Raw genomic sequence first — 115,343 nt, 5'->3', positions numbered from 1 at the left:
AGGCAAGCCCGTCTTTACGGAAGCGCCAGCCCTCGTCCTCAAACTTACCCATGCGCAAAGCCTCCTTCAACTCATACGCCGGGTATTCCCTGTCTTTTGCCTCCTGGGAATAAAATATGGAAAAATGCTGTCCAATAATTTCCTCGGGTTCATATTGTTTCAAGGCCTTCGCTCCGGTATTCCAGGTGGTCACATGCCCGGTGGGGTCAAGGAGAAAAATTGCATAATCTGTGATGCTCTCCACCAATAATCGGTAGATGTCATCATTGGTGTTTTGCGGGAAGACAGGGGAGGCAAGCTCTGTTTCTGGGTTCATAAAAGTTGTTGGGGGCCTAAAATTTGGGTTTCGTGATCTATCCGCGGTTTGTGGTAGGTGTAAAACTAAACATTAGAAATTTTAAAACCTTATCATTTCTCAGTTGTTGTAGTTTAGGAGAAAACCTAGATTCTTTCCCATTCCTTTGTAGGTATAATCTTATTGTTACGCAGCTTTCCCTTAGAAGTTCGTACACATGACCGTACTTAGGATTTTTCAATTTTTTTTTGGGCATGAAGTCTGGCCTATAAACGGGGTAATTCAAGGTAGCCTTGCCTTATAGGGTAGGCCTCCTGGCTGTTGGTTACCTGATTTGTTTTTTTGGGCTGTTTTTAGGAAAACAGGCCAAATTGGGTCTGCCTGGGAAAAGCAGCGGGCAATTAGCCCCAGGTGAGGCGCCCCGGCCTTGGCGGATACATGGAGAAACTGTATTTTACAGCCGTTAACAACGAAACCAACCATGTCTTATACACCTTCGGACCAGCGCTACCAGGCGATGGAGTACCGCCGCTGCGGCAAGAGCGGCCTTAAATTGCCCGCGCTTTCTCTGGGCCTCTGGCACAACTTCGGGCACGTGGATGTGCTGCAGAATTCTCGCCAGATCCTGCATGATGCCTTTGACGCCGGCGTCACCCACTTTGACCTGGCCAACAACTACGGCCCGCCTCCCGGCTCCGCAGAGGAGAACTTCGGGAAAATCCTGCACGAGGATTTCCGGGGCTACCGTGATGAACTCATCATCTCTTCCAAGGCCGGCTATAAGATGTGGGAGGGACCGTACGGCGAGTGGGGTTCCCGCAAATACCTCATCTCCAGTCTGGACCAGAGTCTGAAACGCATGAAGCTGGACTACGTGGACATTTTCTACAGCCACCGCCCAGACCCCAACACCCCGCTGGAGGAGACCATGGGCGCGCTGGATTCCATTGTGCGACAAGGCAAGGCGCTGTACGTGGGCATCTCTAACTACGAAACCCCGGAGGCCACCCGTGCCATCCAGATTCTGAAGGAATTAGGCACACCCTGCCTCATCCACCAGCCTAAGTACTCCATGTTTGTGCGCTGGGTAGAAGAAAGCCTGCTGGACCTGCTGGAGCAGGAGGGAGTGGGCTGTATCCCGTTCTCGCCGCTGGCCCAGGGCTTGCTCACAAACAAATACCTCAAAGGCATTCCCGAGAACTCCCGCGCCGCCAAACCGCATGGTTTCCTGCAGGAGGGCGACATCACAGAGGCGCGTCTGAACCAGATCCGGCAGCTGAATGAATTAGCGGAGGGCCGCGGTCAGTCACTGGCGCAGATGGCGTTGGCCTGGCTTCTGAAAGACCCGCGGGTAACCTCGGTTCTGATTGGCGCCAGCACCCCGGCCCAGCTCGCCGATTCGCTCAAGTGCATGCAGAACACCCAGTTCTCGCAAGACGAGTTGGCCCGAATAGAAACCATCCTTCAATAAGTTTTTCCAGGTTTTAGGCTCGTTTTCTCAAAAGCAGGCGTAAAGCAACTAAACCTGTGAGGTTTCAGAATCCTCACAGGTTTTTATATGACCGGGCAAAACAGAAATCCCGGACATTAAAGATTGTATATTCCTTTACAAGAAATCTACCTTATGAAGCACCCCCTTACAAAGAGCAAATTCCTTTTCCTGCTGTTGGCCCTGGTGAGCCTGGCCTTGCCCTATAGGGCTGCTGCCGCCCCTAAACAGGAATTCTACCAACTCAAGATTTACCACCTCAAAGACCAGCAGCAGGAAGACCGTCTAGATAAATTCCTGAAAGACGCCTATCTGCCCGCCTTACACCGGGCCGGCGTAGCCAAAGTGGGAGTGTTCAAACCCGCCGCTGACCAGGCCAATCCATCGGCAGCGCCCGCCGAGAAACTGGTGTATGTCTTCATCCCGTTCAAGGCTGCGGACCAGGTGTTCAAGGTAGAGGAGAAACTGAAGAAGGATAAAACCTACGCCACAGCGGGGCAGGAGTACCTGGAGGCGGCGTTCAACAACCCTGTGTACCAGCGCATAGAAGTGGTTTTGATGCAGGCTTTCACCGGTATGCCCCTTTTCTCGGCGCCCAAACTGAACGGGACGCCCGCAGACCGCATCTATGAACTGCGCAGCTACGAAGCCGCCTCCGAGAAACTGCACGAGAACAAAGTGGCTATGTTCAACAACGGCGAGATGGAAATTTTTAGCCGTCTGGGCTTCAACCCGGTGTTCTACGCGCAGGTAAAGGCCGGCAGCAAAATGCCCAACCTCATGTACATGACCTCGTTTGACAACATCGCCTCACGCGAGGAAAAGTGGAAAGCCTTTGGGGCCGACCCTGCCTGGAAAAAGATGGTCTCCGCGCCAGAGTACGCGAACAACTTTCTCCGCGCCGATATCTACCTGCTACACCCCACGGCTTACTCAGAAATCTAAGTTTTTCCTGCCGTTTCTGTCTTTTAGTTTCAGAGGCATTTTCAGAAAACAGGCACAAAACAGAGAGGCCTTCCTCAACATCTGGGGAAGGCCTCTCTGTTTTTAGGGTGATTTTTGGAAAACCGTCTAAAAAGAAGAAGTGCTTACTGCCTATTCAATGGCTTTGATAAACCGCTGCACAGCCCGGTAAGTGGGGCCTTTCCTGGCCATAAGGTACTGGAAAAGGAAGATGCCCGTGCAGGAGCAGAGAATCCCGAAGAGCACATCCAGGATGTAGTGGTGAGAGGTGTAGACTGCCGCAAACCAGATGCCCACCATGATGGTCGCGAAGATGATATTGACGCTTTTCAGCCGGGTTTTGATACCGTAGAACACCACGATCAAAGGGTACGCGGAGTGCAGCGATGGCATGGCCGCGAATACGTTGGAGCCTTTGGCGTACATCCCCCGGAACAGGTCTATCCCGAAGAAGGCATCAAAGCGGGCCAAGCCGGCCATGTTGCCCGGGGTTTTAGGGATGAACTCAAATCCATGCAGCTGCACGTACCAGGGCGGCGCGGCCGGGTACAGGTAATAGGCCACAAAGCCCAAGAGGTTCACCAGCAGAAAGGTGAGCGAGAAATAGGTGAACTGCGTCCGGTCTCTGAAGAATAGAAACGCGGCAAAGCCCATGGGCACGGGCACCCAGCACAGGTAAAATACCCCAGATAGCACATCCAGCACAGTGTGGTGGTGCTGGGCCCAGTACTCATTCGGCGTGAGCAGCACGCCACCGGAGACTATCCCGAAGAGGGCTTTCTCCGCCTCGTACAGATCCTGGATGTGCACCTGGTTGAACCAGTAGTTGGGGAAAGCCTTCATGTAATCATACAAGACCCAGAAGACCATAAAAATGGTGAAGCCCACCGCAAACTTGCGGGTAATGGGGGAGAGATAGTATAAAGATGTAAACAGGGCCACCAACAGCAACTGGTCTGTCTTGAACCCGATGAGTACGTAAGAGAGCAGCAGGTAGGCCAGGGAGATGGCCGTGATCCAGAGGGTTGCTTTAAGGGGTACGCTGGTGTCTTTTCTGTTTTCTACCGTGGAAGTAGTACGCATGTTATTTTTTGATAAAATCAGAGCCAAATACCTTGTCCCACAGGGCCGAGCTTACGCCGTAGCCGCGGGTGGCATCTGAGTAATGGTGCAGCATGTGGTGCTTCTTCAGCTTTTTCCAGAACTCACTTTTGAAATTGAAATGGTGCAGCGCGTAGTGCGAAATGTCATACACCAGGTAGCCGGTCAAGAAGGCGGCAAAGAAAGCGTGGAGCGGACCGCCGCTCAAAAACAGCCGGAAGAACAGGTACAGAATGGTGGCCATGGGAATACTGGCCGAAGGCGGCATCACCAGGCGTTTGGCATCATTGGGATAGTCATGGTGCACGCCGTGAAAGATGAAGTGCAGCCGCAACGCCCAGGGTGCCTTGGGCACGAAGTGAAACACGAACCGATGCAGCAGGTACTCAGACAGCGTCCAGACCACCAGCCCCACCGCGTAATAACCCACAAAGGAGAGGAGGGGAAGGTGTTGCCGGAACAGGGCGTCATAGATGAGGAAGCAGATCACCGGCACGTAGATGTACAGTGGCACCGTGAAATGCACCTTGGAGAGGGCTTCCATCCAGTCGGCTTTGAACATGCGGGTGGATTCAGTGGAGTTGGAGACATAGTTCTTTTTCATAAAACTGAAAAATTATGGTTTGAACCGTTCTACAATTTCTTTTCCGGTGGCGGTTTCCCGCCCTTTAAACTCGGCATAGACTACGTTAGGTACCCAGAACGAGCCACCCTCAATCCGCACAAACACCCGGTCCAGGACCGCCTGTTTCTTGTTGACGGGGGCGTACACATGGAACCTGCCATCGGGGCCCTTCTGTAAGGTAAACGTGCGCTTGCCATAAGAGACAAACTTAAGTTCGTATTTCTCGGCGCTTATTTTACGTACGTTCAGGCCGTAGGCAAACTTGCGCTGAATGAAGTTGAGGTCCTGTTTGTTCCCGCCATCGGCGTACCTGATCCAGTAGATTTTCACCGGCTCAGCCTCAATCAAACCTCCTTTACTGTCCAAGTTCAGCTCGTACACAATGGTGTTGGGGTTGGGGTCGCGCTGCACGTAGAACAGCATGTTGGCGATGCCTTTGGGCGTAGGCAGCTCCTGACCCTTGTTGGTTTTAAGCGTTTCCTGCGAAAACGCCGGTAAAACGCTGGTGCCCACCAAGACCATCAAAGCCAAAAAGTAAAAGAGGAATCTTTCCATTTCCTATCAACACCTATTTCCCAGACAAGTTCTCTTTCTCTATCAGTGCCTTTTTCGCGTCCAGTAATCTGTTGAAAGCCGTGATGTTGGTCATGACCGCCAGCACCGCCAGCGGAAACGTAAACACTGACATGGTCTCAAACACCTGCACCTGGGTGCCCGGGAACATGACCCGGTAGTTCCCGCCTATCCAGGTGGCCAGCACCCCGCAGAGGATACTGGATAACCCGATCAGCACCACGCGCTCCGGCCTTTGCATGAGACCGCCCTTGCATTCCACGCCCAGCCCCTCGGCCCGGGCCCGGGTGTAACTCACCATCATGGAGCCTATCATGGCCACAAAGGCCAGGAGCGAACTCAGGAAATAATGGTGCGCCACCAGGTAGTAGCAGATGCCCAGGAACATGATCAGTTCTGAGTACCGATCTACCACTGAGTCAAACAGGGCACCGTACGGAGAGCTCATCTTCCCGATGCGGGCCACCTGGCCGTCCAGCATGTCAAACAAACCAGCGAACAGAATGAGGAAACCGGCCCAACCCACGTAGCTCAGATCGCCGCGGTTGCCCTTCTCGCCGCCCAGGATAAAAATCACCGCCACGCCAATGTTCAGCAGGAAACCGGTGATGGTAACGGTGTTGGGGGTGAACCCCAGGGAGATGATAAACTTTACAAACGGATTTATAATCTTGTAGATGCCCTTTTGCAGGGCGTCTCTGGTGGTGCTTTTAGGCAGGGTACTCTCCATGCTTTCTCCTTGATTCTTAGAAATCGAACTTAAAACGGCCTCTGATGCCTATCTCAGAAACATCTGGGTGGTTAAGGTAAGACAGGCGTTTCACCACGTCTACCCTGAAGAACTTGAACAGATTGCCCACGCCCACGCTAGCCTCCACGTAAGGTTTTTTGTCCAGCGTGTAGGTGATGGGCAGCCCGGTGGCATAGGCCGGGAAGGCAAGCAGGTCTTTGTTGTTGGCCGGGTTGTTTTCTTCCCGCACCTTGCCGTACAGCACTTTCACGGTGGCAAACTCACGCAGCTTGGTCTTTCTCACCAAAGGCAGTTTGTTGAAGATGAAGCCGTTGAAACAATGGTCAATGTTGATGCTGGCGTACTGGTCACTCACAAACTCCAGGAAGTTCATGAGGTTGTAAGACTGGATCTGGTACGAGTACGTCTGGTTGGCCCGGTGAATGGCCAGTAACGGAAACGGCACCTGCCCGAAGATGTAGCCGCCCTCAGTGATCACGTCTGAGTATCCAAACTGCGACAGGTAGAAGCGCTTGGTGATGTTCAGCGTGAGGCTCTGGTAGTCATAGTCTCCGTTGAAGAGGCCTTTTACCCCGGCGGCCGCCCGCAAGGTGAAAATAGGATAGCGGTTCACGATAGGGTAGCGGTACAGTTTGCCCTGGGCGAAGTTCTCATTGGGTGCCCAGCGCAGCTCCAGCCTCACCTCAGAGGTGGTGATGTTTTCTACTATCTCTTTCTCTGTGCCGGGATTACCCTCGGTAGGAGGAGTGTAATTAGCCTTGTAATACTCCAGGCTGCCGGCCGGGGTCTGCTCCCAGTTTTTGAACCCCACCCTGAAAGACATATGGTTTCTGAACTCGTGCAGGTAGTCCACGTTGTAGGTCTCGTTGTAGAGCCATTTGTCATTGGTACCGCGCTTGAATGACAGCAGGAAATTGTCTTCCTGCACAAACTGCAGGTCCTGCCCCGGGATTTTGGTGTCTTTTTGGTAATTCACGCGTAAAGCGCGCACCGGAAACTCAAAGATGGAGCGGTCTGTGAGTGAGTAGGTGCCACCCAGAAAATACTTCCATTGCTTGTCTTTGAACCCGTAGGCGGCGTAGGTCTCAAACATCATCTTCTTGCTGAAGGTGGTGGTGGTTCTACCCCCGGCCCGCAGCCTGAAGCCCTCTACCGGGTTGAAGCTGTAGAACGTGTTCACCGGCCCGATCTCAAAGTTTGGACCCGCCTGCTTGTAGCCCGCAATGAACATGGTGGCAATATCCAGCGTCCGTTTGAAGGACCGGGTGTTCCTGAGTGAATCAATGCTCTGGTAGGTGTTGGCCTCTGTGAGGGAAAGGGCGTCATGGCGGTTGGCGACCCAGAACTCATCATCGTGGCGCTCGGCAGACTCGGTTTTGGTCAGGGATTCGCCTTCGTAGAAGCTTTCTGGTCTGGGCTGGTTTACCCTGAAGTCGCGGAAAGAAACAGTTCGCTCGCCGTAAACGCCGCCTTTGCTGTTCTGCGTGGCCGCAAACTGAGACCGGAACACACTTTTGCTTAAATTGTAGCGGCCGTTAGCCAGGCGGTTAAAATCAAGGTTGATGTGCAGGTCGCGCACCCAGTTGATGTTAACTTTCTTGCCCACTTCCATGTCTACCTTCTGCACGGCGTAGTTGCCGTCCATGGTCACGTACAGCTTGCCGGTGAACAGGAAATCGGTCTCGTTCTTGGGGCTGAAGGAAAGCTCAGTGAGTTTCTGGCCGTCTACCACCACGGTATCGGTGATGTAGAAACGGTAGAACGTAGGGGCCAGGTCGGCAATAGGGCTCAGGAACTGGTTCGTGAGGATATTGATGTTGTTCTTGTAGATGTCAATGTCCTGGTACATGTGCTTCACGTAGGCATTGACCACCACAAACTCCCCGAAATCCACTTTCTTCTCGGCCTGGATTATGGTTTTCCTCTTTTCGGGGTCTTTTCGGTAAAACTGCTGCGAAATAGACTCCTGCAGGTACAACGGAAGAACGGCGGTGCCCTCCAGTTTGGAGGTGTCTATGTTCTTCATGATGAAGTCGTACTTCTTGAAGAGGATGTTGCTTTTGAGTTTCTCCGGCGAGTTGCTCAGGGCCAGCTGCAGCTTGTCATACTGCTGGTACTGCACGTAGTCATAGCTCTCCAGACGGTTCTTGTCTTTGTTGTCTACCACCAACCTGATGAGGTCCACTGCCGGGTTGTTCTTGTTGCTGTAGTTGCGGCTGCGGCCCTTGATAACCACTTCCTTCAGCCTTTTTGACTCACTTTCCAGTTTCACGTTCAAAACCTTGCTCTCGCCCGGGGCAATTTCCACGGTCTTGGTTTTATAGCCCAGGTAGGTGAACTGGATTCTGGTGACAACCTGGTTTGTTCTGAGGGAAAAGTTCCCCTCCACATCGGAGCTGGTGCCCTGCGTGGTGCCGGGCAGAAATATAGACACACCTATCAAGGGCTCGTTGGTAACGGCGTCTTTGATGGTTCCTTTGATAACTGTAGGGGCACTCTGGGCTTGAACAGCGTTGAAATTTACTCCAATAGCTAGAAAGGCTAAGCAGTAAACCAGTATATGTAAAGTGCTGACATATACATTCTTATTTGAATACATATCTCTTTTGTTGAATATAATTGTAAGAAAAACCTACCAGCAGCGAGACGAAGACCTTGGAAAAGATGTAGTTCAGGCCCAGGTAATGGGTGAAGGCAAATACCCCTGAGGCATTGAGAATCAGGCTTCCGTTCCAAACAATAAAGTATTTGGTGGCTTGGGTAGGTAAGTTTTTGTGGGTGGCATGAAATACCCAGGTTCTACTGATGGTGAAATGCGTGATTCCGCCAGCCATAGTACCCAGAACGGTAGCGCCTACATACCAGAGTCCTAAGAGTTCAACGGCGATGATGGTCACCAGAAAATCGGTGCCCGAGGCAATTAGGGAAGCCGCTTGGGACTTCAGAAAGGTGAGCATTTAGAAAAGGTCGAAGTACAAGCAAATTTGCAAGATCACGTTAGCGTATATTCCGGAAACCACATCGTCCAGCATCACTCCCCATCCTCCGGCTAACTTCTCTGTTCTTCTTATATAGAAGGGTTTCACAATGTCAAAAAAACGGAACAAGACCAGGGCCGCCAATACGTAAGGTACCGTCACCGGCAAAAACAGCAGGCTGATGCACATGCCCGCCACCTCGTCTATGACTACTTTTTTGTCGTCTTTGCCCCAATAGGGTTCCACTTCATTGGCAGACCACACGCCCAACGCCGTGATCAGGAACGTGACGATGGCTTGCCAGAGAACAAGCCCATCTCCACCGCCGGACCAGAGATACCAGCAAAGGCAGGTGGCCACTGCGGCCACGGTACCTCCGCCTTTGCCTACATACCCTATGCCCAGGCTGGTGGAAATGAGTTTGTGCAGTTGAATCATACAGTAATTAAAGCGCTTCTACCAGGTCTTGGTAATAGTCCAGACCTAGGTGGGTGATCAGGTCCTCGCCCATCATGTGGCGAAGGGTATTCTGCAGTTTCATCAACTGCTTGAAAATGTCATGCTCCGGAGCAAGTCCCTCAGCGGTCTGCGGTGACTTGTAGTAGAAGCTCAGCCATTCCTGGATACCGCTCATGCCCGCGCGCTGCGCCAGATCCGTGAACAAAGCCAGGTCAAGCACCAATGGCGCAGCTAAGATGGAGTCGCGGCACAGGAAGTTGATCTTGATCTGCATCTGGTAGCCTAACCAGCCGAAGATGTCGATGTTGTCCCAGCTCTCTTTGTTGTCACCATGAGGCGGGTAGTAGTTGATGCGCACCTTGTGGTACATATCACCGTACAGCTCAGGGTTAGACTCAGGGCGGAAGATCTCGTCCAGCACGCTCAGTTTGGAAACCTCTTTGGTTTTGAAGTTCTCAGGGGCGTCCAGCACGTAGCCGTCGCGGTTACCCAGGATGTTAGAAGAGAACCAGCCTTTCACGCCCAGGGCACGGGCGTGCAGACCAGGCGCCAGGATGGTTTTCATCAAAGTTTGGCCGGTTTTGAAGTCCTTGCCGGAGATGGCAATCCCATTCTCCTTTGCCAGCTCTACGATAGCCGGGATGTCCACGGTCAGATTCGGGGCACCGTTCGCGAAAGGCACGCCAGACTTGATAGCGGCGTAAGCATAGATCATTGATGGCGCAATGGCCGGATCGTTGTTGCGCAGGCCTTCCTCAAAAGCGGCCACGGATTGGTGTACTTCAGACTCCTCGATGTAGATCTCGGTGGAGCCGCACCATACCATCACCAGGCGGTCGCAGTTGTTGATCTCCTTGAAGTTGCGGATATCTTCCATCAGCATCTCGGCCAGCTCCATTTTGTCGGCGCCCTCTTTCACGTGGGTTCCGTCCAGGTTACGGGCGTAAGCCTTGTCGAACACCGCTTTCATTGGCTTCAAAGCCTCCAGCTCAGGTTTGATGGCGTGCAGCAGCATCGGCTCCAATACCTTGGCGGTTACTGCCGCTTCAAACACGTTATCGGCGTACACGTCCCAACCCCCGAACACGATGTTCTCCAGGTCAGTTAATGGTACAAATTCTTTGATAAGGGGGAAACGGTCATCGGTGCGTTTACCCAAACGGATGCGGCCCATCTGGGTGAGGGAACCCACTGGCTGCGAAAATCCTTTCTTGATTGATTCAACTCCGGCAATGAGGGTAGTTGCTACAGCTCCTAACCCTGGCATCAAAATACCTAACCGGCCATCGGCGTTCTTAACTTGGTAATCCATAGTTCTTATTAAGGTAATCAATTGTTTATAACCACTTATTCTCCTTATACCACCTGATGGTATGTGAAAGCCCTTTTTCAAGGTCATACTCAGGGGTATAGTGTAAGTCTCTTTGAAGGCGCTTGATGCTGCAGTTCCAGTTCTCAGCCACCAGCTCACTTATTTTTTCCCGGTTCAAGGCCGGGGTTTTCCGGCCGGCCATCTTTTCAGACAGCGTAGCCATGATTTTTACCAGCCCCAGGGGTAGATGGAACCTCAAGGCTTTCTTCCGGAGGGCTTTTTTGGTGAGGTCTGCCAGCGCGTACCGGTCGTAGCTTTTCCCATCTGACACATTGAAGCTGGCGTGGGTCACTTCTGAGGTCAAAGCCTGCAGCACCACTCTGGCTAGATCCTTTACATACACAAAGCTCAATTTCTGGCTTGTTTTTCCTATATAAGGGTCTAACCCCTTGCTGATGGTAGAGAACAGGATGAAAATGTCTTTCTCTCGGGGCCCGTACACGGCGGTAGGCCGCAAGACCACCAAGGGCAGGTTCTCTATCTGAGCCAGGTACTTCTCGGCGAGCAGCTTGCTGCGGCCGTAGTTCGTGACCGGTTGGGCGTTGCTTTCCTCGGTGATGGGTTGGGCCTGTTTGTAGGAAACCGGCCCCAAAGCCGCCAGGCTGCTGAGGAAGACAAACTTCTTCAGCGGGATAGCGGCTTGCGCCGCGGCCAATGCCAGGTTGCGCGTGTACTCGGCGTTGACCGTGTTGTACTCCTGGGCATCTTTCGCTTTGGTGATACCCGCCGCGTGGATGATGTAGGTGTACTGCTTTTCCTCCAGTTCCCTTTGCAGGGCCGGCACGCTGGTGAAATCAAGGTGGGTGTACTGAATGGGGAAAGCCCGCAGGTGGTCAATCTCGCTGGAAGGGCGCACGGCCGCAAAGACGTCTAGTCCTGCGTTCACCGCTGCCTCCACAAGGTGATAGCCCACAAAGCCACTGGCGCCCGTTATCAGTACTCGTTCCTTCATATCGCTTTTTGGTAGATGCGGTATTTTTTGTAGGGTTTGGCGTCCATGTTCAGGAGACCCTGGTTCATGAGGGTGTTGTTCTCCAGAATCCAGGAGGCCTCGGCCACTTTCATTTTCTTCTTCTTGAACTCCTCCATGGCATGGCCGTAGAAGCAGGCCTCAATGCCCAGTTTGCGGTAACCTTCCAGCACACCCAGGGCGATGATGCGCAAGCCGTTTATCTTCTTCTTTTGGAAAAGTAGCTTGAAAATGCCCGTGGGCAGCAAGCGGCCTCTCTTCACGTTGATCAATATCTGGTTGATGTCCGGCACCGAGAGGGAGAAGCCCACGATCTCGCCGTCATGCTCGGCCACCATGCAGAAGTCGGGGTCCAGGATCATTTTCATGTCCTTGGCCATGTGGTCAAACTCCTGCGGGGTCATCGGCACGAAACCCAGGTTCTGGTCCCAGGCTTTGTTGTAAACTTCCCTTATTTTAGACACCTCTTCCTTGAAGTTCTTCAGGTTGATTTTTCTGATCTTGATGCCTTTCCGTTGCAGCCGTTCCTCCAGCACCTTCGTCATCCTGAAAGGGCGCTCGTTGTAGCCTTGGGTGAACTGGTAGGCAATGAGGTCCACTTTCTTGTTCAGGCCCGCGTTTTCCAGCAACCGCAGGTAATAGGGTTTGTTGTAGGTCATCATGACCACTGGCGGAGAGTCAAAGCCTTCCACCAGCATGCCGCAGGTCTCGTTCGTGGACGGGTTCACCGGGCCTATCATGGTCTGGGCGCCCTGGGCTTTAAGCCAATGAGCCGCCTCTGAGAACAACAGGTTGGCTACCTCCTGGTTGTCTATGCAGTCAAAGAACCCAAAAAAGCCGTCATTCTCCTGGTTCGTCTGGTTATGGTTTCGGTTAAGCACGGCGGCAATACGACCAACGATTTTGTCTCCGTCATAGGCCAGGAAAGGCTGCACGGCGGAGTGGTCATGGAAGGGGTGCTTACCGGGGGTAAGCAAGTCCCACTGGCCCAGGAACAGCTCCGGCACGTAATTAGGATCGCCTTTGAAAAGCTCGTGCGGAAAGTCTATGAAGGCTTTGAGCAGTCTCTTTGAGTTAACGGGCAGTACTTGCCACATACACTTCTTGCTTTAAGTTGATCTCAAGTTCCTTGAAGGCCTCGGTTAGTTTGCTTACGGCTTCCTCAATCTGGGCAAAGGTATGCGTCGCCATCACCGACAACCGGATGAGGGTGGAGTCTGCTGGCACGGCCGGGGCCACCACCGGGTTCACGAAGATCCCTTTGTCCTGCAGGGCTTTGGTCACCATAAACGTCTTGTAGTTATCCCGCACATAGATGGGGATGATGGGTGACTCGGTGGGTCCAAGTTCAAAGCCTTCTTCCTGCAGCAATTTGGTCATGTAGCGGGTGTTGGCCCAGAGGCGTTCCATCCACTCAGGTTCGGTCTCGATGATGTCCAGGGCGGCCAGGGTGCTGGCCACGGAGGCCGGCGACATGCTGGCGCTGAAGATAAGCGAGCGGGCGTGGTGTTTCAGGTACAGAATGGTTTCATGGTCGGCAGCGATGAAACCGCCCAGCGAGGCCAAGGATTTACTGAACGTGCCCATGATGAGGTCTACCTGGTCAGTGAGGCCGAAGTGGGAGGCCGTACCGGCGCCTCTTTCGCCAATCACACCCAGGCTGTGGGCGTCATCCACCATAATGCTGCCGCCGTAGCGCTGGGCAATAGATACCAACTCCGGAAGCTTTACAATGTCACCCTCCATGCTGAAGATGCCGTCCACCACTATCAGCTTGATGGCATCGGCGGGCAGGCGGCTGATTTTCTTCTCTAGGTCCTCCATGTCATTGTGCTTGTACTTGAGCACTTTGGAGAAGGAGAGGCGGCTGCCGTCTATAATAGAAGCGTGGTTGAACTCGTCCAGGAGGATATAATCATTGCGGCCGGTTAAGCTGGAGACCACGCCCAGATTCACCTGGAAACCCGTGCTGAACACCAGGGCGGCCTCTTTGCCCACGAAGGAAGCCAGCCTGCGCTCCAGTTCCAGGTGAATGTCCAGGGTGCCGTTCAAAAACCGGGAGCCTGCGCAGCCGGTGCCATAGTCATCAATGGCTTTTTTGGCGGCTTCTTTGATTTTGGGGTGATTGGTGAGGCCCAGGTACGCATTGGACCCAAACATCAATACTTTTTTCCCTTCTATAATTACCTCAGTGTCCTGGGCAGATTCAATGGACCTGAAATATGGATAAGCGCCTGACTCCCTGGCTTTCTCTCCGGCTTTTTCAGGAGCACCCTTCTCCCGGTTCGCCAGCTTCTCGCTTAATTTTTTTGTCATATCAATTGACATTTACTAGTCTTATAATGGCCGCACGTGCAGGTTTCCTCAATTATTGGCTTCTTGACAGCAACATGGGGGAGGTGGATTTTTGTGTCTGTAGGGTAGTTGACCGGGTCAACTATTTATTTTGTAAGTAGTTGAGTTTATCAACTAAATATATATAAATTTTTAAACTTTATTCCTAAAGTGCAACGCTACTTTCACAAAAGTGTCCACTTCTTCTTTGGCCAGGCCGTCTTGCAGTTTTGTGTTGATTCTATGCTCTATCTGCAGGGCCTGTTTCAGGAGGGCTTTACCCAGTACGGTGAGGTGTAAGGTCTTTTTCCTTCTGTCACAGGTATCACCGGTTCTCTCCACCAAGTTCTTCTCTTCCAGGGCCGCAATCACCCGCAGTACCGCCGATTTGTCAATCTTCACAATATCAGCGAGGTCTTGCTGGATGAGTTTGTTGCCTTTAGACAAAACATTCAGGAAGATGAAATGCTGGTAAGTGAGATCAAGGTTGGCGGCTTCAAACTCTTTCTCTACCGCTTTCCCCAGCACAAGGCCGGTTCTGGCGATAAGTAAACCAAGATGTGACGCCTCGTTCATTTCTTTCCCTTATTAACTGAGGCAAATTTGGGAATAATAGTTGATGATGTCAACTATTATTTGGTATCCTAAACGATAGCGCCTGAAAGCCAGAAAAGTGGTTTACAGGGATATGCAGTCATTTTATTCTTCTTCCGGATTACCTTTGGTTGTCCCTGAGCCTCAGGCTTTTGCTGCTTTCTGTTCTGTGTGTGTTGCCTGGTTTGAAAACAGGATAGTAAGCTTCCAAAGGCAGGACTACAGCAATGGCTAAGGTCTTGTTTTGCGCCTCTTTTTCAGAAATGAGTCCCTAAACGGAAGCTGGTTCTTACTTATAAAAAAACACCGCAAGGCACGAGGCGTTTATCGGCTGGTTTTGGGAAAACAGGGGAGAAACGCCCCTAGCCTTGCGGTGCCTGGGGTATGCTTAGTTGAGGTTCTTGGTGTGGCTGGAAACGAAATCCACGAAGTCTCCCAGGGTATTGAGCGGGAGCTCATCGGGGATATCTATCTGGAAGCTTTTCTCCAGTTCCCAGATAACGCTGACCAGGTCTACGGTGTCAAAACCGAATTCCTTGCTGAGGTCAGAAGAGGTACGGAGCCTGGAAGGCCGAATTCTCTTTACGTCATTGATGATTTCTACCACCTTCTGGGTAACGGAGGGTGCTGCTAGGGATATCATATAAGTAGGGTAAACGTGTTCTATGGTAAGTCTTTTAAACGAATGGAAGTAAACCACCGGTTTTTGGCCTGTTTTCTCAGAAACCGGAGCTATCTGCCCAAAGGTTTTCAAGGACCGGTGACAAACGGGGCGACAAATGTACGACGCCTTTGGGTTTGTGTCATCAAGGTGTGAGGTATCCTGCATGAAAGTGATAAAAGCGGGCGCAAAATACGCCCGCCTTTGTTTATCATTCATTATTCAGGTTGAGTGTTGTTATTTATGCCACGGCGTGCTCGCCCTTGTGCTCTTTTTTCGCTTCCAGCTCGGCGGTTTCGCGCTCCAGCTCTTCGGCGGTTTTGTCTATCAAAACAATCTCAGTCGTCTTATCCCATCCAAACTTGGCTAGGATGCGGTCAAATCCATAGTAGATAATCGGCACCACAATCAAAGTCAGGAACATGGAAGAGCTCAGACCCCCGATCAAGGCCCAGGCCAGGCCGTTCTTGGTAGCAGCTACGGAACCACCGGCCAACGCGATAGGCAGCATACCAATCACCATCGCCAGGGTGGTCATCAAGATGGGGCGGAAACGGATTCTCACGGCTTCCAGCAAGGCGTCTTTCACGTGGTGTCCTTCCTTCTTCATCTGGTTTGTGAAGTCCACCACCATAATGGCGTTCTTGGCTACCAGACCAATCATCATGATAATACCCAGGATAGAGAAGATACTCAGTGACTGGGCGGCCAAAGCCAGGGCCAGTAAGGCTCCGATGATCGCGAGCGGAATGGAGAACAATACCACCAGCGGATACACATAGGAGTCATATAAGGCCACCATGATCAGGTACACGAAGATGATAGAGGCCATCAAGGCAATCCCCAGCGTACCGAAACCTTCGCTCTGGTTTTTCAAATCACCGGCGTAGTCTACCGTTACCCCGTTCGGGATTCTGATTTTGCCTGGTTTCTCCGCGGTACCTAGGATAGCCTGGATATCAGCACCCACTGAACCAGCCGGACGGCCGATTACCTGCGAGTTCACGTTCAAAGAAGTCACGCGGTTTGTACGCTCCAGCTGAGAAGGACCGGTAGACTGTCTGATGTCGGCGAATTGACCCAGGCGCACCAGTTTGCCCTGGTTGTTCACAAAGGAAAGGTTCGCGATATCGGTCACGTTACGGCGGTCAAACTCATCCAGGCGGATGTTGATGTCGTAGTCCTCGGTTCCGGAACGGAAAGTAGCGTCTGTGTTACCAGAGAAGGCCATCTGCATACCGGCGCCCACGCTTTCCAGAGACATGCCTACGCTAGCCATCTTGTCGCGGTCCACCACTACCTCAATCTCGGGGTTACCGCCTTCTACTGAGGTTTCCACGTCCACGGTTCCTTCCACGCCTTCCAACACTTTCATCACGCGCTGTGAGAAAGCCAGCAGGGTATCTAAGTTAGGGCCTGACAATACCACCTGGATAGGGGCCTGGGCGTTACCTACCAGACCTACCGGTACCGGGGTCACCTCCACGTTGGGCAGTTTGCTCTCAATATCGGCTTTGGCCTGGCGGCTGAATTGCTGTGTACTGAATGAACGCTCCTTCACGTCTACCAGCGCCACAGACAACTCAGACTGATACGCCGAGTTCTGGCCCTGCTGTGAGGAGGCCGTGGTACCCACAGTGGTGAACACCCGTTTCACCTCAGGCATGCTGCGCAGGTACTCTTCCACCTGTTTGGTGGCGTTGTTCGTCTGCTCCACGGTTGCGTTCTTGGGCAGCTCCAGCTGTAAGCTCACCTCACCGCGGTCACCGGCCGGGATAAACTCAGACCCGATGTAGCCAAACGGCACCAGCATGAAGGAAGAGATCAGCAGCACAAAGGTCAAGGCCAGCGTGATGAACTTATGGTTGAACGCCCACTGCAAAGCGCCGGTGAAACCTTCAATGATTCTGTCCAGCAAACGCTCAAACCAAAGGATAAAGCGCCCGAACATGTTTTTGTCTGACACGTGCTCCAGTTTGGAGAAGCGGCTGGCCAGCAACGGAATCAGGGTGAAAGCCACGAACAGGGAGATCATGGTGGCAATGGCCACTACCACGGCAAACTGCCGCAGAATGTCAGACACCAGACCTGAGGACAAGGCGATCGGGATGAACACCACCACAATTACCAGGGTAATAGAGGTAACCGTGGCCATAATTTCCTTGATCCCGTCATAGGCAGCCTGCGCCGGGTTCTTGCCCATCTCCATGTGACGGTAGATGTTCTCAATCACCACAATGGCGTCATCTACCAGGATACCTACTACCAGCGAAAGAGCCAGCAATGACATCAGGTTCAGAGAGTAACCCAGCAGGTACATGGCAATGAACGTAGCCACCAAAGAGGCCGGGATAGACACCATCACAATCACGGCGTTCCGCAGGGAGTGCAGGAACAACAGCATTACCACTGCTACCAGCACCACGGCAATCACCAGGTCGTGCATCACAGAGTCAGCGGCTTCCAGGGTAAAGTCAGAGCTGTCTGAAGCGATGTTGAACTTCAGGCCCTCTTTCTCATAGGTTTTCTCCAGGCTGGCAAGCGCTTCTTTGGTGAGGCGGCTTACTTCCACGGCGTTGGCATCTGACTGCTTCTGGATGGTGATACCTACCGATGGTTTCGAGTTGATACGGCTCAACACCTCGGTGTCTTTCTGGGTATCCTGCACCTCCGCTAAGTCAGCTAAGCGTACAATGCCGTTCTGGTCTTCCTTGATCACCAGGTTACGCAGTTGGTCAAGGTTCTGGTATTTACCAGAGAGACGCAGCTGGGTTTGGCCGTTCTCGTTTTTGATTCTACCGGTAGGGAAGTCCAGGTTAGAGTTCCTGATCTTCTGCTGTACCTGCAGAATGGAGATTCCATAGGCTTCCAGTTTGGCCGCCTGAATGTTCACTTTGATCTCCCGCTCAGTACCACCCAGGATTTTGATCTGGGCCATACCGGGCACACGGGAAAGTTCCGGTTTGATTTTGTTGTCAATCAGATCGAAGAACTCTGTGCCAGACATGTTGGCCGTGGCTCCCATCTTGATGATAGGCAAGTCGTCAAAGTCAAACTTGTTCAGGGTAGGGGCATCAGCGTCCTCTGGCAAACGGGCCAGAATGGTGTTGATCTTCCGCTGGGCATCCTGTAAGCTCAGGTCCACGTTGGTACCCTGGTTCAGCTGCACGGTGATGATAGAGAAACTCTCCAGGGAGGTTCCTTTCATCTCTTTCACGTTCTCCAGGGAAGAAAGCACGTCTTCAATCTCTTTGGTCACTGAGTTCTCCACCTCGTTGGGCGAAGCCCCGGGGTACAGCGTAGTCACCGTCAATACGGGCGGGCTGAACTTAGGCAGCAACTCGTAGTTGAGCGATTGATAGGAGACAACGCCCAGGAGGGTGAGTACCGTGAAGACCACCACCACCAGGGTTGACCGCTGGATAGATAATTTGGTTATATTCATTTCTAAACTTCTTCTGAATAAGAAAAGCTACTTGTCTTGATTACTTGAGGGTAGTCACTTGAATGCCTTCACGCAGGTTGATCTGTCCGCTCTGCACTACCTTCTCACCGGGCTGGATGCCGTCCAGGATCTCTACCTGGTCTTGCGTTACAACCCCTACTTTCACCTTCCGGAGGTAGGCTTTGTTGTCTTTCACCACGTACACGCTTGGGTCCTGGATGCTACCCACAATAGATTCACGGGCCAGCAACAGGGCGTCGCGCTGATCGGCTACCTGGAAGAAAGCGGTGCCGTACATACCGGCGCGCAGGTTGTTGTTGGCGGCGTTTTTCACCTCAACCTCCACATCAAATTTAAGGGTAGGGTCTGCGGCTGCGCCGATGGCGGTCACAGTACCTTCGTATTCCTGGGCACCACCGGCATTGGCGGTTACTTTTACTTTTTGGCCCCGGCTGATGAGCAGCACCTCGGCCTCTGAAACCTTCACGTTCAGCTTCAGGCGGTCTACGTTCACGATGTCGTACATCTTGGTGTTACCAGGGGTCAGGAAAGATCCTACCTCAATGTACATTTCATTGATCTCGCCGCTGATAGGAGCGGTTACGCGGGTGTTGCCTTGGTTCTGGCGGGCCGCAACTAACTGGGCACGGGTAGAAGCTACGTTGATCTGGGCCTCCTCTAACTGGCGTTTGGTGATGGCATCACCGGCCGCCAGGTTTTTCATGCGCTCCAGGTCCTTCTGCGCTTTCTGGTAGTTTGCCTGGGCAGTGGCCAGGTTGGCGCTCATGGTATTGTCTTCTACCTGCACCAGAAGTTCACCGGCGCGTACTTTGTCGCCTTTGCGTTTGAGCACGCGTTGGATCTGACCGGCAGTCTCTGAATAAAGGGTAAGGCTCTGCACTGGGCGGAAGTTACCTTGGGCGGTAAACGACTTGTCCAGTTTGGCAGACTGTACCTCGGTTAAGGTCACCGGAATGGCTTCACTTTTGATCTCGGCCACGGCGGCCTTTTCCGTCATCTCCTTCTTATTCTTGTTGAGGGTATAAGCTACCGCGCCTATCAAGACAACAACAACGAGGATATAAATCAGTTTTTTCATTTTTTTAGTTGTGTGCGTGCTTAGTTGATGAGGTTTTTGAGTTCGCCGCGCGCCTTCACGTAATCAAGCTGCGCGATTTTATATTTCAGTCTTTCGTTGTTCAGGTTGGTCTGGGCTTCGCGGAGCGCTACCTCGGCATCCAATAACTCTGTCAGCGGGGATAAGCCTTCTTTGTACAGGTCATTGGTGGTGGCGTACACCTCCTGCGCAAGCTGCACGTTGCGCTCCTGGTTTTCAATGGCCAGTTGGCTAGTGGAGATCTGTTTCAGGGCGTTGTCCAGTCCCATCTGGGTGCCCAGGGCCAGGTTCTGCATGGTCAGCTCTGTTTTCTTCACTTCCAGCTCGGCTTGTCTCACCTGGTTTTTGCGCTGAAAACCGTCAAAGATGGGGATGTTCAATTTCACGCCCAGCACGAAGGTGTTGAACCAAGGCTGGCTGGTGTCAAACAAGTTGAACTGCTGGCGCTGGGCTTGGTAAGCGTATTGCCCAAATCCGGCCAAAGTAGGGAAGCCTTTGCCTTTGATGTTCTCTATGTTCAAGCCGTACAGTTTCTTCTGGGTCTGCAAGGCTTTGTAGTCGGCGCGTTGGGCCACAATCTCGTTTGCGTTGGCGGTTAGCGGCAGCGTGGTGTTGGACAGGGTGGTGGAGTCTGAAAGCTCAAACTCCTGGTCCATGGGCATGCCCATGAAGAACTTAAGGGCGTTCTTGCGTTGCTCATAGGCAGCGGCCAGGCTTTGGCGCTGGCTTTCCAAGTTGGTTTTGTTTACCGTGATACGGCTCACGTCTACCTTCTTGGCAAAGTCGTTCTTGTACTGCAGTTTCAAAATTTTCTCCAGTTGCACCAGTTTGTTGTACTGCGCCTCAATGGTATTGAACTGCTCTTTGGTCTGCAGCGCCTGCAGGTAGGCCGAGCTCACATTGTAGATCACGTCTTCCTGGCTCATCTGCGTGCGCAGGCGGTACAGGTCACGGGTAGTGGCGGCGGCCTCCAGCCCTACAAAGTAGGATTTGCTGAAAATCAGCTGCGATAACTCCAGTCCCCCGTTGGCGTTGTACTTCTGCCCGAATTTCACCGGGATGTAGGTGCCTGGCTGGCCCAGGATCTCACCTGGCAAAAGCTGGGTAGGAACCGAGGGAGACACGGTCAATTGGCCGGTACCGCTCAACTGAGGCAACCCGGAGCCTTTGGTTTCGCTGATTTTGTATTCCGCCCCCTGCTCATCTAACTGCGCCTGCTTAATGGCCACGTTGTTGGTGGTGGCAAAGTTCAGGGCGTCTTTGAGTGTGAGAACAGCGCCTTTTGGCTGGGTTTGGGCATAACTGAAGCTGGCCACCAAAGAGAGGAGCAGGCTCAGTATGAAATGCTTCTTGTTCACAGTATTATAATTAGTAATTGGTTTGTATCTTATTAGTTAGTTCTTAATAAAAAGAACCAAATAGGCAAAAAAATTATTTCTGTCTTTCTTTAAGCCACTTCTGCATAAGCGCTGGAACCTCCTTAGAGAGAAACTCCATGAACTCAATGCGTTCCAGCACCTTCTCGTTCATCTCGGGGTTCACGTTGCCTCTTAGTTCATTGGCCTGTCTCAACAATTTGCTGAAGCCCAGAATGGATTCCATTTTGTTGATGACCTCCTGGTGCCAATTGTCCAACAACACACTAAAGTAGCGTTTCCGGTCGCCGGGGAAGGTGGTGTACTCAATCACGCGCATCTGCAACAGCATGTTCAACGCATTGCTGGTGGCGCTCTTGCTGATGTTCAGGGTCTCAAGGATCTCCTCGAAACTCAAGCCCGGCTTATCAGAGACAAACAGCAGACCCATGATTCTCCCAGTGGCAGGAGGGAAGCCCTGCTGCTCATGGAAAATCCCGATCTTCTCAATCAATTGTCTTTGTTCTTCAGTTAGCTGTGCCACAATCGTTCCTTTCATATGTTTTAGAACAGCACAAAGGTAGTTGTTAGTTTCGTTGGTTCATAATTTTAAGAACCAAATTTGTGGAATATTTTACAATTTACCAGTTTGTTGATTTAACTACATGGTCGTGAATATTTTGTATAGAATTTGTTTAGTTAAGAAATGACTGTTGTTGCAGGATTGAAGAGCTGGTACGACGTTACGGTGTAACGTCGTACCAGGGTAATATTTAGCGTCGTTGCACTGCAACGACGTCATCTATCAGGATGAAAGGGCGCTGTATTTAAAGGTCCGCCTACAGCACCTTCCACACACGCGGGTTTAACCTTTGTCCTTTCACAAAGGAGCTTCTGTTTGAATTTAAACCTGTGCAAGGCCCATGGTATAAAAAAACTGCTGGATGATTCCTCAGAAAGATGTTTTACAGGCGATTTCTTGAAAACAGGCCTGAATCGTAACTAACCACCCGGCCGACTTCCCCTGCAGAGGACAATTATAGGCGTTAACCCATCTGTAACCAACCCAAAGCACCAGGGGAATTCCCTTCCCGGGGGGGGTAGGTTTGGCCACCACAAAGCAACAGCGTTCCATCTCCGCCAACTCCTCATCACTTTACGAACAGCCCAAAATGAAAAATCCCGCTTCGGGGCTGTTTTCCAGAAAACAGCCCCGAAGCGGGATAAAGCCAGCAACTTAATTTAAAAAGATGGCCTACTTCTTATAGCGCACCCCGAAGAAGTCGTTTGGGTTCCAGGTGGGGCGTTCCGCGGCCTGGGCCACCTGGTAACTGATAAGGAAGTTCAGTTGCACGTAGCGCTTGCCCGCCTCAAAATCAAAGGAGTCGTTTAGTTCATCCTGCGGTTTGTGGTAGAAAGCGGCGCGCCAAACCTCCACCTGCTTGTTTAGGTTGTTCTGCCCGTCCTTGGTTTTGTTTCCGTATTTGATGTGCAGCGCTGGAATGCCCTGCGCTACAAAGCTGAACTGGTCACTGCGCACAAAGCGGTTCTGGTCTGGCTCCGGATCGGCTTCCATGGCAATGCCCAGGTAACCTGCCGCCTTAGCCACCGGTTCTTTCAAAGAGGAGTGCTCGGCCCCCAAAGCCACTGCTGAGAGAAGCGGCGCAATGATGGTGGGCATGTCGGTGTTGATATCAGCTACAATCTTCTGCTTGGGCACGGTAGGGTATTTGGCGAAGTACTGCGAGCCCAGCAGGCCCATTTCCTCGCCGGTCACCAGCACAAACAAAAGCGACCGTTTGGGCTTCTGCTTCAGTTGGGAATACACTTTGGCAATCTCCAGCACGCTGGCCACGCCCGAGGCATTGTCATGGGCGCCGTTATAAATAGAATCACCTTTCACCGGCGTACTGATGCCCATATGGTCCAGGTGAGCGCTGTGCACCACGTACTCCTCACGCAGGGTAGGGTCTGAGCCGGTGATCTTGCCGGCTACGTTATAAGAATCAAAATCCTGGTAGGTAGAGGTAAACTTAGCCTGCACCTTTGCCGGCAAGGCCGCTGAATTAGGCGTGCCTTTCTGGAGGTTTGCTACTACTTGGGTTGTGTCCAGGCCCGCACCCTGCAGCAAAGTCTGGAACGTGGCGGCATTAACGTAAGAAAGCATTTTAACCTGGTCAGCGACAAAACTGCCGGAGGCGGCTACTTTTCCATCGGCACCCATGACGCTGTTGGCCCCGCGCGACAGATCCGGTACCCTGGCCTTGGGGTTGTTGTTCCCGATGATCACTCCCACAGCACCGTGGTTCACCGCGTTCTGCAGGATGGTGGAGAAGTTCACGCTGGCGGCCGCAATAGTAGAATGGAAGTTCTTGGGCGCGCCTCTCAGGATCACCACCACTTTGCCTTTCACATCCAGGTTGGCATAGTCATCATAACCCACCTCAGGGGCGGTGATGCCGTAACCGGCGAAAGCCAAAGGAGCATCCAGCGTAACGGTTGGGTTCTGCGGATTTGGGTAAATGGTGAAATCAACGCCAGGGATCAGCGACTTAGTACCCTGGTTTGTGGTGAAAGCCAAGGTGGCGTCTTTGCCCGTGAACGCTTTTCTGAGTCTCACGGTCTGCAGATAGGTGCCATTTTCGCCGCCTGGCTGAATGCCCAATTTCTTGAACTGCTGCACCACATAGTCCACGGCCATCTGGTAACCCGGTGTGCCCGGCAGGCGGCCCTGTAATTTGTCATCCGCTAAGTACTTGATGTGGGCTTTGATGGCCTCGGGTTTTACGGTGTTGAGCTGCTTGGTCACCTCTTTGTCCAGGGTAAGTGACTGCGCGAAGGAAGTGCCCGAGACAAGCAGGGCACCTAAAAGAAGAGATTTGAATTTCATTTTTTAGATAAGTGGTATCTGGTCTCTAAAATAAAGAAGAAAAAACCGAACTGCGGGCGTCCTGGGGAAAGATTAAACGCGCCAACCGTTTGAAGGACGTTTTTGCAAAATCCGTGCTAAACCATAAATCGGAGGCAAAGGCACTTGGCTAGCCGGAAGTTTGCTGGCGGGATAACTCTCCGTTTCAGACCTGTTTTCCTGAAAATGGCTCTTAAACAGTGGCCAGGTTACCTAAGAGAAGGGGGAATGAGGAGGCAAAACTTCCCCTGTTTAGGATAACAAAAAATCCCTGCCGCAAGAAGAGGCAGGGATTCTGTTTATGCATTGGTGGTGATTAAGTCAGGGAAAGGCTTCTACGGCACTTGCCTGCAAACTCCAGATAGTGAATTAGCGCGATTGCTGCCGAACTGGAACGGGTACTGGTTGCAGAGTAGGGCCGGTTAATCTTGAAATCAATTCTTTCAGTAACGAAGCGATGGATGAAACTGTGTTGCTTGTCATGGGTTTAGAAATAAAAGTTGGACAGGGTGCAGCAACTGATTGATTAGTTGCCAGAAGTTCATAGAGCCTGTTCTCTCCCTTCTACCATTGTACTCTCAACGCCGTTGGGTCAAGAAGATTTTACGGCGTTTGAATGAATATAGGAATTATTTTTTACAATTCTTTCCAATTTTCATTCTTGTAGATACAACAATAAGTACAGCAAGGTCTGTTCCAATCTTTCTGAAAAAGTTGAAACTTCTTAAAAAACGGCCTTAAAAGGGAAATACGCCTGCTTTTAATTGCCTTGAAGCTACAAAGGCCCATATAGCCGTTTCACCCCGCAGATTGTCCTCTTGACTTCTTTTCTGGTTGTGGCCGGGGCCTCATTACGCCAAGTTTGTGGAACAGATCACCTTTTCCACTATGCCTTTACCTTTTCTCCGCCAAGATTTTCTCAGAGCTTGTTGCCTGCTCTTGCTTTCTCAAGCAATTTTTTCCTGTTCAGAAGGCGGGGCAATCGGGTTGGACCTGCAGGGAGAGACCCAGGCGGTGCAGTACTCAGACACGGTCACGGTGAATGTGTCCACGGTTTTGCTGGACTCAGTGGTAACCTCGGGTACCGGGACCCTGCTCTTTGGGAACTACCCTGATGCGGTGATCGGGGAGACTACGGCCAGCGCTTACTTCCAGCTCAACCTGGTGGACTACGCCACCATTGACGAGGAAGCCACCTATGATTCCGTGAAGCTGATCCTCCCTTACTCAGGCTATTCCTATGGTGATACCACTGCGCGCATGACCCTGCAGGTGCACCAGTTAGAGGAAGCCATAGAAACTAGGGCTCTGCCGCCCTACATCGGCACGGAGGTGCCCAATTCTTATTTCTATGCCTCCACTGGTTTGTACAATGTGTCCAGCTTCCAGCCGGAGGCCCAGCCCCTGGCCACGCACACTTTTGCCCCTAGACCCGCCAGCGGCGACAGCATTGAGGTAACCCTGCCAGATGAGATGGGAAGAAAGCTTCTGGCGCTGCAGAAAAACGGCGGTACTGCCCTCAACGCCGCGGATTATAAAAAAATCATGAACGGTTTCCGGATCAGTGCCTCGGGGCAGAAAGTTATTCTGGGTGTGACCGGCAGCGGGGTGAAGGTGAGGCTCTACTATACCAATCCTGCTGCCTCAGATATCTCTTCCTATGACTTTGCCCTGACCACCGGCAATACCCAGTTCAACCAGGTAACGGGTGATTACGGCCAGTCGGTCTTCAAAGGCCTCAAGCGTGGGCAGACGGTGAGTAGCACAGCCAAAGATGACATGGCTTTTGCGCAATCAGGTACGGGGATCATGGTCAAGCTGGATTTTCCTTACCTGGCCACCCTGAAAAGCGGGTTGGGCGCCACGCTCATTCACAAGGCCGTGCTGGAGGTGGTGCCGGTCACCAACACCAACCGCTATCCTTCGCCTCCGCCCCAGACCCTGGCCCTTTACCAATCCGGGGAAATGAACGTGCCGGGCTCACCGCTGCTCAAGGACTATTCCACCACAGAAGCCCAGACGGCCACTTACCAGCCCGATGCCGAGTTTGACATGCAGTCTAAATACCGGTTTGTCATCACCGAGTACCTGGACCAACTGCTGGCCGGCACCAAACCCAACAATGGGCTCCTGGTGGCCGCTGTCTCAGAATCCTTTCTCTCAGAAGTAAACAAGATAAATGTGGGAGGTCAGCACCATGCCGCCAACCGCGTGCGGCTCAGAATTTTTTACACCAAGTTAAACCAGTAAACACAAAGAAAATCACCTGTACACATGAGAAAGAGTTTCAATAAGGCAAGCGTATTCCTGGGGTTCTTATGGATGGCCCTGTTTTCCATCACCTCCTGCAGTTCCTCTGAGGATGAGGATTCAGAGCTCACCGGCGATTGGCTGCGGCAGTCAGAGTTTGCGGGCGTGTCCAGGAGCGGGGCCGTTTCCTTTGTGATAGGCGAGAAGGCTTACGTAGGCACCGGCTATGACGGCAAAACCCGTCTGAAAGACTTCTGGCAGTACGATCCCAGTAAAAGTGCCTGGATCAGGATCGCGGATTTCCCCGGCGATGCCCGGAGCGCGGCCGTGAGTTTTACCGCCAACGGCAAAGGCTACGTGGGTACCGGCTACAACGGCGCAGATTACCTCAAAGACTTCTATGAGTATGACCCTGAGGCCAACACCTGGACCAGAATCACCGATTTTCCTGGCAGCGCCCGTTACGGCGCCCTGGCGCTCACCATCAATGACAAAGGATACCTGGGCGCCGGTTATGACGGCAACTACCTCAAGGATTTCTGGCAGTATGACCCCACCACCGGCAGCTGGACCGAGAAAGTAGGCCTGGGCGGCGCCAAGCGCTTCAACGGCTTCGCGTTCTCCCTTAACGGCAAAGGCTACGTGGGAGGAGGCCAGAACAACGGCCTCTATGAAACCGACCTGCTGGAGTATGACCCCGTGAAAGACTCCTGGAAAAGACTGAAAGCCCTGGACGAAACCGACCGCGAGGGCGAAGATTATCCCTCGGCGCGCAGCCTGGCCGTGACTTTCACCATGAATGGCAAAGCCTACCTGTGCGTAGGCACCAACGGCAGCGCGCTTTCTGAGGTGTGGGCCTATGACGCTACCGCCGATACCTGGACCCAGATGAGTGCCTTTGACGGGTACGCCCGCGAAGGCGCGGTAGGCTTTGTGATCGGGAATTACGGATACATCACCACCGGGGCCTATGGTTCCTCCCGCTTTGATGACCTGTGGCAGTTTGACCCCACCATGGCCAACAACGACTAAGCGAGGCGATTCTCCACAGGTAAGCCATTGAGGAGGTAATCAAATACCTGCTGAACTTGGTCCACTATAAGGAATAAAGCCACAAAGCCAGCCGAACCTGATTATTGACCGTTTTCAAGTTTTGGCATAAAAATGTTCTTCACTAAATGCTCACTGAGGAGTCCATCTGATTGGGCTCTTCTTTCATTTTTCTGTACGGGTAACGGGATGGGTACTGAAGAAGCGCATCCGTATGTAAAATCATTAATTAGCTTTACGCCACATGGAGCAAGAATCATATAAGAAAGGCCTCTGGAAAGTAGCGGCCATTACCACGGTGGCCTGGGGAGTCATCAGCCTTTTCCCGGTGATCAATGCGGGCCGTCCGTTTTTCTTCGGGGACCGTCCGCCCAGGCCCCGCCTGCGGGATATGCCTTTTCCGCGGCCGCAGGAGAATATCCTGCTTTCGGTGCTGGAGATCTCGGTGCTTATGTTCTGCCTGTGGTTTATCAATATCTACCTGTATGGCAAGATCAGTAGGCTGGACTGGCGGGAGAAAACCAAAAGTTTTGTAAGGTATGGCATCAGCTATCTGCTCACCGCCTTAGTGTATTACGGTGGGCTGGCGCTCATTTTCGTGATCACCGACGGGGCTCGTTTCCGGATCTTCCCGCTCATAGTGGCGCTCACGAACAACACCATCATTTTGGTGCTCATGGATCTGATGATTCTGCAGCGCAAGAGCGCCCAGATAGCTGTGGAGAACAGCGAACTCAAAATGAATCATGCCATCGCGCAGCACCAGCACCTGAAACACCAGTTGCAGCCGCATTTCCTGTTCAACTCGCTCAACACGCTCAAGTCGCTCATCAAAAAACAGCGGCCCGAGGCCGAGGAATACCTGGTGCGGCTCTCGGCTTTGCTCCGGGCTTCCATCTCCTCGGGGAACGAGACCACCATTCCGCTGCAGGAAGAACTCAAGCTCTGCGTAGATTACCTAGAGATGCAGAAAGTGCGGTTCAAGGATTCGTTTTCCTATACTATTGACATCCCAGACCATATCCTCTCTACCGGCTGTTTGCCCATTTTCTCCCTGCAATTGCTCGTAGAGAATGCCATCAAGCACAACGCCTTTACCGTAGAGGAGCCTTTGCGGATCAGGATTTCCTACGGCCCCGAGGACGCCATTGTGGTCTGGAACAACAAAAAGCTCAAACAGTCCCTGGAGCCATCCTCCGGCATCGGGTTGAAGAACCTGGCGGAGCGCTACCAGGTTATCTGCGGGCACGGCGTGACCATCCGGGAGACCGACCAGTATTTCTCTGTTGAACTAAAGCTGCTTTTCAATGAACATTGTCATAATTGAGGATGAACCCCTCACCGCTGAGGACCTGGAAGATACGCTGCTGGAGGTTGAGCCCGGCGCAAAGATACTGGCGGTGCTGCCCTCGGTGAAAGCGGCCATCGCTTATTTTAGGGAAAACCCTCAGCCCGACCTGATTTTCTCCGATATCCAATTGGGCGATGGGCTGAGCTTTGAGGTGTTCCAGGCCGTGGACATCACCAAGCCGGTGGTGTTCTGCACCGCTTACAACGAGTATGCGCTGGAGGCCTTTAAGGCCAACGGCATTGACTACATCCTGAAACCCTTCAGCCAGGAAACGATCCAGAAAACGCTGCTCAAATACAAGAAGCTACAGGAAAGCCTGGCCCCCGAGAAGCCCGACTACCAGGCCCTGCTGCAACTCCTGGACCATCGGCCAACGCAGAAGCCCCAGTCCGTACTCGTATTCCAGCGCGACAAGATCATTCCGCTGCCTATAGACCAGATAGCGGTGGTTTACTCCCAGAACCTGGTCACACATGTGCTCACCTTTGACCAAAAGAAATTCACTCTCAATCAGAACATGGAAGAAATGGAAGCCCTCTGCGGAAACCAGTTTTTCCGGGCCAACCGGCAGTTCCTGCTCAACTACAAGGCCATCAAGGAAGCCTCGCAGTACTTCGGCCGCAAACTCTCCGTTACGCTCAACATCCCGTTCCAGGAAGAGATCATTGTGAGCAAAGCCAAGAGCCCGCTGTTCCTTGCCTGGCTAGCCCAGTAATAATTTGTTTTAGGGGATAAGGGAATGACGGCCAAAAACTGTCATGAGGATACAGTGTGCCCTTTGTTTTCTAGGGACCAGTTGTTTTGATGCTGATTTCTAGAAAACAGGCCTAAAACCGAAATACACAACTTAAATCAAAACCATTTGCCCCACCTTCTACTTCAATTTTAACTCAACCTTTCAAGTATTATGGAAGACAAACGCATCACAAAATTGGAGAACGAGATTGCCCTGAAACAGAAATGCCTGCATTCAGCGGAACTCCGGAAACAGAATAAGAAGGTGGCCATCTTGCTCATGGAAGATTTGAAGGAGCTCAAGTTCCAGCTCAAAGGCCTGAGACAGCAGCAAGCCAAACTAGCCAAGAGAAAGTCCTTTGTGGTCTCTTACTAACTCCTTTCTCGTTCTTTAAACAAGAAGTAGCATCTTCAGCACGCATTCCGTCCCCCTTTGAAGGGGGTAGGGGGATGATTACTCGTGCAGATTACACGCATTCCCGGAATATTGTAGGGGCAATCCCTTGTGGTTGCTCTTAGCGTTTACCACTGCATATTCTCCCCTTGAGAATTTCCTAAACGAGAGCTTGTGACAGCGAGCAAGGGGGTGTTTACTCCTTCCTATCCTTCCATTCTATAGACTTACTTTAGCTAGTTTGCTCCTGTTGTTGGTGTTATCACCAACAACCAAAAACAGGTGAAATGCGCAAGGGCAACCACAAGGGATTGCCCCTACATATCAAGAAGGCGAGAGACCTGCAAGAGTAATCATCCCCCTACCCCCTTCAAAGGGGGACGGAATGCGTGATAATGGTAGTGGGAAATCCTGCTAAAACGTAGCAACCAATCTTAATAGAAACCATTTCTAGAGGTTTTGTTTACAGGCCGTTTTCTTAATAACTGGCGCAAAACGGCTGGCCATTCCAAAGCTAAAATCCATAGCACCGGCGGCTTCAAACAGGGATATGCCTGCTTCACTGATGTTTAGGTGGTGCAACGGGGCATGTTTCAAGACATTTGTCTCATCGGGCGGAAAGCCTATTACAGATGTTCTGAAGCATGAAACGGTTCCTATTATTGATGATCTTGTTAGCTGGTGCCACGGGTGCCTGGGCCCAGTCTTTTACTCTTTCCGGAAAGGTGATGGATGCCACTGATAAATCCGCCCTACCCGGCGCCACGGTGATAATTACCCGCGTGCTTGACTCTACGCAAACAGTGGCCAGTACCGAGGCCACCGGGGCGTTCAAGGTGCAGGTGCCCGCTGGCAATTATTCCCTCAGAATTACTTTCCTGGGTTACCAGACCTTCCAGAAATCGGTGCCGGTGACCGGGTCAGTGGATTTGGGCACGCTGGCTTTAGCGCTGAACTCCCAGCTGCTGAACGAGGTGAAAGTGGTGGGCAAAATCCCGCCGGGCGAGCAGAAAGGCGATACCACGCAGTTCAACGCAGCCGCATTTAAGACCGCCCCTGATGCGAGCGCCGAAGATTTAGTGCAGAAGATGCCGGGCATCACGGTGACCAACGGCACACTGCAGGCGCAGGGCCAGGACGTGAAACAGGTGCTGGTAGATGGCAAGCGCTTCTTCAGCGATGACCCTAGTGCCGCTCTGCGCAGCCTTCCCGCCGAGGTGATCGCTAACATTCAGATCTTCGACAAGAAAAGCGACCAGGCTGAGTTCAGCGGGGTGGACGATGGCAACTCAGCCAAGACCATCAACATCATCACCAAACCGGAGAAGCGGACGGGACAGTTCGGTAAAGCCTCTGCGGGGTACGGGTCCGATAACAAATACATGGTGGGCGTGGCCGTGAACTCCTTTAATGGGAACCAGCGCCTGACCTTCACCGGCCTCACCAATAACATCAATTTGCTGGACTTCTCGGTGGGCGAGACGCCCGGCGGCGGCATGCGCGGACGTAGGCCACCTATGGGGGGCGGCACTACCTCGGGGTTGATCTCAACTAACACCCTGGGCCTGAATTACAGCGACCTATGGGGCAAGAAGATGGAGGTGAGCGGCAATTACAAGTTCACGGACCGTAGTATCACGAACAACCAGTTCCGGGTGCAGAATTATACACTGCCTTCGGATTCTGGTCAGGTGTACTCAGAGAACCGTTTGAGCGCTACCAATACCAAAGACCACCAGTTCAACTTTCGGCTGGATTATAATATCAACCCCAATAACCGCCTGTTGATCACGCCCAGCCTTACGGTGCAGGAGAGCAATTCAGATAACCAGGTCTCCAGCGCCACCTCCAATCTGAACGGCGCTCTGAATACCTCGGAGAACTCTACCCTAGCCCAGAGTAAATCGCTGACGTTTAACAACAATATCCTGTTCAGCCATAAATTCGGAAAGGTGGGGCGGAATTTCTCGGCCAGCCTAAACACCAGCTACACCAACAGCAACGGTGACAATACCTTGGCGGCAAATACCATTTATTACCGGGGCGCTAATGAAGACCATAGGCAGAACCTGTTCACCGAACAGCACCGCTCCGGGTTCTCCTGGATCGGTGACCTGACCTACAATGAGCCGGTGGGCAAAAGCGGGCAGCTGCAGCTCATCTACAACCTGGGTAACCAACTGAACGATTCAGACAAACGGGCCTATAATCTGGTGGAAGGCACTGGCGAGTATAGCCAGCTGAACACGGCCCTGAGCAACACCTTCCAGAGCACCTATTTCACCCAGCGTTTCGGGACGGGGTATCAGTACAACCAGGGCAAACTGCGGCTGCGGGTGAACGTCCGCTACCAACTGGCCACCTTTGAAAACGACCAGGAGTATCCTTCGGAGGATTTTTATACCCGGCGGTTTACCAGCATTTTGCCCTCGGTGGACCTTAATTTCAAGTTCTCGCAGAGCAAGAACTTTGACTTTAACTACACCACCAGCACCAACGCGCCTTCAGTGGACCAGTTGAGCCAGGCCATAGACAACTCCAATCCGCTCCAACTGTACCAGGGGAACCCGGCCTTGCAGCAAAGCTACACGCACAACTTCCGGACCGGGTTCCGCAACTTCAATACGGAAACCAACCGGGTCTTTTTTGTAGGTGTTTTCGGGAATCTGGTGCAAAACTACGTGGGCAACAGCATCACGCGGGCTACTACAGAGCCCATCACCCTAGCCAATGGGCAAACGCTGGAGAAAGGGCAGCAACTCACCACACCGGTGAACCTGGATGGTTACGTAAACGTGCGCTCGGTCTTCCACCTGGGGCAGCCGGTGGGTTTTCTTAAATCCAACTTCGGGGTAAATGGATCGGTGGGGTACACCCGCACGCCAGGTCTCACAAACGGTCAACTGAACATCGCGAGTGCGCCTAACGTGGGCGGAGGGTTGTCTTTGAGCAGCAACATCAGCGAGAAGATTGATTTCAATATCTCCACCAACTCCACTTACAACTTTGTGCAGAACTCGCTCCAAAGCCAATTGAATAGCAACTACTTCACCCAGAACACCAGCCTAAAGTACAACTGGATCTTCGGACCGGGGTTGGTGTACCGCACCGAGCTGAACCACCAGTACAACTCGGGTTTGTCTGAGGGGTACAATGCCAACTACCTGCTCTGGAACATGAGCATCAGCAAGAAGCTGTTCAAAAGCCAGGTGGCCGAGCTGAGCCTGAGCGTGAATGACCTCCTGAACCAGAACGTTAGCGTGCAACGCAACATCACCCCGCAGTACGTGGAGGACGTGCAGTCCAGCGTGCTGCAGCGGTTCTTCATGCTCACCTTCACCTACAACCTGCGCAACTTTACAGGCAGCGCGCCCCAGGAACAGAAACGAGACCGTGATTTCCCTGGCCCGCCTCCCGGCGGAGGATTACCCGGCGGACCGCCACCCCAGGGATAACCGGCACTAGATTAAATAAGGAAAACGCTTTTGCCATAGGGTGAAAGCGTTTTTTGTTTCGGGCCTGATTTGGGAAAACAGCCCCCAGAATGAGTTGGTCGTTTGACCTGCCGGTTCTGTCCGGTTCACTTCGGGAATTGTCCGTTTGGCCAAATTCAGTCTGCTTTGGCCCTTTTCTGGCACCTGCTTTGCAAATAACCAATCACCGGGACAAGCAGCCCGGATCAAAATAGAAACTCTAAACCCATTAATTAAAACGAAGATGAAAAAGGTAGTAGTAATGTTAGCGTTAGGTTTGGCGATAGCCGGTACTTCTCAGGCGCAGGATAATCCGCAACGTGGCCAGAGATCAGAGAACAGAACCGAGCAGGGCAGAGGCAACCGCGAGGCTCGCCGTGATGGAGACCGCAGAGAAAAACTGACTCCCGAGCAGCACGCCACCAAGCGCACCGAGATGCTGAGCCAGAAGTATGATCTAAGCAGCTCGCAGAAAAGAAAACTGCAGGCCCTGAACCTGAAACACGCCCAGCAGATGGAAAGCTTCCGCGGCCAGTTTGCCCAGAAAAGCCAACGCATTGAGCGCAACGACCAGCAGCACCAGCAAATGAAAGCCCTGCGCACCAATTGGGAAAAAGAACTCAAAGACATCCTGACCAAAAAGCAATACGCCAAATACCAGGAAGACCGCAAACAGATGCAAGCCAACCGCGCTAACCGCCGGGGAAAAGACGGCAACCGCTTTGACCGCGACAGCACCCGTTCAAGAGGACAAAACAGAAGTTAAGTAGTAGTTTTAGCGCGCAAAAGAGGCAGGCCAGTGGCTTGCCTCTTTTGCTTTCAAGGGTTGTGGCGTAAGCTGTCTGATGGATTTGGGTGGGATGTATTTTTGGGAAAGTGGCATTCTGATTTGGTACGGGCATAAAAAATCCTTGCCACCAAACGGCAGCAAGGATTCTGATTATTCTAAAAAGGATTCTGATTATTCTAAAATGGTATTGAAATCTGTTTAGGCGGTCACCTGGATGATTGATTCAGAGAAGCGCTCCATTTCTTCTAGTTGTGGGCTACACTGCAGCAGGAAGAAATCAACGCCTACTTTCTCGTACTCGCCGATGCGGTCCTGGATCTGGGCAGGGGTTCCGGTGAGGCCGGTGCGCAGACCGCGGTTAGACACGGAGTAGTCCTGCAAAGAAACCTGCTGCTCCAGCTGCGTGCCCGCCAGCCATTGCTGGTAGTTGCCGTATCCGGCAGCCGAGGCTTGTACATTGGTGATGCGGTCCAACTCCTGATTTACTTCCTGCTCCGTGTCGCGCACGATGGAGTAAGCGGCCACCCCGAATTTCATAGGTGGCAAACCGGCTTTCTCGCGGCGTTCGCGCATGTCAGAGATACGGTTCCCGATGGTCTCCGGGGAGTCACCGTGCATCACGTAGCCATCGCACTGGTTAGAGATCAACGTTTTGGCGGCTTCAGATTCGCCCCCGGCGTAGATGAACGGCTTCTTTTTGGGCTTGGGCTGCAGCACGTTGTCGGTGACTTGGTAGTACTTGCCTTCATAGGTGAAATGGTCTTTCTCCCAGAGGTTGGTCACCACGTCCAGCCACTCTTTGGTGCGGGCGTAGCGGTCATCGTGCTGCTCAAACTGGATGCCGTATTTAGTGGCTTCGTCCTTCCACCAGCTAGACACCACGTTCAGAGACAGGCGGCCGTTGCTGATGAGGTCAATGTTGGCGGCGGCTTTCGCGAGCAGTGCCGGGTTATGAAACGTAGGGCGCACGGCCACCATGATCTCCAGTTCTTCAGTCACGGCAGCCAAAGCGGCGGCGGTAGACCAGGCATCCAGCGCCGGAGCTTCCTGGCCTTTGATGTCGTTCAAGTATAATTCAGCAATAAGGGCCAGGCTGTAGCCCCAATCCTCGCTGCGTTGCGCCAGCTTCTTCACGTACTCCCAGGAGGTGGTCATGCCTTCATCGGGCACGTTGCGCAGCCAGCCGCCAAATACAGGTAACCAATATCCGAAATGCATGCTTATACCTCCTCAGTTACTAGTTGGGCCTTTTTCTCCAGGTAGTCCACCAATTTCTTGTGCGGGTTGAACCCGATCACGTTCACGGCATCGGCCACGAAGTTAGAGAGCGCGTTCACGTCATAGTAATAGATCTGTCCATCGCGGTCGTCAATGATGTACTCAATGCCGCCCACGTCAATACCTGAGTTCTGCATGATGGCCTCAATGGCGTCAATCACTTCCTGCTCCGGGGTATAGCCCTCTACTTTCAGGCCATTTTTAGGTGCGTCCAGGGCGCAGGCGTTGCGCACCAGTTCCACACCGGTAGTCGTCTGGCAGATATCGGCAGGGCACAGATTAAAACTTTCGCCGGTGGTGTACACTTTGATGGCGTACAGGTATTTACCGCCCAAAGTCTCTACGCGGTGGATGTACCCGCCGCGGGCCGGGATGAACTCCTGCACCAGGGCCGTGTGGTCAATACCCAAGTCGATCTCGTTGTTGGCTATTGATTGCTCCAGGGCCTCCACAGAATCATACTTGATGATCCCCGCGCCGCTACCGCCAATGTTGGCTTTCACCACGATGGGGAAACGCAGGCCTTCGGCAGCTTTCACGGCCTGGGAAGCGTGGTTGATCACGCGCGCTTTTGGATAAGGCAGACCCAGTGACTGCAGCAAAGACAACTGCAGGGCTTTGTTGGTCTCGTACTGGAAAGCTTTGTGGCCATTCACGGTTGGGGTGCCGGTGCGCTCCAGGTGGGCGAGTAAGCCCAAGGTATAGAAAATGCCATTCTCATTGCCGCGCAGGTAAGCAGAAGGGCTCATGCGGTTGAAGAACAGGCTGTATGGGGTTTCGTCCTCAGCCAGGTCATAGGTGTGCTCAGCGGCGTTCAGGCGTACATATGGAAGGCCGCGGGCGTCCAGTTCCTCAAACAAAGGCTTGAACCAGTCTGGGTGCTCGTGGTAGATGGCAATAGGCTTTACGGATGCAGAAGTTGACATATTCGTTCGTGTATTACTTGTGGTGTGTTAATTTAGCTAATCTCTATAGGTTTAGAGGAGTATTGTGTTGTAAGCAAAAGGAAAACCCTTTTTCAGGGCTGCTTTTACAAAATCAGGTTAAAAACGGAGGATGGATTTGGCTCCTAAGTGCCAGCCGGTTTAAGGAGAGAAGAAATGATGTGGTGGCAAATCATGAACCCGGGTACAAAACTGGAAACACAGTAGTAACGGGCAGGCTTCTTCAGAACCCTTCCGGCGAGATGCGCCTCAACAACAACAACGGTTCTGCTTAGACACAGAAACCGGAATAGGTTGCAAAGTTTGACCGAATAATCCGGAGATCAGATCGTTCAGAAAAGAGGCAATAGAAGAAAGCGTGTGCTGCATCATGGGTTTTCTTACGGTTTATATTTCCTAAATGCTTTAGGCAGGAATTAGCACCTTGTCTTTGTAGGTTGCTAGAAGTTCACAGAGCCTGTTCTCTCCCTTCTTCTTTATAAATCAAAACCCTGGATAGGGATAATCGACTTTACGGGTGCAAATGTGGAAGCGAAAAAGTTAGCATCCAAATTTTAGGTTAAATTATTGTAGCTACAGGAAATCTGCTTACGGCCAAAGTACTTGTTGGTCCCATGCAGTACTTACTTATTAACGATGTCTGTTTTCCTGTTTTGAAGCTGTTTTTTCCATAACAAGCCTAAAACAGATGAGTTTTCTGCACCTTAAGTGAAAAGGAAATGGGAGACTTAAACCGCCGCCGGTAAGGTGATATGGAAAGTGGTGCCCTGGCGCTCCTGGCTTTCTACGTCTATGGAGCCACCGTGCTGCTCCACTAATTGGCGGCAGATGCTCAGGCCCAGACCTGTGGATTTTTCGCCCTGCAGGCCGCGTCTCCTGGCTTTGGAGAATCGGTCAAACAACAAAGGCCGCATCCTTTCTGGAATCCCGATGCCATTGTCTGATACCTCCAGCAGGAGCTTTTTCTTTTCCTCGCGCACCTTGATCCTGATTTTGCCCTGGGCCGGGGTGAACTTCACGGCATTGGACACCAGGTTATTCAACACCCGGTGGAAGCGCTCTTTGTTCAGGTTGGCGTACAGCGGGCTAGCAGGGTGGGAGAGCAGCAGGTTTCGGGAGCCTTGCAGCTGGGTTTGCCATTCTTCTTGCACATCCTGCAGCAAGGCGCACAGATCCATTTTCTCCAGCGGAATGGTTTCCTGCTGCTCCTCGCGGGCAATGAACAGCAACTCATTGATGGTAAGGCGCGAGTTCTGGCAACTGGTTAAGATCAGGTTCAGATACTGTTGTTCCTGCTCGGGGGTGAGGTTCTTCTTCTGCAGCAGAGAGGTAATCATCTCAATGTTGTTGAAGGGGCTTCTCAGGTCATGCGCCACCACGCCCAAAATCTCAGATTTGGCCTGGCTTATCTTCTGGATCTCGCGGTTCTTTTCCTCAATCTCCTTCAGCTGAATGAAATGGTTGGCCCGGTAGCTGTACATCACGCGGGAAAGCACCAGAAAGCAAAGCAAGATTACAAAGGACACGCAATGGTTCAGGACCACCTGCTCTGGGTTGAGGCCGGAGAAATGCAGCACCAAGGTGAAAGCCAGTGCCGTTAAGGAGACCAGCACCAGGGTCTCATAATACTCAAAGTCCCAGAGAAAAGCCACCGTAACCAGCCCCAGTAAGTACATGGTGAGGGTATTGCGGGGGTTAGACTGCGCGATGAACGTAATGCCCAGGCAGCAGGAAATAAATGCAAACCCGAAGGCCAGGCACAGTGCCTGCGCAAGCCACAAAGGGTATTGGCGCTTCTGGTTGAGGTGAAGAAAGCCCTCTACCCCTAAAGCCATTGCCGAGGCCAGCGCCAGCGAGATATTCAGGCCACGGAAGAAAGTGACATGCGCGGTCTGGTTCAGAAAAGGAAAAACCAGGGGTAAAAGCAAAATCCCACAGGTTACCGCCAGGGCAAGGTTGCCCACCAGCCTCAGTTTCCTCAGGTTTTCTGGTAGATAATGTGCCCGGAACTGGAAAGAATGCGGCTGGGCGGGCGTGTCAAAAAAGTAAAATTTCAAGCCAATACGGTGCTAATAGAATAGGTAAAGCAGAGCCCTGGAAAAACAGGTTTCTGCTTTGCTACAAAGGTACGAAAAGTCTTGCATCTCCGGATTTCTACTTATCCGTATTTTCCTCATCGGCTACAAATAATTCTATCTGATAGTGAGGTGAATAGACCAGAAAATAAAAGCATCTTCAGGGGCTTTTTGCCCGGTTCAAGTTGGCATTTGTCCGTATAAAAATATATTTGATTTAGCCCAGAAAAGCGTGTGTTTTTGGCAAGATGTTTGGTTTAAAAGCAATAGGAGAATTTTTCTCCTATGACCCAATTAGCAAACTGGCTAGTGCCCCAAACATGAAGCCGCTGTCTAGTTTAAACCTATGTTACATGAAAACCTTTATTAACAACTTGTGGGTCTGGGGAGCTTTGCTGCTTCTGACCCTCAGCCTGGCTTCTCCACCAGAAGCGCAGGCCCGTCCGGGAGACCAGGTGTCTTTCCAGACGTTCTATGACGAACTGGACCGCTACGGTCGCTGGATTCGGGACCCCGAGTACGGCTATGTGTGGTCGCCTACGGTGGAGCGCGGCTTTCAGCCGTATGCCACCCGGGGCCATTGGGTCATGACCGAATACGGCAACACCTGGGTCTCTGATTACGACTGGGGTTGGGCCCCGTTCCACTACGGTCGCTGGATTTACGACGACTACGAAGGATGGCTGTGGATTCCGGGTTCTGAGTGGGGACCGGCCTGGGTAGACTGGCGCAACGGCGGCGGCTACTACGGATGGGCGCCTATGGGGCCGCGCGTGACCTACATAGTGCCTGCCGTGCGGTGGGTGTTTGTGCCGGTGATGTACATCACCAGTCCGCGCATCTATGACTATTGCGTGCCCAGAACCCGGGTGGTGAACATCTACCACAATACTACCATCATCAATAACTACTATGAGCGGGACAACCGCCGCTATAACTACGGACCCCGAAACCAGGACATAGAGCGGGCCACTAACCGCAAGGTGAACATTTACCGCGTAGACCGCGACAACCGGCCCGGCAGAACCTCGGTGGCCGAGAACTCCGTCCGGATCTACCGCCCAGACGTGAACACGCGCCGCGAGGAAGCACCAACCCGCCTGGCCAGCCGTGACAATCGTTCCCGTTTGTCAGACCAAGGCACCGTAGGCCGATCTGACCGCAGCAGCAACACCAACCGTGCTGGCATGGAAAGCGGTTCTACCCGCAGCCGTACCGTGGACGGGGGCACTGCTTCGCAAAACCGAACTGGGCTGGAACAAACTTCAGAGCAGCGCAGCACCGCCGGCGAGTACGGCCGCACCCGGGAATCTGGCCGGAGAACATCCGCTGGCTACGGGGAGGACGCCACCCAAACCCGTACCAGCAGACCAGATTACCAGCAACGTTCAGATGAATCCGGCACTGCCGAGGTTCGCACCCGCTCCGGTGTTCAGGAATCGAGACAACGCTCTGAGGGAGGTTATTCTCCCCGCAGAACAGAGGCTCCAACAAGCCAGGGACAGTATGAGCCGCGCAGCCGGCAGGAACCTAGCTCACAGGGCCAGTACCAGCAGCGTAGCCGCGAGGTTTCCGCCCCGTCACAACAAGCCCCGGCCCAGCGCCAGTCTGCTCCCCGCCAGGAACCCTCCTCCGGTAGAAGAGAGAGTAGCCGAGGTGGAAGAAATTAAAGAGAGTTTTTGATTTAATGAATGATGAGAAAGCCGCACTTCTTTGAGGTGCGGTTTTTTGTTTAAGGGATGATTTTGCAAAAATGAGGTCAAACCCGCAGGAAATCCAGAATCAGCTTATTCACTTGATCAGGCTGTTCATGATGGAGCCAGTGGGTGGCCTCTTCCAGAAAGATCAGTTGGCCGTTCTGGCACTGGTCTATGCTGGGTTGCGCCAACTCGGTGCCCAGGAATTGGTCCTGCTTTCCCCAAAGCATCAGGGTAGGGACTCCTATTTTGTGGCCTGGTTCTATGGGGTTGTATTTATAGGCACGGTACCAGTTGATCATGGCCTCCAGGGCACCAGGCAGGCGCCAGGCTTCTTTGTAAGTCTCCAGATCCTGTTCAGTGAAGGTGTTGGGCTGCGCCGATCTGGTCAAAGTGCTTTCCAGCAGTTTGAAATCAAAGGAGCTGTTCAGAGTTTCGGGCACCCAGGGAAGCTGGAAGAAACCGGCGTACCAGCTCCGGAGCATCTGCTTGGGGTTGTGGGTGAGGTGGTGGTGGATGACCTGCGGGTGCGGCATGTTCAGGATCACCAGTTTCTCCAGCAAGTCCTGATGGTGCAGGGCCAGGTTCCAGGCGACCGCTCCGCCCCAGTCTTGCCCAACCAACATTACTTTCCGGTCTGTGAGTTGCGGAATCAGCTCGGCAATGTCTCTGGTTAATTCATCAATGGTATAGGCTTCTATTCCCTCGGGTTTGCTGCTCAAATTATAGCCTCTTTGGTCTGGCGCCACCGCAAGCCAACCCTCCTCCGAGAAAAAGCGGAGTTGTTTTTCCCAACCGTACCAAAACTCCGGGAATCCGTGCAGAAACAAGATTACCTTACCATCCTCAGGTCCTGCCTGCGCCACCTGAAGTTGGATGCCGTTGGTGTTGTAGAAGTTTGTCCTTATCTCCATGGTGGGCCTTTGGTTATCCAGTCTTCTACGAGAAAGTAGAGGATAATTCTATTTATAGCCTGTTTTTCGGAAAACTGCTTTGAAACAAACCTGCACCGCCTGCTCAAAAGACCTCGTAGCGTCCGGAGGACCTGCAAGCGTCTTTGCCAATAGCGTTTCGAACGGCAAGGGCAACCACAAGGGATTGCCCCTACATGATCAGATATCGTGAGAGATCAGGAATAACTGAGAGACAAGGCGGTTCCTAGTCTCTAGAATGGCTGCAAACCAAGGACTTTTTTAGAAAACAGACCCTAAACGGAAAAGCCCCGCCTCACCAAGCAGGTAAGAACGGGGCTTTAAATAATGTCGTGCTACTACTTAAAACAGCTGGTACTTAGAAAGCTCCTTGGAAGGCAGTTCTGAAGAACCCATCAGGTAGACGTCAATGGCGCGGGCGGCTTCGCGGCCGTCTGAGATGGCCCAGACCACCAGCGACTGTCCGCGGCAGGCGTCACCGGCCGAGAAGATGCCGGGTACGTTCGTTTGCCAGTCGTTCAATTTGAAATTGCCACGGCGGTCCAGTTCGAATTTGAAGTTGGAGGTAAACGCGTCATGCTCCGGCCGCTCATAACCGATGGCAATCAGAGCCAGGTCGCAGGGCAGGATGCGCTCGCTGTTGGGTTTCTCGGTGTACTCAGACTGGTTTTTCCACTCCAGTTCCACCACCCGCAGGCCTTTCACGTGCCCGTTTTCATCGGCGATGAACTCTTTGTTGAGCCAGCCCCAGCTCCGCTCACAGCCCTCTTCGTGCGAGGAGGAAGACGAAAGCGTGACAGCCACTTCCGGCCAAGGATTGGTAGGGTGGCGCTCCGTGGACGGCATATAGCGGTACTGCAGCTGGGTCACCGATTTAGCGAACTGGCGGTTGGCCGTGCCTACGCAATCTGAGCCGGTATCGCCGCCGCCAATCACCAGCACGTGCTTGCCATAGGCGTTGATGTCGTTCTGCGGGGCAATCTCAGTGCCGTCTACCCGGCGGTTCTGCAGGCCCAGGTAATCCATGGCGAAATGGATGCCTTTGAGGTGATTGCCCGGGATGGCGATGGCCCGTGGTTTGGTAGACCCGATGCACAGCAGCACAGCATCGTATTTTCGGTACAGTTTCTTTAACGTAGTGTCCTGGCCGATTTTGCGGTTGTACTTGAACTTGATGCCTTCTGCTTCCAGAATGGCCAGGCGGCGGTCAATGGTCCACTTCTCCAGCTTGAAATCGGGGATACCGTAGCGCAACAGGCCACCGGCTTTCTCGTCTTTCTCAAACACGGTGACTTTGTGCCCGGCTTTGTTCAACTGGGCAGCAGCCGCTAATCCGGCCGGGCCTGAACCTACTACGGCAACCTTTTTGCCGGTTCTGTGCAACGGCGGCTGAGGTTTCACCAGACCCAGCTCAAAGGACTTCTCGGCTATGGATTTCTCAATGTGCTCAATGGCTACGGCCGGTTTGTTGATGGCCAGCACACAACTGCTCTCGCACGGGGCGGGGCAGATGCGGCCGGTGAACTCCGGGAAGTTGTTTGTGCTATAAAGCACGCGCACGGCCCGTTCCCAATCACCCTCAGACACCGCATCGTTGAAATCCGGGATCAGGTTGCCCAGCGGACAGCCGTTGTGACAGAAAGGGATGCCGCAATCCATGCAGCGGGAGGCCTGTTGTTTCGTCTTTTCTTCCGGAAAAGGAAGGTATATCTCGTTGGAGTCGTTTACCCGAACCTTAGGGTCGCGGGTGCCCGGCACCTCGCGGTTGTATTTCAAGAATCCGTCTGCTATTCCCATTACGCCAATATTCTTTCAGTTTCTTTATCTTTTAATTGCAGGGCCTTCTTCAGGTCATGCGGCATTACTTTCCGGAAGTGGTCGCGGTGGATTTCCCAGTTTTCCAGGAACTCGCGGGCCAGGACACTGCCGGTGTAGGCCACGTGCTCCTGTAGTTTCTCCACAATCCAGAGCAGGTCATCGGCGTCTGGTTCTTCCATGCCTACCATGTCCAGGTTCAATTGGTCTACATGGTTAGGATCTGGAGCGTAGATGTATGCCATGCCACCGCTCATACCCGCCGCGAAGTTCTTCCCGATCTCACCCAGCACCAGCACTTTCCCGCCGGTCATGTACTCGCAACCATGGTCGCCGATGCCTTCCACCACGGCCTCGGCACCCGAGTTCCGCACGCAGAAACGCTCACCAGCCAAACCGTTGATGTATACCTTGCCGGCGGTAGCGCCGTACAGCGCCACGTTGCCCGTGATGATGTGCTCATGCGCCAGGTACTGGCTTTCCTTGAAGGGCTGCAAAATCAGTTTTCCGCCCGAAAGCCCTTTGCCCAGGTAGTCGTTGGCTTCGCCGTACAACTTGATGGTAATGCCCGGGGCCAGGAAAGCGCCCAAACTCTGTCCCGCCGACCCGTAGAACGTAGCCCGGAAAGAGTCTTCGGGCAAGCCGTGTTTCCCGAAGTTGCGGGAGATTTCATACGAGAGCATGGTGCCCACCGCGCGGTCCACGTTGTTGATGCGGTATTCCACCTCGGTGTTGCCTCTCTTCAGGTCCCGGATAAGTTTTTTGTCCAACACTTTGGCAATCTCGTGGTCCTGCTCAATCTGTTTGTAGGTACCTACGTTTCTGGGCGCGTACTCCTGGTGGAAGATAGGAGAGAGGTCCAGGTTCTTGAGTTTCCAGTGGTTCAGGTCGGTTCTGATCTTGAGCACCTGTGACTGGCCCACCATCTCGTTGATGGTCCGGAAGCCCAGGGAGGCCATGATCTGCCGCAACTCCATGGCCATGAAGGTGAACAGATTCACCACGTGGTCAGGGTCGCCGGTGAAAAGAGCGCGCAGTTCAGGGTTCTGGGTAGCAATACCAACCGGGCAGGTGTTCAGGTGGCACTTGCGCATCATGATACAACCTTCGGTGATAAGCGCGGCGGTGGCTACCCCGTATTCCTCGGCGCCCAGCAAAGTGGCCACGGCCAGGTCATAGCCGGTCAGAATCTTGCCATCGGTCTGGAGCACCACGCGGCTGCGCAGGTTGTTTTTGATGAGCGTCTGGTGCGCCTCGGCTAAACCAATTTCCCAGGGCAGACCGGTGTGGCGGATAGAACTCAGCGGACTGGCCCCTGTACCACCGTCAGCGCCGGAGATCATGATGGCATCAGCTTTGGCTTTGGCCACGCCTGAGGCGATGGTGCCCACGCCGGCCTCGGCCACCAGCTTCACGTTGATGCGCGCTCTGGGGTTGGCATTCTTCAGGTCGAAGATCAACTGTTTTAAGTCCTCAATGGAGTAGATGTCATGGTGCGGCGGCGGTGAGATCAGGCCTACGCCAGGCGTAGAGCAGCGCACGCGGGCAATCCAGTGGTCTACTTTGTGGCCAGGCAGCTGACCGCCTTCACCGGGTTTCGCGCCTTGGGCGATTTTGATCTGGATTTCATCGGCGTTCGCCAGGTAGTGGCTCGTGACGCCAAATCGGCCTGAGGCCACCTGTTTTACGCGTGAAATCTCAGAATCACCGTTAGGCTTCCGGATGAAGCGGGCCTCATCCTCGCCGCCCTCGCCGCTGTTACTTTTGCCCCCGATGCGGTTCATGGCAATAGCCAGCGTGCTGTGCGCCTCATAGGAAATAGAGCCAAATGACATAGCGCCCGTAGCGAACCGCTTGAGGATGCAGGAAACAGGCTCCACCTCATCCAGAGGCACCGACTGCCGCTTCCGGAACTCAAACAGGTTGCGCAGCGTGATAGCGGTTTCCTGCTGGTGCTCCCTTATGGACTTGGAATACTCTTTATATAATAAGTAGTCGTTCAGGCGGGTGGATTTCTGCAGCAGGTGAATCACCTTGGGCGTGAGCAAATGCTCTTCGCCATCGCGGCGCCACTGGTAATACCCGCCGGATTCCAGCAGGTTCTCATGGTCTGGGTACGCCGATTGGTGCTTGGTCAACGTCTCGCGCTCCAGGTCCTCAAAGTTTAGCCCTTCCAGGCGGTTGGTGGTGCCTTTAAAGCATTTCGCAATCACTTCCTGGCTCAGCCCCAGAATCTCAAATATCTGGGAGCTCTGGTAAGACTGCAGCGTGCTGATGCCCATTTTGGACAGGATCTTGAGCAAACCGTTGTCTACTGCGTAGATGAAGTTCTGGAAATAATGGGTGTACGGATGCTTGTTGTCCAGCTTCTGCTGGTCGTGCAGACCCTTGATGGTGTCATACACCAGGAACGGATACACCGCGCTGGCCCCGTACCCGATGATGGTAGCGAAGTGGTGAGTTTCCCAGGCATCGCCGGCTTCAACCACCAGCCCCGCCTTGGTACGGAGGCGTTTCTCAATTAAGTGGTGGTGCACCGCGCCTACCGCCAGCAAAGACGGAATAGCCGCCCGCTGTGCCTGGATGTTGCGGTTAGAGATGATCAGGATTTTCTTGCCGGCGCGTACGGCAGCCTCGGCCTCGGCGCAGATCCGGTCTATCTCGCGTTGCAGGTTGCCCGTCTCGCGGGTAGAGAAAGTGGCGTCCAGGGTTTCGTGCTCAAAGCCTTCCTCTTTCAGGAATACCAGTTTCTGGAACTCCACGGGATCCATGACCGGCTGCGAGATATGGATCTGGCGGGTGTGCGCCTCAGACTCATCCAGGATATTCAAAGACTCACCCACGCGCGTGAACAAAGACATGACCAATCGCTCCCGGATGGAGTCAATAGGCGGGTTACTCACCTGCGCGAAGAACTGCTTGAAGTAGTTGGACACGTGCTGACTTTGGTGCGAGAGTACGGCCAAGGGCGTATCTGAGCCCATGCTGCCCACAGGCTCATAAGCGGTAGCGGCCATGGGCTCCACCACCATTTTAAGGTCCTCACGGGTGTAGCCGTACGCTTTCTGGCGCTGGCGCAGCTCCTCGGGCGTGCAGGGCTCCAGGAGCACCGCGGGCTCGGGGCGCAGTCTCAGTTTGATGCGGTTTTTCTGAATCCAGTCAAAATACGGCTTGTCATTGCAGACCAGCTGTTTGATCTCCTCATCTTCAATCACGCGGTTCTGGGAAATATCAGCTAAGAGCATTTTGCCAGGCTGCAGGCGGCCGCGTTTGATCACGTCTTTGGGGTCTACTGGCAAGGCACCCGTCTCGGATGCCATGATCAGGCGGCCTTGCTTGGTGAGGCAGTACCGCACGGGTCGCAGGCCGTTCCGGTCCAGGGTGGCGCCAATCTGGGTACCATCGGTGAAGAACAGGGCGGCCGGGCCGTCCCAGGGCTCCATCAGAGACGCGTGGAATTTGTAGAACGCCTTTTTATAGGTATCCATGTGCGGGTTGTTCTGCCAGGCCTCAGGCACCAGCATCATCATCACGTGCGGCAAGGGCCGGCCGGACAGCGTGAGCAGTTCCACCAAGGCATCCAGGTTGGCAGAGTCAGAGTCCTCTGGGTTAGTCACGGGCAAGAGCCACTGCATCTCTTCCTCGGTGAAAAGGGGAGAAGACATGAGTGCTTCTTTGGACTTCATCTTGTTCACGTTCCCCCGGATGGTGTTGATCTCACCGTTGTGCGCAATGAAGCGGAACGGCTGGGCCAGGCGCCAGTTGGGAAAAGTGTTCGTAGAGAATCGGGAGTGCACCACCGCTATCGCTGATTTGAAATCTGGGTGGCGCAGGTCATGGTAATAGCGCTCCAGCTGATCGGTTTTGAGCTGGCCTTTGTAGATGATGGTACGGGAAGAGAAACTGGCGATGTAGAAGGTGCCGTTCTCGCCGCGCACGTTTTTGCGGGTTTCATTGCTGATGAGGTTGCGCAGTACAAACAGCTTGCGCTCCAGGTCCTCACCTTTGATGGTAGGGTCTACCGGCTGCACAAACACCTGCTCAATGTACGGCTCCACGGCTTTGGCGCCGTGCCCGGGCACCTGGCTGTTGACCGGCACCAGGCGGTAGCCAATAAGGCTGAGGCCCAGTTTGCGCAGGCAGTTGTTCAGAATCTTGCGAGACTTCTCCCGCACCTCGTAAACGATGGGGAAAAAGACCATGCCCACACCGTAGCTACCCTCAGGCGGCAGGGTGATGGCAAACTCGGCCAGTTCTTTCTTGAAGAACTCGTGGGGCAATTGCACTAAGATACCGGCACCGTCGCCGGTCTCGGGGTCGCTGCCGGTGGCGCCACGGTGCTCCATGTTTTTGAGCATGGTGAGGGCGTCTTTAACCGTAGCATGTGATTTATGGCCGTCTAAATTGACTACACATCCAACACCGCAAGCATCGTGCTCTAGCTCGGGGGTATATAACCCTCTATTAAGTTCATCGGCCTGATTCATTCCTTTGTTTGTCTTGTTCGGGTAAGGGTGAATCAGTAATTTATGGGGTATTTTCTAAAGAATCAAGCTCTATTTTGAAGAATAATTAACAAACAAGTGTTAGTATTAATGAATTAGTAAGTTAATGTTTTGTTTGCTTTAAATATTTTAAAATAATTGTAGCTGATTGGGCTTTCATTATGAAAATAGAAATAGAGGAATAAATAAATTTTTAAGTATTTGATAATTAATGCCTTGTGAAATCGGCCTGAAATTTAAAACTGGGCTTAAAACGGTAAAAGCCTGACTTTCTGCTTTGTGCCTGTTTTTGGGAAAACAAGCTTAAAACAGAAAACCAGGCGTGAAAAGAAGGAAGCGACTGGAGGTGAAATCAGCCGATTACCTGTCTGGTTGCCACATGAGAATGAAATAGCCTTACCGGAGTGTTCCTTTCGCCTCGTCTTTGGTACGTTCCAGCAGGTAAAGCAGCAGCAAGGCCAACAGATTCACCGACACGAAGGAAATGCCCGCGTGAGTTCCAAAGCTGAAGTTGAAGGATGATAACGAGAACCGGAGCTTGAATACCCAGCTGGCCAGGAAATCAATGCCTACCCCCACCTTGAGACCTGCCACGTAATTGTAAGCCACGCCACTCATCCCGAAGCTGAACGCCTGCAGAATCTGGTTCACCATAGACAAGGTGTAGGCGGAGCGGGTCTTCTTCAAAAGCGAAAAGCCGCACCAGATAGAGAAGCCGTAGAGCAGGGCCGCCAGCAGAATGCCCACCCAGGTGGTGGCCGATGGATTCTCCAAAGCCGGAATCAACTTCAGGAATAAGCCCAGGCCCAGCAGACCTCCCACCAGTTGGTACACGCCTATAGCGGAAGAAAGGGTAAAAGCGGTTTTAGGGGCGTTTTGCGAAAATTGGCTCATAAACAGCATGCTTGTGTTTAGTAAAAAGCCCCGGTCTCAGGAGCCGGGGCTTTTGGTTTAAAGTTTATATAACCTAGTGGTGGTCAAAGTCAACGTCGCGGTATCTTTCGCGCAGTGCAGCCAGGCCTTTTTTACCGTAAGCCAGACGCGTGATCACCACGTACAGCACCGGCACAATAAAGATGGCCAGGAACGTAGCCGCCAGCATACCGCCAATTACCACCCAACCAATGGTCTGTCTTGACACGGCGCCCGCACCGGAAGCCAGTACCAGCGGTACCACCCCCAGAATAAAAGCCAGCGAGGTCATGATGATCGGGCGCAGACGCAGCCTTACCGCTTCAATGGTCGCCTCAATCAGCTCCATGCCTTTGTCTACCCGCTCTTTGGCGAACTCCACAATCAGGATGGCGTTTTTGGCGGCCAGACCAATAAGGGTAATCATCCCGATCTGGGCGTACACGTTGTTGTCCAGTTTAGGCAGGAAGGTGAGGGCCAGGATCGCCCCGAACATCCCCAGCGGAATGGCAAACAAGATAGAGAACGGAACTGACCAGCTTTCATAAAGGGCGGCCAGCAAGAGCAGTACCAGCACAATAGACAGCGCGAAAATGTAGACGGTACTGTTACCGGCCGCTAATTCCTCGCGGCTCAGGCCCGAGAAGTCGTAACCGTAACCGGCTGGCAGGGTTTGCGCGGCCACTTCTTCCAGAGCCTGCAAAGCCTGACCGCTACTGTAACCGGGTTTGGCGCTACCCGAGATCTCCACAGACCGGAACAGGTTATAGTGCGAGATCACCGCCGGATTCTCTTCCACCTTGGTGGTGATGAGGGCACTCAGTGGCACTGATTCTCCCTGGCGGTTGAGCACGTAGAACTGGTTCATGTTCTGGATGTCCATGCGGTAGGCGGTGTCTGCCTGGGCTACTACGCGGTAGTTTCGGCCGTAGCGGGTGAAGTCGTTGATGTAGCGGCTACCCATGTAAGAAGACATCGTCGCGAAAACATCGGTGAGGTTGATGCCCAGTTTCTTCACTTTTTCGCGGTCCACATCCACGTGGTAACCAGGGGTGCGGGTGTTGAAGAAGCTGTAGGCCATGGCAATTTCGGGACGTTGGTTCGCGGCGCCCAGGAACTGACCCATCACGCGCTCCATCTCCTTGATGTCACCAGCCGTGCGCTGCTCCAGCATGAAGCTGAAACCACCCGACTGACCCAGACCCGGAATGGCCGGCGGCGCCACCACAATGATGTTGGCTTCTTTAATGGCGCTGAAACGTTTGTTCAGATCGGCCATTACCCCTTGCAAGCGCATGGATTCTTCCTGTCTTTTCTCCCAGGGGTGCATCTGAATAAAGAAGGTACCACTGTTAGATTTGAACGAGAAGTTGATGGCATTCAGACCTGAGATAGAGGTGGAGTTCTTGATAGCCGGCACATCGCGCAGGATCACGGCCATTCTCTCAAGAATCGCCTGGGTGCGGTTCGCAGAGGAACCCTCCGGTAATTCAACGGAGATAAACAGACGTCCTTCATCCTCGGTAGGAATAAAGCCGGTTGGTTTATTCGCGAACAAGCCCACGGTGCCCACATACAAGCAGGCGAGTAGAATCAAAGCCAAAGGCGCTGCCTTGATGCTTCGGCGCACGCCGCCTGAGTAAGACTCGGTGGTCCTGGCAAACCAATTGTTGAACCGGTAAAAGAACTTGTTCAGACCTCTTGACTCGCGGCTCACGTTCATAGGGCGCAGCATGAGCGAGCAAAGTGCTGGGGTCAGCGTCAAGGCCACAAACGCCGAGATCAACACGGAGATAGCGATGGTGATAGCGAACTGCTGGTACAGACGGCCCACGATGCCGGGGATAAAGCCCACCGGGATGAAAACCGCCGCCAGGATCAAGGCAATGGCGATTACCGGCGCGGTGATGTCTTTCATGGCGCGGCGGGTAGCCTCCCTTGGCGATAACCGCTCATGGTCAATATAGTGCTGCACGGCCTCTACCACCACAATGGCGTCATCCACCACAATACCAATGGCCAGCACGAACCCGAACAAGGTCAACGTGTTGATGGTGAAGCCCAGTGGGATAAAGAAGATGAACGTCCCGATGATGGAAACCGGAATAGCCAGGATTGGTACCAGCGTGGCGCGCCAGCTCTGCAGGAACAGGAATACCACAATGATCACAAGCACCAGGGCCTCCAACAGCGTATGCACCACCTCATTGATAGAAACCTCCACCACAGACACTGACTCAAAAGAGACAATGTAATCCACGTCGGCGGGGAAGGTCTTTTTCATTTCTGTGAGGGCCGCGTAGATGCCCTCTGCAGTCTCTACTGCGTTGGAACCCGGCGCCTGGTAAATCAGCATAATCCCAGACGGGTTGCTGTTGATGGTAGCTTGCCGTCCGTAGTCAAACTGACCGAACTCAATACGGGCAACATCTTTCAAATACACCAGCGAGCCGTCCTCGGGGTTCGTGCGGATGATCACATTCCCGAACTCCTCCTGGGTTGCCAGACGTCCGCTTACAGTGATCGGGTACTGGAAAGCCTGGGTGTTGTACTGCGGCCTGCCGCCCACGGTACCAGCGGCTACCTGCAAGTTCTGTTCCTGGATGGCCGTTACAATCTGGTTTGCGCTCAGGTTGTACTGCGCCATTTTATCTGGCTGCAGCCACAGGCGCATACTGAAGTCCTGTCCAATGGAAGTCACGTCACCTACCCCTTTCACCCGCAGCAAGGCATCCTTAACGTAGATGTTGGTGTAGTTGTCCAGGTACTGGATGTCGTGGGTTTTGTTAGGGGAGTAGATCCCCACCACCATCAGGATACTGGGGTTTCGCTTTCTAACGGTCACGCCCAAACGACGCACTTCTTCTGGGAGGCTGGGCTCAGCCACGCTGGCGCGGTTCTGCACGTCCAGGGTAGCGATGTCAATGTCAGTGCCCACCTCAAAGATCACGCTCATGTTCATCTGCCCGGTACTGGTGTTGGTGGAGGTCAGATAAGCCATACCCGGCGTACCGTTGATCTGGGTTTCTATGGGCGTGGCCACCGTCTGCTCCACCGTCTGCGCATCGGCACCGGTGTAGTTCGCCGAAACCGATACCGTGGGCGGGGAGATGTCCGGGTACTGGGTGACGGGCAGGTTCATCATGGCCAGCGTTCCTACCAACACGATCACAATGGAGATCACGATGGCGGTGATGGGCCGTCTTATAAATACTTCAGATATCATACTCTTTCTGAAAAAACTATATTTTAAATATTTTTATCTGGCGCCAACTGGGGCTCCGGCGGCCGGTTGCGGTGCACCTACCTGGATTTTCGCGCCCTGGCGCAGCTTCTGGATACCTTCCACCACAATCACATCACCGGGTTTGAGGCCTTCGCGGGCCACGATCTTGTCCTGGAAGCGGGTGCCTAGCTTGATGTTCTGCTGCTGCACAGAATCGCCCTGCACTTTGTACACGTAGAACTCGCCCAGCTGCTCGGTCACGGCTTTGAATGGCAGGGTGATCTGGTTTCCTATGTCCTGGTTCAGCACGTTCAGGGTCACGGTCATGCCGGAAACCAGCTGGCGGTCTGGGTTAGGGAAACTCACGCGCACGGTGATGGTACCGGTCTGCGTGCCGATGGCGCGGTCAATGGCCGTTAATTTACCGGTGTGCGGATATCTGGAGCCATCTGCAAGGGTCAGCGTGAAAAGGGAGTCTGGCTGGTTGCCTTGCTTGAGGCGGTTGAAACGGGGAAGTTCCTGCTCATTGATCACGAAGTCCACGCCGGTAGGTCCGTCTGAAGAGATGGTGTTCAGGAGCGTCTGGCCCGGGCTCACCTGCGAACCCACGCGCACCTGCGAGATCCCGATGGTGCCGCTGAAAGGGGCGTTGATCAAGGAGTAACCCAAATCTGTGGCGGCACTGGCTACCTGGGCGCGGGCTACGGCCACCTGGGAACGGGCGGTTTCCACATCGGCGCGGGCGTAGTCTACGCGCTGGCGGGCGATGGCGTCCTGCTTGGCCAGGTTCTCATAGCGTTCCAGGTCTTTCTGCACTCGGTTGAGGTTGGCCTGGGCGCTGCGCACGTTGGCCTGGGCCTGGCGGTAAGCGGCCTGGTACTTGGTGCGGTCAATCTCGTACAGCCGCTGGCCTTTGGTTACCCGCTGACCGTCTTTTACAAAAATCTGGGAAATATAACCGCTTACCTGGGGGCGCAATTCCACTTCGCTGAGCGGCACCACGGTACCGGGGTAAGTGTCCGTGCCTACCACGTTTTCTTCAGCAACGGTAATGGTGTTCACGGGAACCGGGCCGCCCATCATAGGGCCGGCAGGGGCGGCTTCCTTTTTGCCACAGGAAATCAAAAACGCGCCAGACAAAGTGAGCGCCGTTAAGGTGGATAGATTTATCTTCATGATACTATGGTTTTTCTCTCGGTTAGTTAACTGCAATGGTGCCCAGGGCGCGCTGCACATCCAGTTTGCTGGACAGCACGTTGTACAGGGCATTGTAATAATTGAGCTGGGCGGTTCTGAGGTCGGTCTCGGCCACAATCAGGTCCAGGTAGGTTTTGATGCCCTCGTTGTACTGGAGCTTGATCACGTTGTAGACATCCTCCGCCAGCTGCACGTTGCTTTGCAGGGTCAGCCAGTCATTGTAATCGCTCTTGTAGTTGGCCAGGGCGGTCTGGTACTCGGTATTGATGCGGCGCTGGATATTCTGCAATTCCACGTTCAGGCTTTCTTCCTGTAGTTCAGAGATGCGCACGTTCTGCAGTCTGCGGCCCCCCTGGAATATAGGGATGCCTATCTGCAGCCCTAAAGCCGAGGTGGGGTAAGACTGGCTGTAGATGTCTGAGAAGGTGGAGCTGAAGAACGTAGGGTTGTAATTCACAAACGCCGAGGCCGTAGGCAGGAATCCCCACCGGTAGTAGCGGGTGTTCAGGCCCTGGATCTGGCGCTGCGTCTGCACCTGCTGGAACTCTACCCGGTTGGCGAAGGTCACGTTCTGGGTGGTATCCATGAGGATGTTCTGCTGCATCTGGTTGTAATCATAAGCCAGGGTGAGAGGGGAACCCACCGGCAGACCCATGAGCTCCTGCAGCACGGCGGTGCTGGACTTGATGGCCTCCTGGGTTCTTTTGCGGTCTGCCCTGATGCTGTTGAGCGTGATGCTGGCGCGCTGGTAATCGGTCTTGTCTACCAGCCCCTGCTCATACTGGGCGCGGGCATCGCGGTACTGTTTCTCCTGGCGCAGGATGTTCTCCTCCAGAATCCGGAGCTGTTCCTGGCTCAAAAGGATGTTGTAAAAGGCCTTGCTCACGTCTACCACCGTGTTGATCTTGGTTGCCTGTGTGTTCAGGTCCAGCGCCGAGCGGGTAAAGCGCGCAGCCCGGGAGGCCAGCAGCAGGTCATTGCTGTACAGGGTCTGGTTTGCCTGGAAGTTGATGTTGGAGGTGTATTTCTGCCCGATGGTGATGACCTGGTCCCCGAACACACTCTGCTGCCGCTTGATGTTGTGGGTAAGCGCGTAGTTCGCAGACACCTGCGGCAACCAACCCGATAACTGCGCCCTGATCTGGCGCTCGCCAATCTCTTCGTCTATCTGTGCCTGTTGTACCTGGGCTTGGTTTTTCAGGGCGTACTCCACACACTGCTGCAGGGATAGCCTGCCAGCGGTGCTATCTGGGGTCACCTGTGCCCACAAGGCCAAAGGAGCCAGAAGGCAACTCAGCAGCAGGGGCACCAGATATTTTGTTTTTTTCATAAGTGAGGGTGATAAATGTATTAGAAGCTGATTAGGGGGTGATTTACAGTTTACGAATGCTGTCCCAGATCATCTGGGCCAGTTGCTGGAACTCCTTGTCTCCCAGTTGCACTCTACCGTCCAGGTGAACCCGGGCGGCGGTCATGATGCTGCTGTGGATCATGATGGACATGAGTTTATGGTCTACCTCCCGCAGGATACCATGCTGGTGGCCCAGGAGGATAAATTCTTTGATATCGTTCTGGATGCGGTCATTCTGGTCGGCGGGGCAGCGCGGGTAGTAAGGCGAGCTTACAAACTGCTCAATAAAGAAAAGCACATCGGGGTGCTGGATGTAGAACTGGCAGCGGCTGATCCAGCGCAGAAAGAAATTCTCCTTCAGGTCCATGCCCTCGCGGAGGTCTTTGTGCACAGCTTCCTGCACCTGTTGCTGGGTGTAGGCAAACAGGTCCATGATGAGGGTGTCTTTGCTGTCAAAATAGTGGTAGATGGTGCCCGCGGCTACCCCCGCTCTTTTGGCCACCATGCTCATGGGCGTGCCATGGAAGCCGTTTTCCTTGATCAATTTCAGCGTACTCTCCAGAATCGCTTTCTTCTTCTCTGCAATAATCTCCAAGGTCTTTTTCTGTCTATTGAACGTTCATTCGGTGTGCAAAGTAAAGCAGCTTAACCCTGTTTATACAAGCCATTGTTTGTTTTATTCAATAGAGAGGAAAGCGGAAAGCACTTGTATAATGTGTAACTATTTGTTAATCAGTTTATTGAGGTGGTGTTATCTTTTGGTTACCTCCGGGATACCCTAAGGCCATTGGATTTCAGACAATTACCTATTCCGGGTCTGTTCTTCCAAAATCAGGCCCGGAACAGAGGCTTTCTAAAAGAATGGGAGGGGAGTTGGAGGAGTGGCTTGTATGTTTTCAGACAAGGCCGGTTCAGGAATTTCCTTATTGTGCAGGAGGCAGGTGCTAGTCTGTTGGCTTTATGCAAAATCATTGGCATTGACCGGCTGGAAAGCATCTGGCTGGTGTTAGGTAACCTTTCAGCATTTGCAAGGTGAAGCTTGTCCTTTGAATTGGAGAAGGCCTGTGTTGGTTTCAGGGCCATTTTTCCGAGACTTGGCCTATCCTCGGTCTGTCCCTGACAGACCAAAAGGTTGACTTAAAAACCTACAGGGTTGGTCTGTCAGGCGACAGATCAAGGAAACGGGGAAATAGGTGAACTTGAAGTCCTCCTTTTTCTCTGTAACTGTAAAGCTTTCGTTTTGGGGGCCGTTTTCAGAAAATCAACCCCTAAACGAGAAAGGGGCTAAGAAACCCGATCCTGGGCAAGGATGTGCTGCACAATCTTTTCGGCGTGATCACGGGAGTTCTCAATGAACCAGAGGTGTGTGTCCATGCCGCCGCAGACCACGCCCGCCAGGTAGAGCCCTGGCTGGTTTGTTTCCATGGTTTGGGTGTTGTGCTGCGGGTACAGTTTGTCGTCTGGGGAGAGTTCTACGCCAAATTTCCGGAGGAGCTCAAAGTTGGGTTTGTAGCCGGTGAGCGCCAGCACAAAGTCGTTCTCCAGCGTGATAGGCCCATCGGGGGTGTTGATGTCCACCTCACCTGGGCGGATGGCCGTGATGCAGGAGTTGAAGTGAGCCTTGATGCTGCCCTCCTTGATACGGTTCTCCACATCGGGCCGCACCCAGTATTTTACCCGGCGACCAATCTCCGGGCCTCGCACCACCATGGTGACCTCGGCGCCTTTGCGGTAGGTTTCCAGCGCCGCATCTACTGAGGAATTGCTCGCGCCTACCACCACTACTTTCTGCAGGGCATAGTAATGCGGGTCTTTGTAGTAATGGGTCACGTGCGGCAAATCCTCACCGGGCACCTCCATGAGCGCGGGCAAGTCATAGAAACCGGTGGAGACAATGACTTTGCGGGCACGGTAGGTTTCCTTAATGGTTTTTACCTCAAACTGCTCTCCGGACTTCTGCACCGACAATACTTCCTCAAACAGCCGCAGGTTCAGGTGAAACTTGAGCGTGACGCGGCGGTAGTACTCCAGTGCCTCGTTGCGGCGCGGCTTGGGGTTGTCAGAGATAAAAGGCACGCCCCCAATCTCCAGCTTCTCTGAGGTGGAGAAAAACGACATGGTCACCGGGTAGTTGTAGAGCGAGTTGACCAGGGTGCCTTTGTCAATGATCACGTAAGAGAGGCCGGCTTTCTGGGCCTCAATACCGCAGGTCAGGCCAATGGGGCCAGCCCCGATGATGACAATATCAAATTCTGAAGAGGTACGCATGCCGTAAAGGTAATTCAATGATTGAAGGAGAGGGTGAGAGAACGAATGAATTTAGAGGAACAGATGTAGGTGATTCAAACAAATAAAAATAATACGCAGAAAATGATTTTAGGCTTAATCTGGGAACCCTGCTGGTCAATGCCTTGAAGGATAGCTGCTCCTTTTGACCCAAATCCTCACTTGTGTCTATTACGTTAAGGCTTTGGGTTGCACCTGACGTTTTTACGCTGTTTCCGTAAAAGTAGCCCAAATAAAGAGACGGCTGCTGAGTTGAAGGGCTGCCAACCTGATTTAAGGGGAAGTCCTTCTGCTTCTCTGGAAGTTAGTACCTTCAAACTTTGATTCGTCTTCACGCAGCCGCACCATCACGCATTCACCCATTAGTAAAGAATGAACAGGAAAGTAAGGGAGCTCCAGTCTTTTTTCTACAGCCAGAACTTCTATGATGGCATCCGCACCACTGTGGCGGCGCTGTTGCCTTCCCTGCTCTTTTCGCAGTTGGGCCATTTTGAGTCGGGAATCACCATCTCCCTGGGGGCCATTAGCGTGAGTCTGGCAGATTCGCCGGGGCCGGAGCGACACAAGCGCAACGCCATGCTCCTGAGTATTGGCCTCTGCACGGTGATGGCGCTGGTCATTGGCTTCGCCCGTATGCACGTGCTCACCTTGGGCCTGGCCATTCTGGTGTCCAGCTTTCTTTGCTCTATGCTGCTGGTGTACGGGATGCGGGCCTCCTTTATTGGGCTGGGCGGCTTGCTTGTGCTGGTCATGACCATGGACCGGCCGCTCACGCCGGAGCAGGTTTTTATCTACAGCGGCCTAGTGATGGCGGGTGGCGTGTGGTACATGCTCCTGAGCCTGGTCTCTAACCGGTTTATGCCTTATCGGCCCGCACAACAGGCCCTGGGCGAATGCGTGAAGGAGGTCGCTAAGTTCCTTCGGCTGAAAGCCGCCTTTTACCATTCCCAGAACAATCTGGAGGATGATTACCGCCAGTTGATCTCGCAGCAGATCCTGGTGAGTGAAAAGATGGATGCCCTGCGCGAGCTCATGTTCAAGAGCCGCCAGCTCCTGAAAGAATCCACGGATACGGGCCGCACGCTGCTCATGGCGTTTGTAGACCTGGTGGATCTGTATGAACAGGTCACCGCCATCCATTATGATTACGGATCCATCAGGGAGAAATACGGGCATATGGGACTGCTGCCGGAGTTTGCGGGCCTCATAGAACTACTCGCCGATGAGCTGGACAACATTGCCTTTGCCGTGCAGGCTAACCTGCCGCACCGCAACACCCAGGACCTGACCTCCCGGCTGGATCAACTCAAAACCGGCATAGACGCAGTGGCCGAGAAGGAAGACCAAACCAGCCACCTGGTTCTGCGCAAGATTTTCGTGAACATCAGGTCCATTGCCCAACGGCTCACGGTAATCAGGTCTTACTTCAGCCTGGATAAAGAGGAACTTAGGAAAAGGTCCCGGGAGATAGAGTTCTCGCTCTTTATCTCGCACCAGACCATTGACCCCAAAGTGTTTCTGAACAACCTCACCTTTGGGGCATCGGTGTTCAGGTTCTCGTTCAGGGTGGCGCTGGTGGCGCTGTTCGCCTATGCCTTGACCAAGCTGTTCCCGTACGGGCAGCACAGTTACTGGGTCCTGCTCACCGTGATTTTCCTGCTAAAGCCCGCCTTCAGCCTGACCAAACAACGGAACAAAGAAAGGATCATCGGGACGGTGGCGGGAGGGGTGCTGGGGCTGCTGATCTTGTACCTGGTGCAGGATACGCGGCTGCAGTTTGCGTTTATGCTGGTGTTCATGACGGGTTTCTACAGCGTGCAGCGCATCAACTACATGCTGAGCGTGACGCTCATGACACCTTTCATGCTCATCCTGTTCAGTTTCCTGGGCGGCGGGGGTATGACCATTGTGCAGGAACGTATAGTAGATACTGTGGTGGGCTGCGCTATCGCCTTTGCGGCTACTTATTTCGTGTTTCCTAACTGGGAGTCCAAGCAGGTGGGCCGATTGCTCAATAACGTAGTGCAAGCCAACCTGCGGTACCTGCAGGTGCTGGCCGAGAGGCTGGCCGGTAAGGAGATCACCGAGGTGCAGTACAAGCTGTCCCGCAAGGAAGTATACGTCAACTCAGCGAACCTATCGGCGGCTTTCCAGCGCATGACCGATGAACCCCGCAGCAAACAGCTGCACCGCCAGGAAATCTTCCAGTTCGTGGTTCTGAACCATATTCTCTCTTCCTACATAGCCACCATTTTTTCGTCCAGAAGAAACCGGGTACCGGAAACCTATCCTACCGCTTTTTTCAAAATCCTGCGGCGGGCAGAGTTTTCCCTCTCCGAGGCGCTGCAAACCTTAGACCCCGCTGAAAAAGCCTGTGAGAGCACCGTGCACCTGCCCGAGCCCGAAGTGCCCGAACCAGCCGGCCTTTCCTCAGACGAGCTCCTGCTAAAAGAACAGCTGGAGTTCATCAAGAAGGTCTCCACCGATATCGCCAAGATCTCTGCCGTGCTGCAAGGCGAGCAAGTGAGCAAGACTTAAGTAACTACTTTCCTGCAGGTAGAGCAGCAGGTTTTACTGGTTTTCCTGTTTAGCGCCTGTTTTTGAGAAATGCAGGCTTAAATGGGACGATGCGCAAGGTAGGGGTACCGTTCACCAGAGGCTTTCCTTTCGGTTTGCAGGAAAACAGGTTGTCAAATCAGTTTGGGTATGTTTCTTGCTATGGCTTCTAAACCCTTATATTGCGGCCTTACTACCTGCTTTATTAGGGGGTGTTTACCGGTTTTATGGGTGCTGCATGGGCAAATACAAGATTTCTTTAATATTAAGCTAAGCCTTGGGAAATAGCAACTTATAACTTTTCCTATACTTTATTTAATATTTCATTTAACCTTGATTTGAATTGGACGTAAAGACGGAAATCTTAAAGCAGTAGTGGGAAAAGAACAGACAAGCGTACATGGCCATGACAAATACTTTTGGGGTAGATATTATCCCTCAAAATGAAGCAGAGAGGTTGAGGAAACTGCATGATTACCAGATTTTAGATACAGAAACAGACGGTCCTTTCAAGCACATCGCGGCGCTGGCGGCGCATATCTTCAAGGTGCCCATTGCCCTGGTATCCTTTGTGGATGCGGACCGGGTTTGGTTTAAAGGCAACGTGGGCATGGAAGACACCAATGAGGTAGATAGAGGTCAGAGCCTGTGCTCCTTATCCATCTTGCGGCAGGAAGCCACCATTTTCAAGAATGCCCTTCATGAGCCATGCCTGGCGAAGAATCCGCTGGTGGCCGGTGAATTCGGACTCAGGTTCTATGCGGCGGTGCCCATTACCACCTATGACGGCTATAACCTGGGGGCGGTATGCATTTTAGACAAAGAACCCCGTGAATTCACCATTGATGACAAAATCACGCTGGAATACATGGCTAAGCTGGTTATGGACGAACTGGACCTCTGGAAGTGCCAGCTCTATACCCAAACCATGATCTGAGTCTTCCGTTTTAGAGCTGTTTTGCAGAAATTACCCTTTAAAAGCCTGAGCAAAATCCCTGTTCAGGCTTTTTGTTTGGCCCTGTTTAGGCGTTAGAAGTGCCCTGTCTGCCAGTAACGGGGTGCCCCGTTATCATGCTGCTTTTCAAGGGATAAAGGCCCCCGTTCCTTTTGTTTTCCCAGCTTTATCTTTATATTTTTGTATTGGTAACTGCCCAACCTTCCTTTCAGGCTGGGCGTTACTTTAATAGAGGTAAATAATTGATAGTCATGGAAAATGCTCTGGCAGTGGCCAACTTCTTTATCAAGAAGTCTTTTGACACCGGCGAACCCGTGACCAATATGAAGCTGGTGAAACTGGTGTACATCGCCCATGGGTGGTACCTGGGCCTATCGGGGCAACCGCTGCTGACTGAACCTGTGGAGGCCTGGAAATACGGCCCGGTGGTTCCTTCCATTTATTACAGTTTCAAAGACTACGGGGGCGAAACCATAAAGCAGATGGTGACGGCGGGCAACGCCAACGAGTCTGCCCTGGTGACCCTCTCTGACCCCGACCTGGTGCCGTTCCTGGAGAAAATCTGGGAAGTGTACGGACAGTTCTCGGGCGTTGACCTTTCAGCCATGACCCACCAGGACAACACGCCCTGGAAACAGGTCTGGGACACGCAAGGAAAGCACAGTAACAATGTCATCATCCCCAACGATCTCATAAAGGAATATTATCAGAAGCTAGTGAATGCCCCCCATGCAGCCCAATCAGCCTAGTCCGTCTTCCAACCTTGATCTTGCCGCCATCAGGGCATCACCGCCGCCGCCGGCAGCATTAAGGAAGGCTAAGGAAGAGGATGAATGGTTTGCCAGCGACCGGCGCAAAAGGGAGCACCAACGGGAGCAAGGGGCCAAAACCATCATCCACTGGGCCATTCAGGGGAACATCATCATAGCGGGTATTGTCATTGCCATCTGTATTGGGGTGCGGGGTTTCCACCTCATTGCCGCCGAGGAGTGGAAGTGGCTGACCAAGGAACAGGTTGAAGTCTTGGATAACCTGGCCAAGTACGCCGGCTCGGGGGCCATTGGCAGCTTACTCACCAGGTACCTGACCAAAAACGTAGACACCGGGCCACCACCAAGGTAATGGAGTAGACCTGATGAGGATATAACTAAAAGGAGAGCTCATGGCTCTTTTTTTTCTTTTCATGTGCTTTCCCTGCTTTGGGGCTCTTTTGGTAAAAAAGGGTTTGAAACGGTTTACCCCAGCAGTTCGCCCACGTGCTTCCGGATGTTGGCGCAGATCTGGTCTAACGGCAAATCATTGTCATCAGAGCCGAAGGGGTTCTCAATTTCCTCGGCTATCAATTCCAGGCTAGCCATGGCGTACAAGACCAGCATCACCATAGGGATTACGTAATAGCCCATACTGAACGCCCACCCAAACGGCAGTGTCATGACATAGAAGAAGATGAATTTCTTGATGAAGACGCTGTAGGTGAAGGGGATAGGTGTGTTCTTGATGCGCTCACTGGCGCCGGTTACATCGGTCAGGTTCCTGATCTCCTGGTCCAGAATCATCAACTGCCCCGCAGAAAGGGTACCGGTTTGGTGCAGTTCGTTTACTTTTGAAAAGATAGCGCTGGCTATTTGGTTTGGGAGGTGTTTTTCCGTTTTCAGGTCCAAAACAGAATCCAGCTCCTGATAGTCTTCGTTCTCGCGCAGATGGTTCTTCAGGGCGAAGGCAAAGTTGGGAATCATCTGGCGGAAAAAGAGTTTGTCTTCCGGCTCCTGGAGGCAGGCTTGCAGTTTCAGGGCCAGATTGCGGGAGCAGTTGGTAAGGCTGCCCCACACTTTGCGGCCTTCCCACCAGCGGTCATACGCCGTATTGGTCCTGAACACCAACAAAAGGGAAATCACAAATCCCAGTACGCTGTGCATCAGCCCCAAATTTTTGAGGTGGTTTGCCGCTTCTTCCTGCAGATAGTTTAGCTCCAGGTACGCTACCAATCCAGAATAAACCCCAACCGCAAATAAAAGCGGGAGCAACTGCCGGAAGGTGTCTGATCTGGAGAAGCGGAAAATGAAGACAAACCAGTCTTTGGGATTGTAATTGATCATAGAAGAGGTACGCTGCAGCGGTTAAAAAGGGCCAGTGCTAGTGTAGAGGTGCCTCAAATATAAAGGATTTAGTTTGGCTTCCTGTTTTCTGTTGATGGCTGCAGGGGTTTGCCGAGGATAAGCTTACTGGCACCGTTTTGGCTCCGTTTTCCTGAAAACTGCCTTAAAATAACCCTACCTGTTGACTCATATACCAAAAATCGGTTGATCCTACTTTTCGGGTAGGACCAAACGATTTTAAGAATAGACTGGGTTGATTAAAAGCCTAAGCCCAGGGCAAAACTTACCGGAGTCTGCGAAAGGGTAGACACCAGGGTAGCACTACCGGTACTCAGGTTGATGCGGTAAATGCCGGATTGTGCGCCGGTTTGCAAAAGAGCCAACGCGGTGCCGCTTACGCCTCCAATGTCAAACCCGTTGTTAGGGCCGGTGGCTAGTCCCAGGCTGCCAATGAACACCTGGGTTCCGGCGTTAGGTGGGTTCTGCAGGTAAAGACCATCTGTATTGTAATCAATGTTATACAGCGCGGTGGTGGTAGCCCCGGCGAAGTTATTGGTATAAGCGCTGGCGTCTACCGCTGGGCTACCCGGATTGAGCATCACGTCTGCCATGGCTACCGTGCCGGTGTTGGGGTTCAGGCGCAGGTTCTGGCCGGTATTGCTCACTACCCGTATTCTGTCTACTGTAGGGTTAAAATCAAACCCGAAATACTCCCCGGACAAGGTAGGGGTGAACGGCGTACCTACGGGGCTGGCGGCACCCGACGCCAGGTTCACGGTATACAGTTGGCTGGTGCTGCCCAGCGCGTAAAGCTGTGAAGTGGCCGGGCGCATGTCTATGCCCAACACTCGTTCACCGGGTTTAAGGTCGGTAATGGCTTTGGAGATCACCATGGAGGCACTGTACGGATTGAAGATGAGCAGATTGTTGCTGGCATCTACCCCGTAGGCCACTGGGTTAGTAGGAATGGCAATGCCCAGAAGGGTACGGTCTGTTTTGCCCAGGTTCATGGCTTTGCCGGTAGCCAGGTCAATGCTATAGAAGCGGTATTTGTTTCCGTTGGAAGCTTCTTTCTGGTTCTCGCTTCCGCCGCCCCGCCCGAACAGCACCGCAAGGGCCAGCGAATTATCCGGGGCGATGTCAAAGCCTCCTTCGCCCACCGCCTGTACATTCAGGCGACCAACTTCCACCAGCGTACCGGCGTTAGGCGGATTCTGGATATACAGCTTATCGCTTTTTACATCTATGTCATAGAGGGTAGTAGAAGTAGCGCCTGCCATGCTGTTGGTATAGGCCACCGCCACCACATCTGGGTCGCCGGGGTTCAGGGCTCCGTCTGTGGCTGCTACCGCTCCCGTTTCTGGGTTCAGTCTGAGGTTTTGGTTTTTATCCGTCACCAGCCGGATGCGGTCTACCGTTGGGTTAAAGTCGAACCCTACCTGCGGACCATCTATGGCCGGCGAGAAAGGCATGGTGCCCACCTGGGTGGCCATTCCGGTGTTTTGGTTGATCACGTACAGGTAACTCTGGTTGCTCACCCCGTAGAGTTGCCCGGTAGCCGGCCTGAAGTCGATGGCCAGGAGTTTTTCACCACTTCTCAGGCCCGTGATATTCACCTCTCCTGCTTCCTGCACCTTGCCACCGGTGGTGTACTTCACCAGTTGATTATTGTCTGTGAGGGCGTAAAAGGTTACATCACTTTGCACCACCGCTTCTAAGCCAGATGTAGCGTTTAGATGGTCTTTAGATTCCAGTACGTCTTCTGAACAGGATGTTAGAAGACTAGAAAAGCAGAACAGGCCCGAAACCCATACGTGAAAGCGATAATTCTTTTTCATATTTCATAGGTTTAAGTGATTGAATGACAGAACCTACGACCTGTAATTGCCACCGGATTTTACAAGGGCCACGAAAATTCTGTTATAATTTTCCTTCGCTTAGAGGGAGAAGAAAAGGATCAGGGCTGAACAAAGGTTCTTCTTGTCTGACGCGTAATAGAAGAGTGGCCGGGACAAGTAAATCAATGAGGGAAACTGCTTGGATTAAACAAGCTTTCTTCGCTGTTATCAGCGAATCACAGGAGTTACCAAGTATCAGAACTGAATAGCAAATTGGCGCCTTCCTGCAAGTGCAGTTCGGTGTTTGACTGGAAGTGATTAGGGACGTTGATCCGGTCCGTGCCCGCATGAACCCTAGCCTTTGCTCTTATTCACCTGCTGCGTGGCGTTTGTTTAACGCTGGTTTCCAGTTGATGCAGTTGGTGTATGCGCTTTTAAATTGATTGATACAATCCTTTGCTGGGAATGACCGGTGCCTTTATGCGCTACAGAATGGCTACTTTGGGGCAGTAGCAGTTCTGAAGTCTGCCAGAATCCCTGATTCCACCAGTAGACCTAATACCGGAACCCAACTGCGGGTTTTAAAGAAGAAGGTTGGTTTTCGTTGCTGATGAGAGGCGTAGGGCTGTCGCTTCATGGGCGTTTCAGACACGTACGGGTGAGAGAGTTAGGTGTAAGAAAATGGCCTTACTTTTCAAAGTAGAGCCAGCCTTGCTTTTGGGGTGTTTTTCAGAAAACATCCCCAAAGCAAGGCTGGCCAAGCATAAACAAAGTGAAAATACTAAACTTATAGGCTCCCTTCAGAAAGTCTGTTGTTAGGGAAGGAAGATAATCTAAGCAGTTTTCTTCTCAAGATAGGCAGGCAGGAGCTGACCAATGATCTCATTCCAACCCGCCTCAAAGTTGGTACGGGCAAAATCTGGGTTACTGGAGGGGAAGGTTTCCAGCCCGGTATGGGTGAGCCTTACTTTGGTTTTGTCACCCTGGGGAAACAGTTCAAAGGTTACCAGGGTGTTGCCGGGATAGCCATCGTAGTGCCAGCTATAGCCGATTTTGCGGCCTTGCTCCACTTCCGTTATCTGGCACAGGTGCAGATAGCTTCTGTCTTCGGGGCCACCGGAGAACTGGAACTCAAAACCAACCTCTGGTCTGAACTCTGCCAGGTCAAAGTACCATTCTTTCATCTGCTCCTTGTGGGTAAGGGCTTGCCAGACGGTTTCTGAAGGGGCATTTACGGTACTTTCTACTAAGATCGGGGTGCTTTCCATTTTTACAGAGTTGGTTTCAGAGGTGTTTTGGTTAAATCGGCCTTGAAACTAAGAAAGGAATCTGTAAAACTCAGCACCTATTTTGGATTGGAGGGAAATACAGCAAGGAATGCTTTGCCGCAAAGCTGGTGCTAAAAGATACAGGGTGACAGAAGGGAAGAGGATTTTCCAGCAAAAAAGTCCGGGCAGCCTCTGCTTAGGGAGACTGCCCGGACCTATTATCTGGCAAAGTATAGTTAGTCTGGTCTAACTATCCGGTGGCTTACCTAATTGTGAGTTATGCTTCCTGCTTTTCGCCTAAAGAAAACCAGTTGCCTGAGTCATCAGAGAACAGGGCCTCGTAGCCGTAGAATTCTTTGGTGGGCGGCTTCTTGAAGACCACGCCTTTGGCTTTCATTTCCTCGTAAGTGGCGTTCAGGTCGTTGCATTCAAAAATCCCGAAGCCAAAGGTGCCATTCTTTACCAACTCTCTCATTTGATTCGCAGCCTCGCCTTTGAACATCATTCCTTCTTCAATAGACATCAAAGAAATCTGCAGATCGGGTTGTTCTGGGGGGCAGACGGTCAGCCACCTCATCCCTGGCTCCATGGAGGCATCTGTATGTACTTTAAAGCCGAGTTTGTTCACATAAAAGTCATAAGCACTGTCCTGGTTCAGAACAAATACGCTCACGTGGTTCATTTTTGTAATCATTGCTTTCCTGGTTTCTGTTTTACAATGACACAAAAGTCTGAAGTTTATCTTTACCGGACCTCTTCAAAATTGCTTTTCTCGGCCCAGCCTTTCTGCGAGGCAAAACAACCCGGAATAAACCTAAGCGGCTGCGCCTTGATTTGGTCTTGCCTTAAACAGTACAGTTGCTGGTATTCTGAGGGTGTTTTCCCTACTGTTTTTTTGAAAAGGCCGGTAAAAGAGGTGATGCTGTCAAAACCCACTTTAAAGCAGGTATCGGTTACGGTGCAGTTGCTCTGCAGGAAATGCTTGGCCTTTTCAATCCTTACCTGGGTGAGATAATGGTGCGGCGTTTTGCCGTAGATGGATTTGAAGAGCCTGATGAAATGGAACTTTGAGAAGGAGGCCTCATCAGAGATATTCTCCAGGTCCAGGTTCTGGTGGTAATTTGAGTCAATAAAGAGTTTTGCCTTTACAATGCGGCTGTAAAGGTAAAACTTGGGGTAGGTCTGGGCGGCTGAAGTCAAGGAAAGTAAGCGTCTATTTGGTTAATGGCCCTGGGTTAAGTTGATTCCTGGCGGGTACAGAGCACTTACTTTTCAGGCATCAGTTACAGGAAGAGCGTAAATCTACCTAAAATTGGGTGGTAAAACATTGAAATCCAATGAAGGGCGGTCTACAATTCTTTGGCGTAGTCAACCATTCCTTGAAAATCGACCACAATGGCTGTTTCATCGCCCACGGTCCAGGCATCATGGCCAGGAGGTAAAAGAGATACATCGCCTGGTTTGCAATCGAATTCTGTTCCGTCATCCATCACCACATGCAAGATTCCTGCTACGTGGTATTGAAAGTGAGCAGCCTCGCAACTATGGGTTTTAGCGATGGGTTGCACGGAGGTGGACCAGCGCCAGCCAGGTTCCAAAAAAGCCCGGCCCACGGTGGCCCCGCCAACTTTCACCAGTTCAAGCCTTCCATTAGGGAACCAGCGGACCTCATCGGCCTCGCCGAAGTTTTTCCATTCCGCTTTTTTCGATTCGGTGATTACTTTTTCCATGACATTGGTAACTTTTGTACACTGCAAATGAAAGAAGTAAGCCTGACCCGGAATTGTAAATAAGTGGGCAATGCATGTATAAATTCACCCTTTCCTGCGCAGCGCTAATGGGGAATAGCCGGTCCTTTTTTTTATGAAGTGCGTGAAATGGGGTTGGTCGTCAAAATTGAGGTAATAGGCGATCTCTGACACCGACTTGTCTGTGGAAACCAGTTGGACCTTGGCCTCCAGCAGCAGCAAGTCATGGATGATCTGCAAAGGAGAACGCCCGAAGGTCTGGCTCACCACCTCTGACAGGTGCCTGGGGGAGATGTTCAGCATCTCGGCATAGTCATTTACCGTTCTGCTTTGGATAAAGTGTTTCTCCACCAGCAGTTTGAACTGGTTGGCTAAGTGCTCATGCCTGCTCAGGTTTTGCTTCAACTCCATCACGTGCTTCCGGTAGATTTCGCGCACCCTTAATAGCAGAATGAGAATAAGGTGGCAGAGCAGGAAGTTCTTCTCCGGCGAAGAGCACTCATTTTCCTCAATAATGTTTTTGAACGCGATCTGCACCAGGTCGCTCTCACTCTGATTGAGGTTCACAATATGCGGTGCGTCAAAGTGGAAAAAGGGGAATTCTTCCGGCAAGGGCCTGGAAAGGTGGGGCTGCAGGAACTCAGACTTGAAATGGATGCAGTACCCCTGGCAGTCTTTGATATGGTCACTGGCGTAAAGCATGTTTTCTGGGACAATGACCAGGTCATTGGGATTCAACTGCAGATGATCTGCGCCTAGCTTTACGTCATGCTCGCCGCTGAGCAATAGGTAAATGAGGTTGAACTGCCTCCTCAGAGCCGGAATGGAATCACAGTTCTTGTGTTTGTCTTCCAGGGTGCCTGGCATCACCATCAAATCAGCATCATGAAAGTTTGAATCATGGTTGATCAGGCGTTCAAACATTTCAAGAGTGCCTATGTTCAGAATTTCATGTTTATCATTCTCTGGAAGTGTATGTTTTTTCATGAGATTCCCCTTTTCGCAGCGTTTTAGCTCACATCAGAAACTCCTATGGTGTCAATGCACATCTAGGTCAAAAGGCTTATTTGAGTCTGGAAAAGATAGGTTACTCTCCGCCAGAAGGGAGGATTGCCTTTTCATTAACAGGTAGTCCGTTTAAATCTTCTTTACTACGATCTCACCTTTATATGAACGTAAAAATGATAACCCCGATAGAGTAATAAATTCCAATTGACTCCCAGGCCTGAGATCTCTTAGGCATCCATTTCTTTGCCAGTTCCGAGGTGATAAACCTTGAATTCAAATGAAGACTATTCCATCTACGAGATAGCATTGGTTTCAATAAAAAAAGGATAGAACCGGGCCAAGCCAGTTCTATCCTTTTGAGGATAAAAGTCAAATTCAGTTTGCTATTTCTTCAGTTCCAGCACCCACATCTGCATGGCCGGAATAGTAGGGGAAGAAGACAAGCTCAGGGATTTAGCTTCCAGGATGTCCTGGGCCTGAGAGAAACCCTGGGTGCGCTCAGCGTAGTGGCCGAAGTTGAGGGTACGGGGCTTGGTGTCTGTGTTCATCACGCACATGATGGTTTGGTCTGCATCATAGCGGAAGTAAACGTACAAGCCCTGGTTGGGCACATAATGCATCAGCTTGCCGGTTTTCAGCGCCGAGGACGTTTTCCGGAACTGCCCCAGTTTTTTGACCAGGTCCTGCACGGCTTTTTCATCGGTGGTCAGGCCCTGGCCCGTGAAGGCGTTCTTTTTGTCTGATGGCCAACCGCCCGGGAAATCAGACCTTACCAGCCCGTCAGGATTGGTGAAGCCTTTCAGCAGCACCTCTGACCCATAGTACATCTGCGGTACGCCGCGGCAGGTGAGCAGCCATTTATAGCCCATTTTTTGTTTTTCCACGTTCTCGCCCACCACCGAGAAAAAGCGTGGCTCGTCGTGGTTGTCCAGCAGCAGCACGTTGCGGGTGGCGTCCTGGTTCAGGAAATCGTTGGTGAGCGTGTTGTACATTTTATTGACGCCGTCGGTCCACCCGAAGGGCTGCGTCAAAGCCGGAATAATTCCATGGTAGAGCAGCTGAAAATCCACGGAGCCGGGCAGGTTGCTCTTGTAGGGCAGATTCATTACGTTCTGGTTGAAATAAGCCTGGTTGGGCGTCCCGAATACCCGGGTTTCCCCGAACAGCGTAAGCTTAGGGTATTCCTCCATCAACGCCTGGTTGCAACGGTTCGCAAATTCCAGGTCGCTGTAAGTGTAGGTGTCAATCCGGATGCCGTCAATGCCGAACTCCTGCACGTACCACACCAGGTTCTGGATGATGTAGTTGGCCATGAATGGATTGTGGTGGTTGATGTCAGGCATGCCGTCATCGAACCAGCCGTCGCTCATCTTCTTGCGGTCTGAGGGCGCGGCATAAGGGTCAAAGAGGGTTTGCTCTTTATAGGTGGTCTGGGTATAGGTGGGCCAGCGGTGCATCCAATCAGAGGCGGGTGGGTCCATTTCCAGGAAATGCTGCAGCCCCACGTGGTTGTACACCGCGTCCATGACCAGTTTCATGCCTCTTTGGTGCAGGCTCTCGCTCAGCTTTTTGTAGGCCTCTTCGCCGCCCAGCCGCGGATCAATGCGGTAATGGTCAGTGATGGCGTAGCCGTGCTCCGTACGGTTGGGGCGGTCATTGATTTGAACCGGCAGCAGCCACAAGGCGGTTACGCCCAATTCCTGAAAGTAATCCAGGTGGTTGGTGATGCCCTGAAAATCACCTCCGTGGCGCAGGTACATGGAGTCACGGTTCAGGGATTGGTCGCGCAGGCCGGGAATTCGGTCATTGGCCGGGTTTCCATTGCTGAAACGATCCGTGATGAGCAGGTTAATGAAGTCGCTGGAGGTGACGCCTTGGGCGTAGGTCGTTCCTTTGCCTTCGCGCTGTTGCCGCAGCGGCCATTTCAAGGTCTGGGTTTTGCCTTTCCCTTTCAGCGTAATGGGCACCTGACCGGGCGGGGCACTGGGGGAAATTTCTACGTTTACCGCCAGGTAGTGCGGGTTTTCAAACCGATGGGTTTTGACCACCGTCACGCCGGGGTACTGAATGCTTACGTTCTGCTGCCCAATGTTCTGGCTGAGGTTGCGCAGAAGCAGCTGGAGTTTGTTCATCTTCATGCCCACCCACCAGTTGGTTGGGTAGACCGCCGTAGACTGCGCCCGCAACGTAGTGGTGGCCAGCACCAGGAAGAAGAGCAAAAGGAAGGGTAGTTTTTTCATAAGCAAGCTAGGGTGTGAAAGGTTTTAGAGGTTATTTCATGAAAATAGCCGCAGAACCCTCGCCCTGAAAATTCCTTATGCAAACAGCCTGTTTTGCAGGACAGACAACCAACCGCTTCCAGAAATCTCCTTTGTTGAGGCTTAAGGGGCATTTACTTCTTTCCAGAAACTATTACCTTTCAGGCTGCTGTATGGAAATAAAAAAGCTGTTCAACCCCACAGGCTCTTTGACTGGCCGCGCCTCGGTGATGTACTGGGTCGCGTATGTGCTGCTTTTTGGGTTGGTACAGGGCCTTCCGTCTGGGCGGGTGGGTATCTCTTTGATCAATGAACTCATCAGCCTGTTGCCCAAGGTGCTGTTTGTGGAACTGATCACCGGCCCCCTCATGGATCGGCTGTTTTTCGGAAACCGGCGAGGCGCTTTCCTGGTGGGGTACGTCTCCTTGCTGCTGCTTTTTGCCGGAGTGCTGCGCATCATAGACAACTACCTGATTCTGCCTTATTTCCTCACTGATTATGCCCGCGAGCCGCTCCTCAGCATTCCCCCCTTTTTATATAATGTGCTCAAGCTGCAGTTTGTGGTGACCTTGCCTTTTTGCCTGAAGCTTTTTCACCAGTGGGCCGCCGCCACGGGCAAAGTGCAGGAGATACAGACCGAAAAGGTACAAGCGGAATTGGATTACCTCCGGGGGCAGTTTCATCCGCATTTTCTTTTCAATGTGCTCAACGGGCTGTATGCAAAGATTCTGGAGAAGTCTGACCAATCCGCCGAAATCGTTTTAAAAATCTCTGAACTGCTCCGGTTTTCGGTGTACCAGGTGCCGCACCAGCGCCTCCGGTTAACGGACGAAATCACCTACCTTCGCAACTATATCTTTCTCCAGAAACTTCGGTTTGAAGATAGGCTGGACATCTGTTTTTCCGTATCGGGGGAGGTGGAGGGCAAATACCTGGAGCCGTTTCTGATCCAGCCCTTTCTGGAGAACAGCTTTAAATACTGCCTGGACAATGACCTGGGCACCGGCTGGATCAAACTGAACCTCGCTGTGGAACACGATAAGCTGAATGTGGTCCTGGAAAACAGTTTGCCCTCCCCATCTGATTCTGGATCAGTTCTGGTGGGGCAGGAGGGGAGCAGCCGTTTTGGATTGCGCCATGTCAAAAAGCGGTTGGAAATGCTTTATCCCCATGACCATGAATTACTGGCGCAGAAAAAAGAGGAAAGTTTCTCCATTCATCTAACGGTACGGTTGCATGGACCCCAATAAGATTGCCTCCTGCCTGATCATTGAAGATGAGGCGCCTGCCGCCACCATTCTAAGGCTGCACATAGACCACACCCCCTCGTTGCAGTTGGCGGGCGTTTGTACCAGTATCCGGCAGGCCCAGCCCTTTCTGCAAGCAGGCAACTTGGATCTGGTGTTTCTGGACATAAACCTGCCGGGGCTGTCGGGCATTGATTTTGCCAAAACGCAGCAAAACCTGCCCGCCCTCATCTTCACGACCGCCTACTCTGAGTACGCCGTGGAGGGGTTCAACGTGCAGGCCGTAGATTTCCTGCTGAAACCCATTTCCTTTGAGCGTTTTTCCCAAGCCGTGCAGCGGTTTTGGGCCCTTTCCGTCCCCTCTGCTTTGCCCTCTGAACGCACTTCCTCGGAGTCGGCCCGCCCCTTTGTTCTCATAAAGTGCGATCGGCAGATGATGAAGATTTTCACCGAAGAGATTCTGTACCTGGAGGCCCAGCGAAACTACCTGCTCATCTGCACCAAAACCGAAGTGTTTAAAACCTACCAATCTATCTCAGAAATGGAGGAGAAGTTGCCGGAACCTGGCTTTCTGCGGATTCACCGATCATTTATCATTTCCCTGGCTAACCTTAACGGTTTTTCCCACAAATACGTGTGGTTGCATCACCTCCAACTTCCCATCGGGCGGATGTATCAAAGAAGAGTATTGGCGGTTTTGGAGAAAGAAACAGGCCTGGCTTCCATCAGGCAGAAATAGCTTTCTGGAGGTTACTTTAAGTATTTGGCACCAATGGCATCGCACATTCAAAAGCAAGGGATTTGACAAGGAGTACTTATTCTGATTTCACAAAATTCCTTATCCTGTTTTGGGCCTGGTTTCCTGAAACAAAGCCAAAAACAGTATAAGAAAGGACTTGTAAAAAGTTCTTGCAAAATGGGGAAGTAGATAGGATAAGTAGAAGCTACAGGACAAAAGGCTTTCCGAGGAAAATTGAAAGAGCATGCCGTTTTCGGGCTGTTTTTTGAAAAGTAGACTCAAATCGCAGGCCTACTTTTACCTGAGTCTGTCCGCCTTCTTCCGCATGGTCTCCTGCATCGGCACATTCCTTTCATTCCAGATCAAGGGAAAAGCTTTTATGCCTTCAGGTAAGGTGACCTGAGTTTATTTGCCGAACTGGCCAAAATGCCATAGAACCCCGGATGGGTCAATCAAGAATAGTTCTCTTCCCCAGTCAAATTGCTTTATCTCCGTCAGTTTTACGCCCTGGTATTTACTGGGTAAGTCTTTGCTGAGTAGTTCTGCTTCGCATTTTTCTATGTCATCTACTTCCATAAACACCATGGAGTTATCTATCCAGTCGGCTACATAATAGTCCTGCAAATAAAAACCTAAGTGCTCATTCACCTTAAACAAGCTCATCTTATCACTGAGAATAACTTCTTCAAAGTCAAGCGACCGGTAGAACGACCTTGATGTTTCGTAATCTTTTGCCCCAATAAAGGTGCGGATGTTTTTAGGTGTAAAGTCCATTAAGGGTGGTATTGATGTAACATTCTGTTGGCCGTTCTATTGCTTTTCTACAGAAATCTAATGATACTGCTTTTTATCTCCTGGCGCCCTTGCTGATATCTTTCAGGCGTAGCTACCGGTCAATTCGTCTTCCAGGAGAACTACCGGACAATAATAAGCGAAGTCTGAATCTAGAGCAATTCACAGATCTGCCGCTAGGAGATATAGGTAAAATAAAAAGGCCAAAGCTCAGTTGTTTAGCCCGCAATGCGCTTAAACAATGTTGTGCTTAGTATTTGATTTCTACATCTAGTTGTCTTCCTTCTTCAAAGGCCTTTTTGTCCATTCCCGCACCAACGGCACTACCAATGGCCAGTCCTATGGGAAGTCCTAAGCCCAGAAAAGCCATGTTCCCAAGCGTCAATCCAAAAACAACCCCAATTGGGAGCCCAATGGCAGACATACCCCCTGCGAGCCCCATGTTGCGGTAATGTGCTTTGGGCACCAACTTGAGTTCCTTTTCAACTAATTTGAGAATACTTGTTTGCCTTTTTTTGACCTCTTTTGTCAAAATAGATCCAGAAACAGAAATTGAGTTTATTTCCCCTATCTCCTTATTGATGGAAGACAGAACTTCATCGGGTAAATTCCTTTTTGATAATTCACTTAGAAGTTTCTCAAACTGAAGGTACGCTTTGCTTTCTCTGGTATTTTCCCCAAGGTCTGGCCTCTGGTTTAATTTGTTGATTTCCATGGAGTTTGTTTTTTAATTATAGCGATCTTGTGCGTGAGACGTGAGAGGCCGTCGTCGTGGCATGGTGTATTATTAGCAGTTCGTTGTTTACTGTTGTTTCGGTTTGTAATAGAGGAGGATTGCGCCTGAATCAAAGGTTTTGGTTTTTAAAAGGTTAAAAGTTGTCCTGTTTTTTATTTTATCAAACAACGGCAGACCTTTTCCTTCTATCATTGGGTGAATACAAAGCTGGAACTCATCAATTAGATTAAGGTTCATAAGCTGAATAATTAAACTCCGGCTGCCAACTAAAATATCTTTGCCTGATTCAGATTGTTGTTTGAGTTCTAAAACCTCCTTTTCAATTTCTTTTGTTGCAAGTTTCGCACTGTCCCATTCGGTATTCTTCAAGGTCTGCGAAAAAACGATTTTTGGTACTCTGTCTATTGCTAAAGCGAAGTCGTCCATTGATTTCTGACCTGAAGGATTTTTTAACAGCGTTTGCCAGAATTGCATAAGCTGGTAAGTTGTCCGTCCATATAATATAACTTCCGCATTGTCCAGAAGCTCGGCATAATGTTGATGTAAATCTTCATCGGGGATACCCGCTGTATGGTCGCAAACCCCGTCAAGCGTCATGTTTATTGCGGCAATTACTTTTCTCATGTATTAAAGTATATCGTTCATTGCAATCCCTGCTGCGAATCAAGGGTTCTGTATATATTATATTTGGTGGTGGTATTCTTATTTTATTCAATTATTTCTCCATTCTTCCAAACAGAAGTACAATTCAGAATTATTGTCCATGAAGTAAAAGGAGATCGGCATAATTTGAGTTTTGGTCCTTATCCCCAAAGAAGTAATATTTCTTATTTCTTCATTTTTAACCTTTGTTACTGTTCCTAAAACATTTGTAAAAACTAATGCATCTTCATGAAAATCAATGGTGCTAAATTTGTTTTTTGTAAAAAGGTAAATCCAAGAAAGCAGAATAAGGCCTACAGCAATAAAGAAAATCACTGTATACAAGGCAATTTTTCCATTCTGATAGCTATCCAAGGCTCCCTTGATCAACCAAAATGACACTCCTATGGTCAGTGGATAATACAGGTATGTTCCTATGGAGTATTTTGGAATAAAGCTTTTCATTTTTGTTCTATCAATACCATATAAAGTTTATTGTAAGGGGGCGAGGCCGTCGAACGAGCTGACGTTTACAACTTGTTGGTGGAAAATTTTTTTTATTTATTTTTTACCAAATGCTATCATATTCTTCAAAAATGCTGCTTGGTTTAAAATCCTTATTAGTCCCGAAGTAGATTTCATGTTCATGAAAGAACAGCAATGCCCAATTTAGGCTATCGTCAATTACAGTTAGGTCGTCTGAAATCGGGTAATAGAAGCTGTCAAAATATTTTATTAGAAGTTTCCAAGGTACTATCATCGCTTCTGATGGTTGCCAGGAAAGAAAATCCTCTTTTCCGAATGGAATACCACGTTAGAAAAGCCATCTTTTTACTTCTTTCTGGTTACCTTCTCTAACTTCAGCTTTGTCAAGATTCCTAAAGAGACCTTTTTTAAACGGTGCGTCTTCATGAAGCTTATTGCCCTGAATGAACTTCCAAAGAAATTCAGAAGCATCCTCATTCAACGGCTTCAGCTGTTCCAGATGCAAATCGGGCATCTTATCGAAATTTTCTTCCATGAACCGCCAGCTCATAGTGAACTGCTCCAAAGGAATTGTGAAATCTCTGATATTGTCAAAGCCGACTTTCATTTAAGTATTCATTTTCATGCTTGCCATCAACGGCCTCGTGCAAACAGCGTGCGAGGCCGTAGGCCGAAGCATGGTGTTTGCACAATGTTAGCGGTAGGTTTTCTTTCTTTTTTAACTTTCTATTGAGATGCCGTCAAAGGTTCTATCAAGTTTTCTGCACACGACCACGAGGTCATCTGTAAGTTCTTCGCTAATCGTGTAGTCGGAAACAATTCCCGCATTCTCAACTTCTGGGTAAAATCCGATTCTCTTTAGTTTTACAACTTCCAGAACCTGTTCCTTCTTTGATTTAGATGATTCGGCTTCTGCTAAAATCTCTTCCAAATCATCATCCAGTTGTTCCAGGATTTCGTCAACGTAGAACTCAACATTCCCGCCTTCTTGAAAGTCTTTGTTTATTTCTTTTCTGTTCTCTAGGTTTAAACTTTCAATGTCGGATAGTTGCTTATTGATTAGGTCAAGCTTTTCTACCCCGATGCTGGTATTTTCAAAGTTCAAATCAATCTGAATTGTTCTTCCTTCAAATTCAATGTCAATTTCATAGTATTCTTCTAGCTTACTGAGGTCTAATTCATCGAAGAATGGGAGCTGGTATTTCATATTTTTTTCAATTTTGAAATTTTAACTTACCGCTAACGGTCTAGTATAAACGGCGGTGGAGGCCGTCGGCCGAGGCTGTCGTTTATGCAATGTTAGACGAAGTTATTTTAATTTTCTTAGAGATAAAGGTAGCCAACAGCGAACATATATGGCCTCAATTTTCCTGTCTGGATAAATAACTGTTGCGATGGTGTATCCGCCATCATTGCAATTATCATCACCATATTGAAGCGGATTCCTTGTCAAAGGCTCTCCATCCCTAGTTTTTTCCACAATCTCAACAAGTTCGCTAGGCTCCTGTCGCAAATCCCTTGAGAGACCGTGAAAGGGATTAACCTCAACATTGTACGTTGCCCCACCCTTATGCCCCAAGATTTCCCAGGTTACGGTGTAGACAGTGTCTCTAAGCATTAGGTTCGTAACGGTACTCGGGCAATCCCAGCAAGTTGCATCGAAGTATTCGGTCATCCAGAGCGTGTCGTTAATGTTTGAAATTTCTTTAAGCTTACCTTCAATAAGCGGTAGAGACCTATTCAAACGATACTCCCTTTGTACTTTTAAGAAAGGGCTTTTTCCATTAGCACTTTTATATGGGGATTGCTCAATTGCCTTAAGTTGCGCATCATATATCTTCTGATTGATGTTAGCAATGCCTGAACAGCCATAAAACATAAACGCAATTAGTGTAGTGATGACTGTTTTCATAATTACGTCTAACTACTGTATAAACAGAACAATTCCGGTTAATTGCCCTATGTAGGGAGCCAAACTTCCGTTTATCCACCTACCGTTGATCCGATAACCGGAACTGCACTGCCGAATATACGATATAGTCTTTCCTAATAACAAAGGAAAGAACCGCCAACCTCGTTTCTGGCCTACTTTGCCTAAAACAGACCTGAAACGTATCTCTACTTCAACTTGGCGGCTTTGCGGTGCATGATCTCCAAGGCCAGTATATTCTCCATCTTGCTCTCCAGCCAGGAAATAATGCCTATTAAAAGGAAAGAACGCCGCCCGAAGGACTTTGGGGAATGACGATCAGCATTTTTTTGAGGGTAATATTAGCATCCTTTAACTGGAAAGGGGAAATGCTCCTGATATAGCTGATTCTCAAAGATGGTCACTTCCTATTGTCCGCTCCTGTTGTTTTACTATATTCAAGGGTATAACTGCGGTTTGTAGTTATACCCGCTTTTGTTAGTTCGTTCACGCAACTATTTCCTTGAATTTTATGGCTTCAGAAATCTCGCGCAGAGAGTTTATTGTAAGAGCAGGAGTGGCAGCGCTGGCACTTCCGGCTTTGTCCTTTATAGGCAGTGCCGGATCAGTTTCGGTGCCGGGTTTGAAAGTAGGGTATGCCTCTATTACCTGGGGTGGGAATGATGTACAGGCCATTAAAGATATTTCTTCTCTGGGCTTTAAAGGAATACAGTTGCGTTCTACTATTCTGAAGGAGTACGGTGAAAAACCAGATGCCCTGCTGGAACTTCTCAAAACGTATAAACTGGAACTGTGCATGTTCTCCAGCGGGAATGCCAATATCAACACGGGCAACGATAATGAGGTGATTGAACAGCATCTTAATAATGCCAGATTCATCAAGAAACTAGGAGGCCAGTTGCTGCAGGTTACCAATTCCTCACGTCCCAAAGAAGGTGCTCCCAGCACGGCCGACCTGAAAAGCTATGGCCGCCTATTAAACGAAATAGGCAAGCGTACGCTCGACCTGGGTGTACAGACAGTCTACCATAACCACATGCACCAGCTAGGGGAAACACCTGAGGAGATAGCGGTTATTATGGATAGTTGTGATGAAAAGTATGTGAACCTACTGCTGGATATCGCCCATTACCAACAGGGGGGAGGAAATCCGGAAGCGGCCATCAAACAATATAAAAGCAGGATAAAGGCCTTGCACCTGAAAGACGTGCGGCAGACCCCGGAAGCAGGACCCAAGGCGTACAAATTTGTGGAACTTGGACAGGGAGAGGTAAACCTGCCAAATGTGCTGGCGGCCCTTCAGGAAATCAAATTCAAAGGCTGGGGAATCATCGAGTTAGATGCGGTGCCTGAGAAGGACAAGACGCCGCTGGAATGTGCTAAAATCAGCCATGCGTACCTGAAGTCTAAAGGAGTAAAAGTTTAATGATTTCTGTAAAACAGGCCATAAATGAAAAACTTAAGAATAAACATATTAATAAGCGCTATGGCAATTGGAACGGTAGTAGCCTGCAATAGCCAGCAGCAGATGACAGCAAGTGCAACTTCTACTGCTGAAGGAATGACAGCACCTGAAAGCCATAACACCCTAACAGAAAAGGAAAAAAAGGCAGGCTGGAAGTTGCTCTTTGACGGCAAAACAACCAAAGGCTGGCGAGGAGCCTACAAAGATGGCTTCCCGGAGCAAGGCTGGAAGATAGAAAACGGAGAACTGGTCGTCCTCAAATCGGGGGGCGGAGAATCCAGGAACGGAGGCGACATTATCACAGAGCAGCAGTACGACAACTTTGAACTGACCCTTGAGGCAAAATTAACCCCGGGCGCCAACAGCGGCGTCAAGTACTTTGTAACGGAGCGCCTGCCTAAAAGCCCGGGCTCTGCCATTGGCCTGGAGTTCCAGATTTTGGACGACGACCTGCACCCCGATGCAAAAATGGGAAAAGACGGCAACCGCACCATTGGCTCACTATATGACCTGATTACTGCCCGAAACAAAAAAGTAATGCCCATTGGCGAGTGGAACAAAGTTCGCATTGTGTCAAACAACAAACACGTGGAGCACTGGCTGAATGGGGTGAAGGTGGTGGAGTATGAGCGGGGTAGCCAGGAGTTCAGAGATTTGGTGGCTGCCAGCAAGTACCAGAAGTTTGAAGCATTTGGGGAAGCGCCCCAAGGCCACATCCTGCTACAGGACCACGGCGATGAAGTGCGTTACCGCAACATCAAACTTCTGAATCTGAATACGAAGTAAAACATAACAGAACTTCAGAATAGGGTTTCCTGACAGGAAGCTTACCCCTCTACCATATGAAACTACTTCTCAAGTTCTTATTAATTGGCTTATTTATGACCCAACTAACTCCTGCGCAGGCACAGACCACAGCTGCTACAGAGAAACCCGCCATCAGATTCAACCACCTTGCTTTGCACGTGCACGACCTGAAAAAGAGCTCTGCTTTTTACGAGCAGGTGATGCAGTTCAAAAAGATTCCGGAGCCTTTCAAAGACGGTCTGCACGACTGGTTCAGCATAGGCGACCCTTACCAGCTCCACCTGATACAAGGCGCACCAAAAGAGATTTACCAGGACATCACCCGCCATTTTTGTTTCAGCGTGCCCTCGCTTGATGCCTTCATGGAGCGCATACGAAAACACAACATCAGGTACTACAACTCAAAGGGGGAGCCCGATAAGGTAAATGTGCGGACCGACGGCGTGAAGCAGATTTACATCCAGGACCCGGACGGCTACTGGCTGGAAATAAACAACGAGTATTAATCAGCATTAGCACTAGTTGAAGGTGCTATCTCATCCTGAATAACCTGTAAAATCAAAACATAAATCAGCAATACCTATGGACAACAATGAAAACAACTCCCGCCGGGACTTTATAAAGAAAGCTGCGCTCGGAACATTAGGTTTTTCTTTAATGGGCATGGGCATGAGCGCAAGAAGTTACGGCAGAATTTTAGGTGCCAATGACCGCGTACAGGTAGGTATTGTAGGGTTTTCAAACAGGTTTAAGCACTCGTTGTACCCGGCGTTCGTGAGCCATTCCAAAGAGCTGAACTTTGAGTTTGTCTCGGTTTCAGACATCTGGAACCGTCGCCGCGATGAGGCGGAAGCCTTTATTAGGGAGAAATCAGGGGGTAAGATCAAAAAATACCGCAACAACGATGAGCTGTACGCTTCCAAGAACCTGGATGCCGTGATCATCAGTACCGCCGACTTCCAGCATGCCCTTATGGGAGTAGAGGCAGTGCGCAATGGCAAGGATGCCTATATTGAAAAGCCGCTGGCAGAAACTATGGAAGATGCCCGTGCGGTACTAAAGGCCGTAGAGGAATCCGGTAAAATTGTACAGATAGGTTCTCAGCGCCGCAGCGCGCCCAACTACATTTCTGCGAACGAATATATCAAATCTGGCAAGTTTGGTGACATTAAAATGGTAGAGATGAGCTGGAACGTGAACCAGCCGGGCCGCTGGCGTTTGCCTAAGCTGGTAAGTGAAATCCGGCAGGAAGACACCGACTGGGACCGCTTCCTGATGAACCGCCCTAAAGTGGCCTGGGACCCGCGCAAGTACCTGGAGTACCGTTTGTTCTGGCCTTACTCTTCGGGCATACCTGGCCAGTGGATGTCGCACCAGATTGATACCGTGCATTGGTTCACCGACCTGGAGCACCCACGCAGCGTGGTAGCCAATGGCGGTACTTATTTGTGGCAGGATGGCCGCGAAAACCCGGATACTTTGACGGCAGTTTTCGATTATGGGCCGCTAAACGACCCTAAAAAAGGCTTCCAAGTGGTGTATACTTCCCGGTTCACCAACAGTGCCGGCGGCGTGAGAGAGCTGTACTACTCAAACGGCGGTATGCTGAACCTGGACACAAATAGGGTTACCTCAGAAGGCGGCCTCACGCAGAGTATGGCCGATGAAATGGGCATGAAAGCTAATTTGCTGGCAGATTATACCTTGCCCACCCGCTCTGAAAAAGTATCTACCGATGCCAACACCGGCGGCGACCCCATGACCTCACTGCACATGCGTAACTGGATGGAATGTGTGCGCAGCCGCAAAACGCCCAATGCCTCTGTGCGGGCGGGCTATAACCATTCCCTTGCTACCATCATGACCCGCATAGCCCTGCAAACCGGCAAACGCGTCACCTTTGATGATGCCAAACAGGAGGTTGTGGTAAGCTAATTCAATTTTAGAAGAGGCAACATATTACCGGCTCCTAAGGCTGCAGCCGGATTAGGTTCTACAAACCTGAAGGCATATGAAATCCAAACCGATACAATATATTGTAGCACCACTGCTGGCCATGGCTTTGCTGATGGGCAGCAACTTACAGGTGGCCGCGCAGAAGAAGGCATAGCGCTTTGTACTTACGGAAAACAAGCAGGTGAAGTGGATAGACTTAGCAGTAAAGGGCAATTTTGTAACCTCGTATGTCTATCCGGATGTATTGAAAAAGCCCGTGTTGTTTCCCATTCGCACGAGGACCAAGTAAATATTAAGTACCAAAAGTTCATAGGTAAAAAGTAAAATCAAGTATCAGTATCATGTTCACTACCAGATGGTGCGGTGCCTGCTATGTGCAATTTAGCAGGCACCGCACCATCTGTATTAGGAAAGTAGCAGTACCGCATGAAAAGTTTTATTTATAGTGCCTTGTTGACCATCACCTGTGCAGGCATGTTGCAGGCTTGTCAGCCGAACAGTAATAATCAGGTTGTGCAGGAGGGAGGGGAGCAAATTGAAACAGACTCAGTTAAAATAAGGGAGATGTATGCTTCCTCGCCTGTGTTGTCGCCGGAAGAATCGCTGAAGAAGATGCAGGTAGAGGAGGGATTTATGGTAGAACTAGTGGCAGCAGAGCCCCTAATCAATTCGCCCGTAGCCATGACCTTTGATGAGAAAGGCCGCATGTGGGTAGCAGAAATGCAGAACTACATGCCCGATACAGCAGGCACCGGCGAAGAACTGCCCACGGGCAAGATTGTCATTCTGGAAGACAAGAACGGAGATGGGAAATTTGATGACCGCAAAGTATTCCTGGACTCTCTGGTGTTGCCACGGGCGCTCTGCCTGATAGAAGATGGCTTGCTGGTGGCCATGCCGCCCAACCTGTGGTATTATGAAAGAAAGCAGGACAAGTCCGGCAAAAAGACCCTGGTAGATAATAAATACACCCAGGGCGGCAATGTGGAGCATGAACCGAACGGACTGCTGCGTGCCATGGATAACTGGATCTACAGCGCCAAATTCACCAAGCGCTACCGTAAAAAAGGAGATAAGTGGCTTATTGAGAAAACGCATTTCAGGGGCCAGTGGGGCATTGCCCAGGATGATCATGGCAGGCTTTATTACAACAACAACTCCCAAAACCTGTTAGGCGATTGTTTCGCCCCGGGCATGGGAGCCACTAACGCGAACCAACAGACGGTGGCAGGCTTTGATGTGGACTTGGTAGGCAACAACAGGGTATATCCGGCCAGGGCTACCACCGGGGTAAATCGGGGCTATCAGGAGGGCATTTTAGACAAAAAACTGCGCCTGGTAAACTTCACCGCGGCCTGCGGACCAGTTATTTACCGGGGCGGGTTGTTTGGAGAAAAGTACTCCCAAAACGCTTTTGTAGCTGAGCCGGCTGCTAACCTGATCAAACGCAACATCCTAACAGAAAATGGATACCAAATGCGGGGCGCACAGGCTTACGAAGGTCGTGAGTTCCTGGCAAGCACAGATGAGCGTTTCCGGCCCGTCAACCTGTACGACGGTCCCGATGGTGGTTTGTATGTGCTGGATATGTATCGGGGTGTGATACAGCATAAATTCTACCTAACCGACTACCTGGCGAATGAGATAGCCCAAAGGAAACTGGAACAACCTATCACCTGTGGGCGCATATACAGGATTGTTCCAGCAAAAAAAGAAGCTAAACCGGTGGTGGTGCCGCATGCCCCGGTACAACTGGTAGAGCTGCTACAGCATGAAAACGGATGGGTGCGTGACAAAGCACAGCAGTTGCTGGTAGATAAAAAGTATCCGCAGGCTGTCCCTGCCTTGCGTCAGCTCCTGAAAGAGACAACGCAACCGGTAGCGGCCGCTCATGCGCTGTGGGTCCTAGAAGGAATGAATGCCTTGCGGTACGAAGACGTACTGCCCCTGCTTAAACAGGCACAATGGTCTATCAGGATGCAGGCCCTAAGTGTATTGCCTTCCGTTATGACGGCAAAGAACTACACCACGTTTGTGAAGGCACTTGGGCAACTTGTCGCACAACATGACTCGCTTGCGGCCCCGTATGTGGCCTTTCTGGCACCCAGTATCCGTCAGTTCAATAGGCCTGCTGCCGACAGACTGGTGCAGGCGGTTGTAAAGAAGTATCCTGGTAACAAATATGTGGCCGATGCCGCCATCAGCAGTATGCAGGGCAGGGAAGAGGTATTCTATCACAAAGCCATGGCTGCCAAGGATACAAGTTCTGTGCTACACGTGCGGCTGGGAGAAGTGTTGAAAGATATGCGTAAAGCAAAGCGCAGTAAAAATCCTGAACTGCTGGCAAAGGAATTTCCTGTGGGTGCCAAACTGTATACCTCCACCTGCCAGTCCTGCCACGGGGCAGATGGCAATGGCGTAAAGCGCCTGGCGCCGCCTCTGAATAACTCTAACTGGGTAACCGGCAGCAAAAGCAAGTTGATACCCATTGTCCTGTATGGCATGACCGGCCCCGTCAAAGTAAATGGAATGCTTTACCAAACCCCGGATGTTATTGGTGAGATGCCCGGCATTGGCCACAACAAGGCTTTGTCTGATAAGAATATAGCCGAACTGTTAAGCTTTATCAGGAAGTCCTGGAACAACAATGCCGGAAAAATAGAGACAGCAGATGTGGAGCAGGCTCGCAAAGTGTACAAAGGCAGGCAGAAAGCATTCACCATGGGAGAGTTGAATGCCTTATAACTAGCTTATTACCCAGTCTCTACAGCTCATGGGTAGCAGCTGGTTTATCGTAGTTTATCAATGATATTTAACGAGTTTGATGTCTAAAAATTTTTAGACATCAAACTCGTTTGCCAGTAGATTGTCAAGTTGCTTGATTTCCTCAATTAAATTTAGTTGGCTTGGTGTTAACGCTAAATCAGGAGATTTTTTTTGAAACAGCTTTTTAACTTCTCCCATTTTAAAGTAAAACGACTGGGATTGTAGATTAAATTGCTGTACTGCCAACTCTCTTTCTATAGTAAATTTCTTTTGTTTAACTACGTTAATGATATCAAGGGCTGAATCAAAGTCTAATTCCTGTTTTTCAATTGATTTTAGAATTCCACACTCAAAGCTGGCGCACTGTTTCGGCCTTCTAGAGTAGATAGTACAACCATCGCAATATTTTTTACAAGGTTGAAGAAAGAAACCATCCCCATTGGTATTCTCAATATCTATTACATCTCTCAACAAGGGCAGCTCTTCACAACCAACCTGTACAAAACCAATCACGGTACCGTCACAACATAGTCCACAAGACAAACAGATATTGGTTGAATCACTCATTAATTAAGAATTAAAAACTTTTAAGATGTACTCTTCCAGGAAACATCTTTCATTGGTGAGAATTGGTTCGGCTAAGGTACACCTTTAAAATGGTTAGTACTTGTAAGGGCCGCAGCAGAAGATCGTTAAAGTTTGTGGTATCTGAAGAAAAGCCAAGTTCAATTAACCGCAAAATCAAAATAGTGGTATTAAGTTGATCCCTTGACGTGCTGCCATAATCTTTAGATGTAAACCGCTGTTTTTCTTTCTTCAGGATTAACTTATGGTTAATCTGTTTAAATTTTACTTTTAAAATCTAAAATAAAAGTCCACCGGGTAAAAATATCAGCCGCTTGTTTTTGCCGAAAAATGTACAGCCTGAAGCAATATGTCCTCTTAAAAGTGCCGGCTGAAAAAGTAATTCATGACTCTCTTTACCTTTAAATTCAGTAAAGGTCTTTTATCATAAATTTACTCAGCAACCGCCTTTGCGAGGGATACGTTGATAAATAACTTTACCATCGCGTTCTACATAGTCGCCCCGCACAATTGGATAGGAATACTTGGGCGCATGTGATACGGTACGGCTTTTGATAATTATTTTGTCGTTCACTTTCAGGCTAAGCAATTGCTCAAGTTGAGACTTTTCTGGCTCAAAATTGAGAATATAATCGTCACCATTAATCCTGACCATCACTCCAAAACCTAATCGTGAGCCTTGCGGAAGAGAAAGAGAGGTTATCACTCCCTCCATATTGGTATAATCTCTAAGGGATTTTCTTATTTTAGCCTCACTGGCAAACACTTTTTCCCCAGCAGGAGACGCTTCCCATTTTTTGTACATGATACCTTCAGGGGTAGCCTCCCATTTTTTCAATGCGGCCTCCCTTTCAGCAGCAGAGAGCGGCTTGGGGGTTGGTCTTTTGGAAGTTTCGTTTTTGTTTTCGCGATTGGCGAATACTAGTCCGCTTACCACCACCAGCGGTAAGATCAGCGCATACATAACCTTTTTCATAATTCGTTGTAGTTTTAATTAACATAGACCCCTCTCCTGATACATCAGATTCGTTTAAGGCTTTTCGTTTATTTTTCGAATCCTCTTGAAGTTGGTGCAATAAAAATACGTTGATTTATTTCAGCCTCAGGGACTTGGTTCGTAAATAAGAATGTAAACTTTGTAAATAATATCTTGACATCATGCCTGTTAGAAGAAATCCCTTGCCCGTCAATCGAAAGCACCTGGGCGGGTTGTTACTACTCATGTTTATTTCGATAATCTGCGTGGCTTTCAGCATGGCGGGCAATGATGACTATGACTTTGCTAGAAGGGAGGTTTTACTTCGCCGGATCGGACATGAAATACTCTTGCAGTCGGGCGACAGTGTATCACGGGTACTACCGGTAAAAAAGATCGCTGGAAATGAATACCTGATCAGTTTTGAGAATGCCTTTTCTTTTCAGCCTGAATCCTTGGTGAATACTACTCAGCGTTTGTTAGCCCAAGACCCGCTCACAAGTGATTATGTGGTTAATGTACTGAACTGTGCCAATGCTAGTGTAGCCTATGGATACGCTATATCAAAAAATAAGAAAGAAGATATTGTAGCCTGTATAGGAAGAAGGCAACCCGTAGCGTGTTACAAGATTAGCATCAAATTCAAACCGCAAGGAATAATCACAGCAAAGAATGGATATCTTCTGGGCAGCCTGACAGTTTTAGCCTTTGTTGGCTTTATTTTAATAGGATCTGCTAAGCCGCGGAAGACCTTACCTGCCAGTCAGCCTACCGGTATAATCCCTTTGGGGTCGATGTCGTTCGACGCGGAGGCTCGTAAACTTGTGATACATGGAAATTCCCTGGACTTAACCAAGACTGAAACCCGCGTACTACGCATTTTTGCGCTGTCACCTAATGAGATAATAGAGCGGAGCCGGTTACAAAAGGAAATATGGGAAGATGAGGGGGTTATAGTAGGCCGCAGTCTGGATATGTTCATTTCAAAACTTAGAAAGAAACTGGAACCTGATCCAACTATCAAAATTGCTGCTATACGCGGCAAAGGATATAAGCTTGAGATTGGCAGTTTAGAAAATCTTCCCGTTCCAAACTGAGGTTATTAGAATTAACTGGCCATTTATTATTGAGCAAGTTTACCGCAAAAAAGTACGTGCAGTTGTAGATGCTGAAGACTGCTGCCTTCGTTAAAGTAGGTCAAGCAAAAAATGTGAATTTCGCAACCGGTCCATTTTACAATGGCGTACTTCGGTAAGTATAAACAGCGTATGAGGCCGTAGGCCAATGCTGGCGTTTAGCTGTTGATGGCAAAAGTATTTATCCTTTTAAATAAGATTGTTTAATAAGATAATCTTTTAAATCCGACTTGAATAATGTAAAATCAAATTTCTTTAGTTTAGATAACCTTGTTAAACAGCTAATTTTAGATAATAATGCTTTGCAAATTATCTCAATCAATTCTGTTTGTCCAAGTTTAAATACTTCAGAATAGTCAAGCTTTACATCTATTTCGGCGCAATTAATAGTTTTGATCGTTATTCCGTCAACAGACGAACTTTTCTCCCCAGATAAATATCTAGGTTTTTTTTTCTAAAAAATTGGTCAAACTCTGGTTTAACTGTAATTAGTCCGAAATAAAGCTCGTTCAAGTCTTCTCCATAGTTCTTTTCTTCAAAAAATAACTTTAGTTCATTTGACAAATCATTAATCCAAGATGATTGATCTATTGAAAGATTTGAGTTTTGCGCTATTCCAAAGTTCATTCTAAATATCTTATAATCTTGCCAACGTCTAGTGTAAGCGGCGGGTGAGGCCGTCGGCCGAAGGCTGACGGTTACACTAGACGTTGGTGGAAGCCCTTTTTCTTTTTAGTTAGAAGAAACTTTTGTTCTTTCTTACAAATTCCAAGTTTAATGAATTCAGGTCATCTTCGTAGTCGAAGAATTGCTGGTCAAGTTCCTCCCATACCACGTTAGCCTCTTCCTCAATCTGTTCTACAATTTCTTGTCTTTCCGCTCTATCCTTTGGAACTGTCTGGTTTGGGAACTGGCCGTTTGCTTTTTTCAGGATTTCAGCTGTCTTGTCTGCCCCGATCGCATTAAGGGATTCGACAGTCTGGTGCGCAAAGTCCCCCGAGGAATTGTAATAGAATTGATTGAATCCGCCGTTGTTTATCTCCCTTTCTAAGTTTTGGTTGAAGAAGAACAACTTTTGGGGTTGGGAGAGGGCATCCATTTTTTCTCCCCAAGAGCATAATTTGCAGATATAGTCGTCCAATTTGATAATACTACTGTTCGTGTCTTCCGCTTCAAGGAGCTGTTCTAGGTTTGGCTTTGTATTCATTCAATTTAAATTTGATTTTTATTTTAAGGTTACCACGAACGGGCTAGTATAAACAGCGTGCAAGGCCGTCGGCCGTGGCATGGTGTTTATACAATGTTGGGGGTAGTAATTTTTCTTTTTTTATATGCCAGCATAGCTAAAATGACGTTAAAAAATGCTGAGACGCCAAGAGCATAATACAAGTACTTTATCCTATCCTTTGATTCTGCAAGTTCGCTACCATCTCTTTGGAGCTTTTCTAAAGTAGAGGTTTCAATCATTGCGAATGCTTCACCCTTCGGCTGCTTGATGTCCCTTTCTTTAGAAATTTCCCTTAACTCTTTTATAGCTGGAAGTTGTGCGAAGTTGTTGGGAAGGTTCTTGGTGTTGGTGCAAGAATTAGTAAAAGCAAGTCCCGAGGGCATTTGATGTCCGTAAATCACATATGTTTTACCAACCTCAAAAGTGTACTGACAGGAATTGTCTGAATAGTCAAAAGAAATTACTTTCTGCTCTTTCTCTATATTTTTAAAACCCTCCAATATCTGGAAGTTGATGATTCTTAGTTGCTGTCCATCTTTGTCGAATAACCTTGAGTTTTCGATTATTTCCGTTGCTTTTCCAACAAGTATTAAATCACTTTTCTCCCAATCTTCCAAGGTGGTTTCAGGAGCTTTAGTACACATGCAACCGAAAGAGAATGTATAAAGATGCAGAAGGACTATGGTAAAGAATATCTTTTTCATTATGGTTATGGGAAATAGCTTGTTTAGTATAGATTCACTTTTTGTCTATTTTCCATAATAATTTCATGTTATTTATTACCACCAACGGCCTCGTATAAACAACGAGCAAGGCCGTCGGCCGTGGCTTGATGTTTATACAATGTTGGCAGATGTTATTTTTCAGTAATTCTTATAGCTTCTGCAATTACATACCCTTCAAGCCCAACAGAACCTCTTATATGGTAGCATTTTATAGTTCCATTATCTAATCTTTTCCTATCTTCAGGGTCAATGCTTTTGTAATGCTTATAGTATTTCATTAAATCAGGAAACTGGATTTGTAATCCGTCCCAATCTGTCTCTTCAATCCCGAAAACAATGTTATCGCTGTCGATGCATTGAAAATCTTGGTTTACTACTCCTTCAAATCTTACCTCTATTTCTTCTAATTCGTCTCTGTACCGAGTCAAGTTGAAGATGATGGTTTTCAATTTAAAGTCATGACATAGTTTTTCTATCCTGCTGTCACCGACTAATTCAGAGTAATCTTCCATTCTTATAATTTCTGCCAACTACTGTGTATAAGGAGCTGTTCCGGTTATTGGTACTTTGTATAGTGTCAAAGTTCCGGACATACAACCACCGTAGGTCGGATGACCGGAACTGCACTGCCAAACATACTTAATAGTTTTTTCCAAATGACCAAGGTAAGAACTGCTTACTCTGTTGCAGGTCTGTTTTCACTAAAACAGCACTGAAACACCATCCTACTTCAACCTACCCGCCTTCCTTTTCATAATCTCCTGTACCGGCACGTTCTCAATCTTGCTTTCCAGCCAGGAGATGATGTCTAGGTACATGAAAGGACGCCGCTCGTAGGGGTTCTCGGAGATGGCAATGAGCTTTTCCTTGAGGGTGATGAAAGCCTCTCTCACCTGATTCGGGGCTATATTTCCCACATTGCGCAGAAAACGGAAAATCTCTACCTGCATCTGCTGTTGGTTGTCCATCTTGCCCAGGAAGTGGTACACCGTCCGGATCTGGTAATCCAGGGCATCGTCGTCGTAGCCGGCCTCGTAGTGGGCAATCAGGTTCAGGATGCGGGCGAAGCACTGCAGATCTTCGCGCAGGCTGGTGTTGCTGTGGTGGATGACCTTGTTCAGGTACTCAATCGCTTTTTTGAAATCGCCGCTGCCAAAGTACAAGCTGGCAATTTTGTAATAGAACACCAGCATACGGTGCGGATCCAGTTGCGCCTGGAAACCTTCCAGGTTCTTCAAGACACCCGGAATCACCTTCAACCCCTCGGTGAACTTCCCTTCCAGAAAATAGGCGTTGATCTTATTGGTATAAATATAAAGGAAAAGCAGCGTGTCAATGTTAGCGTTGGAGCGGCGCTTTGGATCATCGGCAAACTCCTCCAGTTGCTGCAACACCTGCACAAACTTAGAATGGTACAGCAGGTTGTAGAGGGCGTTGAGCAGGTTGTGCATGCCTTTGATGTACAGCACCGGCCGCCGCTCCTTCATGTGCGGGTACTCGTCAAACAGATCCACCCACTTCTGGGCGTACCGGTAGCAGGCCTTCAGGTCCTGGGTCATGAGGTGGTACCATACGTGGGCCTGGTAGAAATACAGTTTCTCGTAAAACCCGGCATTCTGGTAATCAATCTCCGGCAGGTTCTCCAGGAAGAAAGCCGTGATAGATTCATAGTCTTCCTGGTTCCGGGCCAGGCCTACCTTCAGGTAATGGCCGTACAGGCGCAGGGCTACGTTGGAGAGCTGGTGCATCCGGTAGATGTGCGAAGATACCTGGGTGGCCTGTTGGGTAAGGTCCTCGGCCCGGCCGCTCAAACTGCGCGTGATGTATTGACTCTCAATGAGTTTCTCAAAGTCAATGGCTGTAAGGGCAATGTGCGGCAACTCATACTCCAGCGCCAATACTTTTACTTTTTCCAGTATTTTCAGGCTCTGCTGGTAAAACCCTTTATTATATAGTACGCGCGCATAATCCAGTTGCTCATGCAGTTGGATGTCCAGGTTCTGCGGCGCATGGAACGTTCTTAAGCTGGAAAGCAGGTGCTTGTACAGGTTGTTCTTCAGGTTGGCCAGTTGAGTCTTCTTAATGCTGGGTACCTGCTTCAGAATCTGGGTCTCATTGAGGGTGTCCTGCTGTTCCAGGGCATCAAACAACTGCAAAAACTTCAAGTCTTCGCTGGAGCCGCTCTTGTTGGTGTTCAGCCTGAAATGGCGTTTCTCAGAGGGCGTCAGAGATTTTATCAATTGAAAAATAGGATCAATATTTTGATTAGGCATTGTATGAGAAAAGGAACTAAAATATTGATTTCCAGATTGATAACTTTTAAATAGGGGCGCTTAGAAATAGTAGAATGCTGAAAAATAATTTTTTGCTTCCGTATTAGTACGCGCTTCTTTGTATCCGAATAGAAGCCAAAATAACGATGTCAGCTCAGAAGATACAAATATTTGATACAACGTTGCGCGATGGCGAACAGGTGCCTGGCTGCAAATTGAACATGGAGGAGAAGTTGGTCATCGCACGTCAACTGGAGCTTCTGGGCGTGAACGTGATTGAGGCTGGGTTCCCCGTTTCCAGCCCCGGCGATTTTGAGGCGGTTCGGGCAATTGCGGCTCAAACCAAGGAAGCTACTGTTTGTGGCCTTACCCGCGCCGTGGAAAACGACATCAGGGTAGCTGCCGAGGCTTTGAAAGCTGCCCGTTTCCCCAGAATCCATACCGGAATTGGTACTTCTGAGTCGCACGTCAAATTCAAATTGCGCACCACCCAAGCCGATGTGATTGAGCGTGCCGTGGCTGCCGTGAAGTTAGCGAAAAGCTTTGTAGAAGACGTAGAATTCTATGCCGAAGACGCCGGCCGCACCGATAACGAGTTTCTGGCCATGGTTTGCGAAGCAGCCATCAAAGCCGGAGCCACTGTATTGAACATTCCGGATACCACCGGTTATTGCCTGCCCGAAGAATACGGCGCCAAGATCAGGTACCTCTACGAGAATGTGCGCGGCGTACAGAACGTAACCCTTTCCACCCACTGCCACAATGATTTAGGCTTGGCAACTGCCAACTCCATTTCCGGGGTCATCAACGGAGCCCGCCAGATTGAATGTACCATCAACGGGGTAGGGGAGCGCGCCGGTAATACGGCCCTGGAGGAAGTCGTCATGATTCTCCGCCAACACCCGTACCTGAACCTGGACAGCAGCGTAAACACGCGCCTGTTAACCGAGACCTCGCACCTGGTTTCGCACATGATGCGCATGCAGGTGCAACCTAACAAGGCTATTGTAGGTGCCAACGCCTTTGCGCACTCCAGTGGCATCCACCAGGACGGCGTGATCAAGCACCGCGAGACCTATGAGATCATTGATCCCAAAGAAGTAGGTGCCGAAGATTCCTCTATTGTATTAACCGCCCGCTCCGGCAGGGCCGCCTTGGCCTACCGCATGCAGAAGCTGGGTTATTCCCTGGAGAAAGCAGCCTTGGACAAAGCGTATGCCTCGTTCCTGGCAGTGGCAGATAAAAAGAAAGAAGTAGTAGACGAAGACCTCCATTTAATGGTGGAGCAGGATAATTTGGTTTCTGCAAATTAATATGGCGAAAACATTATTAGATAAGATTTGGGCTGCCCACGTGGTGAAATCCATTCCTGGAGGTGGATTGGACGTGTTTTACATTGACCGCCACCTTATCCACGAGGTAACCAGCCCGCAAGCATTTGACGAGATTGAACACCGCAGTTTGCCTTTGTTCCGCAAGGAGCAGATTGTGGCTACCGCCGACCATAACGTACCCACTAAAAACCAGCACCTCCCCATTGAGGAGCCGCTTTCCCGTTTTCAGGTGGATAAACTCACCGAGAATTGCGCCAAGCACAACATTGAATTATACGGCCTGGGTCACGAAAACCAGGGCATAGTGCACGTAATGGGGCCGGAACTGGGCATTACCCAACCGGGCATGACCATCGTATGCGGCGACAGCCACACGTCCACCCACGGCGCGTTCGGGGCAATTGCCTTCGGGATAGGAACCAGCCAGGTAGCGCAGGTAATGGCCTCGCAGTGCTTGCTGTTGAGCAAACCAAAGAGCATGCGCATCACGGTAGAGGGTGAGGTAAGAAACGGCGTATCGGCCAAAGACGTCATCCTGTACGTGATCTCTAAATTAGGCACCGGTGGTGCTACGGGGTACTTTGTAGAGTATGCCGGTAGTGCTTTCCGTGCCCTGAGCATGGAAGGCCGCATGACCGTCTGCAACATGAGTATTGAAATGGGTGCCCGTGGTGGCATGATTGCACCGGACCAAACCACGTTTGAATACCTGAAAGGCCGTCAGTTCGCGCCGCAGGGTGAGCGTTGGGAACAGGCCGTGGCTTACTGGACTACCTTGTACACCGACGAAGACGCCACCTTTGACAAAGAGTTCTTCTTTGATGCGCAGGAAATCGCGCCAATGATCACCTTCGGCACCAACCCGGGCATGGGCATGGCCATCAATGAGGTGATCCCTACTGATGTTCCGGCCAGCGAAGTAGCCAGCTATAACAAATCGTTGAACTACATGGGCTTTCAGCCGGGCGAATCTTTGCTGGGCAAAGAAATCCAGTACGTGTTCATCGGGTCCTGCACCAACTCCCGCATTGAGGATCTGCGCCAGGTAGCCAAATTCGTGAAAGGGAAGCACAAAGCGCCGCATGTGGAGGCCATTATTGTACCGGGTTCCAAGCACGTGGAGAAGCAAGCCATTGAGGAAGGCATTGACAAAGTCTTGGCTGAGGCTGGTTTTGAACTCCGTGAGCCGGGCTGCAGCGCTTGTCTGGCGATGAACGAAGACAAGATTCCGGCCGGCGCCTACTGTGTATCCACCTCAAACCGCAACTTTGAAGGCCGTCAGGGCCCAGGTTCCCGCACCTTGCTGGCCAGTCCACTGGTGGCGGCCATCACCGCTGTGGAAGGAAAGATTGTGGACATTACCCAATACCTGAACTAACCTTTAGGTACGCATATTGGGTCGTCCCCCTTCAGAGGGGGACGGTCAGATAAAGAATTGTAAAGTGCCCTTGTGGCACATAAAACAGTTAGATGGAAAAGTTTGAAGTGCTTCAATCCACGGCGGTTCCGCTCCCGATTGAGAATATAGATACCGACCAGATTATCCCGGCCCGCTTCCTGAAGGCTACTTCGCGCGAAGGTTTCGGAGGGAATTTATTCCGCGACTGGCGCTTTGACAACGCCGGTCAGCCAAAAGCCGATTTCGTGCTGAACAACAGCCTTTACAGCGGTCAGATTCTGGTGGCAGGCAAGAACTTCGGGTGCGGCAGTAGCCGCGAGCACGCCGCCTGGGCTATCTATGATGCTGGGTTCAAAGTGGTGATTTCCAGCTTCTTTGCTGATATTTTCAAGGGCAACGCCCTGAACAACGGATTGTTACCGCTGCAGGTCTCAGATGAGGTTTTGGCAAGATTGTTGGGCCAGATTGAAGAAGACCCGCAGACCACCCTGGTGGTGGACTTAGTGAAACAGGAATTACAGGTACCGGCTTGGGAAGAGAAGATCTCGTTTGAGATTGACGCCTACAAGAAAGAGTGCCTGATCAATGGATATGATGACATTGATTATTTAGTAAACCAGAAAGACGCAATAGAACAATACGAAAAGAGCAGACCATGGGCGTATTAAGTAAAAAGATAGCCGTTCTCCCCGGTGACGGAATTGGACCAGAAGTATGTGCCGAGGCCCTCAAAGTATTAGAAGCCGTTTCTGAACGCTTCGGGCATGAGTTTGAACTGGATGTGCAGCTGATGGGCGCCTGCGCCATTGATGCCACCGGTAACCCGCTGCCTGAATCAACCCTCCAAGCCTGCTTTGAAGCCGATGCCATCCTGCTAGGGGCCATTGGTGATCCTAAATACGACAACAACCCGGCCGCTAAAGTACGCCCAGAGCAAGGGTTGTTGCGCCTGCGTAAATCTTTGGGTTTATACGCCAACATTCGTCCGGTTACCGCTTATGATGTGTTGCTGGAGCATTCTCCTTTGAAAGCAGACCGTATCTCCGGCGTAGACATGGTGATCTACCGGGAGCTGACCGGCGGTATTTATTTCGGGGAGAAAGGCCGCACTGAGGATGGGGCTTTTGACAATTGCTTTTATTCCAAGGAAGAGATCGTGCGCATCGCGCACCTGGCCTTCCAGGCAGCGGCCAACCGCCGGAACAAACTGACCCTGGTAGACAAAGCCAACGTGCTGGAGACCTCCCGCCTGTGGCGTGAAGTGGTGCAGCAGATTGCCCCGGAATATCCATCGGTTGCGGTAGATTACCTGTTCGTGGACAATGCCGCCATGCAGATGATCCTGAACCCGAAACAGTTTGACGTGATTCTCACCGAGAACATGTTCGGTGACATCATCTCAGACGAGGCCTCGGTTATTGCCGGCTCTCTTGGCTTGCTGCCTTCGGCTTCGGTAGGAGAGACTGCGGCCTTGTTTGAGCCTATCCATGGTTCTTTCCCGCAGGCCAAGGGCAAAGGCATCGCTAACCCCATCGCCACCATCCTTTCCGTGGCCATGATGCTGGAGCATTTCGGGTTACAGGAAGAGGCCGTTCTGGTGAGGGAAGCAGTGGATTATACCCTTGAGAAAAATGTGCTAACTCCGGAATTGAGAAAAGATCATCCTTTCACAACCGAGCAGGTGGGTGCCTTCATCGCTAACTACGTGCAGGAAGGTGGAGAAAGCTTCCGGCATTTGAAAAACATAGAAATAGGGTTAAGCACCATTATTTAACGAAGAAACGTTTAGGGCCAGTTTTGCTGAAAACAGGCCTAAAACCAGAGATAATACCAGATGCGACTACAGTCGGTCATTTCCATTATTGTCATTATTCCTCTGCCGCAAGGTGGGTAGGAACGGCCTCTTACAACCATTCAGAGCCTTTCTCACCACCCGGTAGAAAGGCTCTTTTTTTTGTAAAAACACCTCAAAAACACCGCATTAAGAACCATGGCATTAAATAAATACAGCAGCATCTACACCAAAGACGACAGCCTGCCGGCTTCCCAGGCCATGCTCATCGGCTCGGGTATTCCGGAGGAAGATCTGCGCAAACCGTTTGTGGGCATCTGCTCCACGGGCTTTGAGGGAAACACCTGCAACATGCACCTCAATGGTTTGGCCGATGCCGTGAAGATGGGGGTGCAGGCCAATGGTATGGTGGGGCTCCGGTTTAACACCATTGGCGTGAGCGACGGCATCACCAACGGCAACGCCGGGATGCGATTCTCGCTGGTTTCCCGGGAGCTGATCGCTGATTCTATTGAAGCCATGGCCGGTGCCCACTACTATGATGCCGTGGCTACCGTGGTGGGCTGCGACAAAAACATGCCGGGTGCTTTGATTGCCATGGCGCGCCTGAACCGCCCGTCATTGATGGTGTACGGCGGTACCATCAAAGGCGGGGAGTACAAAGGCCAGAAGCTGAACATTGTGTCCTGCTTTGAGGCCTACGGTAAAAAACTGAACGGTGCTATCTCTGACGAAGACTATAGAGGCATTATCCGGAATGCCTGCCCGGGACCGGGGGCATGCGGAGGCATGTACACGGCCAACACCATGGCCGCCGCCATTGAGACGTTGGGCATGAGCCTTCCATTTTCTTCTTCCTCCACCGCGGTCAGCGCTGAGAAAAACCAGGAAGCCCTGGATACCGGCGCGTACATTTTGCAACTATTGGAAAAAGACATCAAGCCCCGTGATATTCTGGTGCGCGAGGCCTTTGAAAATGCGTTGGTCATGATTACCGTTTTGGGTGGGTCTACCAACGCCGTTCTGCACCTTATTGCCATTGCCCACGCCGCCGGGGTAAAACTTGCCATGGAAGATTTCCAGGAGGTGAGTAACCGCGTTCCGGTGTTGGCCGATCTGAAACCAAGCGGCAAATACCTGATGGAAGACCTTTCCGCTTTGGGAGGAGTACCCGCCGTGCAGAAGACCTTGTTGGAAGCTGGGTTGCTTAAAGGCGACTTGATGACCGTCACTGGCAAAACGCTAGCCGAGAACTTGGCAAACGTGAAGCCGCTGGGCGAGGAGCAGGACTTGTTGAGACCGCTTTCCAACCCCATCAAAGCCGATGGCCACATCCAGATCTTGTATGGCAACCTGGCCAGCAAAGGCGCGGTGGCGAAAATCTCGGGCAAAGAAGGCCTAAGGTTTGAAGGACCGGCCATTGTCTTCAACTCAGAAGAAGAACTAAACGAGGGCATCACCCATGGCAAAATCCAACCCGGTCAAGTGGTGGTGATCCGCTATGTGGGACCAAAAGGCGGACCCGGCATGCCCGAAATGCTGAAACCCACCTCGGCGATCATGGGTGCTGGCTTGGGCGATAAAGTAGCCCTCATTACCGATGGCCGTTTCTCCGGTGGTACGCACGGATTCGTCATCGGCCACGTCTGCCCCGAGGCCTACGACGGCGGAACCATTGCCCTGGTAGAAGACGGCGACTGGATTGTGCTGGATGCTACCACCAATACCATGGATGTGCAGGTAGATGAATCTGTGCTTGCCCTTAGAAGAAGCCAATGGCAAAGACCCAAGCCAAACGTGCAAGGAGGAGTGCTTTTGAAATATATCAGAACAGTAAGTGATGCCAGCCACGGTTGTATCACCGATTTACAGGAAGAAGCCTATGTTAACGCAAGAGAAACAAGCCCCAGCCTTGCCTGAAACAGACACCATGATTAGCGGCAGTCAGGCGCTGCTGCACGCCCTTTCCGTGGAAGGGGTGGACACGATCTTTGGCTATCCCGGTGGGGCCATCATGCCCATCTACGATGCGCTGTTCGACTTCCCCGGTAACATGAAGCACGTGCTGGTGCGCCATGAACAAGGCGGCATCCACGCGGGACAGGGGTACGCCCGGGCCTCAGGCAAAGTAGGCGTGGTGTTCGCAACCAGCGGACCCGGCGCCACGAACCTGATCACCGGTCTCGCCGATGCCCTTATTGACAGTACGCCGCTGGTCTGCATCACGGGCCAGGTGTTCGCGCACTTACTGGGCACCGATGCGTTTCAGGAAGCCGATGTGATCGGTATCACTACCCCGGTGACCAAGTGGAACTACCAGGTAACCGATGCCACGGAGATACCCGAGGTATTAGCCAAAGCGTTTCATATAGCGCGTACGGGTCGGCCCGGGCCGGTTTTGATTGACATTACGAAGAATGCCCAGTTACAGAAGTTCGCTTTCCAGGGCTACAAGCGATGCGACCACATCCGCAGCTATCGGCCCAAGCCTATCGTGCGGAAAGAATATATTGAAAGAGCCGCCGAACTGATCAACAGCGCTCAAAAGCCATTTGTGCTGTGGGGCCAGGGCGTGATGTTGGGTGCGGCCGAGCAGGAGTTCCGGGAGTTTCTGGAGAAATCCGGCATTCCGGCGGCCTGGACCATCATGGGTGCGGGCGCTTTGCCAAGTGACCACCCGCTGAACGTGGGGATGCTGGGCATGCACGGCAACTACGGCCCCAACGTGATGACGAATGAGTGCGATGTTTTGATTGCCATCGGCATGCGCTTCGATGACCGCGTGACTGGTAGGCTGGACAAATACGCCAAACAAGCCAAGATCATCCACCTGGACATTGACCCTGCTGAGATCGACAAGAACGTGAAAACCACCGTGCCGGTGTGGGGCGACTGCAAAGAAACTTTGCCGCTGCTGACCCAACTAGTGGAAAAGAAACAGCACGCTGAGTGGCTGGCCAAGTTCCGGGAGTTTGAGCAGCAAGAAATTGACGCGGTCATCCGGGAAGAGCTGTTCCCCACCTCAGGGGAAATGACCATGGGCGAGGTGATCCAGCAACTGAATGAGCTCACCAAAGGTGAAGCCATCATTGTATCCGATGTGGGTCAGCACCAGATGGTGGCCTGCCGCTACGCCAAACTGAACCACACCCGCAGCAACATCACCAGCGGCGGATTGGGAACCATGGGATTTGCGCTCCCGGCCGCCATTGGGGCCAAGTTCGGAGCTGAGGATAGAACCGTAGTAGCCGTGATTGGCGACGGTGGCGTTCAGATGACCATCCAGGAACTGGGCACCATCATGCAGAGCGGCGTGGACGTGAAAATCCTCATCCTCAACAACCAGTTTCTGGGTATGGTGCGGCAGTGGCAGGAGCTTTTCCACGAGCGCCGCTACTCCTTCGTGGATATCCAGAGCCCCGATTACGTGCAGGTGGCCAAAGGCTACGGTATCTCAGGCAGAAGCGTGAACCAACGCGCCGACCTCAACGATGCCCTGAAAGAAATGCTGGAACATCCCGGTTCCTTCCTCCTGGAAGTGATGGTGACCAAAGAGAACAATGTGTTTCCCATGGTGCCACAGGGTTGCAGCGTGAGTGAAATCAGATTGAAATAGGTGCCTAACCGATAAGAAAATGAGTGAGCAAGCGCCCATAGAAAAGCAGGAATATAATATTACGGTGTACACCGAGAACCATGTGGGGTTGCTGAACCGCATCGCCATGATTTTCACGCGCCGCAAGATCAACATAGATAGCCTGAACGTGTCGCCCTCAGAGATTGAAGGCATCCACCGCTTCAACATCGTGATCAACGAGACCGAGGAGGTGGTGAGCAAGATTGCCCGGCAGATTGAGAAGCAGGTGGAGGTTTTGAAGGTGTATTACAACACCAACGAAGATGTGATCTGGCAGGAGATGGCCCTCTACAAAGTGCCGACGGATATCATCGCCGAGAAAGCCAAAGTAGAACGCCTGCTCCGGGAGAACGGGGCCCGGGCCGTGGTGATCCGGAAGGACTACACAGTCTTTGAAACCACCGGCCACCGCGAAGAAACTGATAACCTAATCAAAGTTTTGCAGCCTTTCGGGTTGATAGAGTTTGTGCGCAGCGCCCGCATTGCCATCATCAAAGGCAGCGACGGCTTCAACCGCAAACTCCGCGAGTTTGAACGTGCCGAGCCAGGCCAGGACGCCATCGAAAACGAATTCCTGAACAGCCGGGACAAGGTGTTCACCATGTGAACTAAAGCTGGCCTAAGCAGTTATCGGCCCAAACGCTCGCAGGACCTCCGGATGCTGCAAGGCCTTTGAACAACCGGTATAGTGTTAGCCAACAGAAACTCCCCTCCTGATAAAGGAGGGGTGCCCGGAGGGCGGGGTGGTGAAAAACCAACGCCAGAGAATGTCTAACCTGTTTTGAGGCCGATTTCCTGAAAACAAGCCCAAAACCGACAAAAGAGTAAATCAAACCATAACCCATATTAACCAAACAAAATGGCAAAGATCAATTTCGGCGGTGTAGAAGAAACCGTTGTGACCCGCGGTGAATATCCGTTGGCAAAGGCCCAGGAAACCCTGAAAGACGAAGTGATAGCCGTGATTGGCTACGGCGTGCAAGGACCCGGTCAGGCATTGAACATGCGTGACAACGGCTTCAACGTGATTGTGGGCCAGCGTCAGGATTCTGCTTCCTGGGAGAAGGCGAAGCAAGACGGTTGGGTAGAAGGCCAGACCTTGTTCCCTATTGAAGAAGCCGTAGAGCGTGGTACCATCATCTGTAACCTGTTGTCAGACGCCGGTCAGATTGCGGTGTGGCCTACCATCAAAGAAAGACTGAAGCCCGGCAAGACTCTGTATTTCTCGCACGGTTTCGGGATTACCTTCAAGGAGCAGACCAACATCATTCCACCCGCCGATGTAGATGTGATCTTAGTGGCCCCTAAAGGCAGTGGCACCAGCTTGCGCCGTCTGTTCTTAGAGGGTGGTGGATTGAACTCCTCTTTTGCCGTGTTCCAAGATGCCACCGGCAAAGCCTACGAGAAAGCCATTGCCATGGGCATTGGGGTGGGCTCAGGCTACCTATTCGAGACCGATTTCAAGAAAGAGGTGTACTCAGATTTAACCGGTGAGCGCGGTGTTTTGATGGGCGCCCTAGCCGGTATCATCGAGGCCCAGTACCAGGTGTTGCGTCAGCGCGGTCACTCTCCGTCTGAGGCCTTCAACGAAACCGTGGAAGAACTGACCCAAAGCCTGGTGCCTTTGGTAGGCGAGAACGGCATGGACTGGATGTTCAGCAACTGCTCCGTAACCGCCCAGCGCGGCGCCCTGGATTGGAAAAGCAAATTCCGCGAGGCGACGCTTCCGGTGTTGAATGAACTGTATGACAGCGTAGCATCGGGGAAAGAAGCCGAGCGCACCATCCAACGCGGTTCTACCCCAGGCTACCGTCAGGAACTGGAAGCCGAATTGAAAGAAGTGCGCGAATCAGAATTGTGGCAAACCGGCGCGGTAGTAAGAAAACTCCGCTCGGGCCGGTAAGGCAACAAAACGAAAGAGGTGTTTCCAGGCCGTTTTCTGAAAATCGAACCTGAAACATCTCTCCTTTAAACAGAGAATCAAGATGCAGAAAGAAGCTTCCTTAGATACCGTGGTCGCGTTGGGAAATGTTGAGAGGGCGGCTAAAAACCTGAAAGGCGTCATCTACAAGACGCCTTTGATGAAGAATCTGTGGCTCTCGCAAACCTATGGCGCCGAGATTTACCTCAAGCGTGAAGATTTGCAGGTAGTGCGTTCCTATAAAATCAGGGGGGCTTACAACAAGATTTCCTCTTTGTCCTCTGAGGAAAGAGAGCGGGAGATTGTCTGCTCCAGCGCCGGGAACCACGCGCAGGGCGTGGCCTATGCCTGCCAGTTGCTGAGTATCAAAGGCTACATCTTCATGCCCGCCGCCACGCCCGCCCAGAAGGTGAACAAAGTGCGCCTCTTCGGGAAGGACATGGTGGAAGTGGTGCTCACCGGTGCCACCTACGATGATACGTTCCAGGCCGCCAAAGAATTCTGCGACGGCCGCGGCAGTACCTTTATTCCGCCATTTGATGACCTGTCCATCATTGAAGGACAGGCCACCGTGGGGCTGGAAATCTTCAAGGACGCTGATTTTTCTATTGATTATCTGTTGATGCCCATTGGCGGCGGCGGATTGGCCTCAGGGCTTTCCAGCGTGTTCAAGCAGGTGAGTCCGCAAACCAGGCTCATCGGCGTGCAGCCTTTAGGGGCGCCATCTATGTACAACTCCATCCGGGAGAAAAAGCGCCAGTCGCTGGAAACCATTGACTCCTTCGTGGACGGTGCCGCCGTGAAATGCCCCGGCGAGATCACCTTCGAGATTTGCCGCGAGTTGCTAGACGATGTGATCCTGGTGCCAGAGGGCCAAATCTGCGAAGACATCCTGAAGATGTACAACGAGGAAGGTGTGGTCCTGGAACCGGCCGGCACGTTGACCATCTCGGCGTTGAAAACCCTGGCCGAGGAGATCAAAGGCAAGAACGTAGTCTGCGTTATCAGTGGCAGCAACAATGACATTACCCGCATGGAGGATATCAAGGAGCGCGCCATGCAGCACCAGGGCCTGAAGCACTATTTCATGGTGACCTTCAACCAGAAGCCCGGCGCCCTGCGCACCTTTGTGAACCGCGTGCTGGACCCCGAGGATGACATCATCCATTTCCAGTACATCAAGAAAAACAACAAGGAAAAAGGTCCGGTGTTTATTGGCGTGGAAGTGAAACGCCCCCATGATGTGGAGAACATCAAACTCCGGATGCTGGAAGAAGGCTTCGCCTATGAGTACCTCAACGGCCGGCAGGACTTCCTGAATCTATTTGTGTAAGGGCATTTTAGCTTGTTTATAGTTCGTTTATTTAGTTTGTGTGTTGTTGAAAGCCCCGCGCCTGAAAAGGTGACGGGGCTTTCAGCTTTTAGCACAGGTCTAAGCACAGGTCTAAGCACAGGTCTGTTTGAAGGGTGTTTTTCTGAAAAGGCACCAGAATCAGGAATTAAGATTGGGGCCAAACAAAGTTCACAGTTTCAGTTCTCAAGTGCCGAATTTTAGCTGTCAATTCACTCCCAAACCATCCACGCATTCCGTCCCCTTTGAAAGGGGGAGGGGGATGATTACTCTTGCTGATCAGGTATCCATGAGAATCATCTTCTTTCTTTGTTACGAAAGTTACTTCCGCGCCATATTGGTCTAAGAATATAGCTGGTTCAAGTTTCTAACTTGGACCTAAAATTGGCGGAAGTTTGCAACTTCCGTGAGGCGACAGCCTCAAATGCTTAAGTATATCAGAGACTTCACCAATCATTTTAGAACTTACCGGCCTTACACCTTCAAGGAAAGGGCTGATGCCTTTTAGAACACTCTCTACCTTATACCAGTCTGCACAAGATGTTTGAGGCTGCCGCCTCACGGAAGTTGCAAACTTCCGCCCATTTTAGGTCCAAGTTGAAAACTTGAACCAGGTTCTTCTGAGAATGAATTCCTCTCACTTTCGCATCGGGTACAATCAGATAATGTGCTCTTTTCAAAGCTTGGTAGATCTGTAGCTAAAAACATATTCATCCCAAAGCTGCCCTGCATTTCCTGCCTGTTTTCCAGAAAGTGGCTTGAAAACGGGAGGTTACTTCTTGCCATTTCTCCTCCAAAACATTGCGGTAATAAAAGCTTTACAAAAGCATAACTGGTTAGGTGTATCCTCTCACAACCCAGTCCACTACTTTTGAAGTGTCAAAACCAAGGCGTCTTGCTTATAGGAAATTTAACATTTTCTGTCAGTCTTCAGCATGCCGGTGCATCAACATCGTCCATCTCCAACCTTTCATAAACAGATAAACCCAATCATGAGAAAACGTTTACGTCCTTCTTCCAAGAGGATAAACTTATTTCCCTACAAGACGATTTTGGGGGTTTCATTTCTGGCTCTGCCAACTTTGGCAGGAGCGCAGGGACAACCAACCAACACGGTGGTGCATGCCACCGAACTACGTTCCCCATCCAGCCTGATGCAAGTGACGTCTGATCCTGCCAGAATGGTGTCGGGGCAAGTAGGTAAAATCCAACTTCAACCGAAGACGGGAGTGGCGACTCCTGCCCAACAAACCGAGAGAATCAGGGTCTCAGGGACGGTTTCTTCTGCCGAGTTAGGCACTATGCCAGGCGTGGTGATCACGTCAAACGGGATAGCCGTTGGTGCCACCGGAAGCGAGGGAGATTTCTCTATAGAGGTGCCCAAAGGCGCGGAGTTGGTATTCTCTTTTGTGGGCTATACCTCGCTCAAAAGGACCTTCACGCAGAATGAGGGAAATGTTACGATAAACCTGGTGCAGGATAGTCAGCAGTTATCTGAGGTGGTAGTGACGGCCTTGGGTATCAAGCGCGAGCAGAAAGCGTTGGGGTATGCCACCCAAACGGTGACGAGCGAAGCCTTAACCGATGCCATGCCCAATAACTTCGCGCAGGCTCTGTCTGGGAAAGTAGCGGGTTTGAATTTGATTTCTCCGGGCTCGGGCCCAGTAAACTCCACTAGAATTAGCCTCCGAGGCGATAACTCCCTGAACCCAGGCGGGAACAATGCCCTGATTGTATTAGATGGGGTACCAATGAGCAGCGATATGACCAGTTCTGGGGTGGATAACGCCTACGGCGCCGGTTCTGGAAATGATATTCCGGTGGACTTTGGGAACGGAATTGCTGACATCAACCCGAATGACATTGAAAGCATTACCGTCTTGAAAGGCCCAAGCGCCGCCGCCCTTTACGGAAGCCGCGCCGCGAACGGTGCCTTGATCATTACCACCAAATCAGGAGCCCGCAAAGACAAAGGAATTGGAGTTACCGTGAATACCAACATCAGCTTTAATGATGTCCTGAAATGGCCCGATTACCAGTATGAATATGGCCAGGGAACCGGTAAATCCTTCAATGCCGCCGGGGAGCCTTATTACTCGTATGGCGCATCGGCCGACGGAGCCAACACCGGGGGAACCAGCAGCGCCTTCGGTCCTAAGTTTAATGGTCAATCTTATTACCAGTATGATCCAACCCGCGAAGGTCAGTCGGCGGAAAGACAGCTTTGGAGACCTTACAAAGACAACATCAAAGGCTTTTTCAGAACCGGGTACACCCTCACCAACAATGTGGCCTTAGAGGGTGGTGGAGAGAATGGCTCGGTGAGGGCTTCCCTTACGCACTCTAAAAACGAGTGGATCATGCCCAACACCGGCTTTGAGCGTTTAACGGCGGCCTTGAGCTTGAACCAAAACATCTCTAAAAGGTTAAAGCTTTCGTCTAAAGTCAACTTCACGAACAAGAAGAGCGATAACCTGCCAGGCACAGGCTACAGCAACCAATCCATTGCCTACTTCATGATTTTCCAGAACCCCAACGTGGATCTGGCCTGGTATGAGCCAAGATGGAAAGCAGGGCAGGAGCAAGTGCAGCAGATCCATCCGTTCAGTTCTTTCATAGACAACCCGTATGTGATTGCCTATGAGATGACCAACTCCCTGAACAACTACTCGGTGGTGGGGAACCTGGCGGCTACCTATGAGTTCTCGCCCAAGCTGGAGGTTATGGTGCGCTCAGGGATTGATTTAACTGCCGAGGACCGGGCCATGCGCCGCCCTTTCAACACGGCCAACTTCCCGTACGGGTACTACAAAGAGCAGAACATTTTTGATTACGAGATCAACACAGATGCCTTGCTGACCTATAAAGAGCAGCTGGGAAGCAAGATTGACGTGAGAACCTCGGTGGGGGGTAACCTGAGAAACCAGCGGTACCGCGCCACGGATGGCGTGGTGGATGGTTTGGTGATTCCGGGGGTGTACAAACTTTCTAATGGGATAGGCAACGCCATGATGACTACTCGTCACAGGAACCGGGAAGTGAACAGCTTGTACGCCTTGGCCGCTTTCTCTTATGAAGATAAGATTTTTGTGGACCTGACCGCCCGTAATGACTGGTCCAGCACGCTACCAGTGCAGAACAGCTCTTTCTTCTATCCGTCTATCAGTACCAGCTTTATCTTAACCGATCTGTTCAGACTGCCCACCGACATTTCTTTTGCCAAACTGAGGTTATCTGCCGCCCAGGTGGGAAGTGACACGGATCCGTACAGAACCAGAAAATACTACGGCCAAAGCGACTTTGCCGGCTCGGGCTCCGTGCCCACCACGCTCCACAACATCAACTTCAAGCCCGAGATCACTACCAGCTATGAGGCCGGGATGGAGTTTATGCTCTTCAACGGTAGAATTGGCTTAGATGCCACGGTGTACAGAAACTTCACCAAGAACCAGATTTTGGAGATTCCGGTTGATCCTACCACCGGTTATACCCGAGCCGTCTTGAACGCGGGTAAAGTACGGAACCAAGGTCTGGAACTGGTCCTGAACGCCAAACCCATTGACCTTGCCAACTTCAAGTGGAGATCAACGGTCACCTGGTCTAAAAACGATAACAAGGTGCTGAGACTCGCCGATGGCATTGAAGACCAGCAGGTGTTGGGGGTTGGAGGTAACGCCTCCATCATTGCCAAAGTAGGCGGTACCACCGGCGACATCTACGGCTTCGGGTTTGTGCGGAGTCCCGATGGCCAGATTGTGTATGATAACAGCGGTTTGCCCGCGTACCCAGATGAAGTACAATACATCGGGAACGCCTACGCCGACTGGAAAGGTGGTTTCCTGAACGAGGTCTCTTATAAGAATTTCCGGTTCAGCTTCCTGCTGGATGCTTCTTACGGCGGCATCATCTACTCCCAGACCCACCACAAAATGTCTGAGCAAGGTAAGCTGAAACACACCTTAATGGGCCGCGAAGAAGGCTTTATCATTGGAGATGGCGTGGTGCTGAACGGTGACGGTACCTACACCCAGAACACCAAAAAAGTTAACCCCGCTGACTACTATACCCGGTACTACCGCCGCGCCAACGTGGAATCCAATTCCTTTGATGCCTCTTACCTGAAACTGAGGGAAGTTCGCTTGGAGTACAGCCTGCCTAAATCACTTCTGGCCAGAACTAAATTCTTCAACGGCGCCAGCATTGCGCTCTACGGCCGTGACCTGGCCATGCTCACCGACTTTCCGATTTTTGACCCAGAAACGGCTGCCCTGAACGGGAACAACATCATGCCGGGAATTGAAATGGGCCAGATGCCTTCTACCAGAACCATGGGCATGAACGTGACCCTTAAATTCTAAGCACATCACAGTTTAGTTTTTCAACTCAACCTTTCAGAACTACCGGTGGTCTAACCCAGTCTGCCGGCGGTTCATCCCAAGAACTAAGAATCATGTTATCTATAAAGAAGACTTTTGTATTCCTCCTTGCCCTTGGTGCCCTCAACACCTCCTGTACCGATGATTTTGAAGAGGTAAACACCGATCCTAACCGCATTGAACAAATCAGCCCGGGTACCTTGCTGAACCCCATCCTCTATGAGATGAGCAGCTTCAACGCCAATCGGGCCGATGACTTCACCTTTGACCTCATGCAAGTGGCGCTTCCGTTCCCCAGTGCTTCGGGCGGCATTCACCGCTATGATGTCACCGAGAACTCCGGCAGTTCTACCTGGAACACCTATTATCGTTGGTTAACGAACATCAAGGAAATGCAGGCCGCGGCCGTGAAAGCCAATGACCCCAACTATGAGGCAGTGGCGTTGACGTTGAATGCCTGGGTGTATTCCCTGCTCACCGATAGCTTCGGCGATGTGCCCATGGTAGAGGCTTCGCGCGGCGATGAGGGGATTCTGTATCCGGCCTTTGATACGCAGCAATCGATCTACAACAAGATTCTGGCCGATCTGGAAACCGCCAACAACAAGTTTGATCCAACCAAAACCATGATCTACGGCGATGATATTCTGTACCATAACAATGTGGCCAAGTGGAAGAAATTCTGCAACTCGCTGCGGTTACGATTGCTGCTTAGAGTTTCCAAAAGAACGGAAACGAACGCAGTGGCTAAAATGACGGAGATCCTCAACAATCCCACGCAATTTCCGGTATTCACCTCAAACGCAGATGCGGCCATCCTGCAGATCTCAGGGGTTCCGCCGTTGATTTCCCCTTGGGGGCGGGCGGTTGATTTTAGAACCGGTCGGGCGGCTTCTTCTTTCTTCATTGATCACCTGAACGCTCTGAATGACCCCCGCCGGGCTAAATTCTTCACCCAGGCTACCTCCAAGGACGGTAGAACCCAGGTAGGGTACAAGGGAATTCCCAGTGGCTATGAAGGAAGTGACACCCAATTTGACTATGCTCCTTCCACCTTTAACGTTGCCCTGGTGACCGCTCCCATGATCACCGTGATCATGCCCTACGCCGAGGTGGAGTTCATCAAAGCGGAACTGGCCCAGAAAGGCATTGTGACCGGTGACGCCAAAGCTGCATATGAGAAAGGCGTGAAGGCCGCCATTGAACAGTGGGGAGCCGTGATGCCCGCAGAGTATTTCACCAATCCGGCCGCCGCGTACAACGGAACCTTAGAGCAAATCATGCTGCAAAAGTACCTGGCCTTGTTCTTTGTGGATTATCAGCAGTGGTTTGAATACCGTCGCACGGGTTTCCCGGTTCTTCCCACCACCAATGCCATGATGAACAACAAAGTGGTGCCCGTTCGCTTCAGATACCCCACTACGGTGCAAACCAACAACGCCGAGAACTACAGAAAAGCCGTAGAAATGATGGGCGGCGATGACATCAATACCAAGGTTTGGTGGGAAAAATAGATTTGCTGTTTTGTCTATAAATTAAGTGGTTAAGCCTGCTGTATTCCAAGATGTAGGGATGCAACAGGCTTCACCTGACCAACTCCATAATCGAATGCCATGATCAAGCTCCCTCTGAAAAACGTACTCTCTATCAAGCTACTTTTTAGTTTCCTTATAGGGGTACAAGTCCATGCAATGGCACAAGCACAAATCAGCCTTACCAATTATAGTTTCAAACCTGGCTCCACCGAGGTGGGAAAAGTGGTGGTGGCACCCGCTTCCAAAGCGAAGGTGACGTTGGTGGGCAAGTCAGCCAGTCTATTCACGTTGGGTAAAGACAACGCCCTGAAACTGAAGAACACCTCGGCTGAGCCTTGGGTGGAAGTAGTGCTGGCTGTAGGGCAGGGGCAGAACACAGTTCAGGATACCTTCCGGATTGTCAGGGACGAATTCATCACCAACCGGGTGGTGGCTCACCGCGGCGCCTGGAAGAATACGGGGGCAACCGAGAATTCCATAGGTGCTTTGCAGCACGCCATCAAACTAGGTTGCGCCGGCAGCGAGTTTGACGTGCACATGTCTTCAGACTCGGTGCTGTTCATCCACCATGACCACGATGTGAACGGCATCCATATTGAGAAAAACCCGGCTGCCGAGTTGGCTAAACTAAAACTGCCTAACGGTGAACTGCTTCCCACGCTGGAGGCGTATCTCCAAGCCGGATTAAACCAGAACAAAACCAAGCTGATCCTGGAGATCAAACCCTCGGCCATCAGCAAAGAGCGGGGGCAGGCCTTGGCGCGGAAAGTGGTAGAAATGGTGCAAAAGCACAAAGCCCAGGGTTGGGTAGACTACATCAGTTTTGACTACGACATCTGCCGGAAAGTAAAGGAGTTGGAGCCCCCGGCGAAGGTGGCCTACCTCAACGGCGAGAAAGCCCCGGGTGAACTGGCCAAAGACAAAATGTACGGTTTCGACTATCACCACAGCGTAGTGAAGAAAAATCCGCAGTGGATAGAGGAGGCCCACGCCCTGAACCTCACCGTCAATGTCTGGACCGTGAATTCCCCCGACATGATGGACTGGCTCCTGCAGCGCAAGGTAGATTTCATCACCACCAACGAGCCCGAAATCCTGCTGGAGAAAGTAAAGAAACTAACCGCGAACTAACTTGATCCTACTCGCTTTCGTGGCACATTCTAGTTGGCTGCGGAAAACGGCTAACCGACATTTTATTGTCGTTTTAGGCTGTTTTTGCAAAATGAGGCTCTAAACGGAAATCCGCTTATCTGAAAATTTACCGGCCTGCTTAGGTCAATTCCCCTAATCAACAACAACCAAATTCTCTCACATGTTTAGAAGAAAATTCCTCCAAAGCTTAGGCACTTTGGGGCTCGGGTTAACCCTGCCCATGGGTGCTGTTCAGGCGCAAGCTGTCAAGAAAGCCACCGACCAGAAAGTTGACCTGTCCGCGGTGGGTATCAAAGGCAAGGTGCAGGCGGGAGGCAAAGGAATTCCCGGGGTGGTGGTCACCGATGGCATCAACCTGGTTACCACTGATAAATCCGGCAAATACAGCCTGGAAAGCAACGCCACCGCCCAGTTTGTGTACATCTCGGTGCCACGCGGCTTTGAGATTCCTCAGGAGAAAGGCGTGGCGCGGTTCTACCAGCCCATCCCGGCGGGTAAGCCCAGTTTCACCGCCGATTTTGAGTTGCAGAAACTAACGCAGGACGATACCAAGCACAACTTTGTGGTATGGGCCGATCCGCAGATGATCAACAAGAAAGACGCTGAGGAACTGGTGAACGTATCGGCACCGGATCTGAAGAAGCTGGTGGACGGCTACGGCAAGAACACGCTGTTCCATGGCATAGGTTGCGGGGATCTGGTGTGGGACAAGTTTGAGCTGTTTGAGGATTACCAGAAAGCCATCGGGATCTCGGGCATTCCGTTTTTCCAGGTCATCGGGAACCATGACATGGATCTCACCGCCCGCACCGACGAAGGCTCCTCTGACACTTTCAAGAAGCTGTTCGGTCCGACGTATTATTCCTTCAACCGCGGCGAGGTGCACTACGTGGTGCTGGACGATGTCTTCTTCATCGGCACGGCCAAGCGTTACATCGGGTACCTCACGGAGCGGCAGTTACAGTGGCTGGAGCAGGATTTAAGTTATGTGAAGCCCGGCAGCATGGTGGTGGTATCGGTGCACATTCCGGTGAACAGCGGCGAGAAAAGACGCATGAAGCTCAAAGACGAGTCGCTGGGCGGCGTGGTGTCTAACCGCAAGGAACTGTACCGGCTCCTGAAGCCCTACAAAGCGCACATCATGTCCGGCCACACGCACATCTGCGAGAAGGTGATAGAGAACGACATCATTGAACACACGCACGGAGCCGTGTGCGGCGCCTGGTGGACGGGCCCCATCTGCACCGACGGTTCGCCCAGCGGCTACGGGGTGTACGAGGTGAATGGCTCCGAGATGAAATGGTACTACAAATCAGTGGGCCACGACCGCGAGCACCAGTTCAGGATCTACCCCAAAGGCACCGTGAAAGACCGCCCCGAGGAAGTGGTGGTGAACGTATGGAACTGGGACCCGGAGTGGAAAGTAACCTGGTTTGAAGACGGGGTGCGCAAAGGCGAGATGAAACAGGAAATGGGCTTGGACCCGCTCTCAGTAGAGCTGCACGCCGGGCCAAATCTACCGGCCAAACACAAGTTCGTGGACCCCACCATGACCGACCATCTGTTCTGGGCCAAACCATCGGCGGGCGCCAAACAAATCAAGGTTGAAGTCACGGATCGTTTTGGGAAGGTGTACACCCAGGCGCAGGCGGTTTAAGCAAAAGCTGAGTTAACATCGGGCGTAAGCGTTGCATTCCGGCATAGCTTTCGCCCGATTCTGTTTTAGGCCTGATTTGCTGATTTTGGGCGTAAAACAAGAAGCGCAGAAAAGGCTAGGTTAGGCGCGGCAATCCTCCTATTTTAGAGGAATTACCATTACTTGCATTAATGTCATCACCTTTTCTTTCCCTCCGTAACGTGACGGTCCGTCACCTGAACCATGTTATTTTCCGGGACTTTTCCTTTGAGGTGCAGAAAGGCCAGCACTGGGCCGTGGTGGGGGAAAGCGGCTCGGGGAAAACCAGTTTGCTGCAGGCCATTGCCGGAAAACTGAGCGTGGTAGGCGGGGACGTGACGCATGAGTTTTACCAGGAGTATGTGCAGGAGCATGCCGTTTCTGACCCACTTTTCACATTTAAGGACTTAGTCGGGGAGGTGGGCCAACGCCATTCCTTCCGGAATTTCTCCACCAACAGCAGCAATTTCTATTACCAGCAACGCTACCACGCCACCGATGTGGAGGACGCGCCCACTGTGGAAGATTACCTGAGTTCTACCCGCCCCTTGGAGGAATCTGATGCCCACTGGACGTACGTGCAGGTGGTGGAGACCTTCGCTTTGCAGGGGTTGCTGCCGAAGGAACTGATCAAGCTATCCAACGGCGAGACCAAGCGCTTGCTCATGGCAGCGGCCCTGCTCAAAAATCCCAAGCTGTTGCTCCTGGACATGCCGCTCACCGGGCTGGACGTGGCTTCCCGCGCGAACTTCAACGGTCTGCTCTCCCAGATCATCGCCTCCGGCGTGACGGTGGTAATGGCGACTTCGGCAGAGGAAATTCCGCAGGCCATCACGCACGTGGCGGTACTGCATCAGGGGAAACTGGTGTCGGCCCAGCCCAGGGAAAACTTTGACCTGGACGGCTTCCAGCCAGAATCCCAAGGGAACATTGAACTAAACCTGCTGGCAGAGTTGCTCTCCTCAGAAACGCCATTTGAGTTTGATACCATTGTGGAGTTGAAGGAGGTATCGGTGGAGTATGCAGGGAAGGCGGTGCTCCACCAGGTGAATTGGAAGATACAGCAAGGCGAACGCTGGGCGCTGCTGGGACCCAATGGGGCCGGGAAAACCACCTTGCTCAGTCTCCTAAATGGCGATAATCCGCAGGCCTTCTCCAAAGACATCACGCTCTTTGACCGCAAACGCGGCACTGGTGAAACCATCTGGGACATCAAAAAGAAAATCGGGTTTGTGTCGCCGGAGCTGTTTCAGTTTTTTCCGTACCAACAGACCTGTCTGCAGGTGGTGGAATCAGGTTTGTATGATACATTGGGTCTGTTCAAAAACAGTGTGCCTGAGAATGCCGCCAAAGCCATGAAGTGGCTGCAATTACTGGGAATAGGGCAGGAGGCGCAAAAGAACCTTCGGCTGGAGCCGGCGAGCACCCAGCGGCTTTGCCTGTTGGCCCGCGCCCTCATTAAGAACCCGCCGCTGTTGATCCTGGACGAGCCCTGCCAGGGGATGGATGCCCAGCAGCAACAACGCTTTCAGCAGATCATTGAGGCCATCTGCGCCAGCAGCAATACCACACTCATCTACGTGACGCATTACCAGCAGGAAATTCCGCGCTGCGTGACCAAAGTGCTGAGACTAGAGCAGGGCAGGGTGACTTTTTAGCGAGGTGAAATGATTATTTGCCCTTATTCTACTGTGGGCTTAAGCCTGGGCGCAGAATACCATCTTAGCCGAAAAGTGAAATACACCGGTTTCATCCTGAATATCATGTTTGGCAGGTTCCATCCTAAAAAGCCCCAGGATTCCGCGATGCCCCAGAATTGACCCGGGTTCTTTCAGGCCTGGTTTTCGGGCGTTTCCTCCAGGTGCACGTAATAGCGTGTGATTTTACCCCATTGCAGGGCTTGGAATCCTGCCCAGCCGCCGGCCGAGATTAGCGTGTTGAGAACGCCTCGGCCACCGGCCTGGTCGCCCCGGTTGGGTTTCTCGTCCCGGCCGATCTCCATACCCATGATCTTAGTGCCCTCTCGCAGGACCCGAAACGTGCTGGTAGCTTCTTCGGAGAAGAAATGCTTTACTTCTTCCCCATCCATAGCATCTTTCTGGACCTCGGGTTTGGGGCAGGGGCGCACAATGAATTGGGCCGCATCTTCTTCCTCCACCACTTCTATCACGGTTACCCAGTTCTCAATGGCCGTGGCGGGCAGGATGATCTGCATGTAATCCCCCACCTGTACTTTGGTGGCATTGGAGGGATGCCCCTGCTTATCATAGAGGTGGAAAGTGGAGTTGATGCCGGGCAGGGAAGACCAGCGGTTCACATCAAACAGCTTCTGTTTAGTGCGCACAAACTCTTGCCGGGCGGTGGCCTCATCTGGATAGGTATTCTCGTGGTAGAAGAATTTATCCTTGGCGTTCTCGCCCTGCAGTACTTCCCATTCTTTCTTAATCTTTTGCAGAAAATCGGTGAGGCCCATGCTTATTTCCTTTGGTAGTGTGGAAAATCCCTTTCCTGCAGAGTACGGGCCTAACCACATGGGGTTCACCTGCTTTAAGCATGTTTTTCCAGAATCACGGCGGAAATACCTCCCTCATTGAGAATTGGGATAGGTCATTTACCAAAAACAGCCCCTAAACGCCTTTACTTCACCGGCGATACCTGCGCGATGCCATCCAGCACCGGCCTGATCTGGTTCGCCTGCTGCATCATCTGGTAGAGTTGGTCTGTGTCGCCGTTGAGGAGGCACTGGTGAAACTGCTGCAGGTGCTTGATGTACTCGGCAAGGGCGTGGCTCAGGAAATGGGCGTTTTGCTCAAAGATAGGTGCCCACATATCCGGGGAGCTTTTGGCCAGACGCACCGTGGAGGCGAAACCGGAGCCCGCCAATGTGAAGATGTTGCGCTCGTCTTTCTCCACGTCCAGCACGGTCAAACCCAGCAGAAACGAGCTCACGTGCGAGAGGTGAGACACATAGGCCACATGCTTGTCGTGTTCCTCGGGTTGCATGTAAATGGTCTTCAATCCCAGGGTCGAAAACAAGTCCTCAGCGGTGGAGAGGGCGTGGTCAGATGAAAGTTCTTTTTCACAGATGATGTTCATCTTGCCTTGGTACAAACCTTCCAGCGCCGCTGTGGGGCCCGAGTACTCGGTACCGGCAATGGGGTGGGCGGCCACGAACTGGGCACGGTTGGGGTGCTCGCGCACGGCATCGCAGAGGAGGCTTTTGGTGGAGCCCAGATCAATGACCACCGTCTGCGGCGGCACCATATCCAAAAGGGAAGGCAGCAGTTTCTGGATGGCAGATACCGGGATGGCCACCAGGATAAGGTCAGAGAGGGCGGCGGCTTCCGCCAGCGGAAGCACCTGGTCAACCAAACCCAATTCCACGGCCTGGGCAGCGTTCTGGGGGTTCTGATCCACCCCAACCAGATGGGTGGCAAAACCTGCTTTTCTGATGTCTAACGCAGCAGACCCGCCAATAAGCCCGGTCCCAATGATGGAGATAGTTTTCATGTCTGAAAGCGTACGCAAGTAGAAACACGAAGGTACTACAAGTTTTGCTATCGGCTTTCATTTGCCCGGGCGGGCAGACAGAAGAAATGGGAGAGCATGGGCTCGTTTCAAGGCCGATCTGGGTAAAACAGCCTTGAAACGGTTTGTCATAAAAGGTGCGTCTGCGGGCGCAGGCTTACACCTCGTGCATGAACTCCTTGTACTCTGGGTGCCGTTTCACGTAGGTTTCCACCACGGGGCAGGAGGCAATGAAGTGCAGGTGGTGGTCCCGTACGTAGTCCAGCGCCGTTTTAACCAGCTTATCTGCGAGGCCCTGGTTGCGGTGGCTTTCCGGCACAAAGGTGTAATCCAGGTCAAATTCTTTGTTCTCGGTGAAGGTATAGGTGAGTTCGGCTTCCTCGCCGTCCAGGTCTATGTAGAACCTAAGGTCATCTTCGTCATGAATGACTTCTGTCTTGCCCATCTTGTTTGTCTTTTTTTGAACGGATATACGAAAAAAGGTGCCAGAAGAAGCGCCAGCTTCCCCGGTTTGGCGAAATTCCGTATTTTATCCTCTTAGAAGCAGGGTTTGTTGGGTAACAGAACCGCCGGGGCGTTGGTAAAAGAAACGGATAATCACCTTAGATTTTGTAGCTTTTAGCTCCCGAAAGAGCCCTAGCCCGCCTTCTATGAACTACGTTGACCTGCTTCTGTTGTTTATCATACTCTCCAGCCTTTATACGGGTTGGTACCGGGGTTTTACCTATGGCCTGCTGGACCTGGTCAGGTGGGTGGGGAGTTTGGTTTTAGGCCTGAGTTTATACCCTTACGTAGCCAATTGGCTGGAAAAGGTGGTGGATTGGAACGAGCTTTGGCTGTTGCCGGTCTCCTTTTTTCTGGTAGCCGTTTTGGCCAGTATCCTTATCCAGGCGCTGGGCGATTGGGTCCTTTCCAGGTTGCCTTACAACGTGCATAAAACCAAAACCAACCAGATCCTGGGCCTGATTCCTGGCCTGCTGAGCGGGCTGGTGACGGCGGTCCTGGTGGTAGTGCTACTCACGGCTTTCCCGCTACCGCCCAATGTACAAGAGGAAGTACAGGGCAGTACCCTGGCTACGAAGTTCTCCTATGTTTCTGAGAAAGCTGAAATGGCCTTGTCGCCGGTTTTTGACGAGGCCTTGAACCGCACCATACGCAAACTCACGGTGCAGCCGG

At 51.3% G+C, this 115,343-nt stretch carries 93 protein-coding genes and 1 riboswitch (2 of these 94 only partly in view); of the genes, 37 read left to right on the top strand and 56 right to left on the bottom strand.

The window, feature by feature from the left end:
• A protein-coding gene (locus tag J3P35_RS16815; RefSeq protein WP_210465833.1) for a PAS domain-containing sensor histidine kinase crosses the window boundary here: on the bottom strand, positions 1-316 show its 5' portion. It extends 1,616 nt beyond the left edge of the window; the window shows 316 of its 1,932 coding nt (coding positions 1-316); the start codon lies at positions 314-316; the stop codon falls past the left edge of the window.
• 460 nt (positions 317-776) lie between these two features.
• On the opposite strand from J3P35_RS16815, the gene mgrA reads away from it, so the two are divergent.
• Both mgrA and J3P35_RS16805 read left to right on the top strand, forming a co-directional pair.
• A complete protein-coding gene (mgrA, locus tag J3P35_RS16810) occupies positions 777-1,766 on the top strand; it encodes an L-glyceraldehyde 3-phosphate reductase (RefSeq protein ID WP_210465832.1) in 990 nt (329 codons plus the stop codon).
• A 153-nt stretch (positions 1,767-1,919) separates the two neighbouring features.
• Complete coding sequence (locus J3P35_RS16805) at positions 1,920-2,729, top strand: NIPSNAP family protein (protein ID WP_210465831.1); 810 nt, start codon at positions 1,920-1,922, stop codon at positions 2,727-2,729.
• Positions 2,730-2,879: 150 nt separating this feature from the next.
• Here the strand turns inward: J3P35_RS16805 and J3P35_RS16800 are convergent, their stop codons facing one another.
• From J3P35_RS16800 to J3P35_RS16715, 18 genes are all read right to left on the bottom strand, one after another.
• Entirely contained in the window at positions 2,880-3,830 is a 951-nt protein-coding gene (locus J3P35_RS16800) for a phosphatase PAP2 family protein (protein ID WP_210465830.1), read from the bottom strand.
• A 1-nt stretch (position 3,831) separates the two neighbouring features.
• Entirely contained in the window at positions 3,832-4,452 is a 621-nt protein-coding gene (locus J3P35_RS16795) for a sterol desaturase family protein (protein ID WP_210465829.1), read from the bottom strand.
• 12 nt (positions 4,453-4,464) lie between these two features.
• Positions 4,465-5,028, bottom strand: a complete 564-nt coding sequence (locus J3P35_RS16790; RefSeq protein WP_210465828.1) for a DUF4833 domain-containing protein — start codon at positions 5,026-5,028, stop codon at positions 4,465-4,467.
• Between the two features lie 13 nt (positions 5,029-5,041).
• Entirely contained in the window at positions 5,042-5,776 is a 735-nt protein-coding gene (locus J3P35_RS16785) for a CDP-alcohol phosphatidyltransferase family protein (RefSeq protein ID WP_210465827.1), read from the bottom strand.
• Positions 5,777-5,792: 16 nt separating this feature from the next.
• On the bottom strand, positions 5,793-8,396 hold the full coding sequence (locus J3P35_RS16780; protein ID WP_210465826.1) for a DUF5686 and carboxypeptidase-like regulatory domain-containing protein: 2,604 nt from the start codon (positions 8,394-8,396) through the stop codon (positions 5,793-5,795).
• The gene (locus J3P35_RS16775; protein ID WP_210465825.1) at positions 8,383-8,754 is read right to left on the bottom strand and encodes a GtrA family protein; all 372 of its coding nucleotides are present in this window, start codon (positions 8,752-8,754) and stop codon (positions 8,383-8,385) included. Before J3P35_RS16775 ends, J3P35_RS16780 begins: the two co-directional genes overlap by 14 nt.
• Positions 8,755-9,213 (bottom strand): phosphatidylglycerophosphatase A family protein, encoded by a 459-nt coding sequence (locus J3P35_RS16770; RefSeq protein WP_210465824.1) that lies wholly within the window; start codon positions 9,211-9,213, stop codon positions 8,755-8,757. It lies immediately after the preceding gene.
• Positions 9,214-9,220: 7 nt separating this feature from the next.
• Positions 9,221-10,546, bottom strand: a complete 1,326-nt coding sequence (locus J3P35_RS16765; protein WP_210465823.1) for an inositol-3-phosphate synthase — start codon at positions 10,544-10,546, stop codon at positions 9,221-9,223.
• A gap of 25 nt (positions 10,547-10,571) precedes the next feature.
• A complete protein-coding gene (locus J3P35_RS16760) occupies positions 10,572-11,558 on the bottom strand; it encodes an NAD-dependent epimerase/dehydratase family protein (RefSeq protein ID WP_210465822.1) in 987 nt (328 codons plus the stop codon).
• Positions 11,555-12,673, bottom strand: a complete 1,119-nt coding sequence (locus J3P35_RS16755) for a GNAT family N-acetyltransferase (protein ID WP_210465821.1) — start codon at positions 12,671-12,673, stop codon at positions 11,555-11,557. The genes J3P35_RS16760 and J3P35_RS16755 overlap by 4 nt, the downstream gene beginning before the upstream one ends.
• Entirely contained in the window at positions 12,651-13,892 is a 1,242-nt protein-coding gene (gene spt, locus J3P35_RS16750; RefSeq protein ID WP_210465820.1) for a serine palmitoyltransferase, read from the bottom strand. Before spt ends, J3P35_RS16755 begins: the two co-directional genes overlap by 23 nt.
• A 171-nt stretch (positions 13,893-14,063) precedes the next feature.
• On the bottom strand, positions 14,064-14,486 hold the full coding sequence (locus tag J3P35_RS16745) for a MarR family winged helix-turn-helix transcriptional regulator (RefSeq protein ID WP_210465819.1): 423 nt from the start codon (positions 14,484-14,486) through the stop codon (positions 14,064-14,066).
• Between the two features lie 406 nt (positions 14,487-14,892).
• Complete coding sequence (locus tag J3P35_RS16740; RefSeq protein WP_210465818.1) at positions 14,893-15,147, bottom strand: acyl carrier protein; 255 nt, start codon at positions 15,145-15,147, stop codon at positions 14,893-14,895.
• 259 nt (positions 15,148-15,406) lie between these two features.
• The gene (locus tag J3P35_RS16735) at positions 15,407-18,610 is read right to left on the bottom strand and encodes an efflux RND transporter permease subunit (protein WP_210465817.1); all 3,204 of its coding nucleotides are present in this window, start codon (positions 18,608-18,610) and stop codon (positions 15,407-15,409) included.
• A gap of 40 nt (positions 18,611-18,650) precedes the next feature.
• Positions 18,651-19,709, bottom strand: coding sequence for an efflux RND transporter periplasmic adaptor subunit (locus J3P35_RS16730; protein ID WP_210465816.1), 1,059 nt, complete (start codon positions 19,707-19,709; stop codon positions 18,651-18,653).
• 20 nt (positions 19,710-19,729) lie between these two features.
• Entirely contained in the window at positions 19,730-21,085 is a 1,356-nt protein-coding gene (locus J3P35_RS16725) for a TolC family protein (RefSeq protein WP_210465815.1), read from the bottom strand.
• Positions 21,086-21,158: 73 nt separating this feature from the next.
• The gene (locus J3P35_RS16720) at positions 21,159-21,641 is read right to left on the bottom strand and encodes a GbsR/MarR family transcriptional regulator (RefSeq protein ID WP_210465814.1); all 483 of its coding nucleotides are present in this window, start codon (positions 21,639-21,641) and stop codon (positions 21,159-21,161) included.
• A 696-nt stretch (positions 21,642-22,337) separates the two neighbouring features.
• Positions 22,338-23,972, bottom strand: coding sequence for a M28 family peptidase (locus J3P35_RS16715; protein WP_210465813.1), 1,635 nt, complete (start codon positions 23,970-23,972; stop codon positions 22,338-22,340).
• Between the two features lie 957 nt (positions 23,973-24,929).
• Here J3P35_RS16715 and J3P35_RS16710 point away from each other — a divergent pair.
• From J3P35_RS16710 to J3P35_RS16680, 7 genes are all read left to right on the top strand, one after another.
• Positions 24,930-26,240 carry a DUF4270 family protein gene (locus tag J3P35_RS16710; protein ID WP_210465812.1) on the top strand — a complete coding sequence of 437 codons (1,311 nt, stop codon included), beginning with the start codon at positions 24,930-24,932 and terminating at the stop codon, positions 26,238-26,240.
• A 24-nt stretch (positions 26,241-26,264) separates the two neighbouring features.
• A complete protein-coding gene (locus tag J3P35_RS16705; protein ID WP_246850338.1) occupies positions 26,265-27,272 on the top strand; it encodes a Kelch repeat-containing protein in 1,008 nt (335 codons plus the stop codon).
• 262 nt (positions 27,273-27,534) lie between these two features.
• A complete protein-coding gene (locus tag J3P35_RS16700) occupies positions 27,535-28,617 on the top strand; it encodes a sensor histidine kinase (RefSeq protein WP_210465811.1) in 1,083 nt (360 codons plus the stop codon).
• Positions 28,598-29,356 carry a LytR/AlgR family response regulator transcription factor gene (locus J3P35_RS16695; RefSeq protein ID WP_210465810.1) on the top strand — a complete coding sequence of 253 codons (759 nt, stop codon included), beginning with the start codon at positions 28,598-28,600 and terminating at the stop codon, positions 29,354-29,356. The genes J3P35_RS16700 and J3P35_RS16695 overlap by 20 nt, the downstream gene beginning before the upstream one ends.
• 192 nt (positions 29,357-29,548) lie before the next feature.
• On the top strand, positions 29,549-29,752 hold the full coding sequence (locus J3P35_RS16690) for a hypothetical protein (protein ID WP_210465809.1): 204 nt from the start codon (positions 29,549-29,551) through the stop codon (positions 29,750-29,752).
• 662 nt (positions 29,753-30,414) lie between these two features.
• Positions 30,415-33,225 (top strand): outer membrane beta-barrel protein, encoded by a 2,811-nt coding sequence (locus J3P35_RS16685; RefSeq protein ID WP_210465808.1) that lies wholly within the window; start codon positions 30,415-30,417, stop codon positions 33,223-33,225.
• A 262-nt stretch (positions 33,226-33,487) separates the two neighbouring features.
• Positions 33,488-34,009 carry a DUF4890 domain-containing protein gene (locus J3P35_RS16680; RefSeq protein WP_210465807.1) on the top strand — a complete coding sequence of 174 codons (522 nt, stop codon included), beginning with the start codon at positions 33,488-33,490 and terminating at the stop codon, positions 34,007-34,009.
• A gap of 222 nt (positions 34,010-34,231) precedes the next feature.
• Here J3P35_RS16680 and J3P35_RS16675 read toward each other — a convergent pair whose 3' ends face one another.
• The 3 genes from J3P35_RS16675 to J3P35_RS16665 form a co-directional block, all read right to left on the bottom strand.
• Positions 34,232-35,251 (bottom strand): LLM class flavin-dependent oxidoreductase, encoded by a 1,020-nt coding sequence (locus tag J3P35_RS16675; RefSeq protein WP_210465806.1) that lies wholly within the window; start codon positions 35,249-35,251, stop codon positions 34,232-34,234.
• Between the two features lie 2 nt (positions 35,252-35,253).
• Positions 35,254-36,237 carry an ATP-grasp domain-containing protein gene (locus tag J3P35_RS16670; RefSeq protein WP_210465805.1) on the bottom strand — a complete coding sequence of 328 codons (984 nt, stop codon included), beginning with the start codon at positions 36,235-36,237 and terminating at the stop codon, positions 35,254-35,256.
• A gap of 402 nt (positions 36,238-36,639) precedes the next feature.
• A riboswitch (SAM riboswitch) is annotated at positions 36,640-36,740 on the bottom strand.
• A gap of 243 nt (positions 36,741-36,983) precedes the next feature.
• Positions 36,984-38,312 (bottom strand): sensor histidine kinase, encoded by a 1,329-nt coding sequence (locus tag J3P35_RS16665; RefSeq protein ID WP_210465804.1) that lies wholly within the window; start codon positions 38,310-38,312, stop codon positions 36,984-36,986.
• A 371-nt stretch (positions 38,313-38,683) separates the two neighbouring features.
• On the opposite strand from J3P35_RS16665, the gene J3P35_RS16660 reads away from it, so the two are divergent.
• Positions 38,684-40,000, top strand: coding sequence for a DUF6600 domain-containing protein (locus tag J3P35_RS16660; RefSeq protein WP_210465803.1), 1,317 nt, complete (start codon positions 38,684-38,686; stop codon positions 39,998-40,000).
• An 89-nt stretch (positions 40,001-40,089) separates the two neighbouring features.
• On the opposite strand, the gene J3P35_RS16655 is transcribed toward J3P35_RS16660, so the two are convergent.
• The 9 genes from J3P35_RS16655 to J3P35_RS16615 all read right to left on the bottom strand — a co-directional run bounded on the left by J3P35_RS16655 (position 40,090) and on the right by J3P35_RS16615 (position 56,233).
• Entirely contained in the window at positions 40,090-40,941 is an 852-nt protein-coding gene (locus tag J3P35_RS16655) for an alpha/beta fold hydrolase (RefSeq protein WP_210465802.1), read from the bottom strand.
• A gap of 360 nt (positions 40,942-41,301) precedes the next feature.
• Complete coding sequence (locus J3P35_RS16650) at positions 41,302-42,756, bottom strand: glutamate synthase subunit beta (protein ID WP_210465801.1); 1,455 nt, start codon at positions 42,754-42,756, stop codon at positions 41,302-41,304.
• The gene (gene gltB / locus J3P35_RS16645) at positions 42,756-47,261 is read right to left on the bottom strand and encodes a glutamate synthase large subunit (RefSeq protein ID WP_210465800.1); all 4,506 of its coding nucleotides are present in this window, start codon (positions 47,259-47,261) and stop codon (positions 42,756-42,758) included. Before gltB ends, J3P35_RS16650 begins: the two co-directional genes overlap by 1 nt.
• 414 nt (positions 47,262-47,675) lie before the next feature.
• Entirely contained in the window at positions 47,676-48,173 is a 498-nt protein-coding gene (locus J3P35_RS16640; RefSeq protein WP_210465799.1) for a hypothetical protein, read from the bottom strand.
• Positions 48,174-48,246: 73 nt separating this feature from the next.
• A complete protein-coding gene (locus J3P35_RS16635; RefSeq protein ID WP_210465798.1) occupies positions 48,247-51,417 on the bottom strand; it encodes an efflux RND transporter permease subunit in 3,171 nt (1,056 codons plus the stop codon).
• A 33-nt stretch (positions 51,418-51,450) separates the two neighbouring features.
• On the bottom strand, positions 51,451-52,593 hold the full coding sequence (locus J3P35_RS16630; protein ID WP_210465797.1) for an efflux RND transporter periplasmic adaptor subunit: 1,143 nt from the start codon (positions 52,591-52,593) through the stop codon (positions 51,451-51,453).
• Between the two features lie 22 nt (positions 52,594-52,615).
• Positions 52,616-53,944 carry a TolC family protein gene (locus J3P35_RS16625; protein ID WP_210465796.1) on the bottom strand — a complete coding sequence of 443 codons (1,329 nt, stop codon included), beginning with the start codon at positions 53,942-53,944 and terminating at the stop codon, positions 52,616-52,618.
• A 43-nt stretch (positions 53,945-53,987) separates the two neighbouring features.
• Positions 53,988-54,560: a TetR/AcrR family transcriptional regulator gene (locus tag J3P35_RS16620; RefSeq protein ID WP_210465795.1), complete on the bottom strand. Its 573-nt coding sequence runs from the start codon at positions 54,558-54,560 to the stop codon at positions 53,988-53,990.
• 689 nt (positions 54,561-55,249) lie between these two features.
• A complete protein-coding gene (locus J3P35_RS16615; protein ID WP_210465794.1) occupies positions 55,250-56,233 on the bottom strand; it encodes a YpdA family putative bacillithiol disulfide reductase in 984 nt (327 codons plus the stop codon).
• A gap of 390 nt (positions 56,234-56,623) precedes the next feature.
• On the opposite strand from J3P35_RS16615, the gene J3P35_RS16610 reads away from it, so the two are divergent.
• The 4 genes from J3P35_RS16610 (at position 56,624) to J3P35_RS16595 (ending at position 60,884) form a co-directional block, all read left to right on the top strand.
• On the top strand, positions 56,624-58,789 hold the full coding sequence (locus J3P35_RS16610) for an FUSC family membrane protein (protein WP_210465793.1): 2,166 nt from the start codon (positions 56,624-56,626) through the stop codon (positions 58,787-58,789).
• 424 nt (positions 58,790-59,213) lie between these two features.
• Positions 59,214-59,744, top strand: a complete 531-nt coding sequence (locus J3P35_RS16605) for a GAF domain-containing protein (RefSeq protein ID WP_210465792.1) — start codon at positions 59,214-59,216, stop codon at positions 59,742-59,744.
• Between the two features lie 269 nt (positions 59,745-60,013).
• Positions 60,014-60,511: a Panacea domain-containing protein gene (locus J3P35_RS16600; RefSeq protein ID WP_210465791.1), complete on the top strand. Its 498-nt coding sequence runs from the start codon at positions 60,014-60,016 to the stop codon at positions 60,509-60,511.
• Positions 60,483-60,884, top strand: coding sequence for a hypothetical protein (locus J3P35_RS16595; RefSeq protein WP_210465790.1), 402 nt, complete (start codon positions 60,483-60,485; stop codon positions 60,882-60,884). The genes J3P35_RS16600 and J3P35_RS16595 overlap by 29 nt, the downstream gene beginning before the upstream one ends.
• A 113-nt stretch (positions 60,885-60,997) precedes the next feature.
• Here J3P35_RS16595 and J3P35_RS16590 read toward each other — a convergent pair whose 3' ends face one another.
• The 8 genes from J3P35_RS16590 to J3P35_RS16555 form a co-directional block, all read right to left on the bottom strand.
• On the bottom strand, positions 60,998-61,858 hold the full coding sequence (locus J3P35_RS16590) for a bestrophin family protein (RefSeq protein WP_210465789.1): 861 nt from the start codon (positions 61,856-61,858) through the stop codon (positions 60,998-61,000).
• Between the two features lie 257 nt (positions 61,859-62,115).
• Complete coding sequence (locus J3P35_RS16585; protein WP_210465788.1) at positions 62,116-63,696, bottom strand: DUF4394 domain-containing protein; 1,581 nt, start codon at positions 63,694-63,696, stop codon at positions 62,116-62,118.
• A gap of 833 nt (positions 63,697-64,529) precedes the next feature.
• Entirely contained in the window at positions 64,530-64,964 is a 435-nt protein-coding gene (locus J3P35_RS16580) for an SRPBCC family protein (RefSeq protein WP_210465787.1), read from the bottom strand.
• A gap of 277 nt (positions 64,965-65,241) precedes the next feature.
• On the bottom strand, positions 65,242-65,658 hold the full coding sequence (locus tag J3P35_RS16575) for a VOC family protein (protein WP_210465786.1): 417 nt from the start codon (positions 65,656-65,658) through the stop codon (positions 65,242-65,244).
• Positions 65,659-65,708: 50 nt separating this feature from the next.
• Entirely contained in the window at positions 65,709-66,164 is a 456-nt protein-coding gene (locus tag J3P35_RS16570) for a helix-turn-helix transcriptional regulator (protein WP_210465785.1), read from the bottom strand.
• A gap of 149 nt (positions 66,165-66,313) precedes the next feature.
• Positions 66,314-66,694 carry a cupin domain-containing protein gene (locus J3P35_RS16565; protein WP_210465784.1) on the bottom strand — a complete coding sequence of 127 codons (381 nt, stop codon included), beginning with the start codon at positions 66,692-66,694 and terminating at the stop codon, positions 66,314-66,316.
• Positions 66,695-66,778: 84 nt separating this feature from the next.
• A complete protein-coding gene (locus tag J3P35_RS16560; RefSeq protein WP_246850336.1) occupies positions 66,779-67,636 on the bottom strand; it encodes a helix-turn-helix domain-containing protein in 858 nt (285 codons plus the stop codon).
• Positions 67,637-68,103: 467 nt separating this feature from the next.
• Complete coding sequence (locus tag J3P35_RS16555; RefSeq protein WP_210465782.1) at positions 68,104-69,960, bottom strand: alpha-amylase family glycosyl hydrolase; 1,857 nt, start codon at positions 69,958-69,960, stop codon at positions 68,104-68,106.
• Positions 69,961-70,151: 191 nt separating this feature from the next.
• Here J3P35_RS16555 and J3P35_RS16550 point away from each other — a divergent pair, with 191 nt between their 5' ends.
• Positions 70,152-71,228, top strand: a complete 1,077-nt coding sequence (locus J3P35_RS16550) for a sensor histidine kinase (protein ID WP_210465781.1) — start codon at positions 70,152-70,154, stop codon at positions 71,226-71,228.
• A complete protein-coding gene (locus J3P35_RS16545) occupies positions 71,215-71,964 on the top strand; it encodes a LytR/AlgR family response regulator transcription factor (protein WP_210465780.1) in 750 nt (249 codons plus the stop codon). The genes J3P35_RS16550 and J3P35_RS16545 overlap by 14 nt, the downstream gene beginning before the upstream one ends.
• Positions 71,965-72,369: 405 nt before the next feature.
• On the opposite strand, the gene J3P35_RS16540 is transcribed toward J3P35_RS16545, so the two are convergent.
• The 7 genes from J3P35_RS16540 to J3P35_RS16510 all read right to left on the bottom strand — a co-directional run bounded on the left by J3P35_RS16540 (position 72,370) and on the right by J3P35_RS16510 (position 76,532).
• Complete coding sequence (locus J3P35_RS16540; RefSeq protein ID WP_210465779.1) at positions 72,370-72,738, bottom strand: VOC family protein; 369 nt, start codon at positions 72,736-72,738, stop codon at positions 72,370-72,372.
• 268 nt (positions 72,739-73,006) lie between these two features.
• Positions 73,007-73,471 carry a hypothetical protein gene (locus J3P35_RS16535; protein ID WP_210465778.1) on the bottom strand — a complete coding sequence of 155 codons (465 nt, stop codon included), beginning with the start codon at positions 73,469-73,471 and terminating at the stop codon, positions 73,007-73,009.
• 87 nt (positions 73,472-73,558) lie between these two features.
• Complete coding sequence (locus tag J3P35_RS16530; protein WP_210465777.1) at positions 73,559-74,116, bottom strand: dihydrofolate reductase family protein; 558 nt, start codon at positions 74,114-74,116, stop codon at positions 73,559-73,561.
• An 87-nt stretch (positions 74,117-74,203) separates the two neighbouring features.
• Positions 74,204-74,599, bottom strand: coding sequence for a hypothetical protein (locus J3P35_RS16525; RefSeq protein ID WP_210465776.1), 396 nt, complete (start codon positions 74,597-74,599; stop codon positions 74,204-74,206).
• 349 nt (positions 74,600-74,948) lie between these two features.
• Positions 74,949-75,227, bottom strand: coding sequence for a hypothetical protein (locus tag J3P35_RS16520; RefSeq protein ID WP_210465775.1), 279 nt, complete (start codon positions 75,225-75,227; stop codon positions 74,949-74,951).
• A 111-nt stretch (positions 75,228-75,338) separates the two neighbouring features.
• Positions 75,339-75,827 (bottom strand): DUF2004 domain-containing protein, encoded by a 489-nt coding sequence (locus J3P35_RS16515; protein ID WP_210465774.1) that lies wholly within the window; start codon positions 75,825-75,827, stop codon positions 75,339-75,341.
• 102 nt (positions 75,828-75,929) lie between these two features.
• On the bottom strand, positions 75,930-76,532 hold the full coding sequence (locus tag J3P35_RS16510; protein ID WP_210465773.1) for a hypothetical protein: 603 nt from the start codon (positions 76,530-76,532) through the stop codon (positions 75,930-75,932).
• Positions 76,533-77,061: 529 nt separating this feature from the next.
• On the opposite strand from J3P35_RS16510, the gene J3P35_RS16505 reads away from it, so the two are divergent.
• The 5 genes from J3P35_RS16505 to J3P35_RS16485 all read left to right on the top strand — a co-directional run bounded on the left by J3P35_RS16505 (position 77,062) and on the right by J3P35_RS16485 (position 83,523).
• Complete coding sequence (locus tag J3P35_RS16505) at positions 77,062-77,976, top strand: sugar phosphate isomerase/epimerase family protein (RefSeq protein WP_210465772.1); 915 nt, start codon at positions 77,062-77,064, stop codon at positions 77,974-77,976.
• A gap of 60 nt (positions 77,977-78,036) precedes the next feature.
• The gene (locus J3P35_RS16500) at positions 78,037-78,801 is read left to right on the top strand and encodes a 3-keto-disaccharide hydrolase (protein ID WP_317195398.1); all 765 of its coding nucleotides are present in this window, start codon (positions 78,037-78,039) and stop codon (positions 78,799-78,801) included.
• 56 nt (positions 78,802-78,857) lie between these two features.
• A complete protein-coding gene (locus tag J3P35_RS16495) occupies positions 78,858-79,328 on the top strand; it encodes a VOC family protein (protein ID WP_210465771.1) in 471 nt (156 codons plus the stop codon).
• A 76-nt stretch (positions 79,329-79,404) separates the two neighbouring features.
• Positions 79,405-80,757: a Gfo/Idh/MocA family protein gene (locus tag J3P35_RS16490; protein ID WP_210465770.1), complete on the top strand. Its 1,353-nt coding sequence runs from the start codon at positions 79,405-79,407 to the stop codon at positions 80,755-80,757.
• 447 nt (positions 80,758-81,204) lie between these two features.
• On the top strand, positions 81,205-83,523 hold the full coding sequence (locus tag J3P35_RS16485; RefSeq protein ID WP_210465769.1) for a DUF7133 domain-containing protein: 2,319 nt from the start codon (positions 81,205-81,207) through the stop codon (positions 83,521-83,523).
• 93 nt (positions 83,524-83,616) lie between these two features.
• On the opposite strand, the gene J3P35_RS16480 is transcribed toward J3P35_RS16485, so the two are convergent.
• Positions 83,617-84,111 carry a YkgJ family cysteine cluster protein gene (locus tag J3P35_RS16480; RefSeq protein ID WP_210465768.1) on the bottom strand — a complete coding sequence of 165 codons (495 nt, stop codon included), beginning with the start codon at positions 84,109-84,111 and terminating at the stop codon, positions 83,617-83,619.
• Between the two features lie 454 nt (positions 84,112-84,565).
• The gene (locus J3P35_RS16475; RefSeq protein ID WP_210465767.1) at positions 84,566-85,105 is read right to left on the bottom strand and encodes a hypothetical protein; all 540 of its coding nucleotides are present in this window, start codon (positions 85,103-85,105) and stop codon (positions 84,566-84,568) included.
• A gap of 182 nt (positions 85,106-85,287) precedes the next feature.
• Between J3P35_RS16475 and J3P35_RS16470 the strand changes: the two genes are divergently transcribed.
• Positions 85,288-86,202, top strand: a complete 915-nt coding sequence (locus J3P35_RS16470; RefSeq protein WP_246850334.1) for a winged helix-turn-helix domain-containing protein — start codon at positions 85,288-85,290, stop codon at positions 86,200-86,202.
• Between the two features lie 438 nt (positions 86,203-86,640).
• Here J3P35_RS16470 and J3P35_RS16465 read toward each other — a convergent pair whose 3' ends face one another.
• From J3P35_RS16465 to J3P35_RS16445, 5 genes are all read right to left on the bottom strand, one after another.
• Positions 86,641-86,868 (bottom strand): hypothetical protein, encoded by a 228-nt coding sequence (locus J3P35_RS16465; protein ID WP_210465766.1) that lies wholly within the window; start codon positions 86,866-86,868, stop codon positions 86,641-86,643.
• A 109-nt stretch (positions 86,869-86,977) separates the two neighbouring features.
• Positions 86,978-87,448 carry a DMP19 family protein gene (locus J3P35_RS16460; protein WP_210465765.1) on the bottom strand — a complete coding sequence of 157 codons (471 nt, stop codon included), beginning with the start codon at positions 87,446-87,448 and terminating at the stop codon, positions 86,978-86,980.
• An 86-nt stretch (positions 87,449-87,534) separates the two neighbouring features.
• Positions 87,535-88,173: a hypothetical protein gene (locus J3P35_RS16455; protein ID WP_210465764.1), complete on the bottom strand. Its 639-nt coding sequence runs from the start codon at positions 88,171-88,173 to the stop codon at positions 87,535-87,537.
• Positions 88,174-88,325: 152 nt separating this feature from the next.
• Positions 88,326-88,706 (bottom strand): hypothetical protein, encoded by a 381-nt coding sequence (locus J3P35_RS16450; protein WP_210465763.1) that lies wholly within the window; start codon positions 88,704-88,706, stop codon positions 88,326-88,328.
• A 213-nt stretch (positions 88,707-88,919) separates the two neighbouring features.
• On the bottom strand, positions 88,920-90,434 hold the full coding sequence (locus tag J3P35_RS16445) for a hypothetical protein (RefSeq protein ID WP_210465762.1): 1,515 nt from the start codon (positions 90,432-90,434) through the stop codon (positions 88,920-88,922).
• Positions 90,435-90,613: 179 nt separating this feature from the next.
• Between J3P35_RS16445 and J3P35_RS16440 the strand changes: the two genes are divergently transcribed.
• The 14 genes from J3P35_RS16440 (at position 90,614) to J3P35_RS16375 (ending at position 112,297) form a co-directional block, all read left to right on the top strand.
• Positions 90,614-91,780 carry a 2-isopropylmalate synthase gene (locus tag J3P35_RS16440; protein WP_210465761.1) on the top strand — a complete coding sequence of 389 codons (1,167 nt, stop codon included), beginning with the start codon at positions 90,614-90,616 and terminating at the stop codon, positions 91,778-91,780.
• 1 nt (position 91,781) lies between these two features.
• Entirely contained in the window at positions 91,782-93,179 is a 1,398-nt protein-coding gene (gene leuC, locus J3P35_RS16435) for a 3-isopropylmalate dehydratase large subunit (protein ID WP_210465760.1), read from the top strand.
• Between the two features lie 92 nt (positions 93,180-93,271).
• Entirely contained in the window at positions 93,272-93,868 is a 597-nt protein-coding gene (gene leuD / locus J3P35_RS16430) for a 3-isopropylmalate dehydratase small subunit (protein ID WP_210465759.1), read from the top strand.
• Positions 93,856-94,974 (top strand): 3-isopropylmalate dehydrogenase, encoded by a 1,119-nt coding sequence (leuB, locus tag J3P35_RS16425; RefSeq protein WP_210465758.1) that lies wholly within the window; start codon positions 93,856-93,858, stop codon positions 94,972-94,974. Before leuD ends, leuB begins: the two co-directional genes overlap by 13 nt.
• 216 nt (positions 94,975-95,190) lie before the next feature.
• The gene (gene ilvD, locus J3P35_RS16420; protein ID WP_210465757.1) at positions 95,191-96,912 is read left to right on the top strand and encodes a dihydroxy-acid dehydratase; all 1,722 of its coding nucleotides are present in this window, start codon (positions 95,191-95,193) and stop codon (positions 96,910-96,912) included.
• Positions 96,875-98,608: a biosynthetic-type acetolactate synthase large subunit gene (gene ilvB, locus J3P35_RS16415; RefSeq protein WP_246850332.1), complete on the top strand. Its 1,734-nt coding sequence runs from the start codon at positions 96,875-96,877 to the stop codon at positions 98,606-98,608. The genes ilvD and ilvB overlap by 38 nt, the downstream gene beginning before the upstream one ends.
• A 19-nt stretch (positions 98,609-98,627) precedes the next feature.
• Positions 98,628-99,236: an acetolactate synthase small subunit gene (ilvN, locus tag J3P35_RS16410; protein ID WP_210465756.1), complete on the top strand. Its 609-nt coding sequence runs from the start codon at positions 98,628-98,630 to the stop codon at positions 99,234-99,236.
• A 252-nt stretch (positions 99,237-99,488) separates the two neighbouring features.
• Positions 99,489-100,532 (top strand): ketol-acid reductoisomerase, encoded by a 1,044-nt coding sequence (gene ilvC / locus J3P35_RS16405; RefSeq protein ID WP_210465755.1) that lies wholly within the window; start codon positions 99,489-99,491, stop codon positions 100,530-100,532.
• Between the two features lie 82 nt (positions 100,533-100,614).
• Positions 100,615-101,883: a threonine ammonia-lyase IlvA gene (ilvA, locus tag J3P35_RS16400; protein WP_210465754.1), complete on the top strand. Its 1,269-nt coding sequence runs from the start codon at positions 100,615-100,617 to the stop codon at positions 101,881-101,883.
• A 1,010-nt stretch (positions 101,884-102,893) separates the two neighbouring features.
• Positions 102,894-106,259 carry a SusC/RagA family TonB-linked outer membrane protein gene (locus tag J3P35_RS16395; RefSeq protein WP_210465753.1) on the top strand — a complete coding sequence of 1,122 codons (3,366 nt, stop codon included), beginning with the start codon at positions 102,894-102,896 and terminating at the stop codon, positions 106,257-106,259.
• A 92-nt stretch (positions 106,260-106,351) separates the two neighbouring features.
• On the top strand, positions 106,352-107,791 hold the full coding sequence (locus tag J3P35_RS16390; protein ID WP_210465752.1) for a SusD/RagB family nutrient-binding outer membrane lipoprotein: 1,440 nt from the start codon (positions 106,352-106,354) through the stop codon (positions 107,789-107,791).
• Between the two features lie 177 nt (positions 107,792-107,968).
• Positions 107,969-108,943 (top strand): glycerophosphodiester phosphodiesterase, encoded by a 975-nt coding sequence (locus J3P35_RS16385; RefSeq protein ID WP_210465751.1) that lies wholly within the window; start codon positions 107,969-107,971, stop codon positions 108,941-108,943.
• 181 nt (positions 108,944-109,124) lie between these two features.
• Positions 109,125-110,621, top strand: coding sequence for a calcineurin-like phosphoesterase C-terminal domain-containing protein (locus tag J3P35_RS16380; RefSeq protein WP_246850330.1), 1,497 nt, complete (start codon positions 109,125-109,127; stop codon positions 110,619-110,621).
• Positions 110,622-110,791: 170 nt separating this feature from the next.
• Entirely contained in the window at positions 110,792-112,297 is a 1,506-nt protein-coding gene (locus J3P35_RS16375) for an ATP-binding cassette domain-containing protein (protein WP_210465750.1), read from the top strand.
• Positions 112,298-112,470: 173 nt separating this feature from the next.
• Here J3P35_RS16375 and J3P35_RS16370 read toward each other — a convergent pair whose 3' ends face one another.
• The 3 genes from J3P35_RS16370 to J3P35_RS16360 form a co-directional block, all read right to left on the bottom strand.
• Entirely contained in the window at positions 112,471-113,112 is a 642-nt protein-coding gene (locus J3P35_RS16370) for a hypothetical protein (RefSeq protein WP_210465749.1), read from the bottom strand.
• A gap of 164 nt (positions 113,113-113,276) precedes the next feature.
• A complete protein-coding gene (locus J3P35_RS16365) occupies positions 113,277-114,149 on the bottom strand; it encodes a prephenate dehydrogenase (protein WP_210465748.1) in 873 nt (290 codons plus the stop codon).
• Between the two features lie 175 nt (positions 114,150-114,324).
• Entirely contained in the window at positions 114,325-114,612 is a 288-nt protein-coding gene (locus J3P35_RS16360) for a GNAT family N-acetyltransferase (RefSeq protein WP_210465747.1), read from the bottom strand.
• 205 nt (positions 114,613-114,817) lie between these two features.
• On the opposite strand from J3P35_RS16360, the gene J3P35_RS16355 reads away from it, so the two are divergent.
• On the top strand, positions 114,818-115,343 hold the 5' portion of the coding sequence (locus J3P35_RS16355) for a CvpA family protein (protein ID WP_210465746.1). It continues 431 nt past the right edge of the window; 526 of the gene's 957 nt are visible here — the first part of the coding sequence; the start codon lies at positions 114,818-114,820; its stop codon lies beyond the right edge, outside the window.

This window comes from Rufibacter roseolus (assembly GCF_017916365.1).
Lineage (GTDB): Bacteria > Bacteroidota > Bacteroidia > Cytophagales > Hymenobacteraceae > Nibribacter > Nibribacter roseolus.
The sequence above is the reverse complement of the archived record's forward strand: the minus strand, read 5'-3'. Positions and strand labels throughout refer to the sequence as shown.

Coding starts and splice junctions, on each gene's coding strand:
- leuB (WP_210465758.1), top strand. CDS start 93,856: ATGGGCGTATTAAGTAAAAAGATAGCCGTTCTCCCCGGTGACGGAATT.
- J3P35_RS16465 (WP_210465766.1), bottom strand. CDS start 86,868: ATGAACTTTGGAATAGCGCAAAACTCAAATCTTTCAATAGATCAATCA.
- J3P35_RS16470 (WP_246850334.1), top strand. CDS start 85,288: ATGCCTGTTAGAAGAAATCCCTTGCCCGTCAATCGAAAGCACCTGGGC.
- J3P35_RS16670 (WP_210465805.1), bottom strand. CDS start 36,237: ATGTCAACTTCTGCATCCGTAAAGCCTATTGCCATCTACCACGAGCAC.
- mgrA (WP_210465832.1), top strand. CDS start 777: ATGTCTTATACACCTTCGGACCAGCGCTACCAGGCGATGGAGTACCGC.
- J3P35_RS16690 (WP_210465809.1), top strand. CDS start 29,549: ATGGAAGACAAACGCATCACAAAATTGGAGAACGAGATTGCCCTGAAA.
- J3P35_RS16530 (WP_210465777.1), bottom strand. CDS start 74,116: ATGAGAAAAGTAATTGCCGCAATAAACATGACGCTTGACGGGGTTTGC.
- leuD (WP_210465759.1), top strand. CDS start 93,272: ATGGAAAAGTTTGAAGTGCTTCAATCCACGGCGGTTCCGCTCCCGATT.
- J3P35_RS16685 (WP_210465808.1), top strand. CDS start 30,415: ATGAAACGGTTCCTATTATTGATGATCTTGTTAGCTGGTGCCACGGGT.
- J3P35_RS16550 (WP_210465781.1), top strand. CDS start 70,152: ATGGAAATAAAAAAGCTGTTCAACCCCACAGGCTCTTTGACTGGCCGC.
- ilvB (WP_246850332.1), top strand. CDS start 96,875: ATGTTAACGCAAGAGAAACAAGCCCCAGCCTTGCCTGAAACAGACACC.
- J3P35_RS16590 (WP_210465789.1), bottom strand. CDS start 61,858: ATGATCAATTACAATCCCAAAGACTGGTTTGTCTTCATTTTCCGCTTC.
- J3P35_RS16450 (WP_210465763.1), bottom strand. CDS start 88,706: ATGGAAGATTACTCTGAATTAGTCGGTGACAGCAGGATAGAAAAACTA.
- J3P35_RS16365 (WP_210465748.1), bottom strand. CDS start 114,149: ATGAAAACTATCTCCATCATTGGGACCGGGCTTATTGGCGGGTCTGCT.
- J3P35_RS16790 (WP_210465828.1), bottom strand. CDS start 5,028: ATGGAAAGATTCCTCTTTTACTTTTTGGCTTTGATGGTCTTGGTGGGC.
- J3P35_RS16775 (WP_210465825.1), bottom strand. CDS start 8,754: ATGCTCACCTTTCTGAAGTCCCAAGCGGCTTCCCTAATTGCCTCGGGC.
- J3P35_RS16625 (WP_210465796.1), bottom strand. CDS start 53,944: ATGAAAAAAACAAAATATCTGGTGCCCCTGCTGCTGAGTTGCCTTCTG.
- J3P35_RS16475 (WP_210465767.1), bottom strand. CDS start 85,105: ATGAAAAAGGTTATGTATGCGCTGATCTTACCGCTGGTGGTGGTAAGC.
- J3P35_RS16360 (WP_210465747.1), bottom strand. CDS start 114,612: ATGGGCAAGACAGAAGTCATTCATGACGAAGATGACCTTAGGTTCTAC.
- J3P35_RS16480 (WP_210465768.1), bottom strand. CDS start 84,111: ATGAGTGATTCAACCAATATCTGTTTGTCTTGTGGACTATGTTGTGAC.
- J3P35_RS16580 (WP_210465787.1), bottom strand. CDS start 64,964: ATGGAAAGCACCCCGATCTTAGTAGAAAGTACCGTAAATGCCCCTTCA.
- J3P35_RS16385 (WP_210465751.1), top strand. CDS start 107,969: ATGGCACAAGCACAAATCAGCCTTACCAATTATAGTTTCAAACCTGGC.
- ilvC (WP_210465755.1), top strand. CDS start 99,489: ATGGCAAAGATCAATTTCGGCGGTGTAGAAGAAACCGTTGTGACCCGC.
- ilvN (WP_210465756.1), top strand. CDS start 98,628: ATGAGTGAGCAAGCGCCCATAGAAAAGCAGGAATATAATATTACGGTG.
- J3P35_RS16600 (WP_210465791.1), top strand. CDS start 60,014: ATGGAAAATGCTCTGGCAGTGGCCAACTTCTTTATCAAGAAGTCTTTT.
- gltB (WP_210465800.1), bottom strand. CDS start 47,261: ATGAATCAGGCCGATGAACTTAATAGAGGGTTATATACCCCCGAGCTA.
- J3P35_RS16540 (WP_210465779.1), bottom strand. CDS start 72,738: ATGGACTTTACACCTAAAAACATCCGCACCTTTATTGGGGCAAAAGAT.
- J3P35_RS16650 (WP_210465801.1), bottom strand. CDS start 42,756: ATGGGAATAGCAGACGGATTCTTGAAATACAACCGCGAGGTGCCGGGC.
- J3P35_RS16785 (WP_210465827.1), bottom strand. CDS start 5,776: ATGGAGAGTACCCTGCCTAAAAGCACCACCAGAGACGCCCTGCAAAAG.
- J3P35_RS16635 (WP_210465798.1), bottom strand. CDS start 51,417: ATGATATCTGAAGTATTTATAAGACGGCCCATCACCGCCATCGTGATC.
- J3P35_RS16395 (WP_210465753.1), top strand. CDS start 102,894: ATGAGAAAACGTTTACGTCCTTCTTCCAAGAGGATAAACTTATTTCCC.
- J3P35_RS16680 (WP_210465807.1), top strand. CDS start 33,488: ATGAAAAAGGTAGTAGTAATGTTAGCGTTAGGTTTGGCGATAGCCGGT.
- J3P35_RS16585 (WP_210465788.1), bottom strand. CDS start 63,696: ATGAAAAAGAATTATCGCTTTCACGTATGGGTTTCGGGCCTGTTCTGC.
- J3P35_RS16705 (WP_246850338.1), top strand. CDS start 26,265: ATGAGAAAGAGTTTCAATAAGGCAAGCGTATTCCTGGGGTTCTTATGG.
- J3P35_RS16375 (WP_210465750.1), top strand. CDS start 110,792: ATGTCATCACCTTTTCTTTCCCTCCGTAACGTGACGGTCCGTCACCTG.
- J3P35_RS16575 (WP_210465786.1), bottom strand. CDS start 65,658: ATGATTACAAAAATGAACCACGTGAGCGTATTTGTTCTGAACCAGGAC.
- J3P35_RS16500 (WP_317195398.1), top strand. CDS start 78,037: ATGGCAATTGGAACGGTAGTAGCCTGCAATAGCCAGCAGCAGATGACA.
- J3P35_RS16770 (WP_210465824.1), bottom strand. CDS start 9,213: ATGATTCAACTGCACAAACTCATTTCCACCAGCCTGGGCATAGGGTAT.
- J3P35_RS16595 (WP_210465790.1), top strand. CDS start 60,483: ATGCCCCCCATGCAGCCCAATCAGCCTAGTCCGTCTTCCAACCTTGAT.
- J3P35_RS16615 (WP_210465794.1), bottom strand. CDS start 56,233: ATGCGTACCTCTTCAGAATTTGATATTGTCATCATCGGGGCTGGCCCC.
- J3P35_RS16520 (WP_210465775.1), bottom strand. CDS start 75,227: ATGAAAGTCGGCTTTGACAATATCAGAGATTTCACAATTCCTTTGGAG.
- J3P35_RS16735 (WP_210465817.1), bottom strand. CDS start 18,610: ATGAATATAACCAAATTATCTATCCAGCGGTCAACCCTGGTGGTGGTG.
- J3P35_RS16605 (WP_210465792.1), top strand. CDS start 59,214: ATGACAAATACTTTTGGGGTAGATATTATCCCTCAAAATGAAGCAGAG.
- J3P35_RS16455 (WP_210465764.1), bottom strand. CDS start 88,173: ATGAAAAAGATATTCTTTACCATAGTCCTTCTGCATCTTTATACATTC.
- J3P35_RS16485 (WP_210465769.1), top strand. CDS start 81,205: ATGAAAAGTTTTATTTATAGTGCCTTGTTGACCATCACCTGTGCAGGC.
- J3P35_RS16495 (WP_210465771.1), top strand. CDS start 78,858: ATGAAACTACTTCTCAAGTTCTTATTAATTGGCTTATTTATGACCCAA.
- J3P35_RS16525 (WP_210465776.1), bottom strand. CDS start 74,599: ATGAAAAGCTTTATTCCAAAATACTCCATAGGAACATACCTGTATTAT.
- J3P35_RS16505 (WP_210465772.1), top strand. CDS start 77,062: ATGGCTTCAGAAATCTCGCGCAGAGAGTTTATTGTAAGAGCAGGAGTG.
- J3P35_RS16515 (WP_210465774.1), bottom strand. CDS start 75,827: ATGAAATACCAGCTCCCATTCTTCGATGAATTAGACCTCAGTAAGCTA.
- spt (WP_210465820.1), bottom strand. CDS start 13,892: ATGACAAAAAAATTAAGCGAGAAGCTGGCGAACCGGGAGAAGGGTGCT.
- J3P35_RS16675 (WP_210465806.1), bottom strand. CDS start 35,251: ATGCATTTCGGATATTGGTTACCTGTATTTGGCGGCTGGCTGCGCAAC.
- J3P35_RS16535 (WP_210465778.1), bottom strand. CDS start 73,471: ATGGAAATCAACAAATTAAACCAGAGGCCAGACCTTGGGGAAAATACC.
- J3P35_RS16765 (WP_210465823.1), bottom strand. CDS start 10,546: ATGGATTACCAAGTTAAGAACGCCGATGGCCGGTTAGGTATTTTGATG.
- J3P35_RS16655 (WP_210465802.1), bottom strand. CDS start 40,941: ATGGAGATAAGGACAAACTTCTACAACACCAACGGCATCCAACTTCAG.
- J3P35_RS16640 (WP_210465799.1), bottom strand. CDS start 48,173: ATGAGCCAATTTTCGCAAAACGCCCCTAAAACCGCTTTTACCCTTTCT.
- J3P35_RS16740 (WP_210465818.1), bottom strand. CDS start 15,147: ATGATATCCCTAGCAGCACCCTCCGTTACCCAGAAGGTGGTAGAAATC.
- J3P35_RS16370 (WP_210465749.1), bottom strand. CDS start 113,112: ATGGGCCTCACCGATTTTCTGCAAAAGATTAAGAAAGAATGGGAAGTA.
- ilvD (WP_210465757.1), top strand. CDS start 95,191: ATGGCATTAAATAAATACAGCAGCATCTACACCAAAGACGACAGCCTG.
- J3P35_RS16700 (WP_210465811.1), top strand. CDS start 27,535: ATGGAGCAAGAATCATATAAGAAAGGCCTCTGGAAAGTAGCGGCCATT.
- J3P35_RS16545 (WP_210465780.1), top strand. CDS start 71,215: ATGGACCCCAATAAGATTGCCTCCTGCCTGATCATTGAAGATGAGGCG.
- J3P35_RS16800 (WP_210465830.1), bottom strand. CDS start 3,830: ATGCGTACTACTTCCACGGTAGAAAACAGAAAAGACACCAGCGTACCC.
- J3P35_RS16560 (WP_246850336.1), bottom strand. CDS start 67,636: ATGTTTGAACGCCTGATCAACCATGATTCAAACTTTCATGATGCTGAT.
- J3P35_RS16440 (WP_210465761.1), top strand. CDS start 90,614: ATGTCAGCTCAGAAGATACAAATATTTGATACAACGTTGCGCGATGGC.
- J3P35_RS16795 (WP_210465829.1), bottom strand. CDS start 4,452: ATGAAAAAGAACTATGTCTCCAACTCCACTGAATCCACCCGCATGTTC.
- J3P35_RS16720 (WP_210465814.1), bottom strand. CDS start 21,641: ATGAAAGGAACGATTGTGGCACAGCTAACTGAAGAACAAAGACAATTG.
- J3P35_RS16780 (WP_210465826.1), bottom strand. CDS start 8,396: ATGTATTCAAATAAGAATGTATATGTCAGCACTTTACATATACTGGTT.
- J3P35_RS16390 (WP_210465752.1), top strand. CDS start 106,352: ATGTTATCTATAAAGAAGACTTTTGTATTCCTCCTTGCCCTTGGTGCC.
- J3P35_RS16555 (WP_210465782.1), bottom strand. CDS start 69,960: ATGAAAAAACTACCCTTCCTTTTGCTCTTCTTCCTGGTGCTGGCCACC.
- J3P35_RS16490 (WP_210465770.1), top strand. CDS start 79,405: ATGGACAACAATGAAAACAACTCCCGCCGGGACTTTATAAAGAAAGCT.
- J3P35_RS16805 (WP_210465831.1), top strand. CDS start 1,920: ATGAAGCACCCCCTTACAAAGAGCAAATTCCTTTTCCTGCTGTTGGCC.
- J3P35_RS16460 (WP_210465765.1), bottom strand. CDS start 87,448: ATGAATACAAAGCCAAACCTAGAACAGCTCCTTGAAGCGGAAGACACG.
- J3P35_RS16760 (WP_210465822.1), bottom strand. CDS start 11,558: ATGAAGGAACGAGTACTGATAACGGGCGCCAGTGGCTTTGTGGGCTAT.
- J3P35_RS16380 (WP_246850330.1), top strand. CDS start 109,125: ATGTTTAGAAGAAAATTCCTCCAAAGCTTAGGCACTTTGGGGCTCGGG.
- J3P35_RS16745 (WP_210465819.1), bottom strand. CDS start 14,486: ATGAACGAGGCGTCACATCTTGGTTTACTTATCGCCAGAACCGGCCTT.
- J3P35_RS16730 (WP_210465816.1), bottom strand. CDS start 19,709: ATGAAAAAACTGATTTATATCCTCGTTGTTGTTGTCTTGATAGGCGCG.
- ilvA (WP_210465754.1), top strand. CDS start 100,615: ATGCAGAAAGAAGCTTCCTTAGATACCGTGGTCGCGTTGGGAAATGTT.
- J3P35_RS16660 (WP_210465803.1), top strand. CDS start 38,684: ATGAAAACCTTTATTAACAACTTGTGGGTCTGGGGAGCTTTGCTGCTT.
- J3P35_RS16565 (WP_210465784.1), bottom strand. CDS start 66,694: ATGGAAAAAGTAATCACCGAATCGAAAAAAGCGGAATGGAAAAACTTC.
- J3P35_RS16510 (WP_210465773.1), bottom strand. CDS start 76,532: ATGAAAACAGTCATCACTACACTAATTGCGTTTATGTTTTATGGCTGT.
- leuC (WP_210465760.1), top strand. CDS start 91,782: ATGGCGAAAACATTATTAGATAAGATTTGGGCTGCCCACGTGGTGAAA.
- J3P35_RS16755 (WP_210465821.1), bottom strand. CDS start 12,673: ATGTGGCAAGTACTGCCCGTTAACTCAAAGAGACTGCTCAAAGCCTTC.
- J3P35_RS16630 (WP_210465797.1), bottom strand. CDS start 52,593: ATGAAGATAAATCTATCCACCTTAACGGCGCTCACTTTGTCTGGCGCG.
- J3P35_RS16695 (WP_210465810.1), top strand. CDS start 28,598: ATGAACATTGTCATAATTGAGGATGAACCCCTCACCGCTGAGGACCTG.
- J3P35_RS16610 (WP_210465793.1), top strand. CDS start 56,624: ATGAACAGGAAAGTAAGGGAGCTCCAGTCTTTTTTCTACAGCCAGAAC.
- J3P35_RS16715 (WP_210465813.1), bottom strand. CDS start 23,972: ATGAAATTCAAATCTCTTCTTTTAGGTGCCCTGCTTGTCTCGGGCACT.